Raw genomic sequence first — 87,893 nt, 5'->3', positions numbered from 1 at the left:
CTAGCATATTGCTTGCTTGTTAAAAATGTTTGTTGTCTTGAATTGAATCAAGACGCCCTACACATTTGGTTTGTCTTACTTTGTTCAGTTTTCAAAGGTCTACTTCATCGAGAGTGTTTCCCGATTCGTTTTTTGGCTGCCGTAGCAACTTTTATATCATATCAAAGAGACAAGCGATTGTCAACTCTTTTTTAAAAGTTTTTTCGATTTCGTTTTTCGAAATCTTTCAGCAACTCATTTATCATAACTTATCGTTTGTTATTTGTCAAGAACTTTTTTGAAGTTTTTTTCGATAGAATCAAGCTTCGCAAGTGGTTCTTTTTAACGACTTAGTTATCTTATCACGTCTAAAAACATGTGTCAACTCTTTTTTGGAATTTTCATAAAATGTTTCAATGAAGCGCGACAACGTTGTTTAATATATCATTAAAAAAAATAAAGGTCAAGCTAAAATATTATTTAAGCTTGACCTTATTGTAATTTCAACGATTGTCAAAAGTATTGTTTGCAGCTGTATTGCCAGTTTCTATAGATAAATCACAGCTTTTGAAACATAAGTTTTGTACTGCTTCGATTCGCCCGAATTCTTTTGCAGTTATTTGGCAATGAGAAAAGCAGACATCTTCTATAGGCTTTTCAGGAAATGCTACTAAATCAAAAGCTCGGGAAGGAAGTGAGTAACCTGGAGAAAGGCATGCCTGTACGTTTTTGATGTGTATGTCTTTGACTTTCGTCATTTGCTTTGATTCAGGTATTTCTTCAGCCACTGCTTGCCAACTTTCTGGCATTTGAGCAAGGTCATTGCTATTTTTTCTATTGTATTCATTATGCCAGTCCATTATCCAAGAAAAAGGAAATTGTACATCAATCATATTCAGATTTTCTACCCTGATATTTTCGATCACTCCCCCTCTTTCTTTTGAAGATTTCATTCGAATACCACAGTCTGACTGAAAAAAATCGATATCGTGAATATATACGTCACTAACTCCAGCACTAACTTCGCTACCAATAGTTACACCGTATCCTGAACGGATTTTACATCTAGCAACCTCGATTCTTGATGATTTTCGATTGACTCTTGCACCATTGCCATCTCTGCCAGACTTAATAGCAATACAATCATCACCACAGGCCAAATCACATTCATAGATACGCACATTTGTTGAAGAATCAATATCAATCCCATCTGTACTTGGTCCATCATTGTTGCGGATGATTACTTTTTCTACTAATACATCGTTAGAATAAGTGATTTGCAAGTTCCAAAAACCTGATTTCTGAAAAATCAAATCACGAACAACAACATGTTCTGCATGATACAGTAAACAAGCGCGTGGACGTTTAATAGCATAATCCGCAATCCAACGAAGTCCCTTTTGATCGTATTCAGCTCTTGTCCCGCTTTTTTGATCTTTTCCCCAATACAGCTCCCACCAATGGTCTCCTTGACCGTCGATTATTCCTTTTCCTTCTATAAGAATATCTTTCGCCGAGAGAACATTCAAAATCGCTGCTAGCCATTTCATTTCTACGCCGGCTACTCGTGTATCGATTTCTGGAAATGCTTCGATATCTGTTCTCCCCTTGAGGACTGCACCTTCTTCAAAGATAAGATGACTCTTATCTTTTAAAAAAAGGGCTCCGACTAAATAAATGCCTTTTGGAATAAATACAGGTAAGTGTTCTTTCGCACCTTGATCGATTGCTTTTTGCAGTATTATTGTATCATCTTGTTGAGTGTCGTTTGTTTTAAAGTTCAAAGCATTGATAATCCCTTTTTTTGTCCGCAATACGTTTCTCCCTATCTTTCATTGATTTTTTTCAATTCTTCACCAATAAATACAGTTTTTGAACGATTCAGTGGGTAACCTACTAGCAAAATGATTGCGGATACAAATAAGCAGAATGCTGGTAACAAGTTTGCCATCGTATAAATCCTTTCTTGTACTAAAACTGATTGGATGGCTCCACCTGTTGTAGACGATTGGTAACCAATGAGTGCCAGCATAAATCCGCCTACCGCTCCTGCACATGCTTGTCCTACTTTTCTCGCAAAAGAATTTACTCCATATACTGTTCCATCTTCTCTTAAGCCTGTCTTATATTGATGATAATCAATCACGTCAGTAATGAATGCCCAGACCATCAAATTGAATAAACCAGATCCTAAAGTAGCGATAAATAAAAGAATCAGATATACCCATGCATTTGTTATATGAAGGAAATACATCAGCAAGTACATACATGAAGAAGTAAGTAACGCAAATACGCTTGCTTCCTTTTTACCAAATAATTTTGTCAGCTTTGTAGCAAATGGTGCTAAAACTACTACTGTTCCGTAAGTAAATAAAAGAGCAACAGACATTGCTTGTTTATTATGGAAGTAATCATTGAATAAATAAGTCATATTCGTCCCAGCTAAAATCTGATTGATCACAATGAAAATGTCAACAATGACTAAAATAATCAGTGCTCGATTAGCTAACAAACCTTTTACCAACTGAGAAGCAGATACTTTTTCGTTTTTGACAACTCTTACTCTTTCAGTAGTCAATTTACAAGTTAACATATATGCGACAAATGCAATTGCAGCACATCCGATTGAAATCCAAAAGAAATGATTCCCTGAAACGACTTGTTGTCCACTCTTGTTATGGGTATACATTAAAATCGGAATGAAGAATCCTGTAGTTGATCCGCCAATCGCAGAACCAATGCTTCGGAAAGTGGACAACGAGGTGCGGTCATTAGGATTTGAGCTAATTGCTGCTGCCATTGCTCCATACGGGATATTGATTGTTGAGAGAAAAATCCCATAAACAATGTATGAAACAAAAATATAAGCAATCTTCGCCGTCATTGGAAGATGTTGGACGAATGGCAAAAACAAAATGACAGTCACTAAGCAAAATGGATACTTCATTTTTCTGATCCAAGGAATAAATCGGCCAGCTTCTGTTAACTCTGAGACATCACATAATCTTCCAACCATCACATCAGCAAACGCATCCAAAATTCTCGAAATCAAGAATAACGTACCTACGATTGCCCCTGAAACGCCAAGAACATTCGTATAATAAATCATCAAGAAACTATTGACTAAACCTAAAATAAAACAGTTACCTAGATCACCGAACATGTAGCCTATCTTATCGGAAATCCCAAATTCCTTTTTTTCTTTTTTTACTGTATTTGCTGTAACAGCATTTTGTGAAAGCATTTGAATTCCTCCTACCTCTTCTAGTAAACGTTTTCAAAATTATAACTCTTTTTTTCTTGTTTTTATATTCACAATGTTGGCTTTTTATTGCATTATCTTGACAGATAAAAAACAAAAAATAATCTAAAAACATTGATACATAAGATTGATAACTTTTTTTACATAACAATATATACAAACAAAAAAATTCACTAACTAGTGAAAATAAGTTAGTGAACCTCATTTATTAAAGAATTAAATTACAGATGATCTTTTCCATCATACTTGAAAAACTCAAAATCAGCATAACTTCCTCTTTTTTTATTTAGATCATGCACTGCTATCCCGATAAAATTTCCAGTAAACCCTCCTGAGAGTATACACATGTTTTTTTGCGGACCTACTTTCTTCCATTCTTCAGTTGATACGTCTTTCAAACGAAACTGTGCTGTCTCTTTCTTTACAGTGACTTTCAAAAAAGTCTTCTTTTCTGTGAGTGGAATCGTCCAATCTTCTATTTGTGCTACTCCGTTTTCTGATTCTATCATACGTAGGCATTTTCCCTTGTCCTCATTCCAAGTAACATAACAATAAATATAATTGGATTCATTTAAGTACAGTACCAGTCCAGCCATCTGATTAAAATTATTAGGCATGTATTCAAATGCTGTCTCCGCATCAAAAGTAAAATCCGTTTGCCGAATAGCTAACAAATGATGTTCGAAGGTAGATTGAAGAGATTCACCGGAAATCAGACGTAAAAAACCTGGTCTACATTTTGTATCACACCAATCAGCATTTGGCAAAATGCGTCTGGCATTCCAGTTCTTCTTTAGCTCTCCTTCAAATGTATCCATAAACTGATGATCTTTTTCTTGTTGTACCTCTTCATTTGTCTCAATCATTATTTCTTCCATCGGAGTTGTCTGGCTATCTTTAAGTCTTAACCAATCGTCGGACGTCCAATACACTTCTTGAATAGCGGTTTCTCTTCCCAAAATAGCCGCACCGTTTAATGGTCTGGTACAAAGATATGTCATGTACCATCTTCCTGACGGGGTTTGTACTAAGCTCCCATGTCCTGTACATTGCAATGTAGAAGCAGGTTTGTCACTAGCTGTCAGCATAGGAAAACCAGGATCAAGCTCGTAAGGACCAGTAATATTCTTTGCTCGGCAAACTGTAACTGAATGTCCTCTTCCTGTACCGCCTTCTGCCGTCATCAAATAATAATACCCGTTACGAAAATACAAATGTGGTGCCTCCGTTTTCGCTAATTCTGTACCTGCAAATATTTTATAGATGGGACCATCAAGCTTCTTCTCTGCATCATATTCTTGTAATACGATACCGCTGGATTTATTCGGTGTGTCCAGACGATAATCCCATAGTTCATTGACAAGCCATTTTTTTCCCGTTTCAAGATCATGGAACAAAGAAGGATCAAAGCCGTTACTATTTAAATAAATTGGTTCGGACCAAGGACCTGTGATCTCAGATGCAGTGATCAAATAATTGTGGACATCTTTATACGGACGGCCTGCACTTTTGACATCTGTGTAAACAAGATAAAACAATCCATCAGCATAACTGATCTGTGGTGCCCATATACTTCCATTTGTAGGATTTCCTTGCAAAGATACTTGAGTGGTCAAAATATCCGTTGTATGTGACCAGTTGACTAAATTTTTCGACTCATATACTCGGATTCCTGGAAGCCATTCAAAAGAGGAGACAATAATGTAATACCGCTCTTTCACTCTTAATATATTAGGATCTGGATTGAATCCTCTTAAAATAGGATTTTTCACTTTGATAGTCTGCATGATTCAGGCTCCTTTTCTCATTCTTACTCGATATAAACTGAATGCCCCAGCTGCGAAATAAAAAAATGCAAAAGGAAACGCAATAAACTGAGTGCCAATCAACAATATGAATCCTGTTATAAAATACAAACCAGTGGCAGTTGTTAAGTATTTTCCTTTAGCAGTCAAAAACAATGCTACTGCTAAAAAAGCAAGTGAAATAAACAACACAACGGCAAACAGACCAGTCATGTCCTGTAATAATCCAAATGTATTTTCTAAAGACAAAGTTGGATGATCTACAGCAAGCGACTGATAACTTTTTTTAAACTCTGACGCAGACATATTACTTAAAGTAACTGCTAACCCGCCAAAGAAAATCAAAGATAGACTGCCACCGACCATTCCTAGCAATAGTTCCCATTTTCTTTTCATTTCTGAACCCCCTGCTTTTCTAAATGTATCCATTCAGGTCTTTTGATCGATGTTTCATAATTGTTATTACGTTCAGAGAATTTGACAGTCTGTTCATTTTTCTTGTCATCCCAATTATCCCAACCAGTTGGGTGAACATGCCCACCTATCTTACACGCTTCAAATAAGACATTTGCATACGGACGCCACGGTCTTCCTAAATAGACGTTTCTAGTATCAGGTTCTGCAGTCAAGGTACAGCTTTCAAAACGATACCCTGTTTTTTGATTTTTCGGCGTAGATGCTGCTGTGATGTATCCAGGATTTTTACTGGCTAAGCTATGGATATGACACTGATGAAAAACGGCATCTCCCCCACCAAATATGAAATCCACCGTTCCTTCAATCCAGCAATATTCATAGGTCTGACGACAATACTCAGGATTGGCAGAAGCCGGTGTACAAAAAGGAGTACCATCTTTTTGCAAATCAGGCAACGGACCCGTGCATAAGGTATCCTGATAACCAGATAGTCGACAGTTTTTTAAAGATACGCGATCTCCTGAATTGAATAAAGCAACAGCCTGTCCTACCTTTTCTCCTGGACCTGCTGTATTTTCGATGTGAAGATTTTCTAATACGACATTCGATCCTTCTAAGAAAAAAGTAGCACTTCGGAAAGTCCCTAACTGGCTACCGTCAAGATACTCCTGTTTTGCAAAACGATTACCGGAGATCACTACTGTTCCTGCTCCCACAAGTTTAAAATTGGATAATCTGCTTTCTATATATTCATCATATCTTCCTTCTTTTACTATCAAGACCTTTGGATGGCTATCCGGCAGGCCTGCCAAATAATCGATTCCTTCTTGGATAGTTTCAAAATCCGTCGGGGTATCTATAGCATTCTTTCCAATTATCAGTTTGTCTTTCATCCTCATAAATGCTCCCTTATGAATTGTTTCCAAATGTTTCTCATTTCTTGTGTTTCCATATGACCGCCTGTTAAAGAAAAAGAAGAAAAGTTTTCTGGACTACCCATTGATTGATACTTTTTGTCCAACCCTTTTCTCAGCTTCAGTACACCTTCATCCAAGCACATCGTATCGTTTTTTCCAACTAAGCTAAGACGAGGGCGCGGAGCGATTTTTTCTTGGATTGCTAACGTTGTATAAGCTGTCAGTAGGTTGGGCACATAGTAATAAAACCCATGATGATCTAGGCGGCGATGTAGCAAAAGTGTTTCGATGTCCACCTGTGCCGCTAGATCAATACAAACTTTGACACGAGAATCCAATGCCGCCACCCACCAGCTTAATAAGCCTCCCATAGAAAGACCAATCGTTGCGAGCCGTTGAGTATCTGTGTCTTCCCTTGTCTCCAAATAATCGATCAAGCTGATCACATCATAAATACGCATTCCCCATAACGTTTTTCCTGTTAATAAAAATTGTTTGAACAACTCGCTTTCGGAAATACCTCCGCGTTCTTCAAATCCCCAAGCATCAATCGACCAAACAGCATATCCCATTCCTGTCAGTACTTCTGCAAAAGATGGAGAAGCTAAGTAGGGAGCACCATGGATCAATTCACTTTTCCCGACCGAAAAATCTCCGCCGTGAGAATGCAGGTAAAGGACCGTCGGAAACGGTCCTTCTTTTTCTGGATAAGCATAGAGGGCTGGTACTGTTTCCAATTCATTTAAGTACAATTGATAGTATTCAAGCATAAAACTGTTTTGTTTTTCTCGGTATAATCGTTTTCCACTAGGGGTACGTCTGCTAGATGGAGCACCTAAAAAATCATTCAACTGCATAAGCAAAGTTTTTACGAACAACCAGTTCATCCATATTTTCTGATTGATTTGATTGGAATTTCTCAATACTGATTTCTTTCGTATTTTCTAATAGAAATGCTGGTCCTTCATGATTCTCAATCGTCATTTGATTAAAGGTAACCTTATCCGCAAAACCAATGTAAAATCCTTGCTTGCTCATTTCCTCTATTCCTGTCATCATAGCAGGAACACCGGGAACTGCATCTTGGGCCATCGAGACATCGATATTGTCAAATGTGATTTCTTGTATGAATTGTTCCGCTAATCCATAAATAAAACCTGCAGAAGCATGGACATTCCTTACCGTGATATTCGAAAAATGGATCCTTCTGAATGCTGGTGTCCGTTCATCTATCGGATAAGCCGTTTTTTCCCATACATATGGTTCTTTTCCTCGCGGACCGCAGAAATAATAAAGATTCAGTATAAATGGACACATCACATTATCCATGACTATATTGGATACTCGAATATCTTCAACGATCCCGCCTCGACCTCGTCTAGATTTCAATCGTATTCCTCGATCAGTTTCTTGGAAGATACAATTTGAAATGGTAATATTACGAATACTACCACTCATTTCACTTCCTAATACGACACCGCCATGTCCATGGACCATCGTGCAATTTGTGATCGTGATATTTTCGCAAGCGATCCTTTCGTACGTATCTTCAGTCCCTGCCTTGATTGCAATACAGTCATCTCCCACGTCAATATGGCAATTACTAATACGCACATTTTTGCATGATTCTGGATCAATTCCGTCTGTATTTGGTGAATCCGCTGGGTTCAAGATCGTCAAGTTATCAAACGTTGCATTACTGCAAAGAATCGGGTTGATCGTCCAACTTGGTGACTGGATCAATTTAATATCTTTCACAGTAATTCGATGACAGTTATGGAAACTCATCAATTTAGGACGAGGATAAGCGAGATTATCTGGTTCATTTCTAAAAGTATGCCACCATTTTTTTCCATTTCCATCTAATGTACCGAAACCAGTGACAGAGATGTTCTCTACATTTTGAGCATAGATACAGGAAGCATAAACTTTTCGATGGACTCCTTCCCAACGTGAATGAACAACAGGATAATCTTTTGGATCGTCAGAGAATTTCAGAACCGCTCCTGCGCTTAAATGAAGTTCGACATTGCTTTTTAAAAATAAAGCTCCTGTTAGAAATTCACCTGCTGGAACAACTACGGTCCCGCCTCCGTCACTTGCTGCAGCATCAATGGCTTGTTGTATTGCTTCAGTATTCAATTCATCAATTGATGCGCCAAATGTCAAAATATCATACATATTTATAATGCCTCCGCTTCAATCAATGCTTGCAAGAATGCACCAACGCCTTTTTGATCATTACAAATAATTGGTTCACTGATGTAGTAAGCATATGAACCATCTCGCTGATCTGCTCCGCCTAACCCTGCTACTTGACAGTTTTTATTCAAATTCAGCCAGCCTTCTTTTGTTTCCAGAACAAATTCATCAAGTAATCCTTGATGTGATTTCTTCACTTGTGGAAGCCATTCTTCTTTGTTCAGCAGGCCCAAACGTATTCCTTTAGCCATTGCGTAAACAAACATACTACTGCCGGAAGCTTCCAGATAATTTCCTTTCCGTTTTGTTTCTGTTGTTACTTGATACCATGTCCCGCTGTTTTCTTCTTGATATGGAAGTAATGCAGCCAGTGTCTTTTCTAGAATTTCTTTCAGCAAAGAACAATCTGTTTCTTCATGAAGTAATTCATAGGTATCTGCTGCAGCCATCAAATACCAGCCAATCGATCGGCTCCAAAAATGATGGGATAGACCTGTTTTTGGATCAGCCCATGGTTGGACCTTCTTTTCATCCCATGCATGAATCAGCAAATTTGTTTTTGGATCGAATAGATGTTTATAACTGATTTCAAACTGTCTCAAAACATCTTGGTAATCTTTTTCTTCACTAAAATTCTGGATAAATTCAGCATAAAAAGGAGAACCCATATATAAGCCATCCAACCAAATTTGATAAGGATAAATTTCTTTATGCCAAAAAGCTCCTTCGGATGTGCGTGGATGGTTTGCCAACTGCTGGGAAAGGAGTTCTGCTGCTTTTTTATATTTTTCTTCGCCTGTTTCTTTGTACAATAAAAAGAAAAGCTTTCCTGTATTTACATGGTCGATATTGTATTCTTCAACGCTGTAGCCACGGATCGTTCCATCTTCTTGCACGAAATAGTCGATATTGTCTTTTATGAAATCAAAATAAATTTTTTCTTGGGTTCGTTCCCAAAGTAATTGGAACCCTTTAAGTACGACGCCATAGTCATAAGACCATTTTCCTTTATACCACTTTTCTTCATATAAGCGAGGTGTTCTTTCCATGATACTTTTTGCTAATTTCTTTGACCAGTTTTCCATTATTTGCTCTCCTTTAAAAATTAAAATAGGATTTGGGACAAATACCAAGAAGTATTTGTCCCAATCGTCTATATTACTGTGCCGCTGCTTTGTATGCTTCCTCGTACTCTTGTGTGATTCGATCGCCTCCTTGTGCTTTCCAGTCTTCTACAGCTTTTTTGAATCCATCTTCGTCAAGCTGTCCCATGATGTATTGCACCGTAGCATCAATAATGATTTTTTCGATTTCTGATCCTACTTCATTGTTCGTCGGTGAATCCAATGGCACAGAAGGATCCATTACAGCGAATTCTTCGTTTTCTTTGATCAATTGATTAGAGAATTCTTTTTCAGGGTCTGTATCTTTGAAAGAGAACGTCACTTCACTAGGACGAGAGCTTGATAACGGTTGCACCTCTTGCTGCCAAAGATCCATATCGATAAATTCGATAGAACCATCATCATTCAATTCATAATGCGTCCCTTCGATACCGCCAGTCATCAATTTATACACATCTTCTTCTAAAAGATCATCAACAAATTGAAGTAATTTCTTCAATTGTGCTTCGTCTTTTACTTGAGATTTGGGAAATGCTAGCAAGCCGCCAATACCATTTCCTTCTGACCAAACATGATAACCGCCGCCTTCACCATCTGAGATCTTGTTTACAGGCACTAATTCCATATCATCTTGAATACCTTGACCCATCGTCTTCAGATTCTTGATATCCACCATTCCAGTGTAGATTCCAGTTCTTCCTTGTGCAAATTGTTCTTGCTGATCAGTCTTTTGGGTAACTGCAAAGTCTTGTGCCAAATAGCCATTCTCAAATAGATCTCTTGAAAAATTCAAAGCTTTCATATACTCTTCTGTATCAAATTCTGGAGTGAATTTGCCATTATCGTCTACAGCCCAGCCATTTGGTGCTCCAAAATAAGAAGTGAAAAGTTTAAAGCTGGTATAACGAATATCACTAGGCGCACGATCGCCAAAACCAACTGTGTCGTCCACACCATTTCCATCAGGATCGTTTTCTGTAAATTGTTTAGCTACTTCATAAAGCTCATCCATGGTAGTTGGAACATCTAGTCCTAGATTATCCAACCAGTCTTTTCGAATGACTAAGCCAGCACGAGCGTAGTCTTTTTGTATCGGTACGCCGTACAAGGCACCGTCGATACTCGCAGCTTCGATTCTATCTTCAGAAATTTGACTTAAATTTTTATAGTCTTTTAAATATTCTGATACATCCCAGAATACGCCTGATTTTAACGCATTGCGGACAGAAGAGTTTTTCAACATCGCAATTTGAAGTGTAACGATATCTCCTAGTTCATCAGAAGCCAATGCAGTTGTTAATCTTTCTTCTTTTGAAGCATCAGGAATCCAGTTGAATGTCAGTTCCGTATCGGTTTTTTCTTCGATCAAGTTCACAATCGTGTCTGTAGGCGGTGAAGCATGATGCAAAATATTTAACCAAGTGATTTTAGCTTTTCCATCTTCTGTCTCTGAAGAACTGTTACTTGAACTGCTGCCGCATGCGGCAAGTGCTAGAATTCCTGCAAAACTAAGACCTAATTTTACGAGCGTTGCTTTTTTCATAAATTTTCTCCTTCACTGTTTTAATAATATTTTTGTTTTCTTCTGTTTTTTCTGTATATGAGTTCTTCCATTCCAAATGGCAAAATATAGAATTTGCTGTCCACGTGACTGCGGAAAAGAAGAGACTACCACCGATAAAGGTTAAAACACCTGGCATTGTTTGGATGATCATCAGATAAATCCCTACCATACTTAATATCAACACTAATGAGTAATGAAGATGTGAGAATCCGAATAAAAATGCCATTTTCATTTTGAAAAAATATCCTTTCCAATCATAATGAGCCATGATTGGGAAAATATAGAGTGCTGAGAGCACATATATGAACGCAGCAATATACAAAGCGATCCTAAGATACCAATTGTGTATGAAAGAAAGATCCACAAGTAAAACAATCCCGATGGCACCATATATCCAGCTCATCAGCAAGGTTTCACGATAGTTTTCTTTAAAATATGTGAAGTACGTTTTCGTCAAAGGAAACGTTTCTTTTGAGCGCAGCCATTTTCTAATCACTGCAACCATCGCATACGATGCAGGACCGAAAGTAAAAACTCCCAAACCTGCGATGACTAAACCGCCCCACAGAAAATTCAAATAAACCAACTGTAAAATACGATTTAGCCTTCCGTTTATTTTATCTAATGACTGCAGCATATCTTTCCCTCTCTTTCTATCTTAGTAAACGCCGTCTTCTCCTAGCTTTTTGGCAATCTTATTAGCTAAAATTACCATAAACAATCCTACGACCCCTTTAAACAATCCCATTGCTGTACTGAAACTTAACTGCCCATTCTTCAATCCAGCTGTATAAATATAGGTGTCGAAAATTTCTGCAACACTTCGATTCAATGAATTCAATAACAAGTACATATGCTCGAACCCTAAGTCTAATGTCTGACCGATTTTTAGAATCAGCAAGGTAATGATTACTGGACGAATTGCCGGCAATGTAACATGCCATGTTTTGCGTAAGCGTCCTGCTCCATCCATTTCTGCAGCTTCATACAACTGTGTATCGACTGCAGTTATCGCTGAAAGATAGATGATCGTAGACCAGCCCAACTCTTTCCAGATCACTTGTCCGATATATACTGTGCGTGTCCATTCAGGGGATGTTAGAAAACTGATTTTTTCAAATCCCATTGTTGCAAGGAATTCATTCAATACCCCTCCGTCAACATTCAAAAATACATAAGTAATCGAAACAATGATTACCCAAGACATGAAGTGAGGGATGTAAATGATCGTTTGAATCCCGTTTTTCAATCGTTTGTTCGTTACTTCATTTAATAGTAAAGACAAGATGATTGGCATCGGAAAAAACACGAAGATATTTAATCCGAACAAGATCAACGTATTTCTTAATAATGTAAAGAATGTCGGTTCTGTAAACAAACGAATGAAATGTTTGAAACCGACCCAAGGACTTCCCATTATTCCTAAAAATGGTTGATAATCTTGAAAAGCAATAACGAGCCCCCCCATAGGAAGATACCTAAAAATCAAGAAATAAAGGACTCCCGGCAGAATCATCACATATAAAAATTTATTCGTTTTGATTCCTGCAATTATTTTTTTTCGTCTTCTGAGCTTTTCTTCTTTTTTCGATAGCGTCAGTTGAAATGGTTCTTGTTTCTTTACACTTTCCATAAGCCCCTCCTTAGTTTTGTGAATGTTTGCTGCTTATGACTTCATGATAGATAACTATCTGAATTACGTATATAATCATTTTTATCGTATGTAAAAACGCTTACATAACAATGATTTTTGCGCTATGCAAAACGATAAAGTGTATTTTTTCACAAATAAACTACGCATAGCAAACCTTCTATTTTTTTCTATCTGACACTTAGCATAGGAAATGATTATATACGTAATCTTTCACCGATGATAAATTGAACATATAGAAACAGAAACATTTAATTTATTTTGAGGAGGAGCCTATCTATATGAAAAAGAAAGTCTCTATAGGAGAAAGAAGTTTTACACTTTTCAACAATACGTTTCTAATTTTGCTAGCTTTGATCTGTATCGTTCCTTTTTTAAATATCATCGCTACATCTTTTGCTTCTACACAAGAAGTCGTCGCGAAAAAGTTTATCCTTTTTCCTACTACCTTTTCTTTAGACGCGTATCGCTACATTCTTTCTACGCCGACCATTTTTAGAGCACTTGCTGTTTCGATTGGTGTTACAGGTGTCGGAACGATCGTCAGTATGTGTGCAACTTCACTGATGGCCTACGGTCTTTCCAGAAAGTATTTGTTTGGTCGAGGTTTCGTCAACTTTCTTGTTGTATTTTCTATGTTGTTCAGCGGGGGGATGATTCCAACGTTCTTAGTTGTTCGTTCTCTAGGGCTGGTCAATTCTTACTGGGCCATGATCCTGCCTGTGGCTGTTAATGCAATGAATATGATCATTATGAGAAACTTTTTCCAAGCCTTGCCGGATAGTTTGGAAGAATCAGCAAAAATGGATGGTTGCACAGATTTTGGTGTATTTTTCAAAATTATGCTGCCATTAGCGTTACCGTCTATTGCTACTATCTCGCTTTTTTATGCTGTTACTTACTGGAACACTTATATGACTGCTATTTTGTATATCAACGATTCATCTAAATGGCCGATACAGATTCTTTTACGCCAAATCGTCATTGTATCAAGTGGGATGCAAGCAGAAAGTAGTGCCGTTGATGTGATTCCACCAGCACAAACAGTTAAAATGGCTGTTATCGTTATTGCAACAGTGCCTATGCTGATTGCTTATCCTTTTGTTCAGAAATATTTTGTCAAAGGAGCACTCGTAGGTTCTGTCAAAGGGTGATTATGTACTGAACGCAAAATGGTAGTTGTGTCAGAAGTGGTCAGCTTCAAGAAATAAGAAGGCATTTACGAAAATTGCTTCTTAAATTTTTGTGAAATTTCGGCTTATTTTTCGAAGAATCTACTCCTGGAACACCGTGTATCAGAGGTTGTGAAAGAGACGTTCAGCCTTGAGCGATGATAAAAACTCTCACAAACATTGCGACGAGTAACCCACAGGAGCAATAAGAAGCGATTTTGAAAAATAGCTTCCCATATTTCACAAAATTATGCCTTATAGTCGATAGGCTGTCTCTTGAACGCCATTTATTCGTAAAAAGAACTGTGACAAGACTTTTGTCACAGTTCTTTTTGCGTGCTTAGCCTTGAAATTTAACTATCCATAAATACAAATACTAGGGTTATTCTAACTTCTTTTATTGCTTGAATCAGTCCACAAGAAAAACAGCCTCTTGATTAAACGGCGTTTATCTTGTTGATTCTGCGGCAATAAAATCAGCCAGCAGCAAAACATGAAGTGCTGTTTTTTGCTGTCCTCTTTTATTGCTTGAATCAGATCACAAGAAAAACAGCCTCTTGATTCACAAATATTTTTTTCGATATTCTCCCGGCGTAATCGATTCCTTCTTTTTAAAGAAACGAATAAAATTTTGCGGATTTCGATATTGCAATCTTTCTGCAATCTCTTTTACGGAGAGATTAGTCTCTTTCAACCATTTTTTTGCTACCTCTAAACGATGATTTTGAACAAAATCACCAAATTTTTCGCCTGTTTCCTTTTTAAATACATTACTTAAATAGTTAGGGTTATAATGCAACCTATCAGCGATCACATCTAAAGACAGATCACGATCATATTCTGTGTAGACGATATGCATAATATTCTCCGACAAATTTTTAAATTCATGATCAGTAATTGCTTGAGAGCATTCTGTGATTGGCAAGACTAATTGTTCTAAAACAAGTTTTTCTAGCTCTTTGGGATGATAATTGTTCAGTGCTTTTACATAAATTTGTTTCATGTTATCAAAGTTTTTTGAATCTACTCCCAGTAACTGTCCTAATTGAACGAGTTCATTGATCAAGCGGACCGAAACTACTTCCCGACTCAAAGGATTTTTATTTTGTGCAAACAATGCATCAATCAATTCATGTACTAAATTCTTCACTTCCTGATTTCCAGAACGAATGGCTTCAAACAATCGATTTTGTTCTTCTATCGGATATCTAATAAGTGTCTTTTCATGAGCAGCAGGAACGATTTCCTGATAAAAAATAATTGAACTTGGACCAGTATTTACACGATAATACAGGGCTTCTTTTGCCCGATCAACCGATTGCTTGCTTTCATTCAGCGTTTCGAACCGGTTACTGATGCCTATACTGATAGTTAAATCCAAGTATTCTTTTACACGTTTTTGAATGAGACGGCAATACTCCATGACTTTTTTGCTTGCTTCTGTGTCATTTTTATTCATACGATAAATAGTGGCTTGCATTTCTTCATTCAAAACGATCGGCAGCATTCGTTTTTCTTTTGGCACAATTTCCGTGATCATGTTGTTGATTGCTAAAAGTAGTAAATCACGCTCCCCGCCATGACTATCTTCTAACAGATCGATTTGTACCAAAGCTGTGTAATAACAGTCATTTTGAGAACTATATCCAAATTGCTGTAATCGCTGATCTAGTTCTCGCCTTTCTACTCGATTTCTAAATAAACTAAGTACAAATAGCGTTTCCAGCTGTGGCTTTTGGGTAACTAAGTGTGCACTTAACGCTTCTTTTTCTCCTATGATCCGACTGACTGATTGAGCGACCAAATCCAGTTCTTTCCCACTGAATCCTTTTGATTTAAGATTCAGACGTTCCTGTATTTGAGAAATCGGACGGGCAAATCTGTCCGAAAATAAGTAGGAAAGAAGACCAATGAGTCCTACCAGTGTTAAAGACACTGCAACTAGCCCGATTCTCAGATTGCGAATCATTGCGCCAATTGCACTAGAGTCAACTTCTAATCTGTAAATCCAATTATTATAATCTGATTTCAGTACTATATACGTTTTATCTTTTTCTCTTATCACTTTCAGCTGATTGTAATCTAGATCCACGTCCGTTAATACAGTTGGTTGCTCTTTATTTTTTACTGTCTGAGTAGTAAAAAGGTTGCCAACTTCGTTTTCAATAGAAAGTATGTCTTCTCCACTTTCACCAACAACTTGTTCTATTGTATGTTTCTCTATCGTAGCAATTCCCAATGCATATTTTTCTTTTTCAAACATTGGCAAAGTAATCACCATTTCGATTCCTTTGTTTTTCTTTTGCCAAAATAAATTATCTTTGTTATTTATGTACTTCTGTTGATACCCTTCAATTTCCTCTTCGGTCAGTTGACTCAACGATCCATTGATTACTCCCCATTTACCAGCCAAACTGACTAAATCATAATTATTATCATCTATAACAATCGTTTCTATAAAATTTAGTTCTTTCCTGATTTCAGAATAAGTGGAGTAATCTGTATATGTCAGCGGATGCTTGAATATGTCCGAGAAATTTTTGGTCGAACCATACGTAGAAAACGAATATTCGATCGTTCTGATTTTCCATTCAACGTTAGTTTTAACTTGCCTGAGCAAATTCTTTTTGTCTGTTAAATAACTCGATTCGATCGATTCATAGGTATTCTGGTAAATGAATAAACTAAATCCTATGACAAGTACGGCTCCTAATAAAAACATCGGTAAAAATATTTTATAAAATACTGTACTTTTCTTCATTTTCTTCCTCTCCTCCTTTTAAAATAAAAGGCTTTCATTTTTCTGTAAAATTGATACTCATCTAATTAAATGAGCATTCCCCGCTTTCAAGAATAGCATAATTAAAAATAAAAATCCAAGTAATTTTTAACGTGTGCAATCTTTTCATATCAAAGATCTATTGACTTATCGTAGTTATCGTAATATGATGAATGCGTTAACAAAAAGTGAAAAAGTAAGGAAAATGATGGAATGGTAACGATCAAAGATATCGCTAAAGCAGCTGGTGTTTCTCATACGACAGTTTCTCGTGCTTTGAATAACAGCAGTTTAATCAAAAATGAAACAAAACAAAAAATACGGCAACTAGCTAAGGAAATGAATTATTCGCCAAACTATAGTGCAAAAGGTTTAGTGAATCAAAAAAAATATTTGATCGGACTATTTTTCTCAAGTTTGCATAAAGGAACTTCATCAAATTTCCTAGCAGATTCCATTGCAGGCATCCATTCAGTATTAGACACAAATTACAGTTTATCTGTTGAAAGTATCGATGTTGTCGATTTAACAGAAATCAACCTGCAACGCTACGATGGACTGATCGTTATGAGTCAAAGTGATGATGATCAGCCTTTCATCGACTATCTCAAAGAAAAAGAATTTCCTTTCGTTGTTGTCAATCGTCACATCAATGATCCAGCGGTTATCAATGTCACTGCCGATGATGCGGCCGGTGTTATGCAGGCAGTAGATTACGGTATTAGATGCGGACATACGAAGATCGCTTATATTGGCGGAAAGAAAAATTTTCGTTCGACAAAAGAACGGGAAAAAGGGGTATTGAAAAGTCTAAAAAAAGCGAGCATCCCTGTCAATCCAGCCTATTTTTTAACAGGAGATTACAGCTTAGAAAGCGGCCTCCAAAACATGGAATACCTATTATCACTTTCTGACCTGCCTACTCTGGTTTTTTGCGGCAACGACGACATAGCGATTGGTGCATTGAGAGCTGTACATTTAGCTGGCCTCCGTGTTCCCCAGAACATTTCTCTGATCGGGTTCGATGATTCTCCAGTCGTCTCCTATCTCAATCCGCCGCTTACCACCGTACGTAAGCCTTTGAAAGAAATGTGTCAAGAAGGAACAAAGCTTTTACTAGATTTGATCGAAGGCAGGACGATCGAACAATCTAAAATTGAGCTCTCCACCTTGTTGATCCTTCGTGAGTCGATCAATTACTTGTAAACGACAAGTAATTTTATATAAAAATGTTAACGTGTGCATAACACAGAAAGGAAGTTTATATGAAAAAACTGACAAAAGAATTAGTGAAAAAAAACGAAGCACCTGTAAAAGTTCTTCAGTTTGGCGAAGGCAATTTTATGCGTGGATTTATTGATTGGCAGATTCAGCAGCTGAATAACCAACAATTGTTTAAAGGTAATGTTGCAATCATTCAACCTTTAGAACAAGGTCTTGGGACTATGATGAACCAGCAAGACAATTTATATACGGTCATTTTACAAGGACTCAGCAATGGCGAAATCGTTGATACTTCCGAGATTATCACCGTAGTAGAACAAATGATCAATCCTTATGATGAATGGGATGCTTATCTATCTCTAGCAGAAAATGACGACTTGGCCTATATCGTCTCCAATACGACAGAGGCAGGAATCCAATTTGTGGAGACGGATAATTTAACAGATACTCCCCCACAGAGCTTCCCGGGCAAACTGACAGCCTTTTTATACCGACGTTTCAAATTAAACAAAGCTGGCTTTACCATCATTCCTTGCGAACTGATTGACAGAAACGGCGAACGTCTAAAAGAAATCATTTTACGCTACGCAGAAAAATGGAATCTAGAACCTGCTTTTACTGAGTGGTTAGAAAAAGAAAATGTTTTCTGTTGTAGTTTAGTTGATCGTATCGTACCAGGTTATCCTCGCGAAGATGCAGGTGTTTTCAATCAACGGCATAACTATGAAGATCAATTGATGGTCAAAGCAGAACCATTCATGCTTTGGGTGATCGAAGGGCCTAAAGAATTGGAGAATCAACTACCATTCAAACAGGCTGGCTTGAATGTCATCATCACAGATGATATGACTCCTTATCGTGAACGTAAGGTGCATTTGCTTAATGGACCGCATACAGCGATGGTCCCTCTTGCTTTGTTGGCGGAATTGGAAACTGTAGAAGAAGTAATGAAAGATCCTTTATTCTCCGCATATGTTGATCAGTTATTCAATCTAGAATTGATTCCTATGCTTTCTTTACCTAAAGATGAATTAGCCATTTATGCTGACCAAATCAAAGAACGTTTCTTGAATCCTTTTGCCCATCACAAATTAGAAGCGATTTCATTAAATAGTGTTTCAAAGTTCAGCACCCGTCTGCTTCCAGTGTTCAAGAAGTATATCGAAGAACAAAATCAGGTACCACCGTTAATCACTGTTTCACTAGCTGCGCTACTTCTTATGTATCGAGGCGATCAAGTAAAGCCACATGATGATGAAAAGACGATAAGCGAATTTACTGATGCTTGGTCTGATAATGGAACAGCTATTCCTCGATTATTGCAAAACGCTGCGCTTTGGGGAGAAAATTTGTCTCAAATACCGAATGTGACAGATACAGTTCAAGAAATAGCTGCAAAGATCGATCAAAAAGGTGTCCGGTCAGTATTACAAGAAATGAAAGGAACGATGGTCCATGCTTGAAACCCTTCAACCAACAATGAAATTAAATCAACGAGACAGTGTTGTCGTCGCATTAACACCTATTCCAAAACAAACACAACTGACGATTGATCAGCAAACGATCACCACTCTTGAAGATATCCCGCAAGGTCATAAGATTGCATTGGGTGATTTGAAAGCTGGAGACAACGTGATCAAATATGGCTATCCAATCGGTCATGTGACGACAGACGTAACTGCCGGTCAATGGCTGCACACTCATAATGTAAAAACCAATCTTTCTGGTGAATTGGATTATCGATATGAAAAAGATGTCCATCCAAGTCATTACCCTTTTGAGAACCGAACATTTCAAGGTTACTTGCGAAAAAATGGAAAAGTAGGGATTCGTAATGATTTGTTTTTAGTACCTACCGTTGGGTGTGTAAATGGCATTGCTGAACTGATCGTCAAACAGTTCAAGGAAAAACATCCAGATCTGGGACAGTTTGACCATATTACGATTTTAAAGCATCCTTATGGCTGTTCGCAGCTTGGAAAAGATCATCAAAATACTCGAGAAATTTTAGCGGACGCAGTAAATCATCCCAATGCCGGCGGAGTTTTAGTATTTGGATTAGGTTGTGAGAACAATACAGTTCCTGAATTCAAAAAAATTTTAGGTGAATATGATGAAGAACGAGTGAAATTTCTAGTGGCTCAAGATGTTTACGATGAGATCGAACAAGGTGTGGCTCTATTAGAAGAGCTTTTAACAGTGGCGGAAAATGAACAGCGCATACCAGTCCCGCTCTCTAAGTTGAATGTCGGTTTGAAATGCGGCGGTTCTGATGGTCTATCGGGAATAACTGCCAATCCTTTGCTTGGTGCATTTTCTGACTACTTGATTGCTCAAGGAGGCAGCACGATCTTAACAGAAGTGCCAGAAATGTTTGGTGCAGAACAAGTATTGATGGCACGAGCGGAAAATGAAGAAGTTTTTGACTCAATCGTTAACTTGATCAATGACTTCAAACAGTATTTCTTGTCTTACGGGGAACCAGTTTACGAAAACCCATCTCCTGGCAATAAAGCAGGTGGAATCACTACATTAGAAGACAAATCATTAGGCTGCACACAAAAATCAGGAAGCTCTCCTGTCGTTGATGTGCTGCAATATGGCGAGAAAATCAGAAAACCAGGGCTTAGCTTGTTGCAAGCTCCCGGGAATGATCTTGTAGCTGCCTCTGCTCTTGCTTCATCCGATTGCCAGTTGGTCTTGTTTACCACAGGAAGAGGGACTCCGTTTGGCTCATATGTCCCAACGGTCAAGGTATCTACGAACACGACTCTTTTTGAACGCAAAGGTCATTGGATGGACTTTAATGCAGGCGTCTTATTAGAACAACCAATGGAAGTGATCTTAGAATCATTTGTTCAAAAAATCATCGCTGTAGCTAGTGGAGAAGAAACGAAAAATGAACAAAATGACGTTCGAGAAATTGCCATTTTTAAAAATGGAGTAACACTTTGATGTTCATAAAATAGTATAAAAAGAAAGAAGGAAGATTTATGTTTTTATCTGATGATTTTTTATTAAAAGACGATTGGGCGAAAAAGCTTTATCATTCCTACGCAAAAAATATGCCCATTATTGATTATCACTGTCACTTAGATCCAAAGGAAATTTACGAAAACAACAATTTCAGCAATCTGACGGAAGCTTGGTTAGGAGGCGATCATTACAAATGGCGCTTGATGCGAGCTTGCGGCGTGCCTGAAGAAAAAATCACAGGAAATGCTTCTGATTTTGAAAAATTTTTAGCTTGGTGTCAAACCGTGCCAAAAATTATTGGAAATCCGCTTTACAGTTGGTCACATCTTGAATTGAAACGTTTCTTCGATATTGACTTATTGATAAATGAAGAAAACGCAGAGAAAATTTGGGCACAAACAAATGAAATTTTGGCAACTCCTGATTTCCGCCGGCGGGAAATCGCAAAAAAATCGAATGTAGAAGTGATTTGTACAACAGATGATCCCGCAGACGACTTGCACTATCATCAGTTGCTTGCTCATGAAGAACCAGATTTGAAGGTTCTCCCTTCATTCCGTCCAGATAAAGCACTCAATATTGAAAAAGAAGGATTTAATGCATGGATCACGCTACTGGAAGAAGCAGCTGACCAAACGATCACCACCTATCAAGAACTGATCGAAGTCTTAGGGCAGCGGATAGAATACTTCCATCAACATGGATGTCGTGTTTCCGACCACGCTTTAGACACCTTACGCTATAAAGAAGCGGATGAAACAGTATTAGAAGAGATTTTTCAAAAAGCACGAGCTAACAAACTATTATCTTCAGATGAAATCGATGCTTATCGCACAGAAACACTGATACATTTGACCCACTTCTATCATTCTCATAATTGGACGATGCAGCTGCACGTTCATGCTTATCGTAACTGTAATACACAAATGTTGGAAAAATTAGGGCCCGATACCGGCTATGATGGAATGAATGATCTTTCTTTGACTATTCCTCTGCAAAAATTATTGAATCGTGCAGAAGAAACGGATCAGTTGGCAAAGACGATCCTTTATTCATTGAATCCGAATGACTATCCTGCGATTTTAGCTTTGATGGGCTGTTTCCAAAAAGAACAGAATGGAAAACTGCAGTTAGGTTCTGGATGGTGGTACAACGATACTCGAGCTGGTATGCGCGATCAGTTGACACAATTTGCTGATGGTAGTGCTTTGGGGAATTTTGTCGGCATGCTGACAGATTCAAGAAGTTTCCTTTCCTACACTAGACATGAATATTTCCGTCGTGTTCTTTGTGAATTTTTAGGCGAAATGGTCATGCGAGGAGAAGCACCTGAAGATGAACAACTTTTAGGAAGTCTAGTTCAAGCGATTAGTTATACAAATGCTAAAAATTACTTTGGCTTTTTTGCCTAATTGATTAATAGTAACAGTAACGAATCAAAAACAGGATAGCGAAATAACGGAATCCGTTTATCCACGTTTTAGAGAAGAAGACGGACCAAATTTGCTCCGTCTTCTTCTCTTGCTGTTCTGCTTCATTGCCTATAAACCTTTATGAAAGAAGAGATAACATGCCTACTATCCATATTGCCGGTGATTCTACTGCGGCAGAAAAAGATGAAAACAAGCGTCCCGAGACAGGTTGGGGAGAAAAAATCTCTGCTTATTTTTCACCCGAGATCCAGATCAATAACCAAGCAAAGAATGGACGCAGCACCAAATCATTTATCCAGGAAGGAAGGTTAGCCCGTTTAGCTTCACAGTTTCAGCCGAATGATTTCTTATTTGTACAATTTGGACATAACGACCAGAAAATCCAAGAAGAAAGAGGTACGCTTCCCTTCGGTAGCTATTTAAAAAATCTGCAGATATTTTTTGAATGCGCAAAAAAAGCGAACGTCCAAATGGTCTTACTGACATCTGTGACGCGACGAGATTACTTAGAAAACGGAACATTGAATCCAGATATACTTGGAGACTATCCAAAAGCGATGCGTGCATTTGCTGAGAAACACCATATTCCTCTTTTAGATGTGTTCTCAAGATCACAAGAATTGTTCCAGACCTTCTCAAAAGAAGAGACAAAAAAATTCTACCTGCATCTTATGCCTGATACTTGTAAAAATTACCCAGAAGGACTAAAGGACAATACCCACTTTAGTCCAGAAGGCGCTGATAAAGTTGCCCGAATAATTGTTGAATTGATAAAAGAATCCCGTCTGCCTCTTGCTAATTATTTACAAAAAGGAGTTTGAGATGTTTCCATTAAATTTAGGCATCCGTGCCCACGATTTAGATGTTCGAAATCGTGAAGAAATCGTTCAAAAAGTATCACAGCTTCACTTGTCCCATATCCAATTTGCACCACAAAAAGCATTTCCTGAACAACTTAAATTAACTGACATGACACTTGGGAGTGCTGCTTATTTTGGTGAATACTTCCAAAAAAACAATATCGAACTTTCCATTTTAGGATGCTATATCAACCTATCCAGCAAAAATCAAGAAGTTCGTGCACAAGCATTGGCAACTTTCAAACAGCAAATTGCTCTGTGCTCTGCCTATCAAGCCAAGATGATTGCTACGGAAACCGGTAGTGTCTCTGTCGGTTACACAAAAGAAAATTTTACTGAAGAAGCTTATCAGATCGCCAGAAATTCTATCATTGAATTAGTCGCTCATGCAGAAAATTTTGGCGTAACTGTTGCTGTTGAAGCAGGGATCAATCATCCAATCTATAACTATCAGTTAGCTAAACGTTTAATCGATGAAGTAGCTTCACCAAATTTAAAAATCATTTTAGATTGTGCGAATTTGATGCATAAAGAAAATCATGCTGATCAGGAGAAAGTGATCCGAGGTGCCTTGGACAATTTACAGGGTTGTATTACAGCGCTTCATCTCAAAGACTACATCATGGAAAATGGAAAGATCCGCATAGTTCCTGTTGGTAAAGGCTGTTTAGGTTTCCGCCCGGTACTGCATTATATCAAATATGAGCGTCCTCTAATGTACGCCACTCTTGAAGCTACTCCTGAGATTTATGTTCCTGAAGCAATAGAACACTTGCAGTTTATTTACCAAGATTGTTAAGGAGAAGATTATGGAGGAACGAATACAGAAAAGTTATCAAAAATATCATGCAAATGCTTTTCAGACATTGCTGCATCTTTATCAGGGAAATTATTGGCGTTTTGCCATGTCAGGACTCTTTTTTATTATCAAACATCTTCCATCTTGGTTAATGCCGATCGCTATTGCCAATGTAATCAATGCAGCTTCATCGAAAGATTCTTCTCAGTTGCAGGCCATTTATTTCAACGCTTTTTTGATGGCTTGTCTGATTGGTCAAAATATATTGACGAATTATTTTCATGTAAAATACCATAGCACTTCGATCCGTCAAGTAGAAGCTGGACTAAGAGCAACTCTTATCAAGAAAATCCAAGAACTATCTATTCCTTATCAAAAAGAATTGCAATCTGGACGAATCCAGTCAAAGATCATCCGTGATGTAGAAGCTATCCAAACGTTGTCCTCTCAAGTATTTGTCAGCGGATTAAATATCGCTGTCAATTTATTCGTGGCTTTAGGTATCACGCTTTATAAAAGTCCTGTTGTTTTCATGTTTTTCTTATTGACTGTTCCTCTCGCCGCATTCGTTACTCTCTTTTTCCGTAAAAGGATCAGACAGTCCAATTCAGACTTCAGGCAAGAAATGGAAGAGACTTCTGCAAAAGTGATTGAAGTGATCGAATTAGCACCGATTGCTCGAGCTCATGGGTTAGAAAAGCACGAAACAACTCGCTTAAATAAGCATTTTACTCAAATCTATGAAAAGGGATTCCACTTAGATATCCTGCAATCTGTTTTCGGATCAGTCAGCTGGGCTAGTTTTCAGATATTTCAGCTGATTTGTTTGATTTTCACTGGGATATTAGCTTTACAAGGGCGCATCCAACCCGGCGATGTCGTTATGTATCAGACGTATTTCACGACGATCGTCAATTCCGTTTCTGGAATGATCACGCTGATTCCTACGATTTCAAAAGGCATGGAATCTATCACTTCTATTGGCGAACTTTTGATTGCTGGCGACGTAGAAACTTATAACGGTAAGAAAAAAATCCAACATTTGGATGGAAATTTTCGTTTTGAGGATGTTTCTTTTCTTTATCCGGACTCACTCAAACCGATTATCGATCATTTTTCTCTAGAGGTAAAAGCTGGAGAAACAATTGCTTTTGTTGGACCATCTGGCTCTGGAAAATCTACACTTCTTAACTTATTGATTGGATTTATCCAGCCGACTTCAGGAAAAATTTTTCTGGATGATCAGCCTTTAGATGAACTGGATATGCGAAGTGTGCGAAATTATTTAGCCGTTGTTCCTCAAACCACTTTGTTGTTTTCCGCTTCGATCAAAGAGAACATCACATATGGCTTGAAGAACGTATCAAAAGAACGTTTGGATGAAGTAATCGAAGCTGCACAACTTTCTTCACTGATTGAACAGCTTCCTGATGGTCTGGATACATTAGTAGGCGAACATGGCAACAAGCTGTCTGGTGGCCAAAAGTAACGTATCTCCATTGCACGAGCGTTGATACGTCAGCCAAAAATCATTTTGCTAGATGAAGCAACCTCAGCTTTAGATAACCAGTCAGAGAAAAAAATTCAGCATGCACTGAATTACCTGACAGAAACACCCACTACTTTTATTGTGGCTCATCGGCTTTCAACGATCAAAGAGGCAGATAAAATCGTTGTGATCGATGAAGGAAAAATCGTTGAAATAGGTACTTACGAAGAATTGTTAGCTCAAAAAGGCTATTTCTACCGCTTGAAAAATGAATGACAAAAAAATAGGAACTATGACAAGACTTTTGTCGTAGCTCCTATTTCTGAATAAACGGTGTTCTCCTGCCAACTCCTCAGTCACAAGTCACAATAGTCATCAAACATGAGAAGCTGTTTTTTGAAATTGTTCCTTGTAACTCAGAGTTAAACGGTAGGCTCACGACCTCTTGGTAAACGGTGTTCAAGAGACAGCCTATCGGCAATAAGAAGCAATTTTGTCATCGCTCAAGGCCGAACGTCTCTTTCACACCCTCTGTTGTTTCATAAAATAGTTTTATTCGCTGTAAAGGTCGCGAACTGGTGTCATGATGATACGGTTCAAGTCATTGATGATTGTACTGAAACCTTGCTCTTTTTGCATCAAGTCATTGATTACTTCTTCTGATTGGATTTTCACAGCCATTTCTTGTGCTTTCATTGCATCTTCGTCGCTGAATTCTTGTCCACTCATTTGTTTTTCTTGTAATTCGATTTGCATCGCTTGGAAGTCTTTGAACAGTTTGTGTGCTTCTTCGTTTGCTTGTACTTTCTCGTACGCTTCTTTCAACGCTTTGAATTCTGGTAATTCACGGATCTCACGTTCGATTTGATTCGCGCTATCGTAGATGTTTGACATGTTATGCCCTCTTTTCTTTTAGTAGTTACTCTCTATTGTAACATGGGGTTATTCGTTTTCAAAGGGTCTACTCTCCTTGATATTTCCGCCAGAGGTCTTTAGCCGCTTCACCAATTCCCTGAACGCCTTCTTTCACCATATCGCCGAAGTTTTTCAGCCCTTCTTTTGCTTGTTCACCATATTGATTCAAGTTATCTTGCCAATTTCCAGACTCTCCATTGGAATTTCCTGTGTTTCCAACTTGATCTGCAGCTACCACTTGTCCTCCTGTGGCATAGGCATCTGCTACACTAAATCCTGTTTTTGAAGTATACGGAAGGATGCCTTCTGCCGCTGATTTGAAGACTTTCCCGACAACATTTCCACTTGTCCCTTCCAAATAGTGCAGCTTGCTGGATTCTTCGTAACCCATCCATGTCGAAATCACTACGTCTGGCGTGTAACCGATCATCCATTGGTCATTTGCTTTTGTGGCATCGAAATTAGTTTCTGTGGTTCCTGTTTTCCCTGCTATCGTATAACCTGCAGGATTCGCAGCAGCCGCTGTTCCATTTGAAAATGTACCAAGAAGCATGCTGGTCATTTCATCGGCTGTTTCCTTTGATATGACCTGTTTTGGTTTTTTGTTTGTGTTATCGACGATCACCGCTCCAGTCGAATCAACGATTTTCGTGATAAGATGCGGCGTATACATCTGACCTTCATTGGCAAATGCACTGTAAGCACCCGCCATGATCAATGGAGATACTCCTTTTTCCAGTCCACCAAGGGCTAAGCCATAATACTTATCAGATTTTGCTAAAGGCAGGCCGAATTCTTCTGCTTTATCATATCCTTTTTGTAAACCGATCTCATGCAAAAGCCACACAGCAGGCAAATTCAAACTTTGTGCAACAGCTTGATACATCGGTACTTCTCCTTGGTATGTCCCGTCAAAATTATGCGCATCGTAATAACTTTGCGGTTCGTCTTTCAAGATACTAGAAGGTTTGTATCCAGCTTCCAGTGCTGGTGTATATACGCTTAATGGTTTGATCGTTGATCCTGGTGAACGACGCATCTGTGTAGCAAAGCTGAATCCTCTAAAGACATGATCTCCTCTTCGTCCTACTAGTGCTTGTACACCACCTGTATTCGGATCTAAAGCTACTGAAGCAGATTGGACCATGGCACCATCTGAAGCATTTGCTGGGAATAATGCACTGTTTTGATAAGTAGCTTCTAATTGCTTTTGATAATCCTGATCTAAAGCTGTATAGATTTTATAGCCTTTATTCATGACATCTTCTTCATCAAGACCATACTCGTTAACTGCTTCATCGATCACTGCATCAAAATAATAAGGATAACGATAACCAGAATCTGAATTATCGTATGTGTCATTAAGATACGCGCTGATATCTGTCTGGCTTTCTGCTTGTTCTTGTTCTTTTGTGATTTTTCCGTTTTCTTCCATTACACTTAGTACTGTGTTTTTCCGATCATTCGCATTTTCTGGGTGATCGATCGGATTATAAATACCAGGACCTTTCAGCATTCCTGCCAAAGTAGCAGCCTCAGACAGCGTAACATTCGTTGCATCTACTCCAAAATACTTTCTGGAAGCGTCTTGGACACCCCATACCCCGTTGCCAAAATAGGCATTGTTAAGATACATGGTCAAGATTTCTTCTTTGCTGTACTTCTTTTCGATCTCGATTGCCAAAAATAATTCCTTCGCTTTTCGATCAAACGTTTGGTCTAATGTCAGATACGCATTTTTGGCAAGCTGCTGAGTGATCGTACTTCCTCCGCCCCCTGAGGTTCCGCCAGACAAGACCATTCGGACTGCTGCACGGGCAATCCCTTTGATATCAAACCCGTGATGCTCGTAAAAATTCCTATCTTCTGTCGAGATTACTGCATCTTGGATATAGGGAGAAATCGCGTTTAATTCTACATATGTTCCTTTTTGGGCGTACAGTGTGCCAGCTTCTTCGTTTTTCTTATCATAAATGACTGTCGATTGGCTTAATCCTGATTTTAACGTTTCGACATTTGCTTGTTTTGCTAAAATAAAGAGGTAGATACTTGTCACTAAGACACAGATCAAACCAATCAGCAAAATCAATTTGTTCACATGATATTTTTTCCAGATGCGCTTTCGCCATCGATGGAATTGTCCGAGATATGGTCTGATCCAACGCCAAAAACTGATCAAAGCAGCTTTTATCTTTTCTAAAATGCTTTGAAAATCCATTTGCTTCTTCTCCTGTCTATTCGATTCAATCGTCTTATTTTACCATAGTGAAAGAGTGTTTTCTTCCTGCTTAAGTTGTAGTTCAATATGTTTTTTTACGTTAGTGCAAGTAGAGTAACATAAGAATGAACAGAAAAATGTAAGTTTTTTCTTAAATATGTTTTAAAAATGGTACAATTAGTCTGCAATTGCACTGAAAGGAGTACACTTGTGAAAATCACGATCACTTTACCTATGAACCATCCTGAAACAACGATTCGCAACTTGCTTGAAAAGGAATGGTTAGTCCCTAGAAAGGTTCGACACTTTTTGCGTATACGTAAAAACGTTTGGATCAATCAACAACCTGCTTTGTTCCATCATGAAGTAAAGGGCAATGACCAGATCACATTGTTATTCGAAGAAACAGATTATAATTATCAAGAAGTCCAGCTTGGAGATGCGGCGCACATCCGCGTTTTATATGAAGATGAGCATTTGATTATAGTGGATAAGCCTGCAGGAATGAAGACTCATCCAAATGAACCGACAGAAAACAGTACCTTGCTCAATCATTTAGCTGCTTATCTCGATACTAAACAGCAACGACCTTACGTTGTCCATCGCTTGGACAAAGAAACAAGCGGTGCCGTTTTATTTGCAAAAAACCCATTTGTCTTGCCGATACTTGGAAGAATGTTGGAACAAAAAATGATCTATCGGAGATATCAAGCCATCGTATGGGGAGAAATTGCCAAAGATATGACCATCACCAATAAAATTGGACGAGATCGCCATGATCGGAGAAAAAGGGTCGTAGATGATAAAAATGGTCAGAGCGCCTTGACACATGTCACTGTCAACAAAGTACTTTCTGAACAAACACAAGTCTATTGTGTTTTGGAAACCGGACGTACACACCAGATCAGAGTTCATTTAGCTCATAAGGGACATCCGATCGTTGGAGACCCTCTCTACCAAAATAGAACAGCTGAACGACTGATGCTCCATGCATTAGAACTGCACATGATCCATCCATTTACTCAAGAAAAAATAGTCGGTAAAGCTTTACCTGGATTATGGGAATAGAAATAAAAAAGAACAGAGTCTTATCAGCAGATAATGATAAGACTCTGTTCTTTTTGTGTAATTTGTCTGCTTACTTTTGATGTTCGTGTTCTGCTAACAGCAAACTACCGATAATCCCACTTTCATTCGGCAGTCCCCAACGAACGATATATTCACTTACTTGAGGTGTTTCCATATAACCACCCATCAATTCAACAAATTGCTGACGGATTTTTTGAAGGAGATGATCCTGATTCATTACCCCACCGCCTAAAATAATCTTTTCAGGTGCTAACGTCAACGTATAGTTGATCAGTGCTTGAGCAATATAATAAGCCTGAATAGCCCAAACAGGATGATCTTGCGGCAGATCTTGCCCTTTGATCCCTGTGCGTGCCTCAATAGACGGTCCTGCTGCTAATCCTTCTAAACAATCTTTATGATAAGGACAAGTACCTTCATAATGGTCATCTGGATGGCGTTTCACCCAAATATGTCCCATTTCAGGATGTGCGATCCCTGAAAAAATTTCTTCATTGATCACGACACCTGCACCGATTCCTGTTCCCACGGTAAGGTAAATACAACTATTTTTTCCTTGTGCTGCTCCTTGCTTCAATTCCCCATATGCAGCAGCATTGACATCCGTTGTCCAAGCAGCAGGAATATTGTAGTGTTCCTTGATTGTGCCAAGAAAATCGAATTGTGCCCACCCTTTTTTGGGAGTTGCCAAAACGTATCCGTAATTATCTTTTGTTTTGTCGATACCAATCGGGCCGAATGAGCCAATCCCGATTCCCTTCAATTCATAACGATCAAAAAATTCAAATACCTGATCCAATGTTTCTTCTGGTGTTGTGGTAGGGATACTTAATTTTTCTAAAATTTCTCCACCATCTGAAACCGCACACACAAATTTTGTTCCGCCTGCTTCTATTCCGCCATACATTCGTTTTCCTCCTCGAATCCGATTGTCCGAATCTCATAAGGTTGGATTATTGGGACAACCGCTTGCTTCGTTGGTTCTTCAAGCAGATTCAATATGACAGTTTTTCCATTGTCTTTAGTTATTTCCAATTTTTCTAAATGACTAGACATATTGAAACCTCTTACTACTACTTTATCACTAAACTTGCTGCGTTTCAAAGCTGTAATTGCAAACGTTTCACTTTTTATCGTTAAATATTGTTGTTTTGAAATCAATGTTCCTTCATGATGTTTGATTTGTTGAGTGGAAAAAGGAATCTGTGCTGCGTATGCATGCAAATAAGTAGAGAATTTTTCTTCTGGTCCATGTAGTTCAATGCTGTAATTGAACCGATGCTCACCTAGACACTGTGCTTCTGGTGTTGGAAAATATCCCCAATCGCCTAGTTCTCCCACACTGCGAAGTAGCGTCACTGCGATTTGTCCGTCTTCTGTTACTTCATATTCATTCAAACCAAAGTTTCCGACTGTTACACCGTACTCTTCATCATGAATATTGACAAATGCTTGCTGATGTTGCGGATTCGTGGGGTTTTCCCAACTTTTAGGCACATGGTTTGGGCGCTTCACCACTTCAAAAATACTATCTGCTTCGTGATGTTCCACATGTAACTTTGTAGGAAACAAGACACGTAAGCGATGATCTTTCATCTGATTGTCGAGAGTCGTTTCAAAGTCGATTTTTTTACTATCCTTTCTGATTGTCATGATTGTTTTTATTTGAAGGATTCGTTTTTCTTTGGATCGTTCTGCTTTTCGATAACGAAATTCCACAACCATCTGCTGTTCTTTTTCTAAACGCTCGTCTGCAGAAACAGGGATTTCCATTTCCTGTAGAATACTTATTTTTGCTATTTCCGGTGTATCTACTAATACTTTTACTTCAGAGTTTTCTTTGTTACTGGATAGGATTGGCTGATCATAGAAAGGTTGTTTAAAGATATACTCATTTCCTATATCGCCGATATCTTCAAAAATATGCAGATTATTCAACTTTCGTTTGTTTTTGCGATCTTCCATTGTAATGGTACCATTTTTTTCAATCGTCAAATGTAGAGGGCCGTTTTCGATGATTCGTCCACTCTGATGAATCATTGTTTCCTTTTCTTCTGCTTTCGCTTCCCCTTCTACAAGCGCGAATGTTTCCCAAGAAAATGCTGGCATGTTTTCTAATGGTAAAGTCACTTTGATCATTCTTGCCATATATGGCACACGGAAACGGTCTTTCGGCAAATCATAACCAAATTGGACAGTTTCTTCAGATAAAATAGCTGGTATAGTGGCCCCACTTTTTGTTTCTACATGATACTTACGTTTAGGCAAATTTTCTAACTCTTGATATAGTTTTTCAGGTATTCCTTCAGCGAATCTTTTTCTTTCTAATTCGATGGTTATTTCTGCTTCACCAGTTTTATCCATTCCTGCAGTATTTACAATGACAAATGGAAAGCTGTCTTTTGGGAATCCGGTCGTATCGATTGCTGCGGTCAGCTGTTCTAAGGAATCTTGTGCAAGATACTTTCCAACTTCATCTGCTTTTTCAAAACGAGGTATCATTTCCCGATGGACAGAATCGACTGAACAACCGCAAATACTGTCGTGAGGATGATTTTGCATTAATGTCTTCCAAGCATAATCTAATTGATCATGGGGATAGTTTCCACTAACTTCATAAGCCATCGTCGCAAGTGGTTCTGTAATATTTTCTAGCTGTCGCTGGACCTTGGTATTCCATTGTTTTAAGTAAACCCGAGCAGATGCTGTATTGGCTAAAGTATACCAGCCATCCGTTTCTTGACTTGTCAATTCTCCTTCTACTGAGCCTAAGTCTTCTGGCACATCTTTTTGAACTGCTTCCAGATAGTCAGTAAAATTAGAATGAATAAACTCGTAATCTGGAAACAGTTCATTTGCGAGATGGATTGCTTTTGATATATCTTTTTGTACCGGTTGATGATCAACACCATTCATCATCAATAAGTGGTTCGTAGAGGCATATTGTTCTGCATCCGCTAATTTTTGCTTCCAAAAGGCAAGAGCTGCTTCTTTTTCTACTGGAATCTCATTCCCGTTGCTATACCAATTGGCAAATAGCAGACCAAAGATTGCTGTTTGATCAGGTCCTTTCCACCACATTTCTGAGTATTGGGAAGAATAGTTTTCTGCTTCCAAAACTTGATTATCAAAGCCAATTGGTTTTACACCACGGCCAAACGCTGCTGCTGAAATACCAGCTTGTTTCATTAATTGAGGCGTCTGTCCCATATTTCCAAATGTATCGGGAAAATAGCCTAACATGACAGGGGTTCCCCATTTACGGCTTTCTTCCATGCCAATCAGCATATTTCTCACGTTCGATTCCGAACTGATAAGAAAATCGTCTTGCAAGATATAAAATGGTCCAATTCTCAATTTTCCTTCATTGATTGCTTGTTGGATTGCCTGTCTTTTTTCTGGCCTTACTTGAAGATAGTCATCTAAAATAATCGTTTGCCCATCCAAATGAAAACTGTTGAAGGACGGATCAACTTCAAATAGCTCTAGTAGATCGTCTATCAATTCAATCAGTCGCATGTGATGCTGTTCGTAAGCCATGTACCATTCACGATCCCAGTGGCTATGAGAAATGATATATACTTTCTTTTTCATTTACGATACCTCCTACTTTTCTACTCTAATATCAAAGTAATCCATGACTAATTCGCAAAACATCATATTTGCCCAAGAAAACCATTCTCTCGTATAATTTTCAGGATTGTTCACATCGAATCCTTCGTGCATAAGGTGTGTTCCTGCGTCAGTTGCTACAAGTAAATTCAATATCCGCTCTTTTTCAGATTTGTCTGACGTTGTCATTCCTTCCATAGCTAATGCAATCGGCCAAACGTATTTTTCTGGCGTATGGGAGGATCCAATTCCTTTTGCGTACTTTCCTTCATAGAAATATGGATTTTCTTTACTCAACAATGTTCTTCTTGTTTGCAGATAATCTTCCTCTTGTTCAGAACAATATCCCAAGTAAGGTGCGGCGATCAGATTGGGCACATTACTGTCATCCATGACTGTGGCGTTTCCCATTCCATCTACTTCATATGCATAAATCGTTTGCCCTTTTTGATTAACCGTTCGTCCGTGATTCTGAATCCCCTCTTGGATCTCTTTCTTCAATTTCTGTGTTTGCTGTACAATTTCTTTATCATCGAGTATCGTTTGAAAAATTTCTTCCACATAACCTAACACGACCACCGCAAACATATTGGATGGTACCAGATATCCATAACGGCAAGCATCATCGCTAGGACGGAAACCAGACCATGTCATTCCTGTAAAAGCTGTTTTTGCACCTCGCCCGTCATTGATCAGCGTATCTTCTTTTCTTGTCGTGTCTCGTACAAATGTATAAGGAGAGTGTTCATGATCTTGCTCTGTTTTGAACACGTCCAAGATTTTTTTGATACCTTCAATAAAAGATTGATTGAATTGATCAGTTTTTCCTGTATTTTTGTAAAGAAGATAGGCCAACTGTATTGGGTAGCATAAAGAATCAATTTCATATTTTCTTTCCCAGATCCAATCGTTCATTTTTGTATGATCTGTTTGGTGGCCAGCACCGTTAGCTTCTTCGTTGAAGGCATTCGCATATGGATCGATATTGATATAAAAAAATTGCTTTTTGACTAACCCGCTGATCATGTCAGCTAATTCCTCATCTTCTTTTGCAATCACTAAATAAGGACGAACTTGTGCAGTAGAGTCTCTTAACCACATCGCTGGAATGTCTCCCGTCAATAAAAAGGTGGTTCCGTCATTTTGCTTTTTGACTGTTGTCAACAGAGTATTGGCAAATGCTGCTGTAAAATTCTTTGCCCAGTCCGCATGGATATCCCCACATTTTTGTGTGATATCTTCCATAAATTTCTGCACCGATTTTGGTATATCTTTATAAACCACTAATAAAACCTTCTTTCTATTTGATATATCTTTAAAGATTATACTTCATACAGTCAATTATGTCTACGCTTTCAAAAAATATCTTTTTATTTACTTTTTCATCCATTATGGTATTATTTAAATATGATATATCATTAAGAGGTGTTTATATGAATCAACCATTGTACCAGACAATATTTAATGATTTGCAAACGGCTATTTTAACTGGTGAATTACCTGTAGACAGCCAACTACCAACTGAAAAAGAACTTTCACGTACCTATAAAGTAAGCAGAATCACTTCCAAACGTGCATTGACTGAATTAGAGCAATTAGGACTTATTTATCGCGTTCGCGGGAAAGGCAGTTTCGTTAAATCCGCTTCTCCGGAACAGATGCTTGCTTCTCCTACAAAAACACGACGGATTCTGTTTCTTCTTCCATATGTCGCTGATTTGTCTGTTGGTGATTTTAGCAAGGGATTGAACCCTGTGATGAAAGATAAACAGATTGATGTCATGATGACGACGCTTGACTTTCTACAAAATAAAACAGCAAAAGAGCTAATCAATGAATTTGACGGATTGATTTATTATGCTCTTGATACAGAACAACATCTTGACTTACTTTTTGAGCTTTCATTGAAAGAATTCCCTGTCGTCATATTAGATAAAAAAATCTATGAGTTATCTTTTCCTACCGTTCTTTCCGATAATTTCCAAGGCGGTGCGCTTGCTGCCTCTTATTTGATCGAACAGGGTCATTCAAAAATCGCTTATTTGTTTGGTACGCAGACTCATCCACAATCCGTTCGACAGCGTTACCTTGGTTACCTTGAAGCATTGGACAAAGCTGGTTTGACTTTCCACACTTCACTGGATGACAAAAGCGCGACATTAGATGAATTGCTTTCTTATATCACTAAGTATGAAGTAACTGCTTTTGTTTGTGAAAACGATGTTGTCGCTATCCAGACCATGAATCTCTTGAGACAGCATGGTTATCATATCCCTGAAGATTTTTCAATTATCGGATTTGATGATATCCAAGCAGCAGCTCTTGTTGACCCGCCACTGACAACCATCGCACAAGATTTTGAACAGTTAGGTAAGCTTGCGGGAGATGCTTTGGTCACTTGGTTAGAGACAAAAGATCGACCATCCGATAGTAAATTTCCAGTTTCATTCATCAAAAGACAATCAACAAAGGAGAAATAAAATGAATATCGGTCAAATAGATACTAGACATGCAACAGCGAATCAGCCAAATTTCTCTAATGGGAACTGCCAGCCTTATACTGGCGTTCCTTTTGGGATGAATTATTTTGCACCGCAAACTACGGATCAAAACGGCAGCTGGTGGTTTCATCCTGATGACCGCGTTTTTCAAGGCTACCGTCTTACCCATCAACCAAGTCCTTGGATGGGTGATTTCAGTCATATGCTGTTTACGCCGATCAATGGAAAACTACAGGAGAACACCCTTTTCCATGCTCAAAGTTCTTACCGCCCAGAAGAAAGTATATTTTGCCCGACTCATCTGTCGATCTGTCAATTACGTTATGGCATCTGTTCTACATTGATACCTAGCATGTATGGCGGAATCTTATCTATTGATTACAGCAAAAATGATAGCGGTTTACTTTTATCCTTTCCGGGACGCCATCAGCTCTTTGTTATAGATCCTTACACAGTGGAAGGAAAAATCACACATTTTGCTGGTTCAGAAGATCCTGATTTTTCTTTTTATTTTATATTGAGATTTGAATATCCTTTAACAATTGATGAGTTAGCTGTTTCCAACAAAAATAGCGACTCGATCCCGTTGTATTTTGAACAGACAAAAAAACAAACTATCCGATTTGGGACATCTTTTATCAGCTCGGAACAAGCAGCTTATAACCTGGAACTAGAACAAAACCAAAGCAAAGAGACTTACCTTGCTCACAGTCAAGAACAATGGCAGTCCTATTTTGATCGTATACAGCTCACACACCATGATCAACAACAATTGCGGACGTTTTATCATAATTTATATCGGGTGTTTTTATTTCCACAAACATTTTATGAAATTGATCCTAGTGGGCAAAAAATCCACTATGATACGACTAGTCGATCTATAAAACCTGGTGTTCTCTATACAAATAATGGGTTTTGGGATACGTATAAAACGGTTTATCCTCTTTATTCTTTGATTGCTGTAGAAAAATACGAAGAAATGCTGGAAGGTTTTTTGAACAGCTATAGAGAAAGTGGCTATTTGCCAAAATGGCTGTCTCCTGATGAACGTGGACTTATGCCTGGGACATTGATCGATGCGGTCATTGCAGATGCTGCTGTAAAAGATATCCGACGAGACTTGATGCCTGAATTTCTAACGGCAATGGAAAAAGGTGCTACGGTTCAAAGCAAACATCCAAATTATGGACGACAAGGAACAGAAGATTACTTGACATATGGCTATGTTCCTAATCACTACCACGAATCAGTCAATCACACATTAGACTATGCTTATAGCGATTTTTGTATTAGCCAAGTTGCCAAGGTACTAGAAGAGGAGGAAATGGCGAAGAAATATCAGCAGCAATCATTGAACTATCAAAATATCTTTGACTATGAGTCAGGATTTATGCGTTCAAAAGATAAAGATGGCAAGTTCAGAGAACCATTTTCAGCTAATCGTTGGGGACAAGATTATGCAGAAGGAAGTGCTTGGCAAAGCAGCTTTGCTGTTTATCACGATTTTTCAGGACTGATCGGAAAATATGGTGGCAGTGAGAGATATAAAGAAAAACTCATTGAGCTGTGCAATCAGCCCCCAACGTTTGACCCAGGAGGATATGGTTTTGAGATCCACGAAATGAGTGAGATGGCCGCGATAGAATTTGGACAATTAGCTATTTCAAACCAGCCAAGTTTTCACTATCCTTACTTGTTCAGTTATATAGGACAACCTGAAATGGCACAGCCACTGCTTAAACAGTTGATGACTCAGACCTTCGACGATTCTCCAATGGGTTACCCTGGAGATGAGGACAATGGAAGTATGGCCGCTTGGTATATCTTCAATAGTCTGGGATTTTATCCTGTCACGCCTGGAACCGGTGAATATGTTATCGGTATGCCATTAATTGACAAGGCTGTTTTGCTTTTGTCAAATGGAAAGGAATTGACGATTGAAGCAACGCCTAATCGGCCGCAGCAACAATTTATCCATAAAATCAAACGGATGGACCAAGAATATACGAAATTATATTTTACCCATCAAGATTTGCTGAAAGGCGGCACGATCTCTTACCAATTAGGGATCGTCCCTCACCCTAAGAAATATCAAGCAAAAGATTTGCCTTTTTCCTTATCAAACTATAATTAACAAGAGGATGTGAAAAAACTGTCCTGCATCAAGTAATAAGAACAGCCAAGCAAAAATAGCTCCTCATATTTTTCGTTTGGTTGGTCTTATTACCGCAGATGCAAGCTTTTGAACACCGTTTATCGAGAGGTTGTGAAAAAGCTGCCCTGCATCAAGTAATAAGAACAGCCAAGCAAAAATAACTCCTCATATTTTTCGTTTGGTTGGGCTTATTACCGCAGATGCAAGCTTTTGAACACCGTTTATTGAGAGGTTGTGAAATCAGCGTTCTGACCTGAGTATTAGAGAGACAAATGGCAAAATAGTTCCTCATATTTTGCCATTTTTTGAGCTAATACCGAGGGTCAGCTGATTGAACACCGTTTAGTGGAGAGGTCGTGAAAAAGCTGTTTAGTTTCGAGTATTAAGAAAAATTTTGTGAAAATGGCTTTCCACATTTTTGCATAAATTTGGCTTAATACCGAGAAACTGGCTTTTGAACTCCGTTTACCGAGAGGTCGTGAAAAAGCTGTCCTGCATCAAGTAATAAGAACAGCCAAAAATTAGATTTCTAGACAATTTTTTATAAGTTATTTCATTACATTGGCTTTTTCTTTTATGATTCTCCACTGTTTTCTCGGTACTCTTTAGGAGATTTGCCGACGATTTTCTTGAATAATTTAGAGAAATACGTGGTATTGTTGTAGCCAATCTCACTTGCTATCTCATTGATGTTTTGATTACTGTGCAAAAGCAGTTGTTTCGCTTTTTCCATACGTAAATGGTTCAAATAAGCTGAAAAACTTTTTTTCGTTTCTTTTTTGAACAGCTGTCCTAGATACATGACATTTAAATGCAGGTTTTCTGACACTTCTTTGAGTGTAAGTGGTTCTTGATAATGCTGGTGCAGGATTACGATTACTTTTTCCACATTTTCACTGTACTTTTTCTGTCTCTGATGCTTTTTGATGAATGACAGAAGTAGCTGATGAAGTTCTTGCACCGTTTTTGCCTGATGGATTTTTTCGATTCCTTGTAAATATTCCTCATCTTCCAGATCAATCAATTCCCGTTGAATCTCCATAAACAGTAAAAAACTGGAATATCGTATATCTTCCGGCATCATGGCTGCTAACTGAAACTGTTCAAAAAAATCAGTGATCATTTTTTGAGCGACTTCCAATTGTTTATTTTGCAGCACGCGTCTGAAACTTGAAAAATCGATGGTTTGATCTTTTGTTTCTGCTTGTACTGCGTAAAAAACATGCTCGTCTTTATCTCCATAAAATTGATGCAACTGTAGATTGTCTTTCGCTTGTTGGAATGTTTCAGGGATTTTGTCCAAAGAATCTGTCTCTTCCCCGATACTAATCAGCCATTCCTGATCAGGAAAGTTTTCTTGAACAAAACAACAGAAGCCATCAACCTCATCTGCCTCCAACAACAACGTGATCAATACACGGTCTCCGTAATTTCGTTGATAGTAAAAGATTTGTTGCTGTTCTTGCAACCATCTATTGATAAGAGTATCATGAGTTCTTGCCAGTTGAATCAATACTATCCTATGCTGCTTCTCACTTATTTGTCCTATTATTTCTTCTTCACTTATTTCATCCAATTCTTCATTCAACCATTGACTGAATAACAGTTCTTGATAGATTTCTTGTTGATTTTTTTGTTCATTTTGCTGATCTAACCGTGTTTTTATTTTCTTGAGGCTTTCAACCAATTCGAACTTATTTACGGGTTTCATCAAATAATTCACGGCGCCTAATTGCATACCTCCTTTCAAATAATCGAATTCTTGGTATCCTGATAAAATCATAAATTCAAAATTATGACGTTCTTTTTGAGCCGCTTCAATAAATTCCAGTCCATTTATTTCTGGCATTGTCACATCCGTTACTACTAAATCAATCTGTCGCTGTTCAAGTACAGCTAGTCCTTCTTTGGCATTCTCTGCTGTTGCTACTATTTGAAAGCCTAAACTTTGCCAATCAATTATCTTTTTTAACCCATTCAAAATCATGTATTCATCATCTACCAATAACACTTGGTACACGCTCATCCCTCCTTGAATGTAATAGAAACGGTCAGTCCACCTGTCTCATTATTCTCAAGCGACATATAATAACTGCTGCCGAAGCTGGCACGTAAACGTTCATTCACATTTTGCAGACCGATAGATCCGTGAAGTTCCACTTTAGGATGAGACAGTTTTTCTTCAATCTGTTTTAGCCGTTTTTCAGTCATCCCTTTTCCATTATCTTTGATGATGATCCTTACCCGTTTGCCTTTCTGCAAGACTTTGACACTTAGCGCATTATCGAATCGAGTAAAATCAATACCGTGTTTAAAATAATTTTCAACTAATGGCTGGATCACAAATTTAGGTACTTCGATCTTTTCCAAATCAGGATCGATCATAAAATGATAGGCTACTCGATTAGGATAACGCATTTGATACAAATAGACATATTTTTCGCAAAAGTCCAGTTCTTCTTTTAAAGTGATCGTTTTCTCTTGATTCGTATTGTTTCGAAGCAAAGCGGAAAACGCATATACAACATCTGCTAATTCTTCACTTCCTTCGCTGATTGCATACATTCGGATATATTCTAATGTATTATATAAAAAATGTGGATTGATCTGTGCTTGAAGCGCCCGCATATGTGCGTCTTGCTGTTTGATTTCTAATTTGTAGATGTCTTCTACAAACTGATTGATGCTATCCAACATTTCGTTGATACCGATTGAAAGTTCCTTCAGTTCATATTCCGTGTTTGTTATGTCGATCCGCGTCTCTAAATTCCCTGCTGCTGTTTGATCCATGGCCTGCATGACGATAGATACTTGCTGTGAATATCGCTTGAATGTTTTATAAAGAAAGATAAGCAATATATTGTCTAAAATAATGATACCAATGATCAGAGGGGCAAGATTTTTTCCCGTTTCGATTTTTACACTTTTTTTATCTAGTACAGCTAATATACGATAATCATCAGACAGTTCTTGGTGTTGAACAAAATTGTTTTTTTCCAGATCGTCAATCGGCAATTGTGAATTTTTCTGCAGACTCTCTGTGATGATCATTTCTTGTCTTTCAAACGTTTCTTTAGCTATTTTATTATCATGGAATGTGTATAGTCGATTTGTCGTTCCAGAAATCATGTATAAAGAGAGTCCATTGAATGACGTTAGATTTTCTAAAATCATATCTAGTTCTTTCTTTTGAAAACCAATAAAAATACTTCCTGACTCAGCTCCTCCTTGTGTGATAGGCAACTTGATATAAAAAGCGTCTAGTAATTTTGATGTCCCCTTTTTTATTTCCCCACCTTTGTTTTCTCTAGAAGATTCATAATACTCCGGTAGTTGATTCAACACGATATATATCGCACTTAGTTCTTCATAATTTGCGTAGAGATCTTTGATTTGATTTGGGAAAGAAACTAATTCATCGGTACTGTTTTGCTGTTCGTATACATACATCAGATACTGATCTATGGGTTTTGTTAAGTAGGTCGTCACATTTTCGATCTTTTCGGAATTCCCTACAAGCTGGTTTTTGATGATCCTACTCAAGGTTGTTTTATCATTCAGCATTCTGCTTGTGCTTTGAACGGCATCACTTGTCATGTTTTCTGCCTGTTTTTGATTTTGTTCCCAAGTATGGATACTAAAAATAACGGTAGCAGTCATCGTTACACCGATCATGATAACCGCGTATTTCCGCAACAGACGATTGAGTAAGGTTCCTTTTGAAAATAGAATCCGAAACTTATTCATAACTTTCCAACTGTTTATCTAATTCTTCACGCCAGTGTGTTGTCATCGTACCATTCCAAACTGTCAAAAGACCAATGACACCAAACAGGATCAATCCTTTGAATTGCCAAGTCACGCCTAAAATTATACCGCTACCAATAATTATTTTTAGAAAAGACGAAAAGCTGGAAAAAACCGAAATAAAACTTAGCTTTAGCAGATTAGGAACAGAGATCGTATATTCACTATCTAAAATCATACTGTATTGATAAGTAGCAAATAGGCAGAGCAAGGCAAAAAGTAAAATAAAATCAATAGCTAAAAAAATGAGCCCTTTGATTTGAACAGATAAATATAAATTGTAACTCAATAAAGCAGTACCAGATAAAAATAAACTAAATAGCAGATTGCCTCTTAAAAAATTTCTTTTATATATATTCCAGCCTCTTTTTATTGTGATTTCTTTATACTCGAATCCGTACAAATAAAATAGTTCATTGACTGTTTTCCATGCCGCACCAAATCCAAAGATGATCCCGCCGGCAAATGTATATATCCAGAAATACAAGGTTAGTTTTATAACGACCCAGATCCGGATAAATAACTCTTCCAAAGCCTTCCCTAACATATCTTCTCCTCCAAACATTAAGTTTATACTTTCTCATTATACAAAAAAAGGTTGGGCAATCAGCACCTTGACCTGATTATTAGAGAAACAAACGGAAAAATAGTTCCTCATATTTTGTCGTTTTGTGAGCGAATACCGAGGGTCAGCTGATTGAACACCGTTTACCAAGAGGTTGTGAAATAGCCGCTTAGTTTCGAGTAGTAAGAACAATTTTGTGAATATGGCTTTCCACATTTTTACATATATTTAGCTTAATACCGAGAAACTGGCTTTTGAACACCGTTTATTCGGAACAAGAGGTTGTGACACGTCTTTTGTCACAACCCCTTTGTCTTTATTCATTATTATTCTTGTCGGAACTCATCATATTGTTTTTGCATTTCTTTCAATACCTTATCATAGCCAGCCTTGTCCAAAGCGTCTTTCAATTTCGGTAATGTTTCATCTGGATCAACAGTCCCTGTATTCAATCCATCTAAATATTGATTCATGACATTAGAAATATTACTTAATTCTGTTTTGACACTGTCAGTGTTGAAGCTGAATCCTAAAATCGGTGAAGTTTCTGCATCAGCAATCGATTGATCACGTTTGGCAATCATGTCATCCGTAATAGACTCTTGTGTATATAGAATCTTGTTGTTTCCTGTATTCCAAGCAGACATATGTGTATTTGGCTGATAACCATCTAGCAATTTGATTTTATCATCTGAACCATCGACTTTTTCCCATGCTTCTCCTTCGATCCCCCAAACAAGCCCATTCAATAATTCTGGATCACTGTTAAGCAGCCCTAGAAGTTCTACTGATTTTTCTTTATTTTTTGAAGTATTTGATACGACAAAATTTGCCATTTGTGCTTGAGCTGTAGATTTTAGTGGAACAGTAATTGCTTTTGAAACAAGTTCTTGTTTTGCTGCATTTGTCAAAATCGTATCGCCATAATCATACGGTCCTTGTGTTTCTCCACGCATTAGCCAAGTATTTCCTTCTAGTGGATAATCCTTATTGCTCGTTGCAGCGTCACTTGGAATGAGTCCTTGTTTGTACCAGCTATGCATTGTACGTAACAGTCCGATATACGTTTCATTATCGTATTGGTTGATGATTTTCGAATCATCTCCATCCAGATCAATAGCAAACGGTAACGTATTCCCTAAAGGATAATCAAAGTTCCCTTGGACTTTGAAGCCTTGTCCAATGGCAAAAGCTGCCGTGTTTGGTTCTTTTTCATGGAATTCCTTCAAGACTTTTTCTGCATCAGCGTAAGATTGGATTCCATCAATTGAAAGATCGTATTTATCTAGTAAAGCTTTGTTAAAAGTAAGTACTTGTTGAGCAAAGACATTTCCATTGACTGGGAAAGCATATAATTTTCCATTGACCAGATTTCCTTTAATATATGCTTCATCTAAATCATTATAAGCTTTTTCAGCGTACTTAGGCGCTAATTCAGTCAAATCAGCAAAGGCTCCTTTTTGGGCATTGGAAACATAGTTGTTCGCAAAGGCGATATCATAATTTTCCCCGGAAGAAATGATGACGTTCATTTTCTTTTCGTAATCGCCCCAGCCAATGTAATTGATATTGACTTTTACACCGATCTCTTTTTCGATTCGTTTGTTTGCTACTTCCATCAATTGATCGAAATTATCTGGTTTATCTCCGATTTGATACATCTGCAAAGTGTCCGAATCACTAGCTTCTGCCTGGTCTTTAGAACCAGAACCTCCGCATGCTGCTAATGTTCCCAACAACAACGCTGAAACACCTGTAAAGGCTAGTTTCTTCCATAACTTCATTTTTCTTCCTCCTAATTTTATGATTTATATTTTTGTTTCTTTATTCTTTTACTCCGCCGATTGTTAGACCTTTGACAAAATGCTTCTGGAAAAATGGATAGCTGATCGCAATAGGCAACGTCGAGATGACTACGATCGCCATTCTGGCAGATTCTCCTGGAACTGAGGCTAATCCGCCTGTCAATTGGCTTCCTGCTCCTGAATTTTGTGTCAGATATTGAATATTACTTTGGATTTTCATCAAAAGATACTGTAGTGGAACTAGCTTATCATCTTGGATGTATAGTAAAGCATTGAACCAGTCATTCCAGTAACCCAATGCGGCAAATAAACTGATTGTCGCAATACCTGGAACAGCTAACGGTAAAACGATCTGAACAAATATTCGCAGTTCGCTAGCTCCATCGATCCGTGCCGATTCAATAATCGAATCAGAGACCGAACGTTTAAAGAATGTGCGCATCACAATAATATTGAAGGGACTGACAGCCATTGGCAAGATCAATGCCCAAATCGTATCTTTTAACTGAAGAAGATTTGTCATAACAAGATAATTGGCCACCATCCCTGGTGAGAACAACATCGTAATCAAACAAAAAACGGTAAAAAAACGACGGAATGGAAAGTTTGACCGTGAAATCGCATAAGCATATAAAGAAGTAGCCGTGCTATTGATCAGTGTACCTAAAACAGTAACAAGTACAGTGACGAAAAGCGCTTGGAAAATTTTATCCTGCATCTGGTCGAACAAGTACGTATAACCAAATATACTGAACTTTTCTGGCCAAAAACTGTACCCGTGAGTCGACAATATGGACTCATCGGTAAAAGAGATGGCGATAACAAATATAAATGGCAAAATACAGGAAATAGCAAAGAGTGCAATCATTATATTAGAGAAAAAATTAGCCGTCTTATTGAAAGAGCGGACTTGGACTCTCTCCACTTTCTTTTTTTTCATTTTTTTCCTCCTTAGAATAATGCAGAATCGCTATCAAAACGTCGGGCGATCGTATTTGTGATCATCAACAAGACAAAGCCGACAACTGATTGGTAAAGTCCTGCAGCAGCCGTCATACCAAAATCTCCTGTGGATGTCAGGCCATTGTAGATATACGTATCCAAAACTTGAGTCACATCATATAATGCACCGGAATTCCTAGGAATGTTATAAAACAGGCCAAAATCAGCTCGGAAAATGTTTCCTACGGCTAAAATCGTTAAAATCGTCATTAGTGGAATAAGTTGTGGTATCGTCACATGTTTTATCTGCTGCCATTTGCTAGCTCCATCAACCATAGCAGCTTCATAATAAGTCGGATCGATTCCCATAACAGATGCAAAGTAAATAATACTGTTATAACCAATCCCTTTCCATGTACCGATGAACACCAAGATAAACGGCCAATATTTCGGTTCATTATACCAATTGACAGCTTCTCCTCCATGTCCAGTGATCCACTGATTGAATATTCCTTTGTCAGGACTTAAAAAAGCGTAAACAAAGTAACTGATAATGACCCAAGATAGAAAATAAGGTAGTAAGGACATCGTTTGATAAACTTTAACGAGTCGTTTATTTCTCAACTCGCTCATAATGATTGCAAATACGACTGAGATCAGCAGATTCAAAAGGATAAATGCTACATTATATAAAATTGTATTTTTAGTGATGAGAAATGCTTGATCCGAAGAAAATAAAAATTTGAAATTTTCCCAACCCACCCAAGGACTTTCCCTCAAGCTAGCCAAGAACCCATCTGCTGAAATATGAAAATTTTTGAATGCTACGACATTCGCCATTACAGGTATGTAAAAGAAAAAAATCATCCAAAGCATACCCGGTACAGCCATCAGGACAAGTGCTTTATAACGCCATAGATTCATAAAAAAATGATTGAACCCCTTTCGTTTTTTCATCTAAAAACCCCTTTCGATTCATTCGCAACGTAATTATAGCGCTTTCAATAATAAGAATAAATAAACAAAGTATAGGGAAAATGAAACAAAGTATAGGAGAGGTTGTGAATTCAGCGTTTTGGCCTGAGTATTAGAGAAAAAAACGGGAAAATAGTTCCTCATATTTTGCCGTTTTTTGAGCTAATACCGAGGGTCAGCTGATTGAACACCGTTTATCAGAGGTTGTGAATTCAGCGTTTTGGCCTGAGTATTAGGGAGATCGTGTCCTTACTATCTAACTCTGAGTCACAAGGAACAATGGGGACTGTGACAAAAGTCTTGTCACAGTCCCTTATTCCGAACAAACGGTGTTCCAGAAGTAGCTTCTACGGAAATAAGCCGAAATTTCACAAAAAAGCCATCCGAAAGTCAGACGGACAAGTCTGCTTTTCAGATGGCGCTACAACTACTCTGCTTATTCTTTTAGCTATCCATTCAATTATTTTTCTCTCACTTGTTCTAGCTCTTCTTTGGTCATGGGTCGATATTGCCCTTTATTCAAATCTTTAGGCAGCCAAAATTTTCCCATACGGATTCTTTTTAAATATAAGACTTCTTTTCCTACTGCTTTGACCATTCGCTTAACTTGGTGAAACTTTCCTTCATGCAAAATCAGACGGATAATTGAAGTTTCTGTCTCTTGATCTACTTGATCAATTTGGAGTTTTGCCGGCAATGTCTGCTCATCGCCATCAATAATCAGTCCTTCTGCAAATAAACGGATATCTTCTTCTGTCATTATACTGCTAACCTCAGCTAGATATTCTTTCTCCACATGTTTTTTAGGTGATAGTAACTGATGGGCAAACACCCCGTCATTCGTTAAAATCAAGAGGCCCTCTGTGTCTTTATCTAATCGGCCGACTGGAAAAAGATCTTCCCGATAATCCTGGTCTTCCAATAAATCGATTACGGTTTGATCATGATTATCCTGAGTAGCAGAAATGACTCCTGCAGGTTTATGCAAAATGTAGTAAAAATCTTTTTGATACGTAATGATTTCTCCTAAATAAGTAACCGCATCTTCGAATTCATTTACTTGCGCTTTATCGCTTTTCACCACTTGTCCATTGACTTCGATCGTTCCTTTTTTGATCAATCCTTTGACTTCTTTGCGGCTGCCAAGTCCCATATCTGCTAAAAACTTATCTAAACGCATGCGTTTCCCCCATTTCAAAAGAGCATCAATCTAGCTCTTCCGATTCACTTATTTTATTTTTAATTTATGTCGTAAACGCGCTATTCCTGGTCCTAGTAGTCTTTCTGCCAAGCGGATTTTCAAAGCTAAATAACCATACACTAAAGCCCCTATACCTGCTACTACAAGAATCAACAATAGAGACTGGAATTTGCTATCTTCGTTTAAAAAAGCACCAAAAATCATCTTTGTGATCCACGAAGCCAAAAGCATAATCAAGGTAAGAATAAAGATCAGCAATGTCCTGCGCCAGACAAAACTTGGTTTAAAGCGGGCTACTTCATGGATTCTCTTTAAGATCAAGGTACAAGACACAGCAAATCCGATCATTGTCGCCAATAAAGGGCCGTATACTTCAAATAAACGAATGGCTGGGTATTGAAGAAGGAGTTTCACTAGAAATCCAATAACCAAATAATTAATTGCCGCCTTGTTTTCAAACATTCCTTGCAGCATGTTGGAAACTAGCATATAAAGTCCTAGGAAGAGTCCTACAAAACTTGCTTGGATCAGTACATTACTTCCTAGAGAATCCGGTGTATAAAATAATGTATTTAGCGGATAGGCAAGTAACATAACACCAAATGTCGCCGGAAACATAAAAAATGAAAACAACTGTAAATTTCCGCTTGTCAATTTTGCCAGGCCTACTCGATCTTTCAACGTAACAGCTTCTGTAATCAACGGTAACCCAGTAGACGCGATCGATGTTGCCAATGCGATAACTACCATCGTCAACTTATCTGGATTGGCACTAAAAATCGAAAAAAGATCCAGTAACTGTGCATTGGAATACTCGGTGGATGCAGACATGATCTTCATAAAAGTGAACTGATCGACTAATTTGAAGATCGTTACCCCTGAACCCACAATAATAAACGGAATCGCTTCTTTAACGGTATCTAACAACAATTCCTTCGTTGCAATATTTACTTTGTTTTCGCTGTAGTGAATAAACGCCGATGTATACGCTTGATGTTTCTTCAAAAAATACAAAAGGACAAGAATACTTGCTAGCATACCGATAAATGCCGCGAAAGTTGATTGCGTGACCGCCGTCACATAGTCACCATCCATGACTTTCATGATGATGAATGTAGCCAATAGCATATAAAAAATACGTGCCACCTGTTCTACAATCTGCGACAGCGCATAAGGCATCATCTCTTGATTGCCTTGAAAATACCCTCGTATCACACTCATACAAGGAAAAACCAATACAGCGATACTCAAAGAACGCATCGTTGGAATCAGTTCTTCTCCGCCACCAGAAGCATGAGCTAGCCAAGGAGAGGCGATGTACATGAACAAAGCAAACAACAGGCCTAACCCGCCCATCATCTGTAATGCACGGATAAATAATCGTCGTGAAGTGCCATATTCATTCAATGAATTATAGCGTGCAGTTTGTTTTGCAATCGCAGCAGGTATTCCTGCTGTAGAGATCAGTAGAAACAATGCATATATATTGTATCCCATATTGAATAATCCATTGGCAGCCTTAGCATTTTCGCCCATCCAAGCATACCAGGGAATGATATAGACAGCGCCTAGCAATCTTGAAATGATATTACTGGCGGTCATCCAAGCAGAGCCTCGTGCCATTTTTTCTTGCGGTGTTAATTGATCTAATGCTGGTTTTCTTTGATTATCCATCGGTCAGATTCCAACTTTCTACAAAACATTACTATCATTTTAATTGGTAAAACAGAAACTGGCAATCGATTTTATATAACTTTTATAAGAACAATCGTTTTTTTGAATTCGGTTTCGTTTTTTTGGTAAAGTAAAGAAATATACAGCCTTTTATGGCTAACATTTATAGGAGATATCAATGACACAAGAAATAAAAAAACTACCCGTTATATTTTTAGGTCTTTTCTTTATCACAGTTGGATTGAATTGGTTCTTGCTCCCTCACGATATAGCTTCCGCCGGAGTGGGCGCCATCGGACATTTAGTTGAAACGGCCTTTTCTATCCAACGCTCAGTTACTGTTTGGAGCATCAACCTTATGATGCTGCTTCTAGCCGCTGTCCTATTAGGAAAATCAGTATTTTTTAAGACTGTAGCGGGAAGTCTGCTTTTTCCTGTTGTTTTAGAGATTGTTCCAAAAGTGGAAATGATCTCCTCACATTTCTTTTCACTGATTTCAGGAAGTCTTTTGTTCAGTCTTGGGGTTTACACATTGTACACAGTCGGGGCCTCAAATGGCGGTATAACGATACCGCCGATTATTTTCCACAAATTTTTTCGGCTTCCAATGCCGCAAGGACTTTTACTTACCAATAGTCTTATCGTCTTTTTGAATTATTATGTTTTTGGATTGTTGGAGACACTATTCGTTCTCCTATCTATTACAGTCAGTTCATTGTTTATGAAAATACTCATCCGCTTGTCCCCTGTGTCAAGAAAATTTGAATAAAGCTGGATTTTGTCATAGCGGAAACAAACGATATATTAAAAAGAGTGTGCTATAATAAATCAAGAAATTGAATGAAGCGAGGGATCAATCAATGAGCTTCTCTTTAGAAGACATCCGTCATTTACTATTAAAAGAAAATCTATTAAAAGAATTTGTTTCAACAAGAGGCTGGCATCTTAATGTACCAGAAAAAGCTGAATTTCTTCAGCTAAGTTATGATTCAAGAAAAGCTGATGCTTCTACTTTGTTTTTCTGTAAAGGAATGAATTTCAAAGAAGAATATTTGGATTCAGCAATCGAACAGGGTATTCAATATTATGTATCAGAACAACCATACGAAAATTCAGCAGTAGGAATCATCGTAACGGATATCCGTAAAGCAATGGCGCTTCTTGCTATGGCTTTTTATGACTATCCGCAAAATAAATTGAAAGTGATCGGATTCACTGGAACAAAAGGTAAAACAACTGCTGCGTACTTTACAAAAGCAATCTTGGATCACACAACAAATAAAAAAACAGCATTGCTTTCTACTATGAATACAACGTTAGATGGCAAAACATATTTCAAATCCCATTTGACAACGCCTGAGTCATTAGATTTATATCGTATGATGTCAGAAGCAGTTGAAAATGGTATGACTCATCTAGTGATGGAAGTTTCTTCACAAGCTTACAAAACACAACGCGTATACGGCTTGACTTTAGATGTCGGAATCTTCTTGAATATCTCGCCTGACCATATCAGTCCGATCGAACATCCGACATTTGATGACTATTTCTATTGCAAGCGACAATTGATCTTGAATTCAAAAACAGTTGTTTTAAATCATGAAAGTGACTATTTTGATTTACTTAGGGAAACAGCCGATCTATTCCAGATTCCAACGATCACTTATGGTCGTTCGGAAGAAAGCAATTATCAAGTGATCCGTTCAGATAAAGGTACTCACGGTTTTACTTTATCTTCTCATGAAGATCGCTTAGCTATCTGCGATACTGCTTATGATATTTTGCTGGCTGGAGGATTCAACCAAGAAAATGCAGCCAGTGCGATCATTGCCGCAGCACTAACAGGTGCCTCCAGTCAAGATGCACAAGACGGATTAAAAGAAGCTCGTGTACCAGGCCGAATGGATCAATTGATCCAATCCAATGGAGCGCATGTCTATGTGGACTACGCACATAATTATCTAAGCTTGAAAACATTGCTGGAATTTGCCAAAAATGAACATCCAGATGGCCGTGTAATTGTTGTATTAGGCAGCCCAGGAAACAAAGCAATCTCCCGTCGACATGATTTTGGAAAAGTGCTATCAGAAACAGCTGACATCGCCTTTTTGACGGCAGATGACCCAGCATTTGAAGATCCGAAAAAAATCGCGGAAGAAATCAATGAAGCAATTACTAATCCAGATTTGATCGTTCATTATGAAATGGATCGTCCTGAAGCGATTCGACGCGCTTTAGCAGAAAGCGCTCCGCAAGATTCAGTCGTTATTGCGGGAAAAGGCGTGGATCCCTATCAAAAAATCAATGGTGTAGATGAACCTTATGAAGGGGATTATGCAATCGTGAAGCGGTTGATTGAAGAATAATAGTATTTATATACTAGTGGTTTCCCATTTCTAAGAAAAAAAGGGACTGTGATTTTTTGTCACAGTTCCTTTTTTCTTAGAAATCATTTTAACTTTTCACTAGCTAATTCTGCTGCCTTTTCTCTTTCTTCATTTAATAATTTATTATCATAGAATTTGATAAATGGGAACCAGATAATGAATGCGATGATTGCACAAATGACTGCTAACACAGCCGCTTTCCAATCACCACCACTACCAACAAATGCTCCGATCCCGACTGGTGAACGCCACGGCATCTGTGCAAGCATCGGTTTGACGATTTCCAGCCGAATGGCAAAATAAGCGAGTGTAGCAGAAGCCATCGGAGCTAAGAAAAACGGAACCGCTAAATAGGGATTGTAGACGATTGGCATCCCGAAAATGATTGGTTCATTGATATTGAATAATCCTGGTACAAGTGAGGCTTTTCCTAACACTTTCAGCTGATCAGATTTCGCGAGGAATGCAATAAAGATGATCAATCCTAAAGTCGCACCTGATCCACCAACGGTTACATAAGAATTGTTGAATTCTCCTGCCAACGGATAATTTGCGCCTTGTGCGTTAGCTGCCATATTAGCTAATACGATCGGGGTCAAGAAAGAAGTGATGATATTCGCTCCATGGATCCCTACGATCCACAATGCATGGATCAAGAAATAAATCACCATGACACCAAGCCATGTATTCGTCAACTGCGTAACAAACCCAAATGGGATAGCAATCATTTTGAAGATATCCGTTCCTAGTGCAACTAATAATCCATTGATGATCATCACCACAAACGCAATGACAAATGTTGGGATCAGAGCAGTGAAAGAACGAGAAACTCCTGGCGGAACAACATCTGGCATTTTTATGACCCAATTTCTTTTGACACACATACAATACAATTCGACCGCAATAATCGACATAATAATAGCTGTAAAGATTCCTGAAGTTCCTAAACGTTCGACAAAAGAGCCCATCCTAATACCATTTACTACAGTTTCTGTCTCATTGATAGAAGCAATCAAGCTGATTTTACCATCAGTCATGATCAATTCAGGGATACACATAAAGAATGCAAAAACAGATAGTAATGCCCCCGTGAGCGGATTAACATTTAATTTTTGTTCATCTCGTTCAATTGACGTTAATTCATAAGCAAACACAATGGCAAAGTAAATAGATAAAATCCCCATCGTCATTGTATTGACGATCATGTACAAGTCACTAACTTTGAAAAAAGTTGCATTAAAAAATCCTTCTAAAAATGGGAACGGTAATGGCAAAATATTTAAAACCAAAAACATCGAGCCTACGATCGTGAAAGGAATAGAAGCCATCCCCGCTGCCATGACAGCCCGAACGATTTTAAGTTGCGCAATTTTCCCCATAGGTCCCATCAGGTATTTCTGCAAAAAATCAAACATTAGTTATTCTCCTTTCCTAAATATAACGCTTTTTCATATTGTTTAATACGGATATACTGTTGGTCTTGGTTGAGTGAAATTTTCTTTAAACGATACTGTATAAATGCACTGGTAAAAATACCGCTTACAACAAGAATGAAAACAAATAACTGTCCTCCATTGTTATTTGCCATAAAAGGATACAAGAGTGTAAATCCTGAGGTAAACAACACTGGAATCAATAATAAATTAAAGACACCCTGGAACAAAAAATACCACTTTGTCCATGGAACGTTCGTTTGGTGTTTTCGATAAAGCTTTACTTGTTCTCCTACTGCAGGCAAAATAGCTAAAATCAGAATCATCGGTAAACTACTTCCTAAACTTTTAGCTGATAGAAGCAGAATCATCCATTGCATGTTCATGAAAAAGAAAAAGGCAGTCAGGTAACGTACGATTAGATAACGATTGAAATACATGTTTTTCAAACTAAGTTGCTTTTTTTCTAATTCGATTTTCCTTTTTACTGTATCTTGCACAATGTCCCTTCCTTTCTATTTATTTTTTTGATACAAATAATTCATTTCCTGTGCAACTTCCAATAATGTCATCGTCGTCATTAGATGATCTTGTGCATGGACCATGATAATTTCCATTTCTATTTTTATCCCGCTGGCATATTCTTTTAGAAGTTGGGTTTGTGATCGATGAGCATGAAGAATCTCTTCATTTGCTTGTCGCAACTTCTCTTCTACTTCTTCAAACATCTCCTTACGCATCGAGCGAAATGCTTCATGTATCAGTGTCCGTGCATTTCCGCTATGGAAAATGATATCAAAAGAAGTCACTTGTAGTGTTTCACTGTTTATTTTTTCAGCCATCTGTTTTCCTCCTTATTCGATCAGTTTGATAAATTTACTGCTGAAATTCTCAAAAATAGGTTCAGCTAAGATTTCCTGCTGTACTTTTAGCTGGTCAACTAACCTAACGATTGCTTTAGTCACGACCGTAATTCCTTCATTTTCGATATAAGAAGGCGAAACTAAAAAAACAAAATGGATTTCTTGATATTGATCCCACTGCATCCCAGAAGGAATCAATGCAACGGCTACCTTTGTTTCGATTCCAACTGGAACAGCGGGATGTGGGACTGCCACTGTATCACTGAATATGATTTGTCCCATATTTTCACGTTGCTGGATCTGCTTTCGCATTTCTCTTATATATCCTTCTTCTTCATTTATGCTCAGCTTTTGCAGCAAATCATGAAGAACTTCTTCCTTTTTCGGTTCGTACGTATAAGTCTTGAAAAACTTTTCAGATAGCTGTTCGGTGTAAATCTGCTTTTTTTGCTGTAGAGAAAATGCTGGTATCGGTCTATCTGAAGAATGATAGGGTATAGATTCTCCAATTACCTTTCGTATTTTATGAACATCATCTTCATTCAAAAAAATACTGACATGTAAAACTGGAATTTTGAAAAACATTGTCGAAAGATCATATAGAAGAAATAATCAGGTCGATTCCTTTTAAAGTTGTTTCATTGATCTCATAATAGCCTTTTACACTTACCACTGTAATATTTTTACCGAATTCACTGACTACACGATTTTTTAATAGTTGGGCACTGCCGTAACCCGTTGCACAGATAATCAATGCATGTAGTTTATGCGCAGCTCTTTCTTTTTCCAATGCCGCCATGAGATGCAAAGCCAAATAGGCCCATTCATCTTCATTGATGGTATAGTTTTTCAAAGCCGGCATGTTGCTGAAATGCCTTTTTACTGCGTCAAAGACTTTGGGATTTTCTTTCTTTATCTCCTCAGTCAATGGGTTCTCAATGCGAATACCTCGGCTCAATCGAATCATCATCGGTGACAAATGATCGAGTAGTCCATTGAAAAGCTGGAGATCCTCTACTAATGAAAAATGAAATTCCTGAGACAATCTTTTCAGAACTTTGGCTAATTCCTTTGATAGTTCCTGATCATTTTTATTTTCTTTGTGATTCGACTTAGCCATGAGATGTAATGTCAAATAAGCAATTTCTTCTTCGGGAAACGATACACCTGCGATTACCTCAATACGTTGAACGATCCGCTGCGCCACTTGATACTCTACTCGCTTAGAAACTTCTTGTTCGATGCCTAATTCCTTGATTTCAAACCCTTCTCGGAGCCGTTTGATCCCCAAAGCCAAGTGTAAAGTCAGATTCTGTATGATAAAATCCGAAACTTTTAACTTAGCTTCTCTTGTTTCATCGAGAATGATAATGACTAGCTCTTCAAAACTGATGTCTGGGAAAAAACGGCTTTGTCCTAAATATTCTTTCAATGAATTTCCATAATGGTTTCCAAAAAAAGTATCCATGATAAAATGCCTTCGGTTTCTTTCTTCCCCTTCGATCCATGTCCCTTGACCATGCTTAGAAACGATTTTTAGTGAATATGGAATCAATCGCTCCTTGATTTCTTGCATGTCCTTTGTCAAACTGGAACGACTGATATAAAGCTCTTCTGCCAAATCATCCATAAAAAGAATGGCATCTTCCAAAAGCAATTGGTTCAATATATACTTTTGTCGATCTTCGGACTCATAAAATCCTTGCGGTTCTCTAGCATATCCAGGTACTATTTCTTGCCGACTCAAAAACAAGTCAAATGTCAGTCTTTGTAAAATATGCAGTTGGTAGCCATAACCTGGTTTAGCAATGATCTTACCTCCGTTTTTTTCTACTAACTCTTTGATCCGCTGCAAGTAATTACGGATTGTCCGATCAGATAATAACAATTCAGAAGCTAAACGTTGACTGGTGACATACTCCTTCTTGTGATCAATCAAATATCTCAACAGCAATTTTTCCTTCTGTTTCATTATCATCCACTCCTATTCCATCATATGTTCTCTTCGATCACCTCTGCTAACTTCTGGATGCCTGTAGGGATTGGGACATACGCTTGGAAAGGGATACTAACAACAGGCTTTCCAACAGATTCTCCTAATTTTTTGAATTTATCCAAAAACATCGTCGTTTGCGGGCTGATCAGAAATAAATCAAAATCACTATTCTTAATCATATTATCGCCTTCTGTAGCTGAAACTGCATCTACGAGTACCTCTTCTCCTTTTTGCTTAAAGAAATCCGTTGTCTTTGAGGCCATCATCGAGGATGACATTCCTGCCGCACAAATAATCAATGCTTTTTTCATAAATCAATCACTCCTTTTATTTTTATAAACCAAGCATATATTGCAAGCGTTTTCTATTCAAAATATATATTTCCGTAGCATTGCGGAAAAAATGTGTATCATATCTTGAATAATAATTTCTGGCACCGTGATATACTAGTGATAGAATTTTTTCAGGAGGGGATTTAGTGAGTATCACAGTGAATATTTTGTATACAAGTACAAATGGACAAGCCAGAAAATTTGCAGAAGAAATGGTCGAAAGAAACATTGTCAAAGCGATTCGTGCAGAAGAAGGAAACGAGAAATATGACTATTACTTTCCACTAGAAGATCCAGAATCTCTTTTACTGATCGACCGTTGGAAAGATGAAGAAGCAATCGAAAAGCATCACAAATCCGAAATGATGGCCCAAATAAACGAACTCCGTAAAAAGTATAAATTAAAAATGAAAGTCGAACGTTTCACTGATTTACCGTAAAAAGATACACATGGAATGATAGCAATTTATCATCCATGTGTATCTTCACTTTTTCCTTATTTTTTATTCGATCTCATCTAATGATTCAAACCGTGTTTTTCTCTTATTTTTCGGATAAGTATTTCAGTCACCCCAATATACATGATTCCTAAACATACCCCAAGGATATTCTCAAAAATGCGGATCGTTACTGCTCCTGGAACCCCGAATAAACTGGCAGTGATTGCCAAAGCACCAAAACAATTAAAAACTGTTTTATATCTATAGGTAGAACAAACACCTAAAGCTAGACCACCTAATATACCGATCCAGTTAAAAGGAATAAATTGGCTGATACCAATAAATAAAACACATCCAATCAATGAGCCAATGATTCGGTCTACTGCTCGTTCTTTGAAACCAATCGACATCAATCCATAGCTAGATACAATAGAAGAAAATGCAAACCCTGCCCACATCAATCGCTGAAAAGGGACATACTCTCCTGCAACGATCAAAAGACTAATGCCAAATGCATAGATGAGCATCCAAATTTTTTCCTGCGAATACATGCCTTTCAAAAAAATCTCTTTAAACAAGCTTTTGTCTTTGTTCTTTTCTCGATGTTTTCTGTAAAGGAGAACTGAAAACCAACAAAAAAGCAAAAATAATAAGCTACTTGTTTGTGTAAAGAAATTCTTGTTCAACGAATCTTTAGGTAACGAATAAACAATAAAAAGATATGAAAAGCCGTACAAAGAAGCATTCCCCATTTTGGGATCACTAGCGGTTGCCATTAATATGCTGCTTAGTAAAATAAAATGAATCAACATGCCCATAACTGACCATTTGATCAGCTGGACATACGGTGCTACTAATAGTGAGAACATGACGATTGCTAAACCTATGATCGAATGGGAAATCTTATAACCAAAGTCAACAAAACGAATACTCATCAACATACAGAATAAAACCACAGCGTATGGTTTATGCTTCGATTCAAATAATGTTGTAATTATAATGATAAAACAAATGGCAAACAATACGATGAATAATGATCGTAAAAACAATGAACAAATATACATGCACTTTTCTTTTTTAGAAGCTGCTTCTCGTATTTTTTGTTTTAAAATAAACGGATCTAGTTGTAGAGACTGATAAAAATTCACCTGTGGTCGTCCTTTCTTTTTACTTTTATTTTTTACAGTCATCTATGACAGGTTGTAAATACTATGGAACATCATATGGCGTTGCCATTTTCTTGTCAACTATTTTTCCTATTCATGTTTTTATAAAAAAACATATCGTTTTCTTGTATGATTAAATCACCACAAAATAAACAACTGAGAGAACGATGTGCTTTATGAATGGTTCTATCAAAAAAATTCTGAGATCAATAGACAAAAATTTGATGATTACAGAGGTCTCTTATGAAAACTTACAGAAGAAAAAAACATTGATCGTTGCTGCAGTTCTCTCCCCTGCTCCATGTGTCTGTAGAAATTGTGGTTCTGCTGTGGTAGATGGAAATAGGAACTTAATGGTGGTGAAAAACAAGAAGAAGGAAACCATTGTCCACTTTGAATAATATAATCATATGCCAATGGTTATACGCCTAAAAAAGCAGCGCTATACCTGTAAAAACTGTCGAAGCCACTGGACCGCTCAAAGTTATTTTATCCGTCCAAGGTACTCGATTTCAAAACATGTCAGACATAAAATCACTTCTTTACTGATTAAAAAAGTGTCGTTATTTTTTATTTCGAAAAGTTGTTAGGTATCTTTGACAACCGTTATTCGCACATTGAAAGAGTTGAAAAGCTATTTACCAAAGTCTTCCAAAAGAATTCTGTCTTGAGTGTTGAGGGTTGTGAATTTCGTTCTCACGTTTCCGTTGAGGATAAACTGAGTTTTATTTCCGCGGATGGCGAGACAGAAAAATTAATCGAGAAAATTTACCTACACAAAAAATTCCTCGATTAACAAACTATTTCCTTAGCTGAACTAATCCCAAAGAAATAGAATTCTTAGTTACAGACATGAACGCCACCTACTTTCAGCTCACCAAACGTGTTCTAACAAATACGAAATTGGTGATTGATCGATTACTTGGTTTTTCCACGCCTTTCAAGGAGGCGTAACCTTTATTCACGAGTTGGTTGAAGCTTTTCGAGAACAAAAGATCCGACTTGTTTTTCTCCTTATTGACAAAGAGCCATTAAAACTAGAGAAAAAATTACAAGTGATCGCTGATTATTTGTAGAAAGAAAATCAAAATATTACCCAATGGATAAACTTGAGTCATTAGGCAAAAAACACTGCGAAACTCAAGAATGATTTTCGCAGTGTTTTTGTATATTTTTTATTAACTAGTATTACTACAAAGGTTTATTTTTCACTTCTCAACGCAGCACAAAATTGTCTTTACTTATTTACTGGTTGGGTTCAACCTTCTCTATTCCGATACTAATATTTGTTTGTATCCCCCTTCTAAAATCGGTAGTTTCCATTCAATTGATGGGTACTAGTTGATTTTAAAAACTATGCTTATTCAATTTTTTATTTTAGCTCATATATTTCGTTTCTTTCTAAATTTTATACTGATGAAAACAAGTAGCACACCCAATATTGACAATATAAACTGGCTAATGATGGTTTCTCCAGTTTTTGGAAGATGCTTATTCCCACTGCTTGTTGGATTGTTTCCTCTTGTATCTGAGCTATCAGCAACTTTTCTATTCTCTTTTGTTAAAAAGATTGCCACTTCTTGTTCTTTTTCGATCTTAAAAGTTACTGGTGTCGCATCCAATTTATACCCCGTTGGCGCTTGAGTTTCTACCAGCTGATACACTCCTGGTGCTAAGCCGTCAATTGCCAGTTTTCCATCTTCTCCTGTAGTTAGACCGGTTTGTAGTGTTGCTCCTTCTCGGTTCTGTAACTCAAAAACAGCTCCTTGCAGGACTTCCCTGCTTTGGTCATCGATCTTTGTCAACACGACACCGCCTGGTGTAAGTCGGTTTTCTTTCGTCAATTCTACCACCGCTGTCTGACTTCTTTCAATCTCAAACTCGATCGGTGTCGCATCCAATTCATACCCCGTTGGCGCTTGAGTTTCTACCAGCTGATATGCTCCTGGTGCTAAGCCATCTATCGCCAGTTTTCCATCTGCTCCTGTGGTTAGACCGGTTTGTAGTGTTGCTCCTTCTCGGTTCTGTAACTCAAAAACAGCTCCTTGCAGGACTTCTCCGCTTTGGTCATCGATCTTTGTCAACACGACACCGCCTGGTGTAAGTCGGTTTTCTTTCGTCAATTCTACCACCGCTGTCTGACTTCTTTCGATCTCAAACTCGATCGGTGTCGCATCCAATTCATACCCCGTTGGCGCTTGAGTTTCTACCAGCTGATACACTCCTGGTGCTAAACCGCCAATTACCAGTTTTCCATCTGCTCCTGTGGTTAAACCTGACTGCAGAACGGTTCCATTGGCATCTTGTAACTCAAAAACAGCTCCTTGCAGGACTTCCCTGCTTTGGTCATCGATCTTTGTCAACACGACACCGCCTGGTGTAAGTCGGTTTTCTTTCGTCAATTCTACCACCGCTGTCTGACTTCTTTCAATCTCAAACTCGATCGGTGTCGCATCCAATTCATACCCCGTTGGCGCTTGAGTTTCTACCAGCTGATACACTCCTGGCGCTAAACCGTCAATTGCCAGTTTTCCATCTGCTCCTGTGGTTAGACCGGTTTGTAGTGTTGCTCCTTCTCGGTTCTGTAACTCAAAAACAGCTCCTTGCAGGACTTCCCTGCTTTGGTCATCGATCTTTGTCAACACGACACCGCCTGGTGTAAGTCGGTTTTCTTTCGTCAATTCTACCACCGCTGTCTGACTTCTTTCGATCTCAAACTCGATCGGTGTCGCATCCAATTCATACCCCGTTGGCGCTTGAGTTTCTACTAGCTGATACACTCCTGGTGCTAAGCCGTCTATTGCCAGTTTTCCATCTGCTCCTGTGGTTAGACCGGTTTGTAGTGTTGCTCCTTCTCGGTTCTGTAACTCAAAAACAGCTCCTTGCAGGACTTCCCTGCTTTGGTCATCGATCTTTGTCAACACGACACCGCCTGGTGTAAGTCGGTTTTCTTTCGTCAATTCTACCACCGCTGTCTGACTTCTTTCGATCTCAAACTCGATCGGTGTCGCATCTAATTCATATCCTATTGGCGCTTGAGTTTCTACCAGCTGATACACTCCTGGTGCTAAGCCGTCTATTGCCAGTTTTCCATCTGCTCCTGTGGTTAAACCTGACTGCAGAACGGTTCCATTGGCATCTTGTAACTCAAAAACAGCTCCTTGCAGGACTTCCCCGCTTTGGTCATCGATCTTTGTCAACACGACACCGCCTGGTGTAAGTCGATTTTCTTTCGTCAATTCTACCACCGCTGTCTGACTTCTTTCGATCTCAAACTCGATCGGTGTCGCATCCAATTCATATCCTATTGGCGCTTGAGTTTCTACCAGCTGATACACTCCTGGCGCTAAACCGTCAATTGCCAGTTTTCCATCTGCTCCTGTGGTTAAACCTGACTGCAGAACGGTTCCATTGGCATCTTGTAACTCAAAAACGGCTCCTTGCAGGACCTCACCACTGCCTTCAGCACGTTTAATTAGTTCAACACCACCCGTATCAAGGATGTTTTCAATGGTTAACGTCACTTCTTCTATGGAGTATTCATTTATAAAAACATCATGTATCGTCGCATCTAAAAGATACCCTTCCGGTGCTTCTGTTTCTCGGACTTGATAGCTACCTACAGGAAGCGGTTCACTTAAAAATTCTCCGTTTTCTGCCGTTATACCTTCTTGTATCACTTGTGAATCGCTTGATAAAATTTCAAATTTTGCTCCTGCCAGCCTTTGGCCATTCTCATCAGTTTTAATTACTTTAATACGCCCATCGATTTTCCTTGTTCTTACAGTACTCGTATTCAATCGACTGTCACTATTCACAAGCGTTGCAAAGTTTAAAATTTGATCGCCGACCGCATACGCCTCTACATTGACCTTAAAAGAGAGGGTAAAACTTGTCGGACCACCAATCGTATTATTCGCACTGAAACGAACTATTCCATTATTGACTTCGGCATCAATGAAAGAGGGAATATCTGATAGAAATGACACAAATTCCATGCCTTCTTCCAAAACATCTTCAATAACAAGTGTATTGCTTGTTCCAGAAAACATCGAGACATGCAGAGTATACGTTAGTTCATTTTCATTGAGATTGATAACATTTTTGTCCACACTTTTTCTTAAAGAGATTGCCGGAAGATTACTTTCAGGGATTCTCAAGCGGTAGTCTCGGCTCATTACCAGATTATTGTAGGTCATACTCGCTCGATTCCGAGAAAACCCATCCTCTTGTCTTCCTTCATTGAACAAGTCGACATCGGTCACTTCAAGAGCATATTCAATAAAATACGATTGACCCTCTGCTAGATTACCAAAGTCCACAACAAGTGTATTCGTTTCCTTATTAAAAGATACTTTGTCCACAAATTCCTCGGAAACATAATGAGTTCTAACGTTTGCTTCACCTGGATTCGTTACTTCTGCGATCCGAACCCCACCTGAAATAGGTTCTCTATTTCCAGTGGAACTCCATGTAGTCGGATTCGGTGCCAAAGTTGTTCCTTGCGGTAGTACATCGGTAACCACTACACCGTCTTTTCGTGATCCTTCATAATTCACCTGCAAAATAAATTTATTACTGTTGGTCACGTCTTGCCCGTCAATCAGCAGATTCCCAAGATTTCCTTGGCTGTCGATTTCTCTAGAGCCATAGTATAATTTCGAAAAAATGGGTCTTGATGAAGGAATAGGTGTAATTGAAAACTCCGTGTTTGCTGCTCGCTCAGCATAAGTAAGACTCACTTGAAAGTCATTATTTGGTTCAGTACCGCCTGATTGAAAGAAAGCAACTTCAAACGTGATACTGAATGTATACGACTGAGCGGCTTCATTTAATCCTTCATAATCAAAGGTAAATGGAAAAACAACGTCTGTGCCTTCTTGGTAAAATGCCAGTGGCTTTAAAGGTGAATCACCAGCGACCTCCACTCTAATGAACTCAATTAAGCCAATCGATGCTCTAGGAACTCGTACGACCATCTCCCCATATTCTTCAAGAATATCGCCAGCGCCTCCTTGAATGTATCCCTTTAACGTTTGTGTATGCCTGCTCGGCAAAGTGGGGCGCTCAGCAGAGATGCCGATGTCATAATTCAAGAACTCCTCTTGTCTTTCAAACTGAGATTCCTGCGTCATAGATGGCTCAGATGATCTCGCTTCATTAAAAGATTCACTTAAGCTTTCTTCTGGTATATTAAAAGATTTACTTGCGCTTTCTTCTGGTACATTAAAAGACTCACTTGTGCTTTCTTCTAGTACACTGATTTCTATTGAGACCGTATTTGATTGAATATCACCGCTTCTTGCGGTCAATTCGTATTTACCTGAATGCTGGGAAGAATAAGTAATCAGACGTTCGTAATCATTGAGTTGCTTCACTTCCCCTTCAATCAAATCCTCACTCTTATCAATGACCAATGCATTTAGCAGGTCTGGTGTTCCTCTGACTCGCAACTGGAACTGCTCACCCAAAGCAGCCTCTTCTTGATCAACTTCGATCGTCAGCGAACGCTCTGGCTGTTCTGCTAAAGACTCAGCTAGAACCGTTATGTTCCCAAATTGATTGATCACAATAAGCATAACTAGAAACATACTTAACAGTTTATGAAATTTGTTCCTCACTATTACTCCCCCTTATAATTTTGACTAAACAACAAGGTACCCGATAATTTTCTAAAAAGATTCCCCAACTCAAAATGGCTGCGTTACCTCCCTCGTATTTTCGGTTCAACTCAAGCGTTGCAATGTAAGCTGTAAACAAAGCTAATGATTGCCGATTGTCTTCTGTTGATTGATTCGATAGCTTTGTATGACTTTTAGTTGTCCGTGTGGCTTAACCATAATTATGATTTCACGATTCCTCCTGCCAGTGCCTTGCACAAGCTGGAGCGTAACCCTAATAGTTGTTTTGTTAATGTACTTATATACTTTTATACTTTTCCATTAGAAACAATCACTAAATCGTTGATACCAAGGTCAGACTCTAGAATTTCATCAGTGAGTCCCTGTATTGGTTAACCTTCATCAATCCCAAAAAAATATATCAATGCTTAGCATCAAAATGAATATATAGTTTAGAATACTTGGGATTCATCGTTAACTGATCGCTTATTTGGCCATATTATTTGGCACTTGGTTCAACTAAACGCATTTAGGATGTTCCTTCATTCTCGTCATGGATGTTCTCAAACCGTCATTACTAATAAACTGTCCACCGAATCGATGGTTCATTTCTTGCATTTCCCACATCCAATTACTCTTTTTGCTCTTTATTTGGGCGTAGTTTTACTTTCTTAACTTGTATCGTCTTCCATCAACTCCTTAATCATCTTCTTAGCTTTATTGGCTCGGTTTCCTTGTAAAAGGTATCTACAAATAGTGACAATCTGTATTAAATCTTCATCATTTTCTGTAATGTCAATAATTTCTATATTCTGTACCATATATTGCGAAGTGTTTCACTAAGTTCATAACCGAAGCGGATTAAACAACTTTTGTATAGAATAACTACCTTTTCTATTTTTCCATTGGTAATTCTGTCTATTAATTGGTTTAATCCTTTTGTTGTAGTTGATTCCACTACTAAGATGATTCTCTCGAATTTTAAAGCTTGAAGATGTATTGCTATTTTTGCTAACTGGCGTATTTGCAACTATTTTTCCCTTCTATTTCTTCCTTCATTGATTCACCTCTAAAATTACTATCCATAAAAAATTGCATAAATGACAATAGAATTTATATTAGTCATACTGCTTTTTAACGCAGCCAATTCCAGAAAAACATTCGTTATACATTTGTGAATTTTTCCAAAAAATAACATTTTTGTAAAATATCGAAAAAATAAATCACTACCAGTCAACTTCTATAATATTGCCAAATCACAAATAAACTATCCATAAATAACGTGTTTTATTTTTTAAAATTTATACAAAAAAATAATCATTCTTAAAAAGAATATGTAAAAATAACAATAACCTTTGTGATTTTTCTTGTTTAAAGAATGTTAGAAGAAAAATCTCTAAATACTTATAATTATTTTATAAGCAAAAAAAAATGCTATCGGTAGTATCACCGATAGCTGAGGAAAGTCACAGTAGGGACTATTTGACTAAAAAATATGTTTATTCAATCCATCTATTTATTTTTGCCTTATTAACATATTGTAATAATGTAAGCAACAATATATTTTAAGTGTAATGCTTTTATGCACCTATTTAATTTATCATTCTCATCTGATACAATCTCACTCATAACAATATGAATTTTTCTTCTCATTAGTCTCAGTTCACCATGAATTATACATAACATCCAATACAATTATTTTTCCATACTTTTTTAAGAGGACAATTACATCGTATATATCGCTAAGAATTGCAACCGTTCCATTTTTAAAAACATGTTTCCTCTAAAAAACTAAAATTCTATCTATCCACGACTAATAATCCCCCACATTAAAACCGTAATTGAACCAGAAAAATTTTTCTTTACCTGTAACTAAAACAACCATCATTTCCGAGTTATCTTAAACACATATTTCCTACTCTTTCACTTCTATCCATGCATGATAATATTCAATTCTGATATTGTTTTCATCCGTATTCGTCAATAGATATTGGCCGATCACTTCTCCTGTTTTCCATCCTTTTTCATGCATTCTTTCTCTGATTTCTAAAATATTATTACGTTCCGCATGGTTCATCTCGGATTTCAATAAGAATCGGCGATAAACAGCCGTATCTTTTTTCTCCCAAATCACGTCTTGAGTAAATAAATGTACTTCACTAGGGTCGATAAAAAATCCATACATCGTCTGTGAACTGGAAGCTGGCATACTCATCATCCCAAAGCTTGAATAGTTAGGTAGAAATTTTTTGATTTCCACAATATCTTCAAACTCTGTTGAGATCATACAGTCAAATGGGATCTCTTCTACAGGAAATTCTTCCTCGTTTGTATCGATCATCAATTTCAACTGTTTTTTTTCGCGCCCTTATCTCTTTTTGTTTTTGTTTCATCACCACCAGTTCTTTATGGATTCTTCTTTCTGTTTCATCAAGTGTCTCATATAACTCCGTCAATGTTTTTCCATATAAATTCTTCATCTGTTTGATCGGTATATCTAATTTTCTATAAAAAACGATATCATAAAGCATAAAAATATCATCGATATCAAACAATCGATAATCATTCTCTTCTTGTCTATTTGAACGGATTAATCCTTGTTCATCCCAATAGCGGATCGTTGATTTTGGCAAATCAAATAGTTCCGATACTTGGCCAATCGTATACATTTTTTTCATTTTTTCTCACCTCTTTTCCAGTTTATTCTTTTTTCTATTGACCTTCAAGCTACTTGAAGGTATAGAATCGAAAAGTATCAGGAAAAAAGGAGGAATAATATGTCTATCTTAAAAACATTCTTACAGAAAAACAAAGGACTCGCTCTCCTTACCTTTGTGATGATCTGTTTACAAATCGCCGGTACATTAGGTGTACCAAAATTAGTAGCAAAGCTGATCGACACAGGTATAGCAAGTGCCGAAGCCTCAGTTATAAAAAAATCGGAGTTGAAATGCTGCTTGTAGCGTTTCTAGGAACAATCGCTGCAGTTGCCTCTAGTTACTTTTCAGCATTGGCATCCGCTAGGTTTGGATTCCAAACGCGGGAGAAATATTTCCGTAAATTCCAACAGCTGTCAATGAAGGATATCAGTCGTTTTAGTTCTGGATCTCTTTTGACAAGAATGACGAATGATGTCGATAATGTCCAGCAAATGATTGTTTTATTTTGCCAAATGATCTTACCAGCACCGGTTATTTGCGTTTTCACCATTCTCATGATGTTTCGTTATTCTCTGTTACTAACATGGGTTACATTGATCTCTGTTGTTTTTTATGTATGGATCGTTTATCGACTGATGAAACGAGGGGCACCTTTATCTTTGAGTATCCAGCCAAAAATGGATCGGATCACCATCACATTGAGAGAATTCTTTACTGGGATTAATATGATCCGTGCCTTTGATAATCAATCATATGAAGAAAAGCGAACGAATAAGAGCTTTGCTGACTATGCTAATCAAATGATCAAAGTGAACCGAATATTTGCTTGGGTCACTCCAATTGCTTTTTTGCTCATGGGAATCGTTTATGCTTCTATTTTGTGGTTTGGCGGAAACCTTGTAGCAGAAGGAGCATTACAAATCGGTGTCGTGACTGCTGTAGTCGAATACTCTATGCTGACACTTGCTTACTTGATGATCGCAGCTATGGTATTGGTCATTATCCCTAAATCGTTTGCCTCATTACGACGGATAGAAGAAATACTGCAAGCAGAGATCGAAATTGAGGAAGAGACGATCAAAACAGTGGCTAAACCAACCTTTGATCAGACAAATGCAGCTGCTTTTGAACATGTCACATTTAAATATACTGAAACCTCTGATCCAGTTCTAGAAAATATTGATTTCACAATACCTAAAGGAAAAACAACAGCGATCGTTGGCGGGACCGGATCTGGAAAAAGTAGTTTGGCGAAACTTCTCTTGAGACTTAGTGACCCTACGATAGGAAAAGTAACCCTTGGTGGTATTCCTCTTACTCAAATGACTCAAGAACAGATCCGCTCCCACATCAGTTATGTCCCTCAGAAGGCTTTCTTATTCAGTGGGACAATTTTAAGCAACTTGCAGATGGGAAATGAATATGCCTCAACAGAAGAGTTGTCTAAAGCGATCAAGATCGCTCAATTAGAAGAACTAGTGGACACCCTTCCTGACGGATTGGACAGCTTTGTTGCTCAAGGCGGTTCTAATTATTCAGGGGGCCAGAAACAGCGGATATGTATTGCTCGAGCGTTGATCAAACCAGCAGAGATCTATGTATTCGATGATAGTTTCTCCGCTTTAGACTATAAAACAGATGCAGCATTAAGAGCAGCCCTTCATAAACACATGTCGGAGAAAACTCTCGTGATTGTTGCTCAACGCCTCAGTACGATCCAACAAGCAGATAACATCATTGTTTTAGATGAAGGAAAAATCGTTGGACAAGGTACTCATGAAGAACTACTGTCTAATTGCCAAACTTATCAGGAGTTTGCAAAATCACAAGGAATATAGAAAGAAGGGATACGATGGAAAAGAAAAAAACGTTGAACACGCGTGCTTTGATACGTTTTTGGAAAATCATCAAACCTGAACATAAATATTTTTACGGATTGTTTCTATGCAGTTTATTCGGGAACCTATTAGTCGTAGCCATGCCCTTGATCATGGGAATCGGGATCGATGATCTCTTATCAGAAATAAGAAAAACAGGTATTGGTCAGCTTTCTTTCAGCGATATCAAACAAGCATTGCTATACCCTGTCTTATTATTGATCGGCTGTTCAGTCTTAAGCAGCATCACTTCATTTATTCAGGAACGGACAATGGCAGCGTTAAGCGAAAAGATCACATTGAGGGTGCGAAAAGAAATCACAAAAAAATTCAAAACCTTACCGATGTCGTTTTTTGACAATCATCAAGTAGGTGACATCATTAGTCGGACAACTACCGGTCTCAATCAACTTTCTCAAGTGTTATTGACAGGTATCAATCAATTTTTTACTTCTGTCGTAACAATAGCTGCTGCCGGTCTGATGCTGTTTTATATCGAAAGCAAGCTTACTTTGCTCGTCTTATTGCTGATCGTTGGCAGTTCAATTGTTACAACTAAGATTGCGAACAAAAACAAACAGATTTCTGAACAGAATCAGTATGAACTGGGTGTTTTAAATAATCGAATGGAAGAAATCTTAGCTGGTAATCTAGTGGTCAAAACATTCAATCAGCAAGCTCATGCAGAAGCTGCTATACACGAAGTAAATAAAAAGCAATACAACGCTTTTAAACGTGCTCAATTTATGAACTTTGCTATCTATCCGGCCATTCGTTTCATTAATCAACTCGCCTTCATCATAAGTGCGGTATTCGGCGCTATGCTTGTTCTATCTGGTGGTGTGACGATCGGCTTCTTACAAGCTTATCTTCAGTACATCAATCAGATTTCTGAACCAATTTCTACCGCTTCTTATGTGATCAACTCGATCCAATCCGCAATGGCAGCAATCGATAGGATATTTGAGATATTAGATGAAACAGATGAAATTCCAGACCTTCCAGATGCAAGACTTTTAGAACAACCGAAAGGAAAAATAGCTTTCAAAAATGTACAGTTTGGTTACACATCAGATAAAATATTGATGAATCAAGTCGATTTTTCAGTAAAGCCAAAACAAACGGTAGCGATTGTTGGTCCAACTGGTGCAGGAAAAACGACTTTAGTCAATCTGCTGATGCGTTTTTATGAACTGAATAAAGGAAAGATCGAATTCGACGGTCTTGATATTACCAAGCTTTCACGTGGAGAACTACGTCGTTCTTTTGGGATGGTTTTACAAAATACCTGGCTGTTTGAAGGAACGGTAGCTGATAATATCGCCTACGGGAAAATGGATACCACAAGAGAACAAATTATCGAAGCGGCTGAAATCGCGCAATGTGATCACTTTATTCGAACACTGCCAGACGGATATGATACGATCATTTCTAGCGAAAACGGTACGTTATCTCAAGGACAGCAACAATTATTGACAATTGCGCGAGTCATTCTAGCGAATCCTCCTGTCGTTATTTTAGATGAAGCAACTTCTAGCGTAGATACACGAACAGAAGCATTGATTCAGCAAGCAATGGAAGCTGTGACAAAAGATAGGACAAGTTTTGTGATTGCACACCGTTTGTCAACGATTGAAAATGCAGACATGATCCTTGTAATGAAGAATGGCGATATCGTCGAAAAAGGAACACATTCTGAACTACTCCAATCACCAACGCTTTATGCCAGTCTTTATAATAGTCAATTTCAGATAGCGTAACAAACATTATCTAAAAAGCTATCGATCATGTATGATTAGTCCATGATCGATAGCTTTTTTAAATGTACTAGTGGTGCCACTAGAAACACAAAGAATAATACTAATGATACTTTTTGGATAGCTCCTTCAGTTTCGTTCGGTAAGTAGTGACAAAAGACTTGTCACAATCCCTTTTTACGAATAAACAGAATGAAGTTCATTCTGGCCCAGATTTGATTTTGCACAACTCATCAGTCCTTATTGACAAAGAGCCAATTAATTAGCAACGATATTGACTAACTTGTTTGGTACCGCAATAACTTTTCTGACTGTTTTGCCTTCAATATATTCTTGCACTATTTCATTGGCTAATGCTGCTTTTTCTAGCTCATCTTTTCCTAAGTCTCGGGGAACATTGCTTTTCGCACGAACTTTACCGTTTACTTGGAAAACAACTTCTACTTCGTCTTCAACAAGTGCTGCTTCGTCGTATGTTGGCCATGGTGCGTAAGAAATACCACCATCATTTCCAAGGATTGCCCATAGTTCTTCACCCATGTGAGGAGCAATCGGTGCGAGTAGTTGAACAAATCCTTCGATATATTCATAAGGCAGAGCGTCCACTTTATAGGCTTCATTGATAAAGACCATCAATTGGGAGATTGCTGTATTGAAATGAAGGTTTTCATAGTCTTCTGTCACTTTTTTCACTGTTTGATGATACACTTTATCAAGCTTGCCATCATTCAATGTAGTGATACGGTCACGCATTTTATTGTTCTCATCAACGATCAAACGCCACACACGATCCAAGAATTTACGGCTTCCTTCTAAGCCATTTTCGCTCCAAGCAATCGAAGCATCTAATGGCCCCATGAACATTTCGTACATGCGCAGTGTATCTGCACCGTAAGTTTCGACTACATCATCAGGATTGACTACATTACCACGAGATTTTGACATTTTTTCGTTGTTTTCGCCTAAGATCATTCCTTGATTGTATAGTTTTTGGAATGGTTCTTTTGTAGGAACAACACCGATATCGTATAAGAATTTATGCCAGAATCGTGCATATAGTAAATGAAGTACCGCATGTTCTGCTCCACCAATGTAGATGTCAACTGGTAGCCAACGCTTCAACTTTTCATAATCTGCTAGTTCTTTTTTGTTATGAGGGTCGATATAACGCAGGTAATACCATGAGCTTCCTGCCCATTGTGGCATTGTATTCGTTTCGCGACGGCCTTTTTTACCTGTTACAGGATCAACGACATTGACCCACTCCTCGATATTTGCTAATGGAGATTCTCCAGTACCGCTTGGCTTGATGTTTTTTGTCTTAGGCAACCGTAATGGTAGCTCTTCTTCTGGGACAGCTGTGACTGTTCCGTCCTCCCAATGGATGATTGGGATTGGTTCACCCCAGTAACGTTGACGGGAGAATAGCCAGTCACGTAAGCGATAGCTGACTTCTTTTTTCCCTACGCCATTTTCTTCTAGCCATTCATTCATTTTATCGATTGCTTCTTGTTTGTTCATGCCGTCTAGAAATTCAGAGTTGATGTGCGTACCATCTTCTGTGTAAGCAGCTTTTTCAACATCTCCACCTTCGATAACTGGAAGAATTTCTAGTCCGAAAGTTTGAGCGAATTCAAAGTCACGTTCATCATGTGCCGGAACAGCCATGATGGCTCCTGTGCCGTATGAAGATAATACATAATCGGCGATCCAGATTGGGATTTCCTTGCCATTAACTGGATTGATTGCATAAGCACCAGTAAATACTCCTGTTTTTTCTTTTGCAAGATCTGTTCTCTTTAGATCTGATTTTTTAGCTGTCTCTTCGATATAAGCTTCTACAGCAGCTTTTTGTTCAGGGGTCGTAATTTCTCTAACAAGATCTAGTTCAGGTGCAAGAACCGAGTAAGTTGCACCGAATAGAGTATCTGGTCGTGTCGTAAATACGGTATAGGATTTATCCGTACCAGCCACTTTAAATTCAATATTTGCTCCTACTGAACGACCGATCCAATTTCTTTGCATTTCTTTAATGCTTTCTGGCCAGTCAACTAATTCTAGATCATCCAATAAGCGATCAGCATAAGCAGTGATTTTCAGCATCCATTGGCGCATTGGTTTTCTGACTACATCATAGCCACCACGTTCACTTTTCCCATCGATCACTTCTTCATTTGAAATAACTGTTCCTAATTCAGGTACCCAGTTTACCGCTACTTCTGCTTCATAAGCTAGACCTTTTTCATAAAGCTTCGTAAAGATCCATTGTGTCCATTTATAATACTCCGGATCAGTTGTATTCACTTCGCGATTCCAGTCATAACTAAATCCTAAAGAATTGATTTGGCGTCGGAATGTTTCGATATTTTTTTGGGTAAACTCAGCCGGATCGTTTCCTGTATCTAGCGCATATTGTTCAGCAGGCAGGCCGAATGCATCCCACCCCATTGGATGCAGTACGTTGTATCCTTGACTTCTTTTCACACGTGAAAGGATATCCGTTGCCGTATAACCTTCAGGATGCCCTACATGTAGCCCTTGACCGGATGGATAGGGAAACATATCCAGTGCGTAAAATTTTGGCTTTTCAGGATCATCATGGGTGTTGAAAGTATTCGTTTTTGCCCAGTATTTTTGCCATTTTTTCTCAATTTCTTTATGATTGTAACTCATTTGCTGTCCTCCTGTTCTATTGAAAACACTTGTTTCTATTATAAATATAACGAAAAAACCGGCAGAATCTGTTTATTTTTATTTCCTTTTGCTTTGTTTTCTCAAACTTCACAAAAGAAATAAAAAAGTCCTATAAAAAGATTGCTCTTTTTATAGGACGTAATCTACGCGGTACCACCTAATTTTACCTTAGTGAAAAGGCCTCGAACGTTGTAACGGCCGTCACCGCCGCTTGCTTACTCGGGTATTCAGCAAGGGCAACTCAAAGGCGAGTTCAAAAGCATCCGTGCACATTCTCACCAGCCATGCGCTCTCTGAAACTTCAGTCTTTTTACTACTTCCTTTTCAAGTGTTGTCATATTTAAGTAGCCTTATAGTAACAAATATTTTTGTGGAATTCAATCGTTATTTCTTCGAACAGCTATTTTATTTAGCTACAATCAATGTTTGCCCTGGATAAATAAAGTTGTTCTTAATATTGTTCCATTCGATTAGTTGAGCCATTGTAATTCCATGACTGTCAGCAACACTCCAAACAGATTCTCCAGATTTCACAGTATAGGTTTTCGAACCAGTAACTGATTGTTGGTTTGTTGATTGAGATGAACCTTTCTTCACAATCACTTGCTGTCCTGGATAGATGAAATTATTTTTGATATTATTCCATTCGATTAACTGATCCATCGTGATATGATGTTTGTTCGCTACGCTCCAAACTGACTCGCCCGCTTTCACGGTATACATCGTATTACCAGTGGATGATGTACTTGTCGTAGCAGACGTATTCGGTGTATTTGGTTTCGCTGCAGAAGTAGTTGAACCTGTATTTGTATTTGCCGAAGTTCCACCTTTAACGATCAATTGCTGTCCTGGATAAATGAAGTTGTTTTTGATATTATTCCATTCGATTAACTGATCCATCGTGATGCCGTTTTTATTTGCCACGCTCCAAACAGATTCACCTGCTTTCACGGTATAAGTGCCTTGAGACGAACTGCTGCCAGTATTAACTGAACTGCTGTTATTTGTATTGGTTGACGAACCTGTATTACCTGACGTGCTGTTTGTTGATCCACTGTTTGAAACAGTCAGTTGTTGTCCTGGGTAGATAAAGTTATTTTGGATATTGTTCCATTGGATTAGTTGAGCCATCGTAATTCCGTATTTATTTGAGACGCTCCAAACAGAGTCTCCGGCTTTAACTGTATATTTCGTTCCTGAAGCTGTATTAGAAGAACTTGAGCTGGACGAACTAGAACCACTTGTATTCCCAGTATTTGAGCCAGTATTTGCTCCAGCATTAGAAGAACCGCCATTTGATACGATTAGCTGTTGTCCTGGATAAACGAAATTGTTCTTGATATTGTTCCATTCAATCAATTGAGCCATCGTAATTCCGTGATCATTTGAGATCTTCCAAACAGAATCACCAGATTGAACAGTGTATTTCGCACCAGTTGTTTGTCCTCCGTTTGATGTACCAGCATTTCCTGAAGAATTGGTATTGTTACCGGAATTATTCGTCGAAGAGCCATTTTCCTGGCTACCTTTGATTGTCAGTTTTTGTCCTGGATAAATGAAATTGTTTTGGATGTTGTTCCATTGGATCAATTGATCCATTGTGATACCGAATTTATTTGAGATTCCCCAAACAGAATCACCAGATTGGACAGTATAAGTGGTCGAAGTTGCTGAACCTGAGTTTGTATTACCAGAATTGCTTGAACCGCCAGTACTACCTGTACTTCCAGTATTATTGCCACCTGTAGTCGCTCCACCGCCTGCGTTTCCGCTAGCTGGTGTATCATATTGGGTCAATCCGTAAGTTGCGATGATATTATTTAATTTGCCTGCGTAACCAGGATCAGTCGCATAACGCCCTGTCAAACAAGCTGTCGCATCTGTATAGGATTTCGTGTTGCTCTTCCAAGTACCGGCATAGTAATAACCGTTGCCAAATGAAGTATTTCTAAGTACATAGGCATTGTCATTGAAAGATTCAGCAAAAGAAGGATATTGTCGGAAAGGCTCCTTTTTATTTACCCATTGATTATTTAAAAATTCAAGCGTATCCATGTAGACGGTTTGTCCTTGATAGCTGCCTTTTATCCCAAAAAGATTATAATAAGGTGCTTGAGATAACGCACTACTGCCCCAACCGCTTTCTACAACTGCTTGTGCGATCATCACTGATGCATATAGATCGTTGGCTTGAGCGATTGGTTGAGCATAAGTAGCAATTTCTGTGATAAATGCCGCTGTATTGATTCTTGCGCCGAACTGAACAGGTGTTTCATCCGCTTGAACAGGAACCGGCTGTACTAATGGGGCAGCGACAGAACAGCCTACCATCGCAGTTCCCACGATTGCTGCCCCTCGTTTTGCTTTTCGAAAACGTTTGGTCTGTTCTAAACGTCTCCGTTCTTTTCTTGCAATGTTTTCCATCTTCTATCCTCCAACTTCAATTTATCTATTATTAATAATTATAACTTCTCTTAATATTTATTAAAAGTTATTTAAGAGCTTTGTTGTTTTTTGTAATCATATTGTAATTTACCGTAATGAACAACTTCTGTTCATTTTCAAGTTCTTCCTACGTCTACGTTCTTGTTTAAAAGGATTTCGAAAAACACTGATTTTATTTCCCTAACATTTCATTTGCATTACCAAAAAATGTCTTTCCGATTACAGTTATTTTTTTTATAAGAATATTGGTTATTCAAAGAGGAATCATACATTGGTTTTATCTCTTTACCGTTTTTTTCGCTGGACCAAAAATGCTATAATAAGTCATTGCTTCAAAGGAGGAATTGTATGAAATATAAAACATCATTTCAGGTGGCTGGTAGCTTCTTTCTTGTCCTGTTTTTCATTTTGGGCTGGATCGTAAAGTTCCATCTGTCGTGGCTTTCTGGTTTCGATCAGTGGTTTACAGGCATTGTCAGAGCTTCTTATCCTGATCTGAACAGCTACCAACTCTTTATGACTAAATTCGGTAATCCTCTTACCGTCATCATTTTATTTGCTTGTGCGGCTTTATGGATGTGGTATAAGAAAAAAAGGGCAGAAACATTTTGGTTCGTTTCTGGATTTATTGTAATTGCTGGAATCATCAACCCGGTGATCAAACTATTTTTCATGCGAGAGCGTCCTTCATTGGCGCACTTAGTAGTTGAAACAAGTTACAGTTTCCCTAGTGGACATGCAGCAGGCAGTATGATTCTTTACGGTTCTTTACTATTTCTGCTTCCAGCTTTTGTTCAAAAAAGAACCTTACGCACATTGCTTCAATTGCTGATGGTGTTTATTATAGTAAGTGTCGGGATAAGCCGCATTTATCTGGGCGTTCATTTTCCTACTGATATCATCGGCGGCTACTTACTCAGTCTTTCTTGGCTGTGCCTGACTTATCCAGTGTATAGAGAAAAAAGAAAACAAATAGATAACTCTTACAGAAAGAAGGACTTTTAATGACTTTTCCTTATTCAGAAGGAAATAAAAGATATCATTCTTGGAATTATGCTTTACGAAATGAGTTTGGCGGGAAAATTTTCAAGGTGCCTATCGATGGAGGGTTCGACTGCCCGAATCGAGATGGGACTGTTGCCCATGGCGGATGTACTTTTTGCAGTGTATCTGGTTCGGGTGACATGATCGTTGCACCTGAAGACCCTCTTCCAATCCAATTCCAGAAAGAAATCGACATGATGCATCAAAAATGGCCTCATGTCCAACAATACATCGTTTATTTCCAAAATTTTACAAACACCCATGCGCCAGTTGAAATAATCAAAGAACGATTTGAGCAAGTAGTCAATTTACCAGGTGTCGTAGGATTATCAGTCGGTACACGACCGGATTGTCTGCCAGATGAAGTAGTTGATTACCTTGCTGAACTGAACGAGCGGATGTATTTATGGGTAGAACTTGGATTGCAAACAACTTTTGAAGAAACTTCAAAACTGATCAACCGAGCACATGATTATCAAACTTATTTAGATGGCGTGGCTAAATTACGCAAACATAATATCCGTGTTTGTACGCATTTGATCAACGGATTACCAGGCGAAAGTTTAGAAATGATGAAAGAAAATGTCAGACGCACCATTTTAGATTCAGATATCCAAGGAATCAAGCTCCATTTGATGCATCTGATGCGCAAAACGAGAATGTTGCGGGACTATCATGAAGGTCGCCTTCAATTAATGAGCCGTCCTGACTATGTCAATGTCATTTGCGACCAGCTGGAAATGATACCAAAAGAGATCATCATCCATCGTTTGACAGGGGATGCGCCGTGGGATTCCTTGATTGGACCAATGTGGAGCTTGAAAAAATGGGAAGTCTTGAATGCAATTGATGAAGAACTTCTTCGCAGAGATAGCTTCCAAGGAAAATATGATGTACGGAAAAAGGTGAGCGTCTGATGTTGCAAACTGCTTTGCATTTCAGCCATACATTACTGCAAGAAATCTTGCAACCAGGGGATCACGTCGTAGATGCAACGATGGGCAATGGCCACGATACGGTTTTTCTAGCAGAACACATCGGAAAAACCGGTCATGTCTATAGTTTCGATATCCAGCAACAAGCAATCGATGCTACTCGTGAAAGGCTAGAACAGCGTCAGTTAGAAGAACGTGTCTCATTGTTTCTACAAGGCCACGAAACGTTAGGAGAAGTGATAGCTGAACAACAAAATCTCAAAGCAGGGATTTTCAATCTAGGGTATCTCCCAAAAAGTGATAAAGCAATCATCACTATGCCAGAGACTACGCGCACAGCTATGGAAGAAATATTGAAACGACTTGTGCCTCGCGGACGATTGATCCTTGTCGTCTACTATGGTCATGAAGGTGGAGAAAAAGAACTGGATATGGTTGATTCTTTTTGTTCCAAACTGCCACAGGAAACATATAATGTGCTGAATTATCGGTTTATCAACCAAAAGAACCAGCCACCTATTTTATATTGTATCGAGAAAAAAAGATAAATAAAAAGAAGTTGTGACAGAAGTGGTCAGCTTCAAGAAATAAGTCGAAATTTACAAAAATTGCTTCTCAAATTTTTGTGGAATTTCGGCTTACTTTTTGAATAAACTTCTTCTGGAGCACCGTTTATTCGGAAAAAGGGACTGTGACAATGTACTGACCCCCAAAAGTTAGACCAAAAATCTAACTTTTGGGGGTCACTACACAAAAACTGTGTCACAGTCCCTTTTTTCATGACTTCTGATAAATAGTGTTCAATCAACTAACCTTCGGTATTCGCTCAAAAAAAGGTAAAATATGAAAAACTATTTTCCGTTTTTTCTCTAATACTCAGGTTAAGGCGTTGATTTCACGACCTCTTTATTCACGGTGCTCAAAAGCTTATATCTGCGGTAATAAGTCCAACCAAATCAAAAACATGAGAAGCTGTTTTTGATTGGCTGTTCTTATTACTTGATGCAGGACAGCTTTTTCACAACCTCTTTATTCAAATACAAATTGATTATGATAAAGTTCCGCATAAAATCCATTTTCTGCTAATAACTCGTGATGACTGCCTTCTTCAATGACTTCCCCATCACGCAAGACAACGATTCTATCTGCATTCAAGATTGTTTTCAGCCGGTGAGCAATCACAAAGCTGGTTCTTCCTTTGATTGCTTCATCCATTGCTTTTTGGATTCTTGCTTCTGTTACCGTGTCTACATTACTTGTTGCTTCATCCAAAATCAATAAAGATGGATTTGTGATGATCGTTCGAGCAATACTGATCAACTGCTTTTGACCTGTACTGAATAAGTTATTTTCTTCGGATATCTCTGTATCATATCCTTTTTCTAACGTCATGATGAAGTCATGAATATTCGCTTGTTTTGCTGCATTGATGACTTCTTCATCTGAAGCGTCCGGTTTGCCGAATGTGATATTGTCTTTGATCGTTCCGGAGAACAATACGGATTCTTGCAAAACGATTCCTACATGTCTACGTAATGCATCAAGATCATAATCTCGGATATCTATTCCATCGATGACTACTGAACCATCATTGACATCGTAAAAACGGTTCAGCAGATTCATGATCGTCGTTTTCCCCGATCCTGTTGGACCAACAAGAGCAACCATTTCTCCTTTGTCCACATTGATCGAGACATCTTTCAAGACTAGTTTTTCTGGAGAATAACCAAAATCTACGTGCTGCAACGCAAGACCTTTTTCAACACCATCAAATGCTTTACCGTTTTCTGGTTTGACTTCATCTTTTTCATCAAACATTTCATTCAATCGTCTTGCCCCTGTAATCGCTAATTGGATCATGCTGTATCCAGATGAAATCTGCATCAGTGGTTGGTAATATTGTTGTGAATACTGGACGAATGTCACAACTAAGCCTAATGCCACCGAACGTTCCAAATCACCATTTAATGCTAACCAGCCGCCGAAAAAGATAACTATCGCTGTATTGACCAGTGACATTCCTTGCATCATCGGAAATAGTAGACCAGAATAAGCTTGTCCTTTGAAGGTTGCTTCGCGAACACTTTGATTATGCTCTAAGAATCCTTCAATCGTTTCTTCTTGTAAGCCATTTGTGATGATGACACGTTGTCCGCTGATTTTTTCATCCATATAACCATTTAGTTTCCCTACTTCATCTTGCTGAAGATCCACATATTTCCGTGCTTTGCGGATAATCAAGACAGCTATCAAAACGGCTACTGGAGTGGAAGCAATTGTAGCCCAAGCTAACTCTACATTTTGGCGGAACATCATGATCAAGATCCCGACAAGTAAAACAGCATTCGTGATGACTTGAAGCAAAGCTTGGTTCAAACTATTTTGAATATTATCTAAGTCACTGGTAAAACGACTTAAAATTTCACCGTCTTGATGAGAATCAAAGAAACGGATCGTCAATTTTTCCAATTTGTTGAATAGACCGATACGCATTCGGTTCGTTGACTTCCCTACTACTTGTGTGAACAAAATACTATAGATAAAGTTGGCTGCACTAGCTAGTACATAAAACAGCAAGAGTTTCCATATTACAGAAACAAATTTGCTTTTATCGTCTACGCCTTGCATCAAGCCTCCTACGTAATTAGCTAATTCTTGAAAAGCTTCCCCGATGTATTGAGGTGCCTTTACTTGTAGATAGGTAGCAATGATCACTGTGATAAAGATAAAGAAAAAGGAGAGTTTGTACCGCTTCAAATAGTGATAGAAAAATTTACTTGCTTTTATTAGATCAGTCATACTTACTCCTCCGTTCCTTTTTGAGTTTCAAAGATTTCCTGATAGACACGGTTTCCAGCTACCAATTCCTCATGGGTTCCTTCGCCGACTAATCTGCCTTCATCCAATACTAAGATGCGGTCTGCTTTGACAACAGAAGCAATTTTTTGTGCGATGACGATCGTCGTTGTTCCCTTCAAATCTCGATCGAGTGCTTCTCGGACCAGCTTTTCAGAGCGAGCATCCAATGCACTCGTACTGTCATCTAAGATCAAGATCTTTGGATTACCGATAACGCCACGAGTAATGGATAAACGTTGCTTTTGACCACCAGAAAAGTTACTGCTACGTTCTTCTACTGGTGCTTCGTAACGATCAGATAACTTTTCGATGAATTCTTTTGCTTGAGCAATAGAAGAAGCATGTTCCATCTCTTTTTCTGTTGCATCCTTTTTCCCTTGACGCAAGTTTTGAGCAATCGTTCCTGAGAATAAAATTGCTTTTTGCAAAACAAAGGAAACCGTTTGTCTTAAACTCTTTTCATTTACTTGACGAAGATCTACACCACCTACTTCAACTTTGCCTTCTGTCGGATCAAATAGACGAGGGATCAATTGTGCTAGTGTTGATTTCCCGGCACCAGTCGCCCCGACAATACCAACCATTTCTCCAGGTTTAATAGAAAAACTGATATCTTTAAGCGTATCTGTATCTTCACCAGGATAACGGAAAGAAACATGTTCAAAAGTAACAGAACCTGTCAACTCTTGTTCTGGAACGTCTAAATAAGTAAGATCTGGTTCAGCATCTAAAATTTCCGTGATCCGCTTCAGCGATACCGCTGCTCTTGAAGTCATCATCATCATCATTCCGCCAATAATGATCGCCATCATAATCTGCATCAAGTAGTTCATGAATGAAGCAATTCCACCAATTAACGTAGGATCATCTTTAACAAGATCGCTCACAAAAAAGATCGCCCCAACCACAGCCAAATTGGCAGCCAGCATGAAGGACGGGATCATCACAGAAAATAATGTACCGACTATGATGTTGTGTTTTGTTAAGTCCTCACTTACTTTGCTGAATGACTTCAATTGGTTTTCTTCTTGTACAAAAGATTTCACTACACGAATCCCTAGTAAGTTTTCTTTTGCAATGCTATTCACACGATCAATCAGTTTTTGAATGATCATGAAGTGCTTGCCCATCCTTGTAAATGAAAGTGCCGTAATCAGAAATACCGTAACGATAAGCGCTACGATGATCCACCATAATTGCGGCATCGTGATCATAGCTAAAATGAAGGCACCAATAAATAAGAATGGAATTCGAAAAAGTGATTGCAAAGAAATCATCACTAAATTTTGGATTTGCGTGATATCATTTGTTAGACGAACAACAAGATTTCCAGCAGAGAACTGTTCGATATTTCCAAATGAAAATGTCTGGATCTTTCGAAATGCTTCTTCTCGGATATCTGCACTTACGCCTTGAGCTACTTTTGCAGAGAAAATCGTGTTCGTTACACCTGCGGCTAATCCTAGCAAAGCCAGACTGATCAGGTAAATACCAATTGTTTTCATTTCATCATTATCTTCTGTAATAATAGCTTCCAATACTTGCTGTAGTAACTTAGGTTGCCATAATGCTGCTGCAACCATGACTGCTACGGACAGCAAGGAAATAAAAACAGCTACTTTATATTTTTTCGCATGTCGTAAGATTAATTTCATTCGTTGATTACACCCCTTTGTTTAAATTGACAGGACTAATTTAACACTGTAAAATTAGACCGACTAACAATTTACCATGTTTAAAAAGATAATGCAATACACGAGGTTGATAAAATGGAAATAAAGCTTTCTCAAGCAATCATCATTCAGGCCGCCTTTGATATCCTGTCTGAAACACAAGCTCTTTCGCAGCTTTCCATGCGAAACATCGCAAACAGAATTCATGTTCAAGCACCTGCTTTATATTGGTATTTCAAAAACAAACAACAGCTCTTGCAAAAAATGGCTGAAACAATGGAAGAAGAATTAGCGCTTCCAGATCCAACTTTGCCTTGGAATGAACAGTTGCTGCAGTATATGGAAAATTACTATGACCTTTACACACGTTTCCCTTGTGGGGCAGAATTAGAAATCAATACTGTGCCCGCTTTTCCGAGTCGATTAGAACATTTGGAACAAATGATCCAATTACTTGTTCGTGAAGGATTTTCAGTCACCCAAAGTCATCAGGCCATTGCCTCTCTCCACAATTTATTGATTGGACAGTTAATGGATCAGCAGCATGAACAGCAGCTTCGGCAAAAGATTATGGACGGAAATGAATTTTTGAAAGAAACAGTTCTATTTATGCGTAATTATGTAGTTGAAAATCAATTAGAGGGATTTAAAGAAAGTATGCAGTCCCATGCAGAATTGAATGAAAAAGCACTCTTTCTAACGAGTGCACAAACCTATATTGAAGGCTTATGCCAACAAAATAAAAGAAGAGAAAACGAGCAGTAAAAAAGCTCCTATAGAGATCACTATGTTTGTGATCTCTATAGGAGCTATCTTTTTAAGACTCTTTTTTTATTTTTCTTCCATTAGCCACGCCAATGCACGTTGAATCCATTGGTCCCAGAAGATCCAGTTATGATCGCCAGGTCCTTGTTCAAAGGTGACCGCCAAGCCTTGTTCCTGCATAGCAGATACCATTTCCTGATTTGCCTGATAAAGAAAATCAGATTCCCCACAAGCCATATAAAATCTTGGAACTGGTTTTCCGCTTTTTACTAGTTCTTTCAATAAGTATTGCGGATCATTTTTTGAACCTTCGATTTGATCTAATGGTCCAAAGATCCCTTCCCAAAAAGCTGCTTTACGAACCATCAAAAGATCATCCATTCGATTTCCTACAGAAACAGCGCCTGAAAGAGAGATTACTGCTGCGAAATTTTCTGATTTTGCAAGGCCTAGTTTTAACGCGCCATATCCGCCCATCGATAATCCAGCGGCATATGTTTTTTCTCTTTTTCTTGTTAATTGCGGGAATAATTCATGACAAATCTCAGGTAGCTCTTCTGCAATGAATGTCCAATACTTCATGTCATAAACTGTATCTGTGTACCAGCCAAGATCAGTAGATGGCATGATGACAGCTAATCCGTAGTCTGCTACATAACGTTCAATCGACGTACGTCTTTCCCATACACTATGATTGCCACCCATTCCATGAAGTAAATATAAAACAGGTATATCCGTTGTCTCTTGCTCTGAACTGGTGCCAATCACCTTTTTTGTTGTTTGCGGTAGTATCACATTTAGATTGACTTCCATTTCTAACACATTCGAATAAATATTTGCTTGAATAAATGCCATATTTTCGCCTTCCTTAGTAAGAAGTTATTTTTGAATAACTTTAAATTTGAATGATTCGGCTACGTACATATCTTAACCGAAACTACTGTTTTATTTTACCACTTTTTTCATGAACGAAAAGCGTTAAGACCAAAGCAATGATCACGAGTAACAAGCCAACTAGATAAACGGAATGTAACCCATCATAAAGAATTTTTCTTAATGGTAACAAAATATCCGCATCAATATATTTAGCCGTTTGTGGATTCACCAGTTTATTCATGATATCTGCATCATTTGTTAAATTTGCTGCTGCAAGTTCTCGTTTAGTTACCCCATTTATCAATAAACCAAAAATAGAAACCATGACTGTTTGACCAATTGTTCGAACTAACGTATTAAAAGAAGTTGCTACACCAAGCTGGTCACGAGATACACTATTTTGTGCACTGACAGTCGAGGTAGTCATGGTCACACCTAAGCCTATACCGATGACCGTTGATATAGCAAAAAACCATAAATAGTTACTTCTGAAAGGCATAAGATACAACCAAGCGCCCCCAATAGCTGCGATTAGTAGTCCAATTCTCAAGACCCAATGAGTTTTCATTTGAGTCATCCACTTGCTTGCAAGGAAAGAACCGACCATCCAGACTAGTGATAATGGTGCTAATACCAACCCACCAATTGCTGCATTCAGTCCTAATACACCTTGCATCCACATAGGGATATAAACATCGATTCCCATCAAAAAACCACTAGCCAATGCTGCAGCCAAGTTTACCACAACAAATAGTGGATTTTTGAATAAATGCATCATGATGACAGGATCTTTAGCTCTTTTTTCAGCAAAAATAAAAACACCCAACAGTACGATACTGCCTAGCAACAAAGCAGAAACAAGCGGACTCATTCCCTCGTCTCCTAATAATTGGAACCCTAACAGCAATGAGACCAGCATAGCCATCAAACTAAAACTACCAAAAATATCCATTGGTTTAGACTCATGTATGATTTTTGGTTCATTTAAATATAGCCAAATCAAAATAATTAATAGAATACCGATCGGCACATTGATAAAAAAGATCCAGTGCCAGCTGATCGTTTCAACGATGAATCCTCCCGCAAGCGGTCCAAAAACACTGGCAATCCCCCAGGCTGAACTATTCAAACCTAAAACTTTTGCTCGCTTTTCAATAGAATAAAGATCGCCGATGATCGTCAAAGCTACTGGCATCATTGCCCCAGCCCCCATCCCTTGAATCGCACGAGCAGCAATCAACCCAATCATGCTTTGAGATAAACCGCAAAATAACGAACCGATAATAAACAATAATGTCCCAAAAATAAAGATTGGTTTCCGTCCCACTTTATCCGCAAGTTTTCCGTAAATCGGAGTAAGCATAGCGTTTGTCAGCAAATAAATCGAAAATACCCAGTTCATGATTTCCATTCCATGTAATGAACCGACAATCGTTGGCATAGCGGTTGTTACGATTGTACCTTCAATAGCCGTCATGAATGTTGCAATGAAAATACTCACTGTGACTAAAGTAACATTTGTTTCTTTTTTCATCTTATTCCTCCCTTTCATTATGACAGGATCTAAAAATAGATAAATAATTACTATCTTTTTCAAGAGGTTAACTGCCATAAAAAAAGCTGGAACAACCACCACTTGGCGATCGTTCCAGCTGAATATAGCTTATTTTGCTAAACTTGCTTTCAACGCATCTACTTTGTCCGTATGTTCCCAAGGCAAATCTACATCTGTACGACCAAAATGACCGTAAGCAGCTGTTTGTTTGTAAATCGGACGACGCAAATCAAGCATCTCGATGATTCCTGCTGGCCGAAGATCGAAGTTTTCTCTCACTGCAGCAATCAGTTCTTCTTCCGGAACCGTTCCAGTACCGAAAGTATTGATTGAGATCGAAACAGGTTGAGCAACACCAATCGCATAAGCTAGCTGTACTTCTGCTTTGCGAGCAAGCCCTGCTGCAACAATGTTTTTAGCAATATAACGTGCAGCATAGCTGGCAGAACGGTCAACTTTTGTCGCATCTTTACCAGAAAAAGCACCGCCACCATGACGAGCATAACCGCCATACGTATCAACAATGATTTTTCTTCCTGTTAATCCGGCATCCCCTTGAGGACCACCAATGACAAATCGGCCAGTCGGATTGATATAATATTTCGTTTGATCATCTAATAATTCAGCTGGAATAACTTCCTTCACTACTTTTTCGATGACATCATGACGAATTGTTTCATTATCTACTGCATCATCATGCTGTGTTGAAATAACGATTGTATCTACGCGTTCCGGTTGTCCTTGATCATCATATTCAACCGTTACTTGAGATTTTGCATCTGGACGTAAATACGTTAATTCATTTGATTTACGCAAATCTGCCAAGCGGCGTACCAGACGATGACTCAAAGCGATTGGTAAAGGCATCAATTCTGGTGTTTCATCTACAGCAAACCCAAACATTAAACCTTGGTCACCAGCACCAATCTCATCTAATACGTCTTTTTTATCTTCATCCCGGATCTCAAGTGCTTCATCAACTCCTTGAGCAATATCAGGAGATTGTTCATCAATCGCAACCAATACAGCTGCTGTATCTCCATCAAATCCGAATTTTGCACGTGTATAACCAATTTCTTTTATTGTTTCCCGTACGACTTTTTGAATATCTACATATGCCGTCGTAGATATTTCTCCAAATACTAAAACAAGACCAGTTGTTACAGACGTTTCACACGCTACTCGTGCTGTTGGATCTTGTTTTAAAATTGCATCCAAGATTGCATCACTGATTTGGTCAGCAATTTTATCTGGATGTCCTTCAGAAACAGATTCTGATGTAAATAAGTGTCTTTCTACCATTATAATGATTCCCCCTAGTTAAATTCGGTTACAAGGCATCTCCGTCCTGCGGATCCTTTCGGGAACTTGCAACGAACCAAGTATAGCAGATAAAACAGTTTTCTGCTCGTATTTTTTCATTTTTTTGCTTAGAAAATATAAAAATATTTTACATTAGAATTGTCCAAAAAAGCTTAGCACAATCATCCATAAAGATAACTCTGCTAAGCTTTTTAAAATCATTCTTTCAGATAAAAAGAAAAAGATACTCAAAAAGTATCTTCCATGACCCGTACGGGATTCGAACCCGTGTTACCGCCGTGAAAGGGCGGTGTCTTAACCGCTTGACCAACGGGCCAATAAAATAAATGGGCCTAAATGGACTCGAACCATCGACCTCACGCTTATCAGGCGTGCGCTCTAACCAGCTGAGCTATAGGCCCATAAAAACTAAAAGCGGGTGACGAGAATCGAACTCGCGACAACAGCTTGGAAGGCTGTGGTTTTACCACTAAACTACACCCGCATAATGGCGCGGGACAGAATCGAACTGCCGACACATGGAGCTTCAATCCATTGCTCTACCAACTGAGCTACCGAGCCAAACGGTTCCGACGGGAATCGAACCCGCGATCTCCTGCGTGACAGGCAGGCATGTTAACCCCTACACCACGGAACCAGAGTTTTTAGTTTTTAATTGCGGGAGCAGGATTTGAACCTACGACCTTCGGGTTATGAGCCCGACGAGCTACCAGACTGCTCCATCCCGCGATAATATGAAAAAGGAGGATAAGGGATTCGAACCCTTGCACGGTTTTACCCGCCTGACGGTTTTCAAGACCGTTCCCTTCAGCCGGACTTGGGTAATCCTCCATGTAAAACTATATTAAATTAATGACCCGTACGGGATTCGAACCCGTGTTACCGCCGTGAAAGGGCGGTGTCTTAACCGCTTGACCAACGGGCCAGGTAAAACAAAATATTGAAACGGAGAAGGAGGGATTTGAACCCTCGCGCCGGTTTCCCGACCTACACCCTTAGCAGGGGCGCCTCTTCAGCCACTTGAGTACTTCCCCAAAACCAATAAGATTTTGTACTAATGGGCCTAAATGGACTCGAACCATCGACCTCACGCTTATCAGGCGTGCGCTCTAACCAGCTGAGCTATAGGCCCATAAAAACTAAAAGCGGGTGACGAGAATCGAACTCGCGACAACAGCTTGGAAGGCTGTGGTTTTACCACTAAACTACACCCGCATGGCGGTTCCGACGGGAATCGAACCCGCGATCTCCTGCGTGACAGGCAGGCATGTTAACCCCTACACCACGGAACCAGAGTTTTTAGTTTTTAATTGCGGGAGCAGGATTTGAACCTACGACCTTCGGGTTATGAGCCCGACGAGCTACCAGACTGCTCCATCCCGCGATAATATGAAAAAGGAGGATAAGGGATTCGAACCCTTGCACGGTTTTACCCGCCTGACGGTTTTCAAGACCGTTCCCTTCAGCCGGACTTGGGTAATCCTCCATATGAAACTTACAACGCCACAATGGACCTTGTAGGACTCGAACCTACGACCGGACGGTTATGAGCCGTCTGCTCTAACCAACTGAGCTAAAGGTCCAGGCTCTTAAAAATCGCGGCGGAGGGGATCGAACCCCCGACCTCCCGGGTATGAACCGGACGCTCTAGCCAGCTGAGCTACACCGCGAAAAAGATATTCATTATTTAAATGAAATGGAGCCTAGCGGGATCGAACCGCTGACCTCCTGCGTGCAAAGCAGGCGCTCTCCCAGCTGAGCTAAGGCCCCGTGTTTAAATTTATAATTATCGGGAAGACAGGATTCGAACCTGCGACCCCTTGGTCCCAAACCAAGTGCTCTACCAAGCTGAGCTACTTCCCGTTTAATTAACGCGCCCAAGAGGAGTCGAACCCCTAACCTTTTGATCCGTAGTCAAACACTCTATCCAGTTGAGCTATGGGCGCATATTTGAAATGCCGAGGACCGGAATCGAACCGGTACGGTGATCACTCACCGCAGGATTTTAAGTCCTGTGCGTCTGCCAGTTCCGCCACCCCGGCGCGATTGCTTTGGCAAAGCGGAAAACGGGGTTCGAACC

The 87,893-nt window shown here is 38.5% G+C and carries 56 protein-coding genes, 20 tRNA genes, 6 pseudogenes, 1 riboswitch and 1 other annotated feature; of the genes and pseudogenes, 21 read left to right on the top strand and 61 right to left on the bottom strand.

Going from position 1 to position 87,893, the window contains the following annotated elements; translation table 11 throughout:
• Window positions 1-482: 482 nt before the first annotated feature.
• From OS138_RS10465 to OS138_RS10415, 11 genes are all read right to left on the bottom strand, one after another.
• Window positions 483-1,793 carry a glycoside hydrolase family 28 protein gene (locus OS138_RS10465; protein ID WP_325070106.1) on the bottom strand — a complete coding sequence of 437 codons (1,311 nt, stop codon included), beginning with the start codon at window positions 1,791-1,793 and terminating at the stop codon, window positions 483-485.
• A gap of 11 nt (window positions 1,794-1,804) precedes the next feature.
• A complete protein-coding gene (locus tag OS138_RS10460; RefSeq protein WP_325070105.1) occupies window positions 1,805-3,223 on the bottom strand; it encodes an MFS transporter in 1,419 nt (472 codons plus the stop codon).
• A 239-nt stretch (window positions 3,224-3,462) separates the two neighbouring features.
• Window positions 3,463-5,028: a glycoside hydrolase family 43 protein gene (locus OS138_RS10455; protein WP_325070104.1), complete on the bottom strand. Its 1,566-nt coding sequence runs from the start codon at window positions 5,026-5,028 to the stop codon at window positions 3,463-3,465.
• 3 nt (window positions 5,029-5,031) lie between these two features.
• Window positions 5,032-5,442 (bottom strand): DUF4064 domain-containing protein, encoded by a 411-nt coding sequence (locus tag OS138_RS10450; RefSeq protein WP_002307990.1) that lies wholly within the window; start codon window positions 5,440-5,442, stop codon window positions 5,032-5,034.
• Entirely contained in the window at window positions 5,439-6,362 is a 924-nt protein-coding gene (locus tag OS138_RS10445; protein ID WP_325070103.1) for a pectinesterase family protein, read from the bottom strand. Before OS138_RS10445 ends, OS138_RS10450 begins: the two co-directional genes overlap by 4 nt.
• Window positions 6,359-7,237: a dienelactone hydrolase family protein gene (locus OS138_RS10440; RefSeq protein WP_087626552.1), complete on the bottom strand. Its 879-nt coding sequence runs from the start codon at window positions 7,235-7,237 to the stop codon at window positions 6,359-6,361. Before OS138_RS10440 ends, OS138_RS10445 begins: the two co-directional genes overlap by 4 nt.
• Complete coding sequence (locus OS138_RS10435) at window positions 7,224-8,561, bottom strand: glycoside hydrolase family 28 protein (protein WP_325070102.1); 1,338 nt, start codon at window positions 8,559-8,561, stop codon at window positions 7,224-7,226. Before OS138_RS10435 ends, OS138_RS10440 begins: the two co-directional genes overlap by 14 nt.
• 2 nt (window positions 8,562-8,563) lie before the next feature.
• Entirely contained in the window at window positions 8,564-9,667 is a 1,104-nt protein-coding gene (locus OS138_RS10430; protein WP_087626377.1) for a glycoside hydrolase family 88/105 protein, read from the bottom strand.
• A 73-nt stretch (window positions 9,668-9,740) separates the two neighbouring features.
• A complete protein-coding gene (locus OS138_RS10425) occupies window positions 9,741-11,249 on the bottom strand; it encodes an extracellular solute-binding protein (protein ID WP_010727324.1) in 1,509 nt (502 codons plus the stop codon).
• A complete protein-coding gene (locus OS138_RS10420) occupies window positions 11,215-11,907 on the bottom strand; it encodes a YesL family protein (protein WP_002286012.1) in 693 nt (230 codons plus the stop codon). The genes OS138_RS10425 and OS138_RS10420 overlap by 35 nt, the downstream gene beginning before the upstream one ends.
• Window positions 11,908-11,928: 21 nt before the next feature.
• Window positions 11,929-12,903: an ABC transporter permease gene (locus tag OS138_RS10415; protein WP_002286009.1), complete on the bottom strand. Its 975-nt coding sequence runs from the start codon at window positions 12,901-12,903 to the stop codon at window positions 11,929-11,931.
• Window positions 12,904-13,202: 299 nt separating this feature from the next.
• Between OS138_RS10415 and OS138_RS10410 the strand changes: the two genes are divergently transcribed.
• Window positions 13,203-14,075, top strand: coding sequence for a carbohydrate ABC transporter permease (locus tag OS138_RS10410; protein WP_002297754.1), 873 nt, complete (start codon window positions 13,203-13,205; stop codon window positions 14,073-14,075).
• Between the two features lie 580 nt (window positions 14,076-14,655).
• On the opposite strand, the gene OS138_RS10405 is transcribed toward OS138_RS10410, so the two are convergent.
• Window positions 14,656-16,854, bottom strand: coding sequence for a helix-turn-helix domain-containing protein (locus tag OS138_RS10405; RefSeq protein WP_325070101.1), 2,199 nt, complete (start codon window positions 16,852-16,854; stop codon window positions 14,656-14,658).
• A gap of 231 nt (window positions 16,855-17,085) precedes the next feature.
• Between OS138_RS10405 and OS138_RS10400 the strand changes: the two genes are divergently transcribed.
• From OS138_RS10400 to OS138_RS10370, 7 genes and pseudogenes are all read left to right on the top strand, one after another.
• Window positions 17,086-18,078, top strand: a complete 993-nt coding sequence (locus OS138_RS10400; RefSeq protein WP_325070100.1) for a LacI family DNA-binding transcriptional regulator — start codon at window positions 17,086-17,088, stop codon at window positions 18,076-18,078.
• A 59-nt stretch (window positions 18,079-18,137) separates the two neighbouring features.
• Complete coding sequence (locus OS138_RS10395) at window positions 18,138-19,559, top strand: tagaturonate reductase (protein WP_325070099.1); 1,422 nt, start codon at window positions 18,138-18,140, stop codon at window positions 19,557-19,559.
• Window positions 19,552-21,051, top strand: a complete 1,500-nt coding sequence (locus OS138_RS10390) for a UxaA family hydrolase (RefSeq protein ID WP_325070098.1) — start codon at window positions 19,552-19,554, stop codon at window positions 21,049-21,051. The genes OS138_RS10395 and OS138_RS10390 overlap by 8 nt, the downstream gene beginning before the upstream one ends.
• Before the next feature lie 38 nt (window positions 21,052-21,089).
• Window positions 21,090-22,484, top strand: coding sequence for a glucuronate isomerase (gene uxaC / locus OS138_RS10385; RefSeq protein WP_325070097.1), 1,395 nt, complete (start codon window positions 21,090-21,092; stop codon window positions 22,482-22,484).
• A 158-nt stretch (window positions 22,485-22,642) separates the two neighbouring features.
• Window positions 22,643-23,326: a rhamnogalacturonan acetylesterase gene (locus OS138_RS10380; RefSeq protein ID WP_002294493.1), complete on the top strand. Its 684-nt coding sequence runs from the start codon at window positions 22,643-22,645 to the stop codon at window positions 23,324-23,326.
• Window position 23,327: 1 nt separating this feature from the next.
• Entirely contained in the window at window positions 23,328-24,164 is an 837-nt protein-coding gene (locus OS138_RS10375) for a sugar phosphate isomerase/epimerase family protein (protein ID WP_325070096.1), read from the top strand.
• A gap of 10 nt (window positions 24,165-24,174) precedes the next feature.
• Window positions 24,175-25,929, top strand: a pseudogene (locus OS138_RS10370) (ABC transporter ATP-binding protein).
• A gap of 276 nt (window positions 25,930-26,205) precedes the next feature.
• On the opposite strand, the gene OS138_RS10365 reads toward OS138_RS10370, so the two are convergent.
• Complete coding sequence (locus OS138_RS10365; protein WP_002285994.1) at window positions 26,206-26,547, bottom strand: YlbF family regulator; 342 nt, start codon at window positions 26,545-26,547, stop codon at window positions 26,206-26,208.
• A 67-nt stretch (window positions 26,548-26,614) separates the two neighbouring features.
• Window positions 26,615-28,786: a PBP1A family penicillin-binding protein gene (locus OS138_RS10360; RefSeq protein WP_325070095.1), complete on the bottom strand. Its 2,172-nt coding sequence runs from the start codon at window positions 28,784-28,786 to the stop codon at window positions 26,615-26,617.
• Window positions 28,787-28,996: 210 nt separating this feature from the next.
• Here OS138_RS10360 and OS138_RS10355 point away from each other — a divergent pair, with 210 nt between their 5' ends.
• Complete coding sequence (locus OS138_RS10355) at window positions 28,997-29,854, top strand: RluA family pseudouridine synthase (protein ID WP_325070094.1); 858 nt, start codon at window positions 28,997-28,999, stop codon at window positions 29,852-29,854.
• 70 nt (window positions 29,855-29,924) lie between these two features.
• Here OS138_RS10355 and OS138_RS10350 read toward each other — a convergent pair whose 3' ends face one another.
• Genes OS138_RS10350 through OS138_RS10340 form a run of 3 tightly spaced genes read right to left on the bottom strand, consistent with a single transcriptional unit; the run spans window position 29,925 to window position 34,771 of the window.
• On the bottom strand, window positions 29,925-30,782 hold the full coding sequence (locus OS138_RS10350) for an ROK family protein (RefSeq protein WP_325070093.1): 858 nt from the start codon (window positions 30,780-30,782) through the stop codon (window positions 29,925-29,927).
• Window positions 30,767-33,469 (bottom strand): alpha-mannosidase, encoded by a 2,703-nt coding sequence (locus OS138_RS10345; RefSeq protein ID WP_325070092.1) that lies wholly within the window; start codon window positions 33,467-33,469, stop codon window positions 30,767-30,769. Before OS138_RS10345 ends, OS138_RS10350 begins: the two co-directional genes overlap by 16 nt.
• A gap of 12 nt (window positions 33,470-33,481) precedes the next feature.
• Window positions 33,482-34,771: a glycoside hydrolase family 125 protein gene (locus OS138_RS10340; protein ID WP_002294491.1), complete on the bottom strand. Its 1,290-nt coding sequence runs from the start codon at window positions 34,769-34,771 to the stop codon at window positions 33,482-33,484.
• 149 nt (window positions 34,772-34,920) lie between these two features.
• Between OS138_RS10340 and OS138_RS10335 the strand changes: the two genes are divergently transcribed.
• A complete protein-coding gene (locus OS138_RS10335; RefSeq protein ID WP_325070091.1) occupies window positions 34,921-35,967 on the top strand; it encodes a GntR family transcriptional regulator in 1,047 nt (348 codons plus the stop codon).
• A 1-nt stretch (window position 35,968) separates the two neighbouring features.
• The gene (locus OS138_RS10330; RefSeq protein ID WP_325070090.1) at window positions 35,969-38,122 is read left to right on the top strand and encodes a GH92 family glycosyl hydrolase; all 2,154 of its coding nucleotides are present in this window, start codon (window positions 35,969-35,971) and stop codon (window positions 38,120-38,122) included.
• A 595-nt stretch (window positions 38,123-38,717) separates the two neighbouring features.
• Here OS138_RS10330 and OS138_RS10325 read toward each other — a convergent pair.
• From OS138_RS10325 to OS138_RS10290, 8 genes are all read right to left on the bottom strand, one after another.
• Window positions 38,718-40,169 (bottom strand): response regulator transcription factor, encoded by a 1,452-nt coding sequence (locus OS138_RS10325; protein ID WP_325070089.1) that lies wholly within the window; start codon window positions 40,167-40,169, stop codon window positions 38,718-38,720.
• Window positions 40,166-41,890: a sensor histidine kinase gene (locus OS138_RS10320; protein WP_325070088.1), complete on the bottom strand. Its 1,725-nt coding sequence runs from the start codon at window positions 41,888-41,890 to the stop codon at window positions 40,166-40,168. Before OS138_RS10320 ends, OS138_RS10325 begins: the two co-directional genes overlap by 4 nt.
• Window positions 41,883-42,497, bottom strand: a complete 615-nt coding sequence (locus OS138_RS10315) for a DUF624 domain-containing protein (RefSeq protein ID WP_325070087.1) — start codon at window positions 42,495-42,497, stop codon at window positions 41,883-41,885. Before OS138_RS10315 ends, OS138_RS10320 begins: the two co-directional genes overlap by 8 nt.
• Window positions 42,498-42,841: 344 nt before the next feature.
• Window positions 42,842-44,299: an ABC transporter substrate-binding protein gene (locus tag OS138_RS10310; protein WP_156249339.1), complete on the bottom strand. Its 1,458-nt coding sequence runs from the start codon at window positions 44,297-44,299 to the stop codon at window positions 42,842-42,844.
• Window positions 44,300-44,339: 40 nt separating this feature from the next.
• Window positions 44,340-45,260, bottom strand: coding sequence for a carbohydrate ABC transporter permease (locus OS138_RS10305; protein ID WP_002285972.1), 921 nt, complete (start codon window positions 45,258-45,260; stop codon window positions 44,340-44,342).
• A gap of 11 nt (window positions 45,261-45,271) precedes the next feature.
• On the bottom strand, window positions 45,272-46,219 hold the full coding sequence (locus OS138_RS10300) for an ABC transporter permease (RefSeq protein ID WP_002285971.1): 948 nt from the start codon (window positions 46,217-46,219) through the stop codon (window positions 45,272-45,274).
• 478 nt (window positions 46,220-46,697) lie between these two features.
• Window positions 46,698-47,417: a pseudouridine synthase gene (locus tag OS138_RS10295; RefSeq protein ID WP_325070086.1), complete on the bottom strand. Its 720-nt coding sequence runs from the start codon at window positions 47,415-47,417 to the stop codon at window positions 46,698-46,700.
• A gap of 48 nt (window positions 47,418-47,465) precedes the next feature.
• Complete coding sequence (locus OS138_RS10290; protein WP_002332371.1) at window positions 47,466-49,112, bottom strand: putative polysaccharide biosynthesis protein; 1,647 nt, start codon at window positions 49,110-49,112, stop codon at window positions 47,466-47,468.
• A 178-nt stretch (window positions 49,113-49,290) separates the two neighbouring features.
• On the opposite strand from OS138_RS10290, the gene OS138_RS10285 reads away from it, so the two are divergent.
• On the top strand, window positions 49,291-49,881 hold the full coding sequence (locus OS138_RS10285; RefSeq protein ID WP_002285964.1) for a YitT family protein: 591 nt from the start codon (window positions 49,291-49,293) through the stop codon (window positions 49,879-49,881).
• A gap of 91 nt (window positions 49,882-49,972) precedes the next feature.
• Window positions 49,973-51,478: a UDP-N-acetylmuramoyl-L-alanyl-D-glutamate--L-lysine ligase gene (locus OS138_RS10280; RefSeq protein WP_325070085.1), complete on the top strand. Its 1,506-nt coding sequence runs from the start codon at window positions 49,973-49,975 to the stop codon at window positions 51,476-51,478.
• Between the two features lie 83 nt (window positions 51,479-51,561).
• Here OS138_RS10280 and celB read toward each other — a convergent pair whose 3' ends face one another.
• The 5 genes and pseudogenes from celB to OS138_RS10255 form a co-directional block, all read right to left on the bottom strand.
• On the bottom strand, window positions 51,562-52,914 hold the full coding sequence (gene celB / locus OS138_RS10275) for a PTS cellobiose transporter subunit IIC (protein ID WP_325070084.1): 1,353 nt from the start codon (window positions 52,912-52,914) through the stop codon (window positions 51,562-51,564).
• Window positions 52,914-53,432, bottom strand: a complete 519-nt coding sequence (locus tag OS138_RS10270) for a hypothetical protein (RefSeq protein ID WP_325070083.1) — start codon at window positions 53,430-53,432, stop codon at window positions 52,914-52,916. Before OS138_RS10270 ends, celB begins: the two co-directional genes overlap by 1 nt.
• 15 nt (window positions 53,433-53,447) lie before the next feature.
• Entirely contained in the window at window positions 53,448-53,774 is a 327-nt protein-coding gene (locus OS138_RS10265; RefSeq protein ID WP_325070082.1) for a PTS cellobiose transporter subunit IIA, read from the bottom strand.
• Window positions 53,775-53,786: 12 nt separating this feature from the next.
• Window positions 53,787-55,767: pseudogene (locus tag OS138_RS10260) on the bottom strand (BglG family transcription antiterminator).
• A 20-nt stretch (window positions 55,768-55,787) separates the two neighbouring features.
• Window positions 55,788-56,102 carry a PTS cellobiose transporter subunit IIB gene (locus OS138_RS10255; RefSeq protein ID WP_002297720.1) on the bottom strand — a complete coding sequence of 105 codons (315 nt, stop codon included), beginning with the start codon at window positions 56,100-56,102 and terminating at the stop codon, window positions 55,788-55,790.
• Between the two features lie 167 nt (window positions 56,103-56,269).
• Between OS138_RS10255 and OS138_RS10250 the strand changes: the two genes are divergently transcribed.
• Window positions 56,270-56,563 (top strand): antibiotic biosynthesis monooxygenase family protein, encoded by a 294-nt coding sequence (locus OS138_RS10250; RefSeq protein WP_002285944.1) that lies wholly within the window; start codon window positions 56,270-56,272, stop codon window positions 56,561-56,563.
• Between the two features lie 77 nt (window positions 56,564-56,640).
• Here the strand turns inward: OS138_RS10250 and OS138_RS10245 are convergent, their stop codons facing one another.
• Entirely contained in the window at window positions 56,641-57,753 is a 1,113-nt protein-coding gene (locus OS138_RS10245) for an FUSC family protein (protein WP_325070081.1), read from the bottom strand.
• 152 nt (window positions 57,754-57,905) lie between these two features.
• Here OS138_RS10245 and OS138_RS10240 point away from each other — a divergent pair.
• Window positions 57,906-58,647, top strand: a pseudogene (locus OS138_RS10240) (transposase); the annotation flags it as partial.
• Window positions 58,648-59,111: 464 nt separating this feature from the next.
• Here OS138_RS10240 and OS138_RS10235 read toward each other — a convergent pair.
• The 3 genes and pseudogenes from OS138_RS10235 to OS138_RS10225 all read right to left on the bottom strand — a co-directional run bounded on the left by OS138_RS10235 (window position 59,112) and on the right by OS138_RS10225 (window position 66,028).
• The gene (locus OS138_RS10235; RefSeq protein ID WP_325070080.1) at window positions 59,112-63,350 is read right to left on the bottom strand and encodes an MSCRAMM family protein; all 4,239 of its coding nucleotides are present in this window, start codon (window positions 63,348-63,350) and stop codon (window positions 59,112-59,114) included.
• Between the two features lie 671 nt (window positions 63,351-64,021).
• A pseudogene (locus tag OS138_RS10230) lies at window positions 64,022-64,315 on the bottom strand (IS607 family transposase); the annotation flags it as partial.
• A 950-nt stretch (window positions 64,316-65,265) separates the two neighbouring features.
• Window positions 65,266-66,028: pseudogene (locus OS138_RS10225) on the bottom strand (MerR family transcriptional regulator).
• 99 nt (window positions 66,029-66,127) lie between these two features.
• Between OS138_RS10225 and OS138_RS10220 the strand changes: the two are divergent.
• Together OS138_RS10220 and OS138_RS10215 are read left to right on the top strand one after the other, a co-directional pair.
• Window positions 66,128-67,848: pseudogene (locus OS138_RS10220) on the top strand (ABC transporter ATP-binding protein).
• Between the two features lie 14 nt (window positions 67,849-67,862).
• Entirely contained in the window at window positions 67,863-69,647 is a 1,785-nt protein-coding gene (locus OS138_RS10215; protein WP_325070079.1) for an ABC transporter ATP-binding protein, read from the top strand.
• Window positions 69,648-69,902: 255 nt separating this feature from the next.
• On the opposite strand, the gene leuS is transcribed toward OS138_RS10215, so the two are convergent.
• Complete coding sequence (leuS, locus tag OS138_RS10210) at window positions 69,903-72,317, bottom strand: leucine--tRNA ligase (protein ID WP_002285916.1); 2,415 nt, start codon at window positions 72,315-72,317, stop codon at window positions 69,903-69,905.
• A 150-nt stretch (window positions 72,318-72,467) separates the two neighbouring features.
• Window positions 72,468-72,674 (bottom strand) — a binding site (T-box leader).
• A gap of 69 nt (window positions 72,675-72,743) precedes the next feature.
• The gene (locus OS138_RS10205; protein WP_002307949.1) at window positions 72,744-74,762 is read right to left on the bottom strand and encodes a LysM peptidoglycan-binding domain-containing protein; all 2,019 of its coding nucleotides are present in this window, start codon (window positions 74,760-74,762) and stop codon (window positions 72,744-72,746) included.
• A 369-nt stretch (window positions 74,763-75,131) separates the two neighbouring features.
• Between OS138_RS10205 and OS138_RS10200 the strand changes: the two genes are divergently transcribed.
• Genes OS138_RS10200 through OS138_RS10190 form a run of 3 tightly spaced genes read left to right on the top strand, consistent with a single transcriptional unit; the run spans window position 75,132 to window position 77,310 of the window.
• On the top strand, window positions 75,132-75,788 hold the full coding sequence (locus tag OS138_RS10200; RefSeq protein ID WP_002297384.1) for a phosphatase PAP2 family protein: 657 nt from the start codon (window positions 75,132-75,134) through the stop codon (window positions 75,786-75,788).
• On the top strand, window positions 75,788-76,744 hold the full coding sequence (locus tag OS138_RS10195; protein ID WP_002285909.1) for a TIGR01212 family radical SAM protein: 957 nt from the start codon (window positions 75,788-75,790) through the stop codon (window positions 76,742-76,744). Before OS138_RS10200 ends, OS138_RS10195 begins: the two co-directional genes overlap by 1 nt.
• A complete protein-coding gene (locus tag OS138_RS10190; RefSeq protein WP_002285906.1) occupies window positions 76,744-77,310 on the top strand; it encodes a class I SAM-dependent methyltransferase in 567 nt (188 codons plus the stop codon). Before OS138_RS10195 ends, OS138_RS10190 begins: the two co-directional genes overlap by 1 nt.
• A 481-nt stretch (window positions 77,311-77,791) precedes the next feature.
• Here the strand turns inward: OS138_RS10190 and OS138_RS10185 are convergent, their stop codons facing one another.
• Window positions 77,792-79,561 (bottom strand): ABC transporter ATP-binding protein, encoded by a 1,770-nt coding sequence (locus OS138_RS10185; RefSeq protein ID WP_002318388.1) that lies wholly within the window; start codon window positions 79,559-79,561, stop codon window positions 77,792-77,794.
• Between the two features lie 2 nt (window positions 79,562-79,563).
• On the bottom strand, window positions 79,564-81,276 hold the full coding sequence (locus tag OS138_RS10180; RefSeq protein WP_325070078.1) for an ABC transporter ATP-binding protein: 1,713 nt from the start codon (window positions 81,274-81,276) through the stop codon (window positions 79,564-79,566).
• Window positions 81,277-81,390: 114 nt separating this feature from the next.
• Here OS138_RS10180 and OS138_RS10175 point away from each other — a divergent pair, with 114 nt between their 5' ends.
• Window positions 81,391-82,059 carry a TetR/AcrR family transcriptional regulator C-terminal domain-containing protein gene (locus OS138_RS10175; protein ID WP_325070077.1) on the top strand — a complete coding sequence of 223 codons (669 nt, stop codon included), beginning with the start codon at window positions 81,391-81,393 and terminating at the stop codon, window positions 82,057-82,059.
• A gap of 66 nt (window positions 82,060-82,125) precedes the next feature.
• On the opposite strand, the gene OS138_RS10170 is transcribed toward OS138_RS10175, so the two are convergent.
• The 23 genes from OS138_RS10170 to OS138_RS10060 all read right to left on the bottom strand — a co-directional run bounded on the left by OS138_RS10170 (window position 82,126) and on the right by OS138_RS10060 (window position 87,855).
• Window positions 82,126-82,914 (bottom strand): alpha/beta hydrolase, encoded by a 789-nt coding sequence (locus tag OS138_RS10170; protein WP_002299077.1) that lies wholly within the window; start codon window positions 82,912-82,914, stop codon window positions 82,126-82,128.
• Window positions 82,915-82,996: 82 nt separating this feature from the next.
• Window positions 82,997-84,469 carry an MDR family MFS transporter gene (locus OS138_RS10165; RefSeq protein WP_002318392.1) on the bottom strand — a complete coding sequence of 491 codons (1,473 nt, stop codon included), beginning with the start codon at window positions 84,467-84,469 and terminating at the stop codon, window positions 82,997-82,999.
• A 129-nt stretch (window positions 84,470-84,598) separates the two neighbouring features.
• A complete protein-coding gene (metK, locus tag OS138_RS10160) occupies window positions 84,599-85,792 on the bottom strand; it encodes a methionine adenosyltransferase (RefSeq protein ID WP_002289731.1) in 1,194 nt (397 codons plus the stop codon).
• Window positions 85,790-85,869, bottom strand: a riboswitch (SMK box riboswitch). (Overlaps the previous gene by 3 nt.)
• 188 nt (window positions 85,870-86,057) lie before the next feature.
• A tRNA-Glu gene (locus tag OS138_RS10155) sits at window positions 86,058-86,129 on the bottom strand.
• Between the two features lie 11 nt (window positions 86,130-86,140).
• A tRNA-Ile gene (locus tag OS138_RS10150) sits at window positions 86,141-86,214 on the bottom strand.
• A 12-nt stretch (window positions 86,215-86,226) separates the two neighbouring features.
• Window positions 86,227-86,297 (bottom strand) — tRNA-Gly (locus OS138_RS10145).
• Between the two features lie 4 nt (window positions 86,298-86,301).
• Window positions 86,302-86,374 (bottom strand) — tRNA-Phe (locus tag OS138_RS10140).
• Window positions 86,375-86,377: 3 nt separating this feature from the next.
• Window positions 86,378-86,450 (bottom strand) — tRNA-Asp (locus OS138_RS10135).
• 18 nt (window positions 86,451-86,468) lie between these two features.
• Window positions 86,469-86,542: transfer RNA gene (locus OS138_RS10130), tRNA-Met, on the bottom strand.
• A 12-nt stretch (window positions 86,543-86,554) separates the two neighbouring features.
• Window positions 86,555-86,644: transfer RNA gene (locus OS138_RS10125), tRNA-Ser, on the bottom strand.
• Window positions 86,645-86,666: 22 nt separating this feature from the next.
• Window positions 86,667-86,738: transfer RNA gene (locus OS138_RS10120), tRNA-Glu, on the bottom strand.
• Window positions 86,739-86,759: 21 nt separating this feature from the next.
• A tRNA-Ser gene (locus OS138_RS10115) sits at window positions 86,760-86,847 on the bottom strand.
• 24 nt (window positions 86,848-86,871) lie between these two features.
• Window positions 86,872-86,945 (bottom strand) — tRNA-Ile (locus OS138_RS10110).
• 12 nt (window positions 86,946-86,957) lie between these two features.
• A tRNA-Gly gene (locus tag OS138_RS10105) sits at window positions 86,958-87,028 on the bottom strand.
• Between the two features lies 1 nt (window position 87,029).
• Window positions 87,030-87,105: transfer RNA gene (locus OS138_RS10100), tRNA-Asp, on the bottom strand.
• 18 nt (window positions 87,106-87,123) lie between these two features.
• Window positions 87,124-87,197, bottom strand: a tRNA-Met gene (locus OS138_RS10095).
• Window positions 87,198-87,209: 12 nt separating this feature from the next.
• Window positions 87,210-87,299: transfer RNA gene (locus tag OS138_RS10090), tRNA-Ser, on the bottom strand.
• Between the two features lie 23 nt (window positions 87,300-87,322).
• A tRNA-Ile gene (locus tag OS138_RS10085) sits at window positions 87,323-87,396 on the bottom strand.
• Between the two features lie 13 nt (window positions 87,397-87,409).
• Window positions 87,410-87,483: transfer RNA gene (locus OS138_RS10080), tRNA-Met, on the bottom strand.
• Window positions 87,484-87,510: 27 nt separating this feature from the next.
• Window positions 87,511-87,583 (bottom strand) — tRNA-Ala (locus tag OS138_RS10075).
• A 19-nt stretch (window positions 87,584-87,602) separates the two neighbouring features.
• Window positions 87,603-87,676, bottom strand: a tRNA-Pro gene (locus OS138_RS10070).
• 9 nt (window positions 87,677-87,685) lie between these two features.
• Window positions 87,686-87,759: transfer RNA gene (locus tag OS138_RS10065), tRNA-Arg, on the bottom strand.
• A gap of 10 nt (window positions 87,760-87,769) precedes the next feature.
• A tRNA-Leu gene (locus OS138_RS10060) sits at window positions 87,770-87,855 on the bottom strand.
• Window positions 87,856-87,893 lie beyond the last annotated feature (38 nt).

It is taken from the genome of Enterococcus sp. E5-37 (assembly GCF_035726925.1).
Taxonomy (GTDB): Bacteria; Bacillota; Bacilli; order Lactobacillales; family Enterococcaceae; genus Enterococcus_B; species Enterococcus_B faecium.
Note: the sequence above shows the minus strand (reverse complement) of the source record. Positions and strands in the feature narration are given on the sequence as shown.

Coding starts and splice junctions, on each gene's coding strand:
- OS138_RS10460 (WP_325070105.1), bottom strand. CDS start 3,223: ATGCTTTCACAAAATGCTGTTACAGCAAATACAGTAAAAAAAGAAAAA.
- OS138_RS10455 (WP_325070104.1), bottom strand. CDS start 5,028: ATGCAGACTATCAAAGTGAAAAATCCTATTTTAAGAGGATTCAATCCA.
- OS138_RS10450 (WP_002307990.1), bottom strand. CDS start 5,442: ATGAAAAGAAAATGGGAACTATTGCTAGGAATGGTCGGTGGCAGTCTA.
- OS138_RS10445 (WP_325070103.1), bottom strand. CDS start 6,362: ATGAGGATGAAAGACAAACTGATAATTGGAAAGAATGCTATAGATACC.
- OS138_RS10440 (WP_087626552.1), bottom strand. CDS start 7,237: ATGCAGTTGAATGATTTTTTAGGTGCTCCATCTAGCAGACGTACCCCT.
- OS138_RS10435 (WP_325070102.1), bottom strand. CDS start 8,561: ATGTATGATATTTTGACATTTGGCGCATCAATTGATGAATTGAATACT.
- OS138_RS10430 (WP_087626377.1), bottom strand. CDS start 9,667: ATGGAAAACTGGTCAAAGAAATTAGCAAAAAGTATCATGGAAAGAACA.
- OS138_RS10425 (WP_010727324.1), bottom strand. CDS start 11,249: ATGAAAAAAGCAACGCTCGTAAAATTAGGTCTTAGTTTTGCAGGAATT.
- OS138_RS10420 (WP_002286012.1), bottom strand. CDS start 11,907: ATGCTGCAGTCATTAGATAAAATAAACGGAAGGCTAAATCGTATTTTA.
- OS138_RS10415 (WP_002286009.1), bottom strand. CDS start 12,903: ATGGAAAGTGTAAAGAAACAAGAACCATTTCAACTGACGCTATCGAAA.
- OS138_RS10410 (WP_002297754.1), top strand. CDS start 13,203: ATGAAAAAGAAAGTCTCTATAGGAGAAAGAAGTTTTACACTTTTCAAC.
- OS138_RS10405 (WP_325070101.1), bottom strand. CDS start 16,854: ATGAAGAAAAGTACAGTATTTTATAAAATATTTTTACCGATGTTTTTA.
- OS138_RS10400 (WP_325070100.1), top strand. CDS start 17,086: ATGGTAACGATCAAAGATATCGCTAAAGCAGCTGGTGTTTCTCATACG.
- OS138_RS10395 (WP_325070099.1), top strand. CDS start 18,138: ATGAAAAAACTGACAAAAGAATTAGTGAAAAAAAACGAAGCACCTGTA.
- OS138_RS10390 (WP_325070098.1), top strand. CDS start 19,552: ATGCTTGAAACCCTTCAACCAACAATGAAATTAAATCAACGAGACAGT.
- uxaC (WP_325070097.1), top strand. CDS start 21,090: ATGTTTTTATCTGATGATTTTTTATTAAAAGACGATTGGGCGAAAAAG.
- OS138_RS10380 (WP_002294493.1), top strand. CDS start 22,643: ATGCCTACTATCCATATTGCCGGTGATTCTACTGCGGCAGAAAAAGAT.
- OS138_RS10375 (WP_325070096.1), top strand. CDS start 23,328: ATGTTTCCATTAAATTTAGGCATCCGTGCCCACGATTTAGATGTTCGA.
- OS138_RS10365 (WP_002285994.1), bottom strand. CDS start 26,547: ATGTCAAACATCTACGATAGCGCGAATCAAATCGAACGTGAGATCCGT.
- OS138_RS10360 (WP_325070095.1), bottom strand. CDS start 28,786: ATGGATTTTCAAAGCATTTTAGAAAAGATAAAAGCTGCTTTGATCAGT.
- OS138_RS10350 (WP_325070093.1), bottom strand. CDS start 30,782: ATGTATGGCGGAATAGAAGCAGGCGGAACAAAATTTGTGTGTGCGGTT.
- OS138_RS10345 (WP_325070092.1), bottom strand. CDS start 33,469: ATGAAAAAGAAAGTATATATCATTTCTCATAGCCACTGGGATCGTGAA.
- OS138_RS10335 (WP_325070091.1), top strand. CDS start 34,921: ATGAATCAACCATTGTACCAGACAATATTTAATGATTTGCAAACGGCT.
- OS138_RS10330 (WP_325070090.1), top strand. CDS start 35,969: ATGAATATCGGTCAAATAGATACTAGACATGCAACAGCGAATCAGCCA.
- OS138_RS10325 (WP_325070089.1), bottom strand. CDS start 40,169: ATGAGCGTGTACCAAGTGTTATTGGTAGATGATGAATACATGATTTTG.
- OS138_RS10320 (WP_325070088.1), bottom strand. CDS start 41,890: ATGAATAAGTTTCGGATTCTATTTTCAAAAGGAACCTTACTCAATCGT.
- OS138_RS10315 (WP_325070087.1), bottom strand. CDS start 42,497: ATGTTAGGGAAGGCTTTGGAAGAGTTATTTATCCGGATCTGGGTCGTT.
- OS138_RS10310 (WP_156249339.1), bottom strand. CDS start 44,299: ATGAAGTTATGGAAGAAACTAGCCTTTACAGGTGTTTCAGCGTTGTTG.
- OS138_RS10305 (WP_002285972.1), bottom strand. CDS start 45,260: ATGAAAAAAAAGAAAGTGGAGAGAGTCCAAGTCCGCTCTTTCAATAAG.
- OS138_RS10300 (WP_002285971.1), bottom strand. CDS start 46,219: ATGAAAAAACGAAAGGGGTTCAATCATTTTTTTATGAATCTATGGCGT.
- OS138_RS10295 (WP_325070086.1), bottom strand. CDS start 47,417: ATGCGTTTAGATAAGTTTTTAGCAGATATGGGACTTGGCAGCCGCAAA.
- OS138_RS10290 (WP_002332371.1), bottom strand. CDS start 49,112: ATGGATAATCAAAGAAAACCAGCATTAGATCAATTAACACCGCAAGAA.
- OS138_RS10285 (WP_002285964.1), top strand. CDS start 49,291: ATGACACAAGAAATAAAAAAACTACCCGTTATATTTTTAGGTCTTTTC.
- OS138_RS10280 (WP_325070085.1), top strand. CDS start 49,973: ATGAGCTTCTCTTTAGAAGACATCCGTCATTTACTATTAAAAGAAAAT.
- celB (WP_325070084.1), bottom strand. CDS start 52,914: ATGTTTGATTTTTTGCAGAAATACCTGATGGGACCTATGGGGAAAATT.
- OS138_RS10265 (WP_325070082.1), bottom strand. CDS start 53,774: ATGGCTGAAAAAATAAACAGTGAAACACTACAAGTGACTTCTTTTGAT.
- OS138_RS10255 (WP_002297720.1), bottom strand. CDS start 56,102: ATGAAAAAAGCATTGATTATTTGTGCGGCAGGAATGTCATCCTCGATG.
- OS138_RS10245 (WP_325070081.1), bottom strand. CDS start 57,753: ATGACTGTAAAAAATAAAAGTAAAAAGAAAGGACGACCACAGGTGAAT.
- OS138_RS10215 (WP_325070079.1), top strand. CDS start 67,863: ATGGAAAAGAAAAAAACGTTGAACACGCGTGCTTTGATACGTTTTTGG.
- leuS (WP_002285916.1), bottom strand. CDS start 72,317: ATGAGTTACAATCATAAAGAAATTGAGAAAAAATGGCAAAAATACTGG.
- OS138_RS10205 (WP_002307949.1), bottom strand. CDS start 74,762: ATGGAAAACATTGCAAGAAAAGAACGGAGACGTTTAGAACAGACCAAA.
- OS138_RS10200 (WP_002297384.1), top strand. CDS start 75,132: ATGAAATATAAAACATCATTTCAGGTGGCTGGTAGCTTCTTTCTTGTC.
- OS138_RS10195 (WP_002285909.1), top strand. CDS start 75,788: ATGACTTTTCCTTATTCAGAAGGAAATAAAAGATATCATTCTTGGAAT.
- OS138_RS10190 (WP_002285906.1), top strand. CDS start 76,744: ATGTTGCAAACTGCTTTGCATTTCAGCCATACATTACTGCAAGAAATC.
- OS138_RS10185 (WP_002318388.1), bottom strand. CDS start 79,561: ATGACTGATCTAATAAAAGCAAGTAAATTTTTCTATCACTATTTGAAG.
- OS138_RS10180 (WP_325070078.1), bottom strand. CDS start 81,276: ATGAAATTAATCTTACGACATGCGAAAAAATATAAAGTAGCTGTTTTT.
- OS138_RS10175 (WP_325070077.1), top strand. CDS start 81,391: ATGGAAATAAAGCTTTCTCAAGCAATCATCATTCAGGCCGCCTTTGAT.
- OS138_RS10170 (WP_002299077.1), bottom strand. CDS start 82,914: ATGGCATTTATTCAAGCAAATATTTATTCGAATGTGTTAGAAATGGAA.
- OS138_RS10165 (WP_002318392.1), bottom strand. CDS start 84,469: ATGAAAAAAGAAACAAATGTTACTTTAGTCACAGTGAGTATTTTCATT.
- metK (WP_002289731.1), bottom strand. CDS start 85,792: ATGGTAGAAAGACACTTATTTACATCAGAATCTGTTTCTGAAGGACAT.